At 70.1% G+C, this 109,239-nt stretch carries 110 protein-coding genes and 2 pseudogenes (2 of these 112 only partly in view); 55 read left to right on the top strand and 57 right to left on the bottom strand.

Annotation, left to right across the window (positions count from 1 at the left end; genetic code table 11):
• The 3 genes in view from ACLF3G_RS14035 to ACLF3G_RS14025 are tightly spaced (at most 5 nt apart) and all read right to left on the bottom strand, a layout consistent with a single transcriptional unit that may run on beyond the window.
• Positions 1-125: the 5' portion of a cysteine desulfurase family protein gene (locus ACLF3G_RS14035; protein ID WP_430670000.1), read on the bottom strand. The gene continues 1,090 nt to the left of window position 1, outside the view; only the first 125 of its 1,215 coding nucleotides appear in the window; it begins with the start codon at positions 123-125; its stop codon lies beyond the left edge, outside the window.
• Between the two features lie 5 nt (positions 126-130).
• Positions 131-1,210 carry a cysteine desulfurase family protein gene (locus tag ACLF3G_RS14030; protein ID WP_430669999.1) on the bottom strand — a complete coding sequence of 360 codons (1,080 nt, stop codon included), beginning with the start codon at positions 1,208-1,210 and terminating at the stop codon, positions 131-133.
• On the bottom strand, positions 1,207-1,692 hold the full coding sequence (locus ACLF3G_RS14025) for an Rrf2 family transcriptional regulator (RefSeq protein WP_430669998.1): 486 nt from the start codon (positions 1,690-1,692) through the stop codon (positions 1,207-1,209). The genes ACLF3G_RS14030 and ACLF3G_RS14025 overlap by 4 nt, the downstream gene beginning before the upstream one ends.
• Before the next feature lie 541 nt (positions 1,693-2,233).
• Between ACLF3G_RS14025 and ACLF3G_RS14020 the strand changes: the two genes are divergently transcribed.
• Positions 2,234-2,902, top strand: coding sequence for an alpha/beta hydrolase (locus tag ACLF3G_RS14020; protein WP_430669997.1), 669 nt, complete (start codon positions 2,234-2,236; stop codon positions 2,900-2,902).
• Positions 2,903-3,075: 173 nt separating this feature from the next.
• On the top strand, positions 3,076-4,695 hold the full coding sequence (locus ACLF3G_RS14015) for an ATP-binding protein (RefSeq protein WP_430669996.1): 1,620 nt from the start codon (positions 3,076-3,078) through the stop codon (positions 4,693-4,695).
• Between the two features lie 14 nt (positions 4,696-4,709).
• Here ACLF3G_RS14015 and ACLF3G_RS14010 read toward each other — a convergent pair whose 3' ends face one another.
• Positions 4,710-5,804, bottom strand: a complete 1,095-nt coding sequence (locus ACLF3G_RS14010) for an anhydro-N-acetylmuramic acid kinase (RefSeq protein WP_430670048.1) — start codon at positions 5,802-5,804, stop codon at positions 4,710-4,712.
• 77 nt (positions 5,805-5,881) lie between these two features.
• Between ACLF3G_RS14010 and tyrS the strand changes: the two genes are divergently transcribed.
• Together tyrS and ACLF3G_RS14000 are read left to right on the top strand one after the other, a co-directional pair.
• Positions 5,882-7,102, top strand: coding sequence for a tyrosine--tRNA ligase (gene tyrS / locus ACLF3G_RS14005; protein WP_430669995.1), 1,221 nt, complete (start codon positions 5,882-5,884; stop codon positions 7,100-7,102).
• 95 nt (positions 7,103-7,197) lie between these two features.
• Positions 7,198-8,907: a DUF6311 domain-containing protein gene (locus ACLF3G_RS14000; protein ID WP_430669994.1), complete on the top strand. Its 1,710-nt coding sequence runs from the start codon at positions 7,198-7,200 to the stop codon at positions 8,905-8,907.
• Here the strand turns inward: ACLF3G_RS14000 and ACLF3G_RS13995 are convergent.
• Positions 8,846-12,013 (bottom strand): DUF3971 domain-containing protein, encoded by a 3,168-nt coding sequence (locus tag ACLF3G_RS13995; protein WP_430669993.1) that lies wholly within the window; start codon positions 12,011-12,013, stop codon positions 8,846-8,848. The two genes, ACLF3G_RS14000 and ACLF3G_RS13995, sit on opposite strands and share 62 nt — an antisense overlap.
• Before the next feature lie 17 nt (positions 12,014-12,030).
• Between ACLF3G_RS13995 and ACLF3G_RS13990 the strand changes: the two genes are divergently transcribed.
• The 6 genes from ACLF3G_RS13990 to ACLF3G_RS13965 all read left to right on the top strand — a co-directional run bounded on the left by ACLF3G_RS13990 (position 12,031) and on the right by ACLF3G_RS13965 (position 19,161).
• Positions 12,031-15,039, top strand: coding sequence for a bifunctional [glutamine synthetase] adenylyltransferase/[glutamine synthetase]-adenylyl-L-tyrosine phosphorylase (locus tag ACLF3G_RS13990; protein ID WP_430669992.1), 3,009 nt, complete (start codon positions 12,031-12,033; stop codon positions 15,037-15,039).
• A gap of 20 nt (positions 15,040-15,059) precedes the next feature.
• Positions 15,060-15,530, top strand: a complete 471-nt coding sequence (gene bcp / locus ACLF3G_RS13985) for a thioredoxin-dependent thiol peroxidase (protein WP_430669991.1) — start codon at positions 15,060-15,062, stop codon at positions 15,528-15,530.
• A complete protein-coding gene (locus ACLF3G_RS13980; protein ID WP_430669990.1) occupies positions 15,530-16,609 on the top strand; it encodes a hypothetical protein in 1,080 nt (359 codons plus the stop codon). Before bcp ends, ACLF3G_RS13980 begins: the two co-directional genes overlap by 1 nt.
• A gap of 172 nt (positions 16,610-16,781) precedes the next feature.
• On the top strand, positions 16,782-17,957 hold the full coding sequence (locus ACLF3G_RS13975; protein WP_430669989.1) for an MFS transporter: 1,176 nt from the start codon (positions 16,782-16,784) through the stop codon (positions 17,955-17,957).
• Between the two features lie 93 nt (positions 17,958-18,050).
• A complete protein-coding gene (locus tag ACLF3G_RS13970) occupies positions 18,051-18,524 on the top strand; it encodes a hypothetical protein (RefSeq protein ID WP_430669988.1) in 474 nt (157 codons plus the stop codon).
• Positions 18,525-18,528: 4 nt separating this feature from the next.
• Positions 18,529-19,161 (top strand): aspartate/glutamate racemase family protein, encoded by a 633-nt coding sequence (locus ACLF3G_RS13965; protein ID WP_430669987.1) that lies wholly within the window; start codon positions 18,529-18,531, stop codon positions 19,159-19,161.
• On the opposite strand, the gene ACLF3G_RS13960 is transcribed toward ACLF3G_RS13965, so the two are convergent.
• From ACLF3G_RS13960 to ACLF3G_RS13940, 5 genes are read right to left on the bottom strand one after another with little or no spacing between them, the layout of a single operon-like run.
• A complete protein-coding gene (locus ACLF3G_RS13960) occupies positions 19,055-20,221 on the bottom strand; it encodes a M48 family metalloprotease (RefSeq protein WP_430669986.1) in 1,167 nt (388 codons plus the stop codon). The two genes, ACLF3G_RS13965 and ACLF3G_RS13960, sit on opposite strands and share 107 nt — an antisense overlap.
• Before the next feature lie 28 nt (positions 20,222-20,249).
• Complete coding sequence (locus tag ACLF3G_RS13955) at positions 20,250-20,807, bottom strand: LemA family protein (protein ID WP_430669985.1); 558 nt, start codon at positions 20,805-20,807, stop codon at positions 20,250-20,252.
• Between the two features lie 28 nt (positions 20,808-20,835).
• Positions 20,836-21,507: a DsbA family oxidoreductase gene (locus tag ACLF3G_RS13950; protein WP_430669984.1), complete on the bottom strand. Its 672-nt coding sequence runs from the start codon at positions 21,505-21,507 to the stop codon at positions 20,836-20,838.
• 35 nt (positions 21,508-21,542) lie between these two features.
• Positions 21,543-22,709, bottom strand: coding sequence for an aminotransferase (locus ACLF3G_RS13945; protein WP_430669983.1), 1,167 nt, complete (start codon positions 22,707-22,709; stop codon positions 21,543-21,545).
• Positions 22,706-23,428: a DNA-3-methyladenine glycosylase family protein gene (locus ACLF3G_RS13940; protein WP_430669982.1), complete on the bottom strand. Its 723-nt coding sequence runs from the start codon at positions 23,426-23,428 to the stop codon at positions 22,706-22,708. Before ACLF3G_RS13940 ends, ACLF3G_RS13945 begins: the two co-directional genes overlap by 4 nt.
• A 221-nt stretch (positions 23,429-23,649) precedes the next feature.
• Here ACLF3G_RS13940 and ACLF3G_RS13935 point away from each other — a divergent pair, with 221 nt between their 5' ends.
• Positions 23,650-24,378: a response regulator gene (locus ACLF3G_RS13935; RefSeq protein WP_430669981.1), complete on the top strand. Its 729-nt coding sequence runs from the start codon at positions 23,650-23,652 to the stop codon at positions 24,376-24,378.
• 6 nt (positions 24,379-24,384) lie between these two features.
• A complete protein-coding gene (locus ACLF3G_RS13930) occupies positions 24,385-25,728 on the top strand; it encodes an ATP-binding protein (RefSeq protein ID WP_430669980.1) in 1,344 nt (447 codons plus the stop codon).
• A gap of 2 nt (positions 25,729-25,730) precedes the next feature.
• Here ACLF3G_RS13930 and ACLF3G_RS13925 read toward each other — a convergent pair whose 3' ends face one another.
• Complete coding sequence (locus ACLF3G_RS13925; RefSeq protein WP_430669979.1) at positions 25,731-25,919, bottom strand: hypothetical protein; 189 nt, start codon at positions 25,917-25,919, stop codon at positions 25,731-25,733.
• A 133-nt stretch (positions 25,920-26,052) separates the two neighbouring features.
• Between ACLF3G_RS13925 and ACLF3G_RS13920 the strand changes: the two genes are divergently transcribed.
• Positions 26,053-26,493, top strand: coding sequence for a hypothetical protein (locus ACLF3G_RS13920; protein ID WP_430669978.1), 441 nt, complete (start codon positions 26,053-26,055; stop codon positions 26,491-26,493).
• Positions 26,494-26,499: 6 nt separating this feature from the next.
• On the opposite strand, the gene ACLF3G_RS13915 is transcribed toward ACLF3G_RS13920, so the two are convergent.
• The 6 genes from ACLF3G_RS13915 to ACLF3G_RS13890 all read right to left on the bottom strand — a co-directional run bounded on the left by ACLF3G_RS13915 (position 26,500) and on the right by ACLF3G_RS13890 (position 32,656).
• Complete coding sequence (locus ACLF3G_RS13915; RefSeq protein WP_430669977.1) at positions 26,500-26,931, bottom strand: hypothetical protein; 432 nt, start codon at positions 26,929-26,931, stop codon at positions 26,500-26,502.
• A 158-nt stretch (positions 26,932-27,089) separates the two neighbouring features.
• Complete coding sequence (locus ACLF3G_RS13910) at positions 27,090-28,127, bottom strand: ABC transporter ATP-binding protein (protein WP_430669976.1); 1,038 nt, start codon at positions 28,125-28,127, stop codon at positions 27,090-27,092.
• Complete coding sequence (locus ACLF3G_RS13905) at positions 28,124-29,134, bottom strand: ABC transporter ATP-binding protein (RefSeq protein WP_430669975.1); 1,011 nt, start codon at positions 29,132-29,134, stop codon at positions 28,124-28,126. Before ACLF3G_RS13905 ends, ACLF3G_RS13910 begins: the two co-directional genes overlap by 4 nt.
• 8 nt (positions 29,135-29,142) lie before the next feature.
• On the bottom strand, positions 29,143-30,072 hold the full coding sequence (locus ACLF3G_RS13900) for an ABC transporter permease (protein ID WP_430669974.1): 930 nt from the start codon (positions 30,070-30,072) through the stop codon (positions 29,143-29,145).
• A 13-nt stretch (positions 30,073-30,085) separates the two neighbouring features.
• Positions 30,086-31,057 carry an ABC transporter permease gene (locus ACLF3G_RS13895; RefSeq protein ID WP_430669973.1) on the bottom strand — a complete coding sequence of 324 codons (972 nt, stop codon included), beginning with the start codon at positions 31,055-31,057 and terminating at the stop codon, positions 30,086-30,088.
• Positions 31,058-31,066: 9 nt separating this feature from the next.
• Positions 31,067-32,656 carry an ABC transporter substrate-binding protein gene (locus tag ACLF3G_RS13890; RefSeq protein WP_430669972.1) on the bottom strand — a complete coding sequence of 530 codons (1,590 nt, stop codon included), beginning with the start codon at positions 32,654-32,656 and terminating at the stop codon, positions 31,067-31,069.
• A gap of 104 nt (positions 32,657-32,760) precedes the next feature.
• On the opposite strand from ACLF3G_RS13890, the gene ACLF3G_RS13885 reads away from it, so the two are divergent.
• The gene (locus tag ACLF3G_RS13885) at positions 32,761-34,362 is read left to right on the top strand and encodes an ABC transporter substrate-binding protein (RefSeq protein WP_430669971.1); all 1,602 of its coding nucleotides are present in this window, start codon (positions 32,761-32,763) and stop codon (positions 34,360-34,362) included.
• A 24-nt stretch (positions 34,363-34,386) separates the two neighbouring features.
• On the opposite strand, the gene ACLF3G_RS13880 is transcribed toward ACLF3G_RS13885, so the two are convergent.
• The 5 genes from ACLF3G_RS13880 to thiS all read right to left on the bottom strand — a co-directional run bounded on the left by ACLF3G_RS13880 (position 34,387) and on the right by thiS (position 37,968).
• The gene (locus ACLF3G_RS13880) at positions 34,387-34,851 is read right to left on the bottom strand and encodes an Lrp/AsnC family transcriptional regulator (RefSeq protein WP_430669970.1); all 465 of its coding nucleotides are present in this window, start codon (positions 34,849-34,851) and stop codon (positions 34,387-34,389) included.
• Between the two features lie 87 nt (positions 34,852-34,938).
• Entirely contained in the window at positions 34,939-36,069 is a 1,131-nt protein-coding gene (locus ACLF3G_RS13875; protein ID WP_430669969.1) for a type III PLP-dependent enzyme, read from the bottom strand.
• A gap of 407 nt (positions 36,070-36,476) precedes the next feature.
• Positions 36,477-36,878 carry a hypothetical protein gene (locus tag ACLF3G_RS13870; RefSeq protein WP_430669968.1) on the bottom strand — a complete coding sequence of 134 codons (402 nt, stop codon included), beginning with the start codon at positions 36,876-36,878 and terminating at the stop codon, positions 36,477-36,479.
• Between the two features lie 75 nt (positions 36,879-36,953).
• Positions 36,954-37,745 carry a thiazole synthase gene (locus tag ACLF3G_RS13865; protein ID WP_430669967.1) on the bottom strand — a complete coding sequence of 264 codons (792 nt, stop codon included), beginning with the start codon at positions 37,743-37,745 and terminating at the stop codon, positions 36,954-36,956.
• A 1-nt stretch (position 37,746) separates the two neighbouring features.
• Positions 37,747-37,968 (bottom strand): sulfur carrier protein ThiS, encoded by a 222-nt coding sequence (gene thiS / locus ACLF3G_RS13860; RefSeq protein WP_430669966.1) that lies wholly within the window; start codon positions 37,966-37,968, stop codon positions 37,747-37,749.
• A gap of 137 nt (positions 37,969-38,105) precedes the next feature.
• Between thiS and aroQ the strand changes: the two genes are divergently transcribed.
• The 4 genes from aroQ (at position 38,106) to aat (ending at position 41,108) form a co-directional block, all read left to right on the top strand.
• On the top strand, positions 38,106-38,561 hold the full coding sequence (aroQ, locus tag ACLF3G_RS13855; protein ID WP_430669965.1) for a type II 3-dehydroquinate dehydratase: 456 nt from the start codon (positions 38,106-38,108) through the stop codon (positions 38,559-38,561).
• Entirely contained in the window at positions 38,561-39,016 is a 456-nt protein-coding gene (gene accB / locus ACLF3G_RS13850; RefSeq protein ID WP_430669964.1) for an acetyl-CoA carboxylase biotin carboxyl carrier protein, read from the top strand. The genes aroQ and accB overlap by 1 nt, the downstream gene beginning before the upstream one ends.
• Complete coding sequence (gene accC, locus ACLF3G_RS13845; protein ID WP_430669963.1) at positions 39,016-40,359, top strand: acetyl-CoA carboxylase biotin carboxylase subunit; 1,344 nt, start codon at positions 39,016-39,018, stop codon at positions 40,357-40,359. The genes accB and accC overlap by 1 nt, the downstream gene beginning before the upstream one ends.
• A 113-nt stretch (positions 40,360-40,472) precedes the next feature.
• A complete protein-coding gene (aat, locus tag ACLF3G_RS13840; protein WP_430670047.1) occupies positions 40,473-41,108 on the top strand; it encodes a leucyl/phenylalanyl-tRNA--protein transferase in 636 nt (211 codons plus the stop codon).
• A gap of 15 nt (positions 41,109-41,123) precedes the next feature.
• Here the strand turns inward: aat and ACLF3G_RS13835 are convergent, their stop codons facing one another.
• Genes ACLF3G_RS13835 through ACLF3G_RS13820 form a run of 4 tightly spaced genes read right to left on the bottom strand, consistent with a single transcriptional unit; the run spans position 41,124 to position 42,530 of the window.
• Entirely contained in the window at positions 41,124-41,486 is a 363-nt protein-coding gene (locus tag ACLF3G_RS13835) for a DUF2155 domain-containing protein (protein ID WP_430669962.1), read from the bottom strand.
• Positions 41,483-41,704, bottom strand: a complete 222-nt coding sequence (locus tag ACLF3G_RS13830; protein ID WP_430669961.1) for a hypothetical protein — start codon at positions 41,702-41,704, stop codon at positions 41,483-41,485. Before ACLF3G_RS13830 ends, ACLF3G_RS13835 begins: the two co-directional genes overlap by 4 nt.
• Positions 41,701-42,192 (bottom strand): outer membrane lipid asymmetry maintenance protein MlaD, encoded by a 492-nt coding sequence (gene mlaD / locus ACLF3G_RS13825; protein WP_430669960.1) that lies wholly within the window; start codon positions 42,190-42,192, stop codon positions 41,701-41,703. The genes ACLF3G_RS13830 and mlaD overlap by 4 nt, the downstream gene beginning before the upstream one ends.
• Complete coding sequence (locus ACLF3G_RS13820) at positions 42,189-42,530, bottom strand: NADH:ubiquinone oxidoreductase subunit NDUFA12 (protein WP_430669959.1); 342 nt, start codon at positions 42,528-42,530, stop codon at positions 42,189-42,191. The genes mlaD and ACLF3G_RS13820 overlap by 4 nt, the downstream gene beginning before the upstream one ends.
• A 184-nt stretch (positions 42,531-42,714) precedes the next feature.
• Here ACLF3G_RS13820 and ACLF3G_RS13815 point away from each other — a divergent pair, with 184 nt between their 5' ends.
• The 10 genes from ACLF3G_RS13815 to ACLF3G_RS13770 all read left to right on the top strand — a co-directional run bounded on the left by ACLF3G_RS13815 (position 42,715) and on the right by ACLF3G_RS13770 (position 53,308).
• Positions 42,715-44,241 (top strand): hypothetical protein, encoded by a 1,527-nt coding sequence (locus tag ACLF3G_RS13815; RefSeq protein ID WP_430669958.1) that lies wholly within the window; start codon positions 42,715-42,717, stop codon positions 44,239-44,241.
• Positions 44,242-44,250: 9 nt separating this feature from the next.
• A complete protein-coding gene (locus ACLF3G_RS13810) occupies positions 44,251-44,709 on the top strand; it encodes a RidA family protein (protein WP_430669957.1) in 459 nt (152 codons plus the stop codon).
• Between the two features lie 39 nt (positions 44,710-44,748).
• Positions 44,749-45,912, top strand: a complete 1,164-nt coding sequence (locus ACLF3G_RS13805) for a GNAT family N-acetyltransferase (RefSeq protein ID WP_430669956.1) — start codon at positions 44,749-44,751, stop codon at positions 45,910-45,912.
• Positions 45,913-45,916: 4 nt separating this feature from the next.
• Positions 45,917-46,795 (top strand): DMT family transporter, encoded by an 879-nt coding sequence (locus ACLF3G_RS13800; protein ID WP_430669955.1) that lies wholly within the window; start codon positions 45,917-45,919, stop codon positions 46,793-46,795.
• A 10-nt stretch (positions 46,796-46,805) separates the two neighbouring features.
• Positions 46,806-48,779 (top strand): DNA/RNA helicase domain-containing protein, encoded by a 1,974-nt coding sequence (locus ACLF3G_RS13795; protein ID WP_430669954.1) that lies wholly within the window; start codon positions 46,806-46,808, stop codon positions 48,777-48,779.
• 7 nt (positions 48,780-48,786) lie between these two features.
• Positions 48,787-49,656 carry an endonuclease/exonuclease/phosphatase family protein gene (locus tag ACLF3G_RS13790; RefSeq protein ID WP_430669953.1) on the top strand — a complete coding sequence of 290 codons (870 nt, stop codon included), beginning with the start codon at positions 48,787-48,789 and terminating at the stop codon, positions 49,654-49,656.
• A 4-nt stretch (positions 49,657-49,660) separates the two neighbouring features.
• Positions 49,661-50,875 (top strand): MFS transporter, encoded by a 1,215-nt coding sequence (locus tag ACLF3G_RS13785; protein WP_430669952.1) that lies wholly within the window; start codon positions 49,661-49,663, stop codon positions 50,873-50,875.
• 17 nt (positions 50,876-50,892) lie between these two features.
• The gene (locus ACLF3G_RS13780; protein WP_430669951.1) at positions 50,893-51,774 is read left to right on the top strand and encodes a polyphosphate kinase 2 family protein; all 882 of its coding nucleotides are present in this window, start codon (positions 50,893-50,895) and stop codon (positions 51,772-51,774) included.
• Positions 51,775-51,842: 68 nt separating this feature from the next.
• A complete protein-coding gene (locus ACLF3G_RS13775) occupies positions 51,843-52,607 on the top strand; it encodes an alpha/beta hydrolase (RefSeq protein ID WP_430669950.1) in 765 nt (254 codons plus the stop codon).
• 83 nt (positions 52,608-52,690) lie between these two features.
• Complete coding sequence (locus ACLF3G_RS13770) at positions 52,691-53,308, top strand: YopT-type cysteine protease domain-containing protein (protein ID WP_430669949.1); 618 nt, start codon at positions 52,691-52,693, stop codon at positions 53,306-53,308.
• Between the two features lie 324 nt (positions 53,309-53,632).
• On the opposite strand, the gene ACLF3G_RS13765 is transcribed toward ACLF3G_RS13770, so the two are convergent.
• From ACLF3G_RS13765 to ACLF3G_RS13750, 4 genes are all read right to left on the bottom strand, one after another.
• A complete protein-coding gene (locus ACLF3G_RS13765) occupies positions 53,633-53,992 on the bottom strand; it encodes a carboxymuconolactone decarboxylase family protein (protein ID WP_430669948.1) in 360 nt (119 codons plus the stop codon).
• Positions 53,993-54,074: 82 nt separating this feature from the next.
• Positions 54,075-56,429, bottom strand: coding sequence for an ATP-dependent Clp protease ATP-binding subunit ClpA (gene clpA, locus ACLF3G_RS13760; RefSeq protein ID WP_430669947.1), 2,355 nt, complete (start codon positions 56,427-56,429; stop codon positions 54,075-54,077).
• Between the two features lie 156 nt (positions 56,430-56,585).
• Complete coding sequence (gene clpS, locus ACLF3G_RS13755) at positions 56,586-56,939, bottom strand: ATP-dependent Clp protease adapter ClpS (protein WP_430669946.1); 354 nt, start codon at positions 56,937-56,939, stop codon at positions 56,586-56,588.
• 334 nt (positions 56,940-57,273) lie between these two features.
• Entirely contained in the window at positions 57,274-57,987 is a 714-nt protein-coding gene (locus ACLF3G_RS13750; RefSeq protein WP_430669945.1) for a phasin family protein, read from the bottom strand.
• Positions 57,988-58,203: 216 nt separating this feature from the next.
• Here ACLF3G_RS13750 and ACLF3G_RS13745 point away from each other — a divergent pair, with 216 nt between their 5' ends.
• The gene (locus ACLF3G_RS13745; protein ID WP_430669944.1) at positions 58,204-59,457 is read left to right on the top strand and encodes a D-alanyl-D-alanine carboxypeptidase family protein; all 1,254 of its coding nucleotides are present in this window, start codon (positions 58,204-58,206) and stop codon (positions 59,455-59,457) included.
• 28 nt (positions 59,458-59,485) lie between these two features.
• On the opposite strand, the gene ACLF3G_RS13740 is transcribed toward ACLF3G_RS13745, so the two are convergent.
• Positions 59,486-60,595 (bottom strand): DSD1 family PLP-dependent enzyme, encoded by a 1,110-nt coding sequence (locus ACLF3G_RS13740; RefSeq protein WP_430669943.1) that lies wholly within the window; start codon positions 60,593-60,595, stop codon positions 59,486-59,488.
• A gap of 14 nt (positions 60,596-60,609) precedes the next feature.
• On the bottom strand, positions 60,610-61,713 hold the full coding sequence (locus tag ACLF3G_RS13735) for an aminotransferase class V-fold PLP-dependent enzyme (protein WP_430669942.1): 1,104 nt from the start codon (positions 61,711-61,713) through the stop codon (positions 60,610-60,612).
• Positions 61,714-61,802: 89 nt separating this feature from the next.
• On the opposite strand from ACLF3G_RS13735, the gene ACLF3G_RS13730 reads away from it, so the two are divergent.
• Genes ACLF3G_RS13730 through ACLF3G_RS13720 form a run of 3 tightly spaced genes read left to right on the top strand, consistent with a single transcriptional unit; the run spans position 61,803 to position 64,258 of the window.
• Positions 61,803-62,969, top strand: a complete 1,167-nt coding sequence (locus ACLF3G_RS13730) for an acyl-CoA dehydrogenase family protein (RefSeq protein WP_430669941.1) — start codon at positions 61,803-61,805, stop codon at positions 62,967-62,969.
• The gene (locus tag ACLF3G_RS13725; RefSeq protein ID WP_430669940.1) at positions 62,970-63,797 is read left to right on the top strand and encodes an alpha/beta fold hydrolase; all 828 of its coding nucleotides are present in this window, start codon (positions 62,970-62,972) and stop codon (positions 63,795-63,797) included.
• 50 nt (positions 63,798-63,847) lie between these two features.
• Positions 63,848-64,258 (top strand): DUF3597 domain-containing protein, encoded by a 411-nt coding sequence (locus tag ACLF3G_RS13720; RefSeq protein ID WP_430669939.1) that lies wholly within the window; start codon positions 63,848-63,850, stop codon positions 64,256-64,258.
• Here the strand turns inward: ACLF3G_RS13720 and ACLF3G_RS13715 are convergent.
• Positions 64,255-65,022: a maleate cis-trans isomerase family protein gene (locus ACLF3G_RS13715; RefSeq protein ID WP_430669938.1), complete on the bottom strand. Its 768-nt coding sequence runs from the start codon at positions 65,020-65,022 to the stop codon at positions 64,255-64,257. The genes ACLF3G_RS13720 and ACLF3G_RS13715 overlap by 4 nt on opposite strands.
• Before the next feature lie 92 nt (positions 65,023-65,114).
• Here ACLF3G_RS13715 and ACLF3G_RS13710 point away from each other — a divergent pair, with 92 nt between their 5' ends.
• The 4 genes from ACLF3G_RS13710 to murA all read left to right on the top strand — a co-directional run bounded on the left by ACLF3G_RS13710 (position 65,115) and on the right by murA (position 68,288).
• On the top strand, positions 65,115-66,074 hold the full coding sequence (locus ACLF3G_RS13710) for a Bug family tripartite tricarboxylate transporter substrate binding protein (RefSeq protein WP_430669937.1): 960 nt from the start codon (positions 65,115-65,117) through the stop codon (positions 66,072-66,074).
• Complete coding sequence (locus ACLF3G_RS13705; protein WP_430669936.1) at positions 66,074-66,250, top strand: hypothetical protein; 177 nt, start codon at positions 66,074-66,076, stop codon at positions 66,248-66,250. Before ACLF3G_RS13710 ends, ACLF3G_RS13705 begins: the two co-directional genes overlap by 1 nt.
• 63 nt (positions 66,251-66,313) lie before the next feature.
• Positions 66,314-66,868, top strand: coding sequence for a dCTP deaminase (gene dcd, locus ACLF3G_RS13700; RefSeq protein WP_168050634.1), 555 nt, complete (start codon positions 66,314-66,316; stop codon positions 66,866-66,868).
• 166 nt (positions 66,869-67,034) lie between these two features.
• On the top strand, positions 67,035-68,288 hold the full coding sequence (murA, locus tag ACLF3G_RS13695) for a UDP-N-acetylglucosamine 1-carboxyvinyltransferase (RefSeq protein WP_430669935.1): 1,254 nt from the start codon (positions 67,035-67,037) through the stop codon (positions 68,286-68,288).
• Between the two features lie 60 nt (positions 68,289-68,348).
• Here the strand turns inward: murA and ACLF3G_RS13690 are convergent, their stop codons facing one another.
• The 3 genes from ACLF3G_RS13690 to ACLF3G_RS13680 form a co-directional block, all read right to left on the bottom strand.
• Positions 68,349-70,577, bottom strand: a complete 2,229-nt coding sequence (locus ACLF3G_RS13690; protein ID WP_430669934.1) for an ATP-binding protein — start codon at positions 70,575-70,577, stop codon at positions 68,349-68,351.
• A gap of 211 nt (positions 70,578-70,788) precedes the next feature.
• Entirely contained in the window at positions 70,789-71,562 is a 774-nt protein-coding gene (locus ACLF3G_RS13685) for an SDR family oxidoreductase (RefSeq protein WP_430669933.1), read from the bottom strand.
• Between the two features lie 2 nt (positions 71,563-71,564).
• Positions 71,565-73,112 (bottom strand): acetolactate synthase large subunit, encoded by a 1,548-nt coding sequence (locus tag ACLF3G_RS13680; RefSeq protein WP_430669932.1) that lies wholly within the window; start codon positions 73,110-73,112, stop codon positions 71,565-71,567.
• Positions 73,113-73,254: 142 nt separating this feature from the next.
• Between ACLF3G_RS13680 and ACLF3G_RS13675 the strand changes: the two genes are divergently transcribed.
• Both ACLF3G_RS13675 and ACLF3G_RS13670 read left to right on the top strand, forming a co-directional pair.
• Positions 73,255-75,516: a fused MFS/spermidine synthase gene (locus ACLF3G_RS13675; protein WP_430669931.1), complete on the top strand. Its 2,262-nt coding sequence runs from the start codon at positions 73,255-73,257 to the stop codon at positions 75,514-75,516.
• Positions 75,517-75,582: 66 nt separating this feature from the next.
• Entirely contained in the window at positions 75,583-76,041 is a 459-nt protein-coding gene (locus ACLF3G_RS13670; RefSeq protein WP_430669930.1) for a hypothetical protein, read from the top strand.
• 10 nt (positions 76,042-76,051) lie between these two features.
• On the opposite strand, the gene ACLF3G_RS13665 is transcribed toward ACLF3G_RS13670, so the two are convergent.
• Positions 76,052-77,203: a helix-turn-helix transcriptional regulator gene (locus ACLF3G_RS13665; protein WP_430669929.1), complete on the bottom strand. Its 1,152-nt coding sequence runs from the start codon at positions 77,201-77,203 to the stop codon at positions 76,052-76,054.
• Between the two features lie 125 nt (positions 77,204-77,328).
• Here ACLF3G_RS13665 and fdhD point away from each other — a divergent pair, with 125 nt between their 5' ends.
• The 4 genes from fdhD to ACLF3G_RS13645 all read left to right on the top strand — a co-directional run bounded on the left by fdhD (position 77,329) and on the right by ACLF3G_RS13645 (position 79,418).
• Entirely contained in the window at positions 77,329-78,225 is an 897-nt protein-coding gene (gene fdhD / locus ACLF3G_RS13660) for a formate dehydrogenase accessory sulfurtransferase FdhD (RefSeq protein WP_430669928.1), read from the top strand.
• Positions 78,215-78,868 carry a molybdenum cofactor guanylyltransferase MobA gene (mobA, locus tag ACLF3G_RS13655; RefSeq protein ID WP_430669927.1) on the top strand — a complete coding sequence of 218 codons (654 nt, stop codon included), beginning with the start codon at positions 78,215-78,217 and terminating at the stop codon, positions 78,866-78,868. Before fdhD ends, mobA begins: the two co-directional genes overlap by 11 nt.
• On the top strand, positions 78,865-78,990 hold the full coding sequence (locus ACLF3G_RS13650; protein WP_430669926.1) for a hypothetical protein: 126 nt from the start codon (positions 78,865-78,867) through the stop codon (positions 78,988-78,990). Before mobA ends, ACLF3G_RS13650 begins: the two co-directional genes overlap by 4 nt.
• A gap of 62 nt (positions 78,991-79,052) precedes the next feature.
• Positions 79,053-79,418 (top strand): GNAT family N-acetyltransferase, encoded by a 366-nt coding sequence (locus ACLF3G_RS13645; RefSeq protein WP_430669925.1) that lies wholly within the window; start codon positions 79,053-79,055, stop codon positions 79,416-79,418.
• A gap of 9 nt (positions 79,419-79,427) precedes the next feature.
• Here the strand turns inward: ACLF3G_RS13645 and ACLF3G_RS13640 are convergent, their stop codons facing one another.
• The 12 genes from ACLF3G_RS13640 to ACLF3G_RS13585 form a co-directional block, all read right to left on the bottom strand.
• Positions 79,428-80,675, bottom strand: coding sequence for a molybdopterin molybdotransferase MoeA (locus ACLF3G_RS13640; protein WP_430669924.1), 1,248 nt, complete (start codon positions 80,673-80,675; stop codon positions 79,428-79,430).
• A gap of 12 nt (positions 80,676-80,687) precedes the next feature.
• Positions 80,688-81,191: a molybdopterin-guanine dinucleotide biosynthesis protein B gene (gene mobB, locus ACLF3G_RS13635; RefSeq protein WP_430669923.1), complete on the bottom strand. Its 504-nt coding sequence runs from the start codon at positions 81,189-81,191 to the stop codon at positions 80,688-80,690.
• 73 nt (positions 81,192-81,264) lie between these two features.
• Positions 81,265-82,461, bottom strand: a complete 1,197-nt coding sequence (locus ACLF3G_RS13630) for a formate dehydrogenase subunit gamma (protein ID WP_430669922.1) — start codon at positions 82,459-82,461, stop codon at positions 81,265-81,267.
• Positions 82,461-83,048 carry a formate dehydrogenase FDH3 subunit beta gene (gene fdh3B, locus ACLF3G_RS13625; protein WP_430669921.1) on the bottom strand — a complete coding sequence of 196 codons (588 nt, stop codon included), beginning with the start codon at positions 83,046-83,048 and terminating at the stop codon, positions 82,461-82,463. Before fdh3B ends, ACLF3G_RS13630 begins: the two co-directional genes overlap by 1 nt.
• Positions 83,049-83,058: 10 nt before the next feature.
• The gene (locus tag ACLF3G_RS13620; protein ID WP_430669920.1) at positions 83,059-85,983 is read right to left on the bottom strand and encodes a formate dehydrogenase subunit alpha; all 2,925 of its coding nucleotides are present in this window, start codon (positions 85,981-85,983) and stop codon (positions 83,059-83,061) included.
• A gap of 20 nt (positions 85,984-86,003) precedes the next feature.
• On the bottom strand, positions 86,004-86,225 hold the full coding sequence (locus ACLF3G_RS13615) for a twin-arginine translocation signal domain-containing protein (RefSeq protein WP_430669919.1): 222 nt from the start codon (positions 86,223-86,225) through the stop codon (positions 86,004-86,006).
• A gap of 22 nt (positions 86,226-86,247) precedes the next feature.
• Complete coding sequence (locus tag ACLF3G_RS13610; protein WP_430669918.1) at positions 86,248-86,847, bottom strand: TorD/DmsD family molecular chaperone; 600 nt, start codon at positions 86,845-86,847, stop codon at positions 86,248-86,250.
• Positions 86,848-87,020: 173 nt separating this feature from the next.
• Positions 87,021-87,629: a DUF3306 domain-containing protein gene (locus tag ACLF3G_RS13605; RefSeq protein WP_430669917.1), complete on the bottom strand. Its 609-nt coding sequence runs from the start codon at positions 87,627-87,629 to the stop codon at positions 87,021-87,023.
• Positions 87,626-88,147 (bottom strand): DUF3305 domain-containing protein, encoded by a 522-nt coding sequence (locus ACLF3G_RS13600; RefSeq protein WP_430669916.1) that lies wholly within the window; start codon positions 88,145-88,147, stop codon positions 87,626-87,628. Before ACLF3G_RS13600 ends, ACLF3G_RS13605 begins: the two co-directional genes overlap by 4 nt.
• Positions 88,144-89,250 carry a DUF6352 family protein gene (locus ACLF3G_RS13595; RefSeq protein ID WP_430669915.1) on the bottom strand — a complete coding sequence of 369 codons (1,107 nt, stop codon included), beginning with the start codon at positions 89,248-89,250 and terminating at the stop codon, positions 88,144-88,146. The genes ACLF3G_RS13600 and ACLF3G_RS13595 overlap by 4 nt, the downstream gene beginning before the upstream one ends.
• Positions 89,247-89,786, bottom strand: coding sequence for a DUF6505 family protein (locus ACLF3G_RS13590; RefSeq protein WP_430669914.1), 540 nt, complete (start codon positions 89,784-89,786; stop codon positions 89,247-89,249). The genes ACLF3G_RS13595 and ACLF3G_RS13590 overlap by 4 nt, the downstream gene beginning before the upstream one ends.
• Positions 89,783-90,499, bottom strand: coding sequence for a biotin/lipoate--protein ligase family protein (locus ACLF3G_RS13585; RefSeq protein ID WP_430669913.1), 717 nt, complete (start codon positions 90,497-90,499; stop codon positions 89,783-89,785). Before ACLF3G_RS13585 ends, ACLF3G_RS13590 begins: the two co-directional genes overlap by 4 nt.
• 103 nt (positions 90,500-90,602) lie before the next feature.
• On the opposite strand from ACLF3G_RS13585, the gene ACLF3G_RS13580 reads away from it, so the two are divergent.
• The 6 genes and pseudogenes from ACLF3G_RS13580 to ACLF3G_RS13555 all read left to right on the top strand — a co-directional run bounded on the left by ACLF3G_RS13580 (position 90,603) and on the right by ACLF3G_RS13555 (position 95,094).
• Complete coding sequence (locus tag ACLF3G_RS13580) at positions 90,603-92,630, top strand: 4Fe-4S binding protein (protein WP_430669912.1); 2,028 nt, start codon at positions 90,603-90,605, stop codon at positions 92,628-92,630.
• A gap of 56 nt (positions 92,631-92,686) precedes the next feature.
• Positions 92,687-92,926 (top strand): hypothetical protein, encoded by a 240-nt coding sequence (locus ACLF3G_RS13575; protein WP_430669911.1) that lies wholly within the window; start codon positions 92,687-92,689, stop codon positions 92,924-92,926.
• A pseudogene (locus ACLF3G_RS13570) lies at positions 92,926-93,042 on the top strand (CcdB family protein); the annotation flags it as partial. The gene ACLF3G_RS13575 and the pseudogene ACLF3G_RS13570, both read left to right, overlap by 1 nt.
• Positions 93,043-93,098: 56 nt before the next feature.
• The gene (locus ACLF3G_RS13565; protein WP_430670049.1) at positions 93,099-93,251 is read left to right on the top strand and encodes a hypothetical protein; all 153 of its coding nucleotides are present in this window, start codon (positions 93,099-93,101) and stop codon (positions 93,249-93,251) included.
• Positions 93,252-93,275: 24 nt separating this feature from the next.
• A complete protein-coding gene (locus ACLF3G_RS13560; RefSeq protein ID WP_430669910.1) occupies positions 93,276-94,292 on the top strand; it encodes an NADP-dependent oxidoreductase in 1,017 nt (338 codons plus the stop codon).
• Between the two features lie 16 nt (positions 94,293-94,308).
• Positions 94,309-95,094 (top strand): hypothetical protein, encoded by a 786-nt coding sequence (locus tag ACLF3G_RS13555; RefSeq protein WP_430669909.1) that lies wholly within the window; start codon positions 94,309-94,311, stop codon positions 95,092-95,094.
• Between the two features lie 10 nt (positions 95,095-95,104).
• Here the strand turns inward: ACLF3G_RS13555 and ACLF3G_RS13550 are convergent, their stop codons facing one another.
• Together ACLF3G_RS13550 and ACLF3G_RS13545 are read right to left on the bottom strand one after the other, a co-directional pair.
• Positions 95,105-96,430, bottom strand: a complete 1,326-nt coding sequence (locus tag ACLF3G_RS13550) for a calcium-binding protein (RefSeq protein ID WP_430669908.1) — start codon at positions 96,428-96,430, stop codon at positions 95,105-95,107.
• Between the two features lie 140 nt (positions 96,431-96,570).
• Complete coding sequence (locus ACLF3G_RS13545; protein WP_430669907.1) at positions 96,571-97,281, bottom strand: pirin family protein; 711 nt, start codon at positions 97,279-97,281, stop codon at positions 96,571-96,573.
• A 199-nt stretch (positions 97,282-97,480) separates the two neighbouring features.
• Between ACLF3G_RS13545 and ACLF3G_RS13540 the strand changes: the two genes are divergently transcribed.
• The 3 genes and pseudogenes from ACLF3G_RS13540 (at position 97,481) to ACLF3G_RS13530 (ending at position 99,311) form a co-directional block, all read left to right on the top strand.
• Complete coding sequence (locus ACLF3G_RS13540; protein ID WP_430669906.1) at positions 97,481-97,963, top strand: DUF1203 domain-containing protein; 483 nt, start codon at positions 97,481-97,483, stop codon at positions 97,961-97,963.
• A gap of 106 nt (positions 97,964-98,069) precedes the next feature.
• Positions 98,070-98,785, top strand: a pseudogene (locus tag ACLF3G_RS13535) (IS5 family transposase).
• 103 nt (positions 98,786-98,888) lie between these two features.
• Positions 98,889-99,311 (top strand): hypothetical protein, encoded by a 423-nt coding sequence (locus ACLF3G_RS13530; protein WP_430669905.1) that lies wholly within the window; start codon positions 98,889-98,891, stop codon positions 99,309-99,311.
• 31 nt (positions 99,312-99,342) lie between these two features.
• Here ACLF3G_RS13530 and ACLF3G_RS13525 read toward each other — a convergent pair whose 3' ends face one another.
• From ACLF3G_RS13525 to ACLF3G_RS13510, 4 genes are all read right to left on the bottom strand, one after another.
• Positions 99,343-99,585 carry a hypothetical protein gene (locus ACLF3G_RS13525; protein WP_430669904.1) on the bottom strand — a complete coding sequence of 81 codons (243 nt, stop codon included), beginning with the start codon at positions 99,583-99,585 and terminating at the stop codon, positions 99,343-99,345.
• A complete protein-coding gene (locus ACLF3G_RS13520; protein WP_430669903.1) occupies positions 99,582-100,034 on the bottom strand; it encodes a hypothetical protein in 453 nt (150 codons plus the stop codon). The genes ACLF3G_RS13525 and ACLF3G_RS13520 overlap by 4 nt, the downstream gene beginning before the upstream one ends.
• A 207-nt stretch (positions 100,035-100,241) precedes the next feature.
• Positions 100,242-101,456 carry a lipopolysaccharide biosynthesis protein gene (locus tag ACLF3G_RS13515; protein WP_430669902.1) on the bottom strand — a complete coding sequence of 405 codons (1,215 nt, stop codon included), beginning with the start codon at positions 101,454-101,456 and terminating at the stop codon, positions 100,242-100,244.
• 697 nt (positions 101,457-102,153) lie between these two features.
• Positions 102,154-102,708, bottom strand: a complete 555-nt coding sequence (locus ACLF3G_RS13510) for a PEP-CTERM sorting domain-containing protein (protein WP_430668692.1) — start codon at positions 102,706-102,708, stop codon at positions 102,154-102,156.
• A 324-nt stretch (positions 102,709-103,032) separates the two neighbouring features.
• On the opposite strand from ACLF3G_RS13510, the gene ACLF3G_RS13505 reads away from it, so the two are divergent.
• Positions 103,033-103,749, top strand: a complete 717-nt coding sequence (locus ACLF3G_RS13505; RefSeq protein ID WP_430669901.1) for a phosphatase PAP2 family protein — start codon at positions 103,033-103,035, stop codon at positions 103,747-103,749.
• A gap of 153 nt (positions 103,750-103,902) precedes the next feature.
• Here the strand turns inward: ACLF3G_RS13505 and ACLF3G_RS13500 are convergent, their stop codons facing one another.
• Both ACLF3G_RS13500 and ACLF3G_RS13495 read right to left on the bottom strand, forming a co-directional pair.
• Positions 103,903-104,136, bottom strand: a complete 234-nt coding sequence (locus ACLF3G_RS13500) for a hypothetical protein (RefSeq protein WP_430669900.1) — start codon at positions 104,134-104,136, stop codon at positions 103,903-103,905.
• Positions 104,137-104,445: 309 nt separating this feature from the next.
• Positions 104,446-106,794, bottom strand: a complete 2,349-nt coding sequence (locus tag ACLF3G_RS13495; protein ID WP_430669899.1) for a xanthine dehydrogenase family protein molybdopterin-binding subunit — start codon at positions 106,792-106,794, stop codon at positions 104,446-104,448.
• 164 nt (positions 106,795-106,958) lie between these two features.
• On the opposite strand from ACLF3G_RS13495, the gene ACLF3G_RS13490 reads away from it, so the two are divergent.
• The 3 genes in view from ACLF3G_RS13490 to ACLF3G_RS13480 are tightly spaced (at most 11 nt apart) and all read left to right on the top strand, a layout consistent with a single transcriptional unit that may run on beyond the window.
• Positions 106,959-107,747: a GntR family transcriptional regulator gene (locus tag ACLF3G_RS13490; RefSeq protein WP_430669898.1), complete on the top strand. Its 789-nt coding sequence runs from the start codon at positions 106,959-106,961 to the stop codon at positions 107,745-107,747.
• A gap of 11 nt (positions 107,748-107,758) precedes the next feature.
• A complete protein-coding gene (locus tag ACLF3G_RS13485; protein WP_430669897.1) occupies positions 107,759-108,235 on the top strand; it encodes a cupin domain-containing protein in 477 nt (158 codons plus the stop codon).
• A gap of 8 nt (positions 108,236-108,243) precedes the next feature.
• Positions 108,244-109,239 carry the 5' portion of a ketopantoate reductase family protein gene (locus ACLF3G_RS13480; RefSeq protein ID WP_430669896.1) on the top strand. Its footprint extends 18 nt past the window's final position, so the window shows 996 of its 1,014 coding nt (coding positions 1-996); its start codon is at positions 108,244-108,246; the stop codon falls past the right edge of the window.

The raw sequence follows: 109,239 nt of genomic DNA, 5'->3' as shown, positions 1-109,239 counted from the left end.
TCGACGGAGCCCGGATTGGCGAAGTTCTCCTCCCACCACGGCCGCATCGCCGCCAGCACGCGCGGGTCGGCCGGCGTGGTTGCGTGGTTGTCGAGGTAGATGAGGCGGTTCGGGCGGCTGGTCATGACGCTCATCTGGCCCCGGCGAGGACGCGGCGGGAGAGGCGGTCGCGCATGGCGGACCAGGCCTGGACGAAACGCTCCGCCGCATCGGGCGGCGCATCCCAGGGCAGCGAGACGCGGATCGCGCCCTCCGCAAGGCCCATCGCGGCCAGCACATGGCTGCGACCCACCTTGCCCGAGGAACAGGCGGCGCCGGCCGAGACCTGCATCCCGGCGAGATCCAGCGCGATCACCTGCGTCTCCGCGGCATGTCCGGGCAGGATCAGGCTGGTGGTGTTGGGCAGGCGCGGCGCCCCGGCGCCGGCGACCTCGGCGCCGTGGCAGCCGGCCTCGATGGCGTCGCGCAGCACGGAAAGCCGCGTCGCCTCCGCCGGATCCGCCGCCTCCGCCGCCGCACCCAGCCCGGCAATGGCGGGCAGCGGCTCGGTGCCGCCCCGCCGGCCGCGCTCCTGGCCTCCACCGGTGACCAGTGGCACCAGGTCGAGCCCCGGCCGCAGCATCAGCGCCCCGGCGCCCTTGGGCCCGCCGAGCTTGTGGCCTGAAATCGCCAGGCTGTCGGCACCGAAGGCCTCCAGCGACACCGGCATGCGCCCGGCCGCCTGCACCGCATCGACATGCAGCAGCGCGCCATGCCAGCGGCACAGCGTCGAGGCATCAGGGAGCGGGTGGATCACACCGGTTTCGTTGTTCGCCGCCATGAGGCAGACCAGGGCGGGCGGCCCATGTAGTGCCCCCGCCAGCGCGTCCAGGTCCAGCGTGCCGTCGGGCAGAACCGGCAGCAGGGTGGCGCCAGGGGCCGCGGCCAGCACGGCCGGGTGTTCCGTCGCCCCCACCAGCACCCGGCGGCCGGCGGCCAGGCCGCGGATCGCCAGCGCATTCGCCTCCGTCCCGCCGGCGGTGAACACCACCTCGGCCGGGCCGAAGCGCGCCACCACCTGATCCCTCGCCCGGTCCAGCAGCCGCCGCGCCGACCGCCCGGCTGTATGGACGGAAGACGGGTTTCCCGGCAGGTCCAGCGCCGCCAGCACCGCCGACCGCGCCGCCGGCCGCAGCGGTTCGGAGGCGTTGGCGTCCAGGTACAGGGTCATGGCTCTGGCGAGGGCCCGGCGGCGATCGGGCAGGTGGCGCGGCCGATCACCTGGCCGCAGACCACGTCGGCCAGCGTCACGCCTTCCAGGAACAGCTTGATCTGGCTGCCCAGTTCCGCCCACAGGTCATGCGTCAGGCAGCGATCCCCGGCGAGGCAGCCGGGGCCGCCTTCCTCGCAGCGGGTCGCCTGGATGGATTCATCGACTGCCTCGACGATCACTGCGATGGAGATGTCCCGCGCCGGCCGCGCCAGCATGTAGCCGCCGCCGGGGCCGCGGACGGAAGCGACCAGTCCCGCGCGCCGCAGCGGGCCGAACAGCTGTTCGAGGTAGGCCAGCGAAAGCCGCTGCGCCTGCGCGATCTCCGCCAGGCTGACCTGCGGCCGCGCCACCGTGCCGCATTCCACCGACTCGCCCTGCTGGCGCGCGGCAAGTTCGACCATCGCCATCACGGCGTAGCGACCGCGGGTGGAAAGCCTCATGCGGGTCTCCCGCCCTGCGTGTCAGCCGGCATGGCCGCGGCCCCCGCCGAAGCTGTGGCAGGGTAAAGGTCGGGACAACCTGCCGGTGAAGGAGCCCAAAAAGAGGAACATTCGGGCCCTGCCGTGAATCCGATATGAAAGCTGATGGCACCTCACCTATATTGGCTGGACCCCCGGGTCCGGGAGCCTGCCCGGGGGTGTCTCGGGCGCGGCCTGCCGTACCCGCCAGAGCTACAACCGGAGCCGAATGACCGCGACTCTCGTCGCCTTGCAAGGCAGCCGCCCTGGACCCAAACCGGGACGCCGCCGCCAAAGCAAGGCTATTGTTCCCGACCTGCGCCGTCAACTATGCGAGCCGGGAGAGAACGGGGCGTGGCCTTCAGATTCGATTGAGCCCGAGGCGCGTCGCGGCGGCGGCGTGGTGGTTCCCCAAACGGCCAAGGGGCGGGTGCGCTGCACACATCCCTCCCCGGCCATGGTTCGTGGCAGCCGGTTCCCCCCGGCGCACCGCGGACCCAACATGGACTGGATCTTTTGAACGATGCCTGAAGTCATGTTCGCCGGGCCGGATGGCCGGCTCGAGGGCCGCTATCATCACGCGAAGCAGGCGCATGCGCCGGTCGCGCTGATATTGCACCCGCATCCGCTGCATGGCGGCACCATGAACAACCGCGTCGTTCACGCGCTGTACCAGCGTTTCCAGGCGATGGGCTTCTCGACCCTCCGCTTCAACTTCCGCGGCGTCGGCCGCAGCCAGGGGCGCTACGATGGCGGCATCGGGGAGATCTCGGATGCCGCGGCGGCGCTGGACTTTTTGCAGGCGGTGAACCCGAACGCCTCTTCGCTCTGGGTCGCGGGATATTCCTTCGGGTCCTATGTCGGCATGCAGCTGCTGATGCGGCGGCCGGAAATGGGCGGCTTCGTCAGCGTCTCCGCCCCCGCCAGCCACTATGATTTCGGCTTCCTGGCGCCCTGCCCCTGCAACGGGTTGATCCTGCATGGCTCGGACGACGAGCTGGTGCCGGAGCCCAGCGTGCGGAAGCTGGTGGACAAGCTTAACACCCAGAAGGGCATCGCCATCGATTATCGCGTGATGCCCGGCGCCGGCCACATCTACACCCCGCCCCAAGCGGAACAGGTGGCCGATGCGGCGGAAGACCACGTCATGGGCATGCTGAACCGCAACCGGATGGCACTCGCCGCCGACTGACGTTTCCCGGCGGCAAGGACCCGGCCGGACCCGAGGCCTCGCGCCTCGGGTCCGGCCGGGTTTTTTGCGGGCGCAGCCAGGCGCACGCAGGGCCTGATTCTTCTGCGCGAGAAAGGCCCAATTTGTCACTCTCCAGCTTCCGGTCCGGGTTGCAGTCCCGCCGGGCCGTGGGGATGGGCACCGCGCGCGGGCATCTCCTCGGCATCGGCCTTTTCAGCGCCGCACTCGCCGGACGCTTCGCCCTGGGCCCGATCCTACCACCCCTCGGCTTTCCCTTCCTCACCTTCTTCCCGGCCGTACTGCTGGCGACCTATTTCGGCGGCATGGGCCCCGGGCTCGTCACCGGGGCGCTGAGCACGACGGCGGCCTGGTACTTCTTCATCGCGCCCTACGGCTCCTTCAATCTCGTGACGACACCGGAAATCATCGCCCTGGTCTTCTTCGTGGCGGTCGTGCTGGTCGATGTCGTCGTCGTCCACCTCATGAACTCCGCGGTCAATCGGGTGGAGGACGAGAAGGCCCGCAGCGCCGACCTCGCCGAGGAATTGCAGCGCCTGAACACCTCGCTCGAGGAACGGGTCCGCGTCGAGGTCGCGGCGCGGGAAGCGGCACAGCTCAAGCTTGCACAGGACCAGCGCCTGCGGGCCCTGGGACAGCTCGCGGGCGGTGTCGCGCACGACTTCAACAACATCATGCAGGCGATCCAGAGCGGCGCGAGCCTCATTCGCCGGCGTGCGGAAAGCCCCGATGCCGTGCGGCACCTGGCGCAGATGGTCGAGGAAGCCACCCAGCGCGGCGGCTCGGTCACGCGGCGGCTTCTGTCCTTCGCGCGCCGCGGCGAACTGCGCCTGGAGCCGGTCGACCCGGCGGGCCTCGTGCGCGGCCTGCGGGAAATCCTCTGGCATACGCTCGGCGCCCAGATCCGGACCGAGATCGACGCCGATCGCCGGCTTCCCGCGCTCGTCACCGACCGCGGCCAGCTCGAGACCGTGCTGGTGAACCTGGCGACGAACGCCCGCGACGCCATGCCCCAGGGCGGTGTCCTCACCATCGTCGCGACGGAGGAATACCTGTCTCCGGAAGACGGGGGCGCGTTTGGGCTGGATGCCGGCAGGTATGTCAGGATCACGGTACGTGACACCGGGGCGGGCATGGCCCCGGCGGTCCTTGCACGGGCCGGCGAGCCGTTCTTCTCGACCAAGGTCGCCGGGGCAGGCACCGGGCTCGGCCTGGCAATGGCGCGCGGCTTCGTCGAGCAATCGGCCGGCGCGTTCTCGATCGAGAGCACTCTCGGCGCCGGCACCGCCGTCACCATCCGGCTCCCCGCCGCCACGGCGATGGATCGGGTGGAGAAGCCTCGGACCCTGCTGGTCCCGGCCAGGCGTCCCCTGCGCATCCTGCTGGTCGATGACGACGCGCTGGTCCGGAACTTCCTGGCCGATAGCCTGGCCGACCAGGGCTTCTCCGTCCTGCGGACCAGCAGCGGCGAGGGTGCCCTGGCGCTGCTGTCGGCCGGGGAACAGCCGGATGCCCTGGTGACGGATTACGGGATGCCGGGGACCAACGGCCTGGCGCTGATCGAATCGGTTCGCGGCTCGCCGGCGCTCGCCCGGCTTCCCGCCCTGCTGCTGACGGGCAATCTGGAGCAGGCCCTCGACCACCAGTTCTCGGAACGTGCAGCGACTGATCCGCTGCTGCGGGTGATGCGCAAGCCGGTCAGTGCCGAGGATCTGGCCGAGGAACTGTCCGCGCTGGATCGATTGGCGCAGAAGGCCCAGGGGCCGGAGGCATAGGTCGCGCGCCTGCCTCAGAGCAACGGCCCGACCAGGCGCCCCCCCGGCCATGGCGCCGGCACGCCGGTCGTCCCCGGAAAGGTCAGCGGCAGCCCGCGCCAGACCCGCGCCGCCAGCACGCCGAAGGCCTGCGCCTCCAGTGCATCGCCGTTCCAGCCGGCTACCTCCACCGCCCGCACCGGCTCCGCCAGCGCCGCGCCCAGCGCCCGGATCATCGCCGGGTTGCGCCGCCCGCCGCCGGCCACCAGCCATTGTACCGGCGGCGCCGGGAAGTGCCGCGCGGCGGCGGCCACGCAGATGGCGCAGAACGCGACCAGGGTGGCGGCGCCATCCTGCGGCGACAGCGCGCCGGCCCCGGCCTCCTTCAGCGCCCGGTCGAAATCCAGCCGGTCGAGCGATTTCGGCGGTGGCGCAGCGAGCCAGGGATGCGCCATCAGCGGCGCCAGTACGCCGCCATCCGCCTGCCCGGCCAGGGCAAGCCTGCCGTCGCGGTCATAGGGCTCGCCGGTGGATCGCCGCGCCCAGTCGTCCAGCGGGCCGTTGGCCGGGCCGGTGTCGAAGGCCACCAGCGTGCCGTCCTCCCCGATCCAGGTGACGTTGCCGACCCCGCCGAGGTTCAGGATGGCCAGCGGCTTCGGCAGGCGGGCCGCCATAACCGCATGCACCACCGGCACCAGCGGCGCCCCTTGCCCGCCGGCCGCCACGTCTGCGGAGCGGAAATCATGCGCAACCGTGATCCCCGTCTCCCGCGCCAGGCGCTGCGCATCGCCGACCTGCCAGGTGAAACCCGGCGTGTTCAGGCCCGGCCGGCTTGGCCGGTGCAGGATGGTCTGGCCGTGGAAGCCGATGACGTCCGACGGCCAGCCGATGGCGCGCACCGCCTCGATATGCCGCTCCGTCAGCCGCGCCACGCAGCTCGCCAGGAAGGGGTCCTCGGCCGGCAGCTCCGGCGCGCGGTCGAGCAATTCGCGCAGGTCGCGCCGCAGCGCCGGCGCGTAGGGCAGCGTCAGCACCGGACCGAGTCGCCCGATCGCCTCCCCATCCGTCTCCACCCAGGCGGCATCGACTCCATCGAGGGAGGTGCCGCTCATCAGCCCGATCGTTCTCAGCACGGGCTGCGCCCGATTGTTCTCAGCATGGGGCCACCGTGCTACGCCGCCCGCAGTTTCGGAAGCCCCACAGACCCATGACGGCCACCCAGGATTTCCTGCACATCGCCCGCGAGCGCGGCTTCATCCACCAGGTGACGGATGCGGAGGGACTGGCCGCAAGCGGGCGTGTCAGCGCCTATGTCGGCTTCGACTGCACCGCGGACAGCCTGCATGTCGGCCACCTGCTGTCGATCATGCTGCTGCGCCTGTTGCAGCGGACCGGAAACCGCCCGGTGGCGCTGATGGGCGGCGGCACCACCAAGATCGGCGATCCCTCCTTCCGCGACGACGCGCGGCCGCTGCTCGACGATGCGCAGATCGAGGCCAACCAGGCCGGCATCCGCAAATCCTTCGACAGCTTCCTGGATTTCGGCCCAGAGGCCGGCATCATGCTCGACAACGCCGAATGGCTGGACGAGCTGCGCTACATTCCTTTCCTGCGCGAGGTCGGGCGGCATTTCAGCGTCAACCGCATGCTGACCATGGACAGCGTGCGGCTGCGGCTGGACCGCGACCAGCCGCTCAGCTTCCTCGAATTCAACTACATGCTGCTGCAATCCTATGACTTCCTGGAACTGCACCGGCGGCTGGGCGTGACGCTGCAGATGGGTGGATCGGACCAGTGGGGCAACATCATCATGGGCGCCGACCTGGTGCGCCGCATGGCGGGCGCCGAGGCCTTCGGCCTGACCACCCCGCTGCTGACCACGGCCTCCGGCACCAAGATGGGCAAGACCGCGGGCGGCGCGGTGTGGCTGAACCCGGACCGGCTGGCGCCCTACGGCTACTGGCAGTTCTGGCGCAATGCCGAGGATGCGGATGTCGGCCGCTTCCTCGGCCTGTTCACCGAACTGCCGATGGAGGAAATTCGCCGTCTCGGGGCCTTGCAGGGCTCGGAGGTGAACGAGGCGAAGAAGATCCTGGCGACCGAGGCCACCGCCTTGCTGCATGGCCGCGACGCCGCGGCGGCCGCCGCCGAAACCGCCCGCCGCGCCTTCGAACAGGGCGAGGCGGCGGACACCCTGCCGAGCCACGCCACCGCCCTGCCCGCCGCCGTCGTCGATATCCTGGCGGAGGCGAAGCTGGTGGCCAGCAAAAGCGAGGCGCGGCGCCTGATCAAGCAGAACGGCGTGCGCCTGAATGACGCCCCGGTGGGCGACGAAGCGGCGCAGGTCACGCTGACCGATCTGCACGATGGCGCCGCGAAGCTCTCGCTCGGCCGCAAGCGGCACCTTCTGGTGCGCCCGCTGGGCTGAACCAACTCCTTCCGGCTGCGTTCAGGAAAGGCCGGCTGTTGTCCCGGCCTCGCGGCCGGCGGGTTCCCGGCCCTGCCTGATGCGGGGACGGGGACATGTGGCGCCCGAGGTGGTCATCCCTGGCCGGTGGGGCGGGCGCCATTGGCCTCGGCCTCGCCGTGGTTGCGGCGGCCTATGGCTGGCAGATCCTGCCCCCCACCAATACCGGCTGGATGCTGGAGGGCACCATCGGGCCGGACCCGGTGCAGTACTGGCTCGGCTGGACCTATTTCGCCCGGTCGCCCTGGATGTGGCCGCCTGGCGCCAATCCGGACTGGGGGCTCGAGGTCGGGTCCTCCATCTTCTACTCGGATTCGATCCCGCTGCTGGCCTTCGCCTTCAAGGCGCTTCGTCCGCTGGTGGAGGTGCCGCAATACTGGGGCCTCTGGCTGTTCGCCTGCGGCGCGTTGCAGGCGCTGCTGGCCTGGCGGCTGATCGGGCTGGTGACGCGAGATGGACTGGCGAGGCTGGCCGGGGCCGCGCTGTTCGTGCTGCAACCCATCCTGCTGAACCGCATGGGCGGGCATTTCGCGCTCGGCGGGCAGTTTCTCCTGTTGGCGGCGCTGTATCTCTGCCTTACCCCGGGCGCGGCCTTGCGCCGGCCGCTCGCCTGGGCGGGGCTGGTGCTGGCGGCCTCCCTGATCCACGCCTACCTGCTACCGATGGTCGCTGGATTATGGGCGACCGACTGGCTCGCCCGTGCCCCGCAACCGCAGCGGCGGGTGCCGCTGCTGGCGATGGAGGCGCTTGGCGTGCCGGGCGCCGGCCTCGCCGGGCTATGGGCCGCCGGGTTCTTCCTGCTCGGCGGCGGCCTCGGCGGCACCTGGGGTGGCTTCGGCGAGATGCAGCTGGACCTGCTGGCGCCGTTCGACCCGACCCACTGGGGCGGGCTTCTGCCGCAACTGCCGCGCGCAGATCACCTGGAATCGCAGGACAGCTACCTCGGCCTCGGCAGCCTACTGCTGATCGGGGCGGGGCTGGCGGCCTATGCCTGGCGTCCGCGTCCCGGCCTGGCGCGGCGGTGGCCTCTGGCAGCGGGACTTGCCGTGATGCTGGCCATCGCCATCACCCACCGGATTTCCATCGGCGGGCAGGTGGTCCTGGTGCTGGCCGAGCTACCGGAGAGGGTGCTGGCGCTTGCCGATGCGCTGCGCGCCTCCGTGCGGTTCTTCTGGCCACTGGCCTATGCCGCGCTGTTCGGCGCCATCGCAGCCCTCGCGCATGCCCTTGGCGGCCGCCGCACCGGCTTCGCTCTGGCGGCGCTGCTGGCGGTGCAGGTGGTGGACCTGCAACCCGGCTTCGCCCGCCTCGCCGGCTATTTCCGCCCCGCCCCCGCCACGGCGCCACTGCGCCTTGCCGACCCGTTCTGGTCCGAGGCCGTCGCCCGCTACGCCCGCATCCGCCTGGCCCCCACCGGCCTGCAGGCCACGCATTGGGAGGAGGTGGCCGTGTTGGCCGCGACCCACGGCATGCCCACGGATGCGGTGTACCTCGCCCGCCTCGATCCGGCCCGTGTGGCGGCGCTGAACGCTGTTACGGCGGATCGCCTGCGGCGGCGTGATCCGGAGCCCGGCAGCCTCTATGTCCTGGCCGAGGGCCCTATGCTGGAGGCCGCGCGGACCGGGCATGATCCTGACCGCGACCTGCTGGCCCGCTTCGACGGGCTGTGGGTGCTGGCGCCCGGCTGGCACCAGACCCCCCTGCTCACGGCGCCGTCGGCCCCCCCTGCCCGATCCCGAACAGCCCGCGGAGGAACCCCGGGGTGAGCGCGGCCAGCGGGTTGACGCTGACCTGCGGGTCCTCGGCCGGCCCGTTCACCTGGAACGTCGCCGCGAACAGCCCGCCGCCGGCCTCCGGCGCGAACAGCCGGCCGATGATCGGCAGGTTGCCGAGCAGCGAGTTGAAGAAATAGGCCGGCACGATGGTGCCCTCGATCGCCAGCCGCCGGGTTTGCCGGTTCAGGGTGCCCCTTGCCGTCAGCCCGAGCGAGGCGGAGAAGGCACGCGCCTCACCCAGTGTCAGCACCTCCGGCGTCAGGCTGAACGGCGCGACGAGCTGGGTGAAGCCGAGGCCCGGCCCGGCCACCGCCTCCAGCACGCCGTACAGCGTCATCGCCTGCAACAGCTTGGCGAAGCCGGGTGCGTTGCGCACGGCGAAGTCGTTCATCACGGCGGTGCCCGCCAGCGCCGCGCCGGGGCGGTTGCTGGCATAGGCCGCCTGTACCGAAAGCCTGCCGCCCTCCAACGTCCGCAGCACGTCGAAGGCCTGGAGCACCGCGCCAGCATCCTCCGCCTCCAGCCGCAGGCTGCGGCCGGCACCGCTGGGGGTAATTTCGGCCTGAAACGCGCCACGCGGCCCGGCCCGGCCGGTGACGCTGCCGGCACGCACCACGCCGCGGGCATCCACCTGCACCCGCGCCTGCACGGCGCCGATCTCACGCCCCGGTCCCATCAGGACCCGCTCGATCCGGGCATTGGCAGTGAAGGCGGGCGAACGGTCCTCCTCCGCCGGCGCCTCCGCACGGGCCTCCTCGGCGGCGAAGGCACGGCGCAGGTCCAGCACCGGCCCACGCAGCGTCAGCACCCAGGGCGCGCCGGGCTGTGAGGGGGGTAGCGCCTCCCCGCTCAGGCGGCTTTCCTCCACCGCGGCGTCCTGGATGATGAGCTGTTCCATCCGCGCGCCGCGCCCGAAGGCAGCGGCACCGCGCACGCGCAGGGCGGGCGCATCCACCTGGAAGCTGTCCATCGCCAGCAGCGTCTCGCCGTTCAGCCGCAGCACCACCTCGGCCCCGGCGTTCTGGCCGGCCGGCTTGGCCCAGGCGAGCGGGGCGATCATCATCCGGGCGTTGCGGAGGTCCGCCTTTATGGTGGCGCGGCCCTGGCCGCTGCGGCGGGTTTCGGTCGCGACGTCGAGCCCGACCGGCCCTTCCACCAGATCCGTCAGGTCGAGCCCGAGTTCGGCGATGGTCCGGGCATTCGTGGTCGCCCGCACCGTCTCCCGCCGCACCACCTGGCTGGCGGGGCCGGCGCGGAAGTCCATCTCCACCGTCAGCCGCGCGGCGATGCCGGCGAAGTTCGCGGTGCCGGTGGCGCGCAGGCCGGTATTGGTCACGTTCAGGTCGATGACGCCGTTTTCCAGCGGCCGGCCGAGCAGCACATCCGCGATGGTCGCCTGCCGCAGCCTTGCCTGCACGCGGATCTGCAACTGCTCCACAGGCAGGTCCGACAGCAGTGGAAACGCAATCTCCAGCCGCCCTTCCATCTGGCCGCGCGGGTCCTTGATGGGCAGCGGCGCACGTTCGAACAGGCGCAGCCGCGGGTGCTTCACCACGGCGATGGCATCCGCCACCGGGCCGGCCAGGTTGAGCGCGATCTCCGCCGAATCCTGGCCCTGGGGAGGCAGCAGGAAGCGCACCGTTCCGTCCCGCACCACCACCCCGGCCTGGCGCCCGCCGGTGACCTGCATGGTGATCGCCTGCAACCCGAAATCGACCGTGCCGCTGGCCAGCTCGGCGGGCGGGATCGGCCGCAGCCAATGCACGGTCGCGTCCTGCACCGCGAGCCGTCCGGACAGGTCCGTCACGCGCAGCCCGCTGCCATCCGCCGCGGCCTGCCCGGCCAGCCGCCAATGCCCATCCCGCGCGGTGCCGGCCGTCAGGTTCTGCACCATCCAGCGGCGCACCGGCGGGGCCAGCGCCTCCGGCCAGTGCCGCCCGAGATCGGCGATCGGCACCGCGTCCAGGCCAAGGGTCGCGGTGCCGCGCCAGGTCTCGTCGGCGCGGTTCGCCTCCGCCGCCAGGGTAAGGGTCGGCGGCGAGGGACCGGCGAGGACAAGGGTCGCGACCGGCACCAGCAGCCGGTCCCGCGTCGCCTCAAGCGCCACCTCCAGGCGCTCGATCGCCAGGCGTGGGCCGGGGCCGACATCGATCGAACCGACCCCGGCCGCCAGCCGCGCCTGGAGGTCGCGGAAGCTTCCGGCGCTGTCGATGCGGCCCGCGGCCTCGATCCGCGCCGTTGCATCCAGTCGCGCCAGGGGCGCCAGGGCGGGTGCGGCGGCAGCCAGCAGGGCCGGGCGCAGGTCCGGCAGCAACAGGCGGAACGCGATGTCGGCCGCGCCGCCCGTCTCGCCCGCGACGATCTCGGCGGAGCCGCTGACCGGCACCCGCTCCGCGCCCAGCAGCAGGGTCGCGGTCGCGGTGCCGGAGACACCGCCGCCGGGCCGCCGCCGCAGCACGAGGTCGGCGTCGTCCAGCGTCCAGGTCAGGCCGAGCGCCGCATCCTCGACCACCACCCGCGCCTGCACGATCCGCACCAGGCGCAGCGCGGACAGCCAGGTGTCGTCGGAGGGCGCGCGCATCAACTCGGCCAGCATCGGGTCGGTGGTCGCGCTGTCCGGTGCCTCCGTGCCGGACTGCCCGACCAGCAGCGTCACCTCGCCATCCGCCGAACGCCGCAGGCGCAGCGCGGGCCGGCGCATCTCCACCTGCTGCGGCGCCACCTCCCCCCGCAGCAGCCAGGGCAGCGACAGGGTGACGGCGGCATCGGGCAGGTCGAGCCGCAGACTGCCATCCGGTTCGCGCATCCGGACCTGCGACAGTTGCAGTTCCACCGGCGTCAGCCGCCCCTCCCGCCAGCCCTGCCAGCCCACCGCGGCGCGGCCGACCTCGAGCAGCGCATCGGGCGGGGCGCCATCGGCACCGGGCGCATTGGCCTGGTCCTCGATGGCACGGGCGAGCCAGGGCAGCTCGACCGGGCCCGTGGAAAGCCGCCAGGCAAGGGCACCGGTCGCCAGCAGCAGCAGCAGGACGACGAAGGACAGCAGGCGCAGGGCGCGATGTGCCTCCCGCGCCACTTGACCGGCGGCTTGCCTCATCGCCACGCTGGCCGCCGATGCCCAGATCCCAAGCGCCCGCTCCGGCTGCGGTTCCCAGCCCGGAGGCGTTCCCGCCCGTCCTGCCGCCCGTCCTGCCGCGCGCCCACGACGCCGCAGCGGCGGCGCATCTTGCCGCGCGTTTCGCCGAACGCGGCGCCGCAGAAAAGGCCTTCGGCGCCAGCGCCGAGGGAACCGCGCTGCTCGCGGCTCTGGGCGGCCACAGTCCCTACCTGGCCGACCTGGCGCTGCGCGAATCTGCCATCCTGCTGCGCCTTGTGGAACGCGGCCCGGATGCGACCTTCGCGCTGGCGCTGGACCCGCTGGGCCGCGCCGACCCAGCCGCCACCCGCCCGGGCGTCGCCACCCTGCTGCGCCGCGCCAAGCGCCAGGCGGCGCTGATCGCGGCCGTCGCCGACATCTCCGGCACCTGGGCGCTGGACCGCGTCACCGGCGCGCTGTCCGACCTCGCGGATGCCTGCACCGACTACGCCTGTGCGCACCTGCTGCGGGAGGCGCAGGCGCGCGGCGACCTGAAGCTGGCGGGCGGCGCGGCGCGGCATGATCCACGGGCAACCTGCAAGGGCTCGGGCCTTGTGGTGCTCGGCATGGGCAAGCTCGGCGGACGGGAGTTGAACTACTCCTCGGATATCGACCTCATGGTGCTGTATGACCCGGACGCTGCAACCTACGATGCGGACCGGGCCGGCGCCATCTATGTGCGGCTGGCACGCGATCTTGTGCGCCTGCTGGATGAGCGGACGGAAGATGGCTACGCCTTCCGCACCGATCTGCGCCTGCGCCCGGACCCGGCGGCGACACCGCTGGCGGTCAGCCTGCCGGCCGCCATCAGCTACTACGAAAGCATGGGCCAGAACTGGGAACGCGCCGCCATGATCAAGGCGCGGCCGGTGGCGGGGGATCGGGCACTGGGCGAGCATTTCCTGCGCGAGATCCGGCCCTTCGTCTGGCGCCGCCACCTGGATTTCGCCGCGGTCGCCGACATCCATTCCATCAAGCGCCAGATCCACGCCCATAAGGGCCACAAGGGCGCCCATGCCCAGGTGCAGGTCGCCGGCCACGACGTGAAGCTCGGTCGCGGCGGCATCCGCGAGATCGAGTTCACCGTGCAGGTGCTGCAACTGATCTGGGGCGGCCGCGACCCGGCGCTGCGCGACCCGACCACGCTCGGCGCGTTGGCGGCGCTGGCGGCGGCCGGCAAGATCGACCGGCGCGCGGCGGCGGACCTGGCCGATGCCTATGGCTTCCTGCGGCAGGTCGAACATCGCCTGCAGATGGTGGCCGACCGCCAGACGCACAGGCTGCCGGAGGACGCGCCGGGCCTCGCCAACATCGCCTCCTTCATGAGCTACGAAACGCCGGAGGCCTTCGCCAGCGCGCTGACCGGCCACCTCACCCGCGTCGAGCGCCACTATGCCGGGATGTTCGAGACGGCACCGGACCTGTCGGCCGGCGACGAGATCGGCGGCGACCTGGTGTTCACCGGGGTGGAGGACGACCCGGCCACGCTGGCGACGCTGCGCGGCCTCGGCTTCCAGAACCCCGGCGCGGTCGCCGCCACGGTGCGCGGCTGGCACCACGGCCGCACCCGCGCCACGCGCAGCGAACGGGCGCGGGAATTGCTGACGGCGCTGATGCCGGCGTTGCTGGCCGCCTTCGCCCGGCAGCCGCAGCCGGATGCGGCGCTGATGCGGCTGGATACCGCGCTGGCCCGCCTGCCCACCGGCGTGCAGGTCCTCAGCCTGCTGGCGCGCAACACCGCGCTGCTGGACCGCCTCGCCTTCGTGCTCGGCGCCGCGCCGCGCCTGGCGGACCATTTCTCCCGCAACCCGGCGGCGCTGGACGGGCTGCTGGCCGGCCATGCCACGCCGCAGATCGACCCCGCGGCTTCCCTGCCCGCTCTGGTGAAGGATGCCCGCTTCCTGGAGGAAGCGCTGGAGGCGGCGCGGCGCCTGGTGACGGAGGGCAAGTTCGAAATCGACGCGGCGGCGCTGGAAGGACGGCTGGAGACGGATGCCGCCGGCCTCGCCCGCAGCGCGCTGGCGGACGCCGCCATCGGCGCGCTGCTGCCACGGCTGGCGCAGGATTTCGCCCGCCGCCACGGCAAGGTGCCGGGCGGCGCGCTGGGCGTCGTGGCGCTCGGCAAGCTCGGCGGGCGGGACATGCTGCCGGGGTCCGACCTCGACCTGATCCTGGTGTATGACCATGAGGCGGAGGCGACCGAGAGCGCGGGCGGGCCGAAGGCGCTGCCCGCCAGCCAGTATTTCGCCCGCCTCGCCAACCAGGTGGTGGGCGCGCTGACCGCGCCGGGGGCGGAGGGGCGGCTGTACGAGGTGGACATGCGGCTGCGGCCCTCCGGCTCCAAGGGCCCGGTCGCCGTCTCGCTCGGCGCCTTCACCCGCTACCACGTCGAATCGGCCTGGACCTGGGAACGCATGGCGCTGACCCGCGCCCGCTTCGTCGCCGGTGCCCCGGCGCTGAAACGCCGGGTAGAGGCCGCGATCCGCCAGGCCCAGACCCGCCAGGCGGACCCGGCGCAGGTGCTGGCCGATGCGCGGGCGATGCGGGCGCGAATGCTGCGGGACCTGCCGGCGGATGGGCCGTGGGACGTGAAGCACATGGCCGGCGGGCTGGTGGAGGTGGAGTTCATCTCCCAGGCCTTGCAGGTCGCCCACGCCCACCGCCTGCCCGCCGTGCTGTCGCCCACCACCCGCCTCGCGCTGGCTGGCCTTGCACGGGCGAAGATCCTGCCGGCGGAGGAGGCGGAGGCGCTGGTCCGGGCAGACCGGCTGTGGCGCGCCGTCACCGCGCATCTGCGCCTGACCGTCGGACGCTGGCCGGAGCCGGCGCTGCCGGAACCGGTGGCCCTGGCACTGCTGACGGTGACCGCGCCGATCCTGCCGCAGCCCGCGGTTGACCAGGCTTCGTTCCGCACTCAGATGCGCGAGGTCGCGCAGGCCGTGCGCGCCAGCTTCACCCGCCACATCGGCGACCCCGAAACCGCCTGATCCGCCGGAGTCCAACCCGCATGTCCGAGACGCTCGCCGAAGGCGCCGCCGCGCCCGACTTCACCATGCCGGCCTCCGGCGGCCGCACCGTCAGCCTGGCCGAGCTGAAGGGCCAGCCCTTCCTGCTGTATTTCTACCCGAAGGCGGACACGCCCGGCTGCACCAAGCAGGCCTGCGGCATCCAGGAAGCGCTCCCGCAACTCGGCAAGATCGGCCTGACGGTCGTTGGCGTCTCGCCGGACCCGATGAAGCCGATCGAGAAGTTCGCCCAGAAATTCAACCTGACCTTCCCGCTGGCCTCGGACGAGGACCACAAGGTCGCGGAGGCCTATGGGGTCTGGGTGGAGAAGTCGATGTATGGCAAGACCTACATGGGCATGGAGCGGTCGAGCTTCCTGGTCGGCGCCGATGGCCGGATCGCGCGGATCTGGCGCAAGGTGAAGCCGGAAGCCCATGCGGCGCAGGTGATCGAGGCAGCGAAGGGGTTGTGATGGACGAACAGGCGGAAGCGGGCGTCGCGGGACCAGACGCGTCCCCGAAGCCGATGAGCGCCGAGGCGGTCACCTGGGCGTTCCGCTACCTGATCGGGCGCGAGCCGGCCTCGGCGGAGGAGGTCGAGGCGCATCGCCACATGCCCGACCTCGACACCATGCGCCGCGTCTTCGCCAACACCTGGGAGTTCTTCGACTTCTACGACCGCGCGCTGGACAATTCGGCCAGCTACGGCATGCCGCTGTTCCTGATGCGCCCGCCGGCCGACCCGGGCTTCCCCTTCCGCTTCGAGCCGCCGAACCTTGACAACCCGGTCGGCCAGTTCTGCACCATGTCGCAATTCGATGATCCGGCCTTCGTCGAGATCGCCGAGGCGATGGGCATGGCGCCGACGCAGACCCGGCGCAGCTGGGAGCAGGCCTGGATCGTCTCCATGCTGGCCACCGCCGGGATGATCGAGCCAGGCCGGCGCGGCCTTGGCTTCGGCGTCGGGCGCGAACGCATCCCGGCCCTGCTGGCCTCCCGCGGCGTCGCGGTGCTCGCCAGCGACACGCCGCATGAATCACCCGAGGTGCCGTTGCCGCCGGGCACCCACCTCATGGCGCTGTTCCACCCCGAGATCCTGCACCTGACGGATTTCGAGCAGCTGGTCGGATACCGGCCGATCGACATGACCAGCCTGCCGGTCGACCTCGACGGCCAGTTCGACTTCTGCTGGTCGGCCTCCGCCGTCGACCGGCTGGGTTCGATCGCCGCCGCCAGCCAGTTCCTCGAGGACAGCCTGCGCGTGCTGCGTCCCGGCGGGCTGTCGCTGCACACGCTGGCCTTCAACATCCGCTCCGACTTGGTGACGATGGAGCACCCCGGCCTGACCCTGTTGCGCCGGCGGGACCTGGAGGCGCTGGCCGAACAGCTGCAGGTGATGGGGCACGAGCTGCTGCCGGTGAACTTCCATCCGGGGCTTCACCCGCTGGATGGCGAGGTTTCCATAGGCCCGCATGCCCCGCCACGGCCGAAGCAGCGGCATGCCGGGCTGGTCTTCACCTCTTTCGGGCTGGCCATCCGCAAGGCGGCCTAGCGACCCATGCCGGGCGCGCAGGGCAGCGGCGCGGGCCATCGCGCCACACGCCGCTGGAACCGGGGCGGATTTCCGTGCTGACTGGTCCCGCGGCCGGACCTGCGTCGGCGGCGGCCTGACCCGGAGAGGCAAGATGATGACCAGCCGCCCTGCCGTCACAGCCGGCGTGCTCATGACCTGTGCGGTCCTGTGTGCCGCGCTCGCCATGGGGCTGCGCAACGCCTTCGGCCTGTTCCTGGCGCCGATGACGGAGGCGAATGTCTGGACCGCCTCCGGCTTCTCCTTCGCCATCGCGCTGCAGGTGCTGCTGAACGGGGTCAGCCAGCCGATCTGCGGCCAGGTGGCGGATCGCTACGGCGGCCGTGTCGTCGTCATCGGTGGCGCGGTGCTGTACGCCATCGGCATCCTCGGCATGCTGATGGCCTCGGCGCTGGGCGTCTTCACCTTCTTCGCCGGCATCGTCATGGGCATCGCGGTGTCCGCCGCCGGGATGCCGGTGATCATCGCGACGCTGACCCGGCTGCTGCCGGAAAGCCAGCGCGGCCGCGCCGTCGGCCTCGGCACCGCCGGGTCGTCCTTCGGGCAGTTCCTGGTGGTGCCGCTGGCGGGAATCGGCATCGGGACGCTGGGGTGGGAGGTGACACTGGCGATGATGGCGGCCGTCGCCCTGTTCATGATCCCGCTCGCATTGCCGCTGGCGGAGCCGCCGCGGCCGAAGGTGGCGGCGCAGGATGATGAGACCGCGGGCGCCGCGCTGCGCCGCGCGCTGCGGACGCCGACCTTCTGGTACCTGTTCTTCGGCTTCTTCGTCTGCGGCCTGCACATCTCGTTCCTGACCACCCACCTGCCCGGGTTCGTGCATTATTGCGGCCTGCCGGTCGCGGTCGGCGCCGGCGCCATCGGGCTGATCGGCCTGTTCAACATCGCGGGCTCGCTCGGGGCGGGCGAATTGACGCAGCGCTGGAAGCGGCGGGAGCTGCTGGTGATCATCTACGCGGCGCGCGGCGTGCTGATGACCGGCTTCATGCTGGTGCCGAAGACAACCACCACCGTGCTGATCTTCTCCGCCATCATGGGCATCCTGTACCTGTCCACCGTGCCGCCGACCGTGGCGCTGGTGGCGCGCAACTTCGGCACGAAGTGGCTGGCGACGATCTTCGGCCTGGTCTTCCTCGGCCACCAGCTCGGCGGCTTCACCGGCGCCTTCCTGGGCGGCGTCGTGCTCGACATGACCGGGTCCTACGACACGATGTGGTGGATCGGCGTCGGCGCCTCCGCCTTCGCGGCGCTGGTGCACCTGCCGGTGAAGGACCCGGGCGTGCCCAAGGCCGCGGCGGCGGCGGCCTGAGGCGCGGACAACACGGCGCCAGCCGCGACCAACCCCGATAGGCGCGGCCACCCCGGCCGCGCTATCATCGCCGCATCAGTGAAGGATTTCGGGATGCGACGGTCGATCCTGGTGATGGCGATGGTGGCGGCGCTCGGTGGCAGCGCCGCTGCGCAACAGGCGGGAGCGCAGCCGGCCGCGCCGCGGGCGGAGCCGCCGCATGCCTGGGTGTTCGGCTCCTGGACCGGCGGCATCTTCCCGCCGGGCGAGACCAGCGGTCCGCGCTGCACCGGCCAGCCGAGCGTGATCTTCACCCGCGACGTGGTGCTGCGCGCCTCGATCTTCGACGTCGCCTATCGCCAGCGGCTGATCGAAACGGTGGCCGCCTCGCCGAATACGCTGGAGTTCCGCTTCGTCCCGGCGGCCGGCGGCGGCAATGCCCTCGCCTCCCGCATGCCCGCCGATGTCGGCTTCGGCTGTCCGGGCGGACCCAACTCGCTGATCGTCGAACGCCGCGGCGAGAACGAGATCGCCTTCCCGAACTGCGCCGAATTCCCCTCCCCCCTCACCCGCTGCGTCGGCAACTGACCCGGTGCGGATCGCGCTGATCCACGCGCTGCGGCATTCACCGCCGCCGATCGAGGCCGCCTTCGCCGAGCATTGGCCGCAGGCGCGGCTGATGAACCTGCTGGATGACAGCCTCTCGGCCGACCTGGCGCGGGACGGCGCGCTGACGCCGGCGATGACGGACAGGTTCCTGGCGCTCGGCCGCTACGCCCACGGCACCGGCGTGCAGGGCGTGCTGTTTTCCTGTTCCGCCTTCGGCCCGTGCATCGAGGCAGTGGCGGCGGACTTGGCGCCGATCCCGGTGCTGAAGCCGAACGAGGCGGCTATCGGGGAAGCGATGGCAGTGGGCCGCCGCATCGGCCTGCTGGCCAGCTTTCCCGGCACGCTCGCCTCCATGCCGCCGGAATTCCCGCCCGACGTCACCGTGGTGCCCTGCCTGGCGGAGGGGGCTCTGGCCGCGCTCGATGCCGGGGATGGTGCGACGCATGACAGGCTGGCGGCGGAGGCAGCGAAGGCGCTTGCGGATTGCGACGTGATCCTGCTCGGCCAGTTCAGCCTGGCGCGGGCGGCCCGGGCGGTGACCGATGCCACGGGTTTGCCGGTGGTGACGACGCCGGGGAGCGCGGTACGTCGCCTGAAGGCGATGCTGGCGGGCTGAGCGGCGCCGGCGCTTCGGCCGCGATCGGCGGCAGCGGGCCGGGGTCGCGGCCGCCGCCATAGCGCACCAGCGCGGCGACGCGATCCTCCATCGGGGGATGCGTCGCAAACCAGGACCAGCCGCGGCTGAGCACCGCATCGTGCAGGAACAGCGCCCGCACCTGGTCCGGCACCGCCGGCAGATCCGGCCGCTGCGCCACCTTGCGCAGCGCCGAGATCATTGCGTCGGCATTTCCCGTCATCTCCACCGCGCCGGCATCTGCCAGGTATTCCCGGTTGCGCGACAGCGCCATGCGCAGCACCACCGCCAGCAGATGCGCCAGCACGGCGATGAGGATCGCGATCGCGATCAGCGCCACCACCACCAGCGCACCACCACCGCCGCCGCGGCCGCCACTCCTCGAACTGCTGGAGGATGAGGACGACCGGCCGCGCCGGATCCCGCCCACCCGCCCGAAGCGCATCAGCTTCAGCATCTGCCAGGCGCCATCCGTGACCAGCGTGATGACGCCGACGAACACCGCCGCCACCACGCCGAGGCGCGCATCGCCGTTGCGGATGTGCGCGAGCTCATGCGCCAGCACGGCCGAAAGCTCGGCATCGTCCAGCGCATCGAGCAGCCCGCGCGTCACCGTCACCGCCGACCGGTCGGCGGTCATCCCGGCCGCGAAGGCGTTGCGGGCGGGCGTCTCGATCACCGAAAGCCGGGGCAGGCGCATGCCGCGGCTGATGCACAGCGCTTCCGTCAGGCGCCACAGCCGCGGCTCCTGCTTCGGCTCCGTCACGCGCTTCGCGCCGGTCACCAGGTCCAGGATGCGGCGATGCGCGAACCAGGCGATGGCGAACCAGATCCCGGCCAGCAGCAGCGCCAGTGGGATGATGGCGGGAAGCAGCTCCGCGGCCATCGTCAGGCCGCTGCCGATATCCGGCGCCTGCCCCGCCACCAGCAAGAGCGCCAGCGCGTAGCCCATGGCGCCCAGTAACACGGGAAAGCCGGCCAGCAGCAGGATGGACCGGATGGCCGTGTTCCAGGCGTGGGTGCGGAGCCCGACGGCCTGCATCGCCGTGGATCCTCCTGCCTGCCCGGCGCTAGAACTTCACCTGCGGCGGCGCCTGGGTCGCGACGCGCTCGGCCTCGGACAGCTCGAAGAAGCCACGCGGATGGAAGCCGAGGCTGCCGGCGAAGAACACTGCCGGGATGGATTGGATCGCGGCGTTGAATTCGGCCACGGCATTGTTGAAGAAGCGCCGCGCCGCCGCGATGGTGTTCTCGATGCCCGACAGCTCGCTTTGCAGCGACAGGAAGTTGGTGTTGGCCTTGAGGTCCGGATAGGCCTCGGACAGCGCGAACAGCCGGCTGAGCGCGGCGCCCAACTGGCCCTCCGCCGCGCTCGCCTGTTCCGGCCCCTGCGCGCGGATGGCGCCGTTGCGCGCCTGGATCACCGCCTCCAGCGTGCCGCTTTCATGCGCGGCGTAGCCCTTCACGGTCTCCACCAGGTTCGGGATCAGGTCGTGGCGCTGCTTGAGCTGCACCTCGATATCCGCCCAGGCCTGCGCCACGACCTGCCGCAGCGAGACCAGGCGGTTGTAGATGACGACCAGCCACAGCAGCAGCAGGACGACGAGACCGAGCAGCACCCATTCCATCTGGCGACCCCTGGCAAGGCCTGGGACGTTACGCCGCCGCGGCGCGGGCGGAAAGGATGGCGTCCGCGCGCCGGAACGCCTCCGCCATGCGCGCCGGCGGCATGGCGCCGCTGAACAGCAGATGCCGGTCCATCAGGAAGGATGGCACGCCGGAAATGCCGCCCTGCCGCGCCGCGGCATCCTCGGCCAGCACCTCCGCCCGGTGCTCCTCGCCGCGCAGCATCGTGGTGACGGCGACGGAGTCGAGCCCAGCGCCATCGGCGAGCGTCGCCAGTACCAGGATGTCGCCGATGTCCTGGCCTTCCTGGAAGTAGCCACGAAACAGCGCCTCCACCACCGCATCCTGCACGCCGGCGGCTTCGGCCATGCGGATGACACGATGCGCCCGGACGGTGTTGGGGGTGCGCAGCATGCGGTCGTGGCGGAATTCCAGTCCGGCGGCGCGGCCGGCCTCCGCCACATTCGCATCCAGCTCCCGCCCCCGCGTCTCCGATCCGAACTTCTGGGCGCGATAGGTGGCGCGCTCGACCCCTTCCTCGGGCATCTCGGGGTTCAGCTGGAAGGGGCGCCAGCGGATGGCGAAGTGCAGACCATCGGCGGCCAACTCGGCCAGCGCGGCCTCCATGTTCCGCTTGCCGATCCAGCACCAGGGGCAGATCGCGTCGGAGACGATGTCGAGCGTGCGGACGGGCTGGGTCATGGCGGTTCTCTCCTGCTGCCGCGGATATGGGACGTTCAGCCCAGCGCTGCCAGCCGCCCCGGCACCTGCGCCAGCACCTCCTCCCCCGCATTGGCGAAGGCGAGGCGCAGGTGGCGTTGCTGGCCGGGGCCGAAGAAGGGGCCGGGCAAGGTCATCAGGCCCTGCGTCGAGGCCAGCATCTCCGCCGCCTCCAGCGCATCCGGCGCCCCTTGCGGCAGGCGGAGATAGGCGAAGTAGGTGCCGATGGCGTCAAGCCGCCAGCCGGGAAGCCGCGCCACCGCGGCGCGGAACATTTCGGCGCGGTCCGCCATCAGGCGGCGGTTGCCGGCCCGCCAGCCCGCCAGCGCCGGCACCGCCCAGGTTAGCGCCGCCTGGGCCGGTCGAGCGGGGCAGATCTGCCAGGTGTCCAGCGCCTTGGCGAGCTGCGCGCGGAAGGCCGGCCCCGCCGCGATGGCGCCGACCCGGTGCCCCGGCACGCAATAGGCCTTCGAGAACGAATACAGGTGCACCAACCCGTCGCGCCAGGACGCATCGCCGAACAGGCCGTGCGGCGGCGACTGTTCCGGCGTGAGGAAGTCCCGGTAGGTCTCGTCCAGCACCAGCCAGGTGCCGCGCGCCCGGCAGATCTCGGAAAACTCCTGGATCACCGCGGCGGGATAGACGGCGCCGGTCGGGTTGTTGGGCGTGACCAGGACCAGCGCGCGGACCGGCTGCGCATCCATCAGCGCGGCGGCCTCCGCGGGGTCCGGCACGAAGCCTTTCTCCGGGCGCGTCGGCAGGGCCACGGGGCGGACGCCCTGCATGGTCAGCGCCATCTGGTGGTTGAAGTACCAGGGCGCCGGCAGCATCACCGCCTCCCCTGGCGCCGCCAGCACCGCCATGGCCATGGCGAAGGCGAGGTTGCAGCCGGCGGTGATGGCGATGTCGGCGGCGTCCACCTTCGCGCCGTAGAAGCCGGCAATGTCGGCGGCCAGGGCTTCCCGCAGGCCCGCGTCGCCATCGATGGCGCCATAGCCGGCGCAGGCCGGGCTGCCGGCGGCCTCGGCCAGGCGCGCCAGAAGTTCCGGCGGCGGCGGATAGCCCGGCACCGCCTGGGTCAGGTCCAGCGCCGGCCCGGCACCGCCGGCATAGCGCGCGGCCCAGGCGCGGGCGGCGGGGATCGGCGGCTCGGCGGTTTCGCGGAGGCGGGCGGAAAGGTTCATGCGGGCAGGGTGCCGCCGCCGGCCGGCGCGGGCAATGCGGCGCCGGGATCATCCTCGATGATCGGTCGGCCCGTGACCTGTCGCCAATGATGCCAGAACAGCCGTGCCGCCACGCCGCGCCAGGGCGCCCAGGCGACGGCGATGCGGGCCAGTTCCTTCGGCGCCGGCCGGGCCTCCAGCCGCTTCAACTGCGCGACGCTGGCGGCGAGCGCGATGTCGCCGCTCGGGAAGATGTCCGGCCGGTCATGCGCGAACAGCAGATGCACCTCCGAGGTCCAGCGCCCGAGGCCGCGCACGGCAGACAGATGCGCGACGGCTTCCTCATCCGCCATCGCCCCCAGCCGGTCCAGCCGCAGGGAGCCGTCGAGGCAGGCGGTGGCCAGAGCCCGCGCATGCGCCGCCTTCGGCCGCGACAGGCCGCCGACGCCGCACAATACGTCATCCCCCATCGCCACCAGCCCGGCAGGTTCCAACGCACCCGGAATTGCCGAAAGCCGCCGCCAGATGGCACCCGCCGCCTGGTTCGAGATCTGCTGCCCGCAGATGGTGCGCAGCAGCCCGCCGAAGCCGGCCGGGCGGGTCCGCCAAGGCAGCGGGCCAGCCGCCGCCTCGATCGCCGCGAGATCGGGGTCCGCTGCGACCAGCGCCGCCACGGCCTGCCGCGCCCAGGCCGGGCCCGCGGGGAAGTTCAGCGGCGGGGATGCAGGAGGGGGGCTCATCCCCGCCGCCACTACAGCACGCCAGCCTTGGCCGGGAGGGGGGTGGTCCTGCCGGGCCGGCGTCCTGCCCCCTGTAGCTTGTCCCGGCGCAGCCACCGTCCAAGGGTCTGGAACCGCCTGAATTGCAACACTTCGTTGCCGTGGCCGCGTCCGTCACATGCTGCAACATTCATCTGCCGATCGGCGTTAGGTGCCGGCCTGCGCCGCACTATGTTACGGCCATGGACGCCACCGCCCCCCACATCCTCGTTGTCGACGACGACCGCGAAATCCGTGAACTGCTCGGCAAGTTCCTGGAGAAGCAATCGCTGCGCGTCACCGTGGCCCGCGACGCACGGGAGGCCCGCAAACTCTGGCCGCTCGGCCGCTACCACCTGGTGGTGCTGGACCTGATGATGCCGGGCGAATCCGGCCTCGACCTCGCCCGCTGGCTGCGCACGCAGTCCGAGGTGCCGATCGTCATGCTGACCGCGATGGGGGAGGACACGGACCGCATCGTCGGCCTCGAACTTGGCGCCGACGACTATGTGGCCAAGCCCTTCAACCCACGCGAATTGCTGGCCCGCATCCGCGCCGTGCTGCGCCGTGCCACCGCCGACAGCAGCACCGGCCCCTCCCAGGAACCGCCGGCGCGCATCCTGCGCTTTGCCGGCTGGGTGCTGGAGCCGACGCGCCGCCGCCTGGTCAACCCGCAGGGCGCAGAGGTACCGCTGACCGGCGGCGAGTACGAGTTGCTGATGGTGCTGGTGGAACGCCCCAACCGGGTGCTGACGCGGGACATGCTGATGGACCTGCTGCGTGGCCGCCAGGCCGGTCCGTTCGACCGCGCCATCGATGTCGCCGTGTCGCGCCTTCGCCGCAAGCTGGAGGATGACGGCCGCAACCCGCAGGTTATCAAGACCGTGCGCGGCGGCGGCTACGTGCTGTCCGCCACCGTTGAGCGCAGCTGAGCCGGGATGCGCTGGCTGCGATGGCTTTGGCCCCAGACCCTCGCGGGGCGCACCGCGCTGGTGCTGCTGACCGGGTTGATCCTGGTGCAGGTGGCCGGCCTGACCATCCATGCGCTGGACCGCGTCGACCTGCAGCGCTTCCAGCAGGCGCGCGAGATCTCCCAACGCTCCTACGGTGCCTGGCGCAGCCTGCTGCAGGTGGCGCCGGAGCGGCGCCGGGGGCTGGTGGACGACCTCGACATGCCGCCGGGGCTGTCCCTCTCGGTGGATGATGAAGCGCTCGCGAAACCCGGCTACCCACCGCCGCCGCCGCCCTTGATCCGCCTGCTGCGGCTGGACGGGCTGCGCCACGCCCCGCCGCGGTTCCGGCCGCGGGAGGTGCTGATCGCGACCGACCGCCACCCCGGCCGGCTGATGGTCAGCCTGCGCTTCCCGGACCAGGGCTGGCTGAACCTGCGGCTGGAGATGCCGCCGCCGCGACCCTGGCATTCCGAAACCTTCCTTTTTGCCTTCGCGCTGATGACGCTGGCCGCCGTGGCGCTGACGCTGTGGGCGGTGCGGCGGCTGACCCGGCCGGTGGCGGCGCTGGCCGCCGCTGCGGACCGGCTGGGCCGCGACGTAAACGCGACCCCGCTGCCGGAAACCGGCCCGGCGGAGGTCGCCACCGCCGCGCGCGCCTTCAACACCATGGCAGAGCGCATCCGCCGCTTCGTCGGCGACCGCACGCAGATGCTGGCCGCCATCGGCCATGACCTGAAGACCCCGATCACCCGCCTGAAGCTGCGCGCCGAGTTCCTGGACGATGACGAGCAGCGCCGGAAAATGCTGGCGGACCTCGATGAGATGGAGGCGATGATCGCCGCCACCCTGGCCTTCGCGCGGGATGATTCGACGCGGGAGCCATCGGTGCCGGTCGACCTCGCCTCCCTGTGCCGTACCGTCCTGGACGAGGCCGCCGATGCGCGGCCGGATTCCGCCGATAACATCACCTACGAAGGTCCGGAACACCTGACTGTCGCGGCACGGCCAGGATCACTGAAGCGGGCACTCGCCAACCTCGTCGCCAACGCGGTGATCTATGGCGGGTCCGCCCGGCTGGCCCTGGCGCCGCCCGTCGCCGGCAGCATCCGCATCGCGGTCGAAGACGACGGACCAGGCATCCCGGAGACGGAGTTGGAGACGGTGTTCCAGCCCTTCCGCCGGCTGGAGGAAAGCCGGAACCGGGAGACCGGCGGCACCGGCCTCGGCCTGCCCATCGCCCGCAACATCTTCCGCGCCCATGGCGGCGATGTGGTGTTGCGCAACCGGCCGCAGGGCGGCATCGCGGCCATCGCCACCATACCGGTCTGAGGTCAGGGTCCGAACAAAGCCAACGCCACCTCGCCCGCCACCAGGCTGGCGGACAGCGCGATGGTCGACCAGCGCATCGCCTCCCGCCAGACAGGCTCCCGGGCGATAGGCGCGTGCAGCGCGCGCGGGCGGGGCGGAATGCGGAGGTCTGCGGGGATCTCCGGACGGAGGGGGAAGGTCGCTGTGCTCATGGGGCGACTGGAACATATAGAGAACATGAACGCAAGCACCGAAATCGTGTCCGGCCGCGAAACAGACGCGCCATGCAAACCCCTTGTGGAAGCCCCGCCGCGCCCTGAACATGGTCCGGTGGAGGAATGCCGCATGTCCGCATCCGATGGGTTTCTTGGCCGACGTCTTCTGGTGCTGCGGGTCGCCACGGTGGGCGTCGCCGCCGCGCCGGTCGCCGGCCTGGCGCAAGGCAGCAAATCCGGAGGCGGCGGCCTGCCGGGTGCCAAGGGCAGCACGCCCCCACCCCCGGCGCGCAGCGGCCTGACCGACAGCGACCCTTCGGATGAGCCGGGCGCGGGGCGCGGCGGCACCCGTCCGCGCGCCGGCGTCTCCGACAGCGACCCGTCGGACCCGCCGGGCCGGGGCCGCGGCGGCAACCGCGCGCCCGCCGGCGCGACGGATAGCGACCCCTCCGACGCACCGGGACGCGGGCGTGGCGGCAACCGTCCACCCGCCGCCGGCCCCTCGGACAGCGATCCATCCGACCCGCCCGGCCGTGGCCGCGGCAGCGCGCCGGAAACCAAGCGGACCTGACCGACCTCAGCCGACCAGGATACCGCGCCCGGCGAAGAAGTCCTGGAAGCGCACGATTGGGATGCGGGCATCCGCCTGCGTCCCGGGGCTGTCGCCGGAGGGGTTGTGCAGGCGCAGCGCTCCCGCCGCGTCCCGGCCGAAGACCAGCACCAGATGCCCGCCGCGCGCGGTCGGCGACGTCTCCGGCCGCCGGATGCCGGGGTGGACGGAGGCGATGAACAGGCTGGCCTGCCCCTCGACAAGCTGGGCCACATCCTGCGCCGACTGGTCCAGCAGGATGCGCGCCGGGATGCCCTGCCCCGCCAGCCAGGTGACGGCGCCGGCGTAGATCAGCCCGCGGATGCCCTCTGGCGCCTCGACATAGCCGCCCGCCGCCTGCACGCCACGCCGTATTTCGTGGATCGGCGGCACCGGGCGACCGAGCGCGCCGAGCACCATCTGCAGGCAGGCACAGCCGCAGAGGTGTTCGGCCCAGAGCGCGTATTCTACAGGACTTCCCGCGCCGCTCGCCGCCCAGAGCGGGTCCGTCGCCGCGTCACGCCCGGCCAGGAACTCCGCGACCAGCGCGGGGCTTTCCCACTGGGCGCGGTAGGGGATCAGGCCGCGTCGTTCAGGTGGCAGGCGCTGCGCTGATCCGGCGCGATCGCCCGCAGCTTCGGCACCTCCACCCGGCAGCGGTCGAAGGCATGCGGGCAGCGCGGATGGAAGTGGCAGCCGGGCGGCGGGTTCAGCGGCGAGGGAATTTCCCCCTTCACCGTTGCGAAGGCCCGCTTGCGGTTGCCGATGCGCGGCACGCTGGCCAGCAGCGACTGCGTGTAGGGGTGGTTGGCGGCGGCGAAGACCCGCTCGGTCGGTGCTTCTTCCACGACCCGGCCGAGATACATGATGACGACGCGATCGCTGAGATGTTCCACCACGCCGAGGTCATGGCTGATGAACAGGTAGGTCAGGTCCAGGTCGCGCCGCAACTGCATGAACAGGTTCAGGATCTGCGCCTGGATCGACACGTCCAGCGCCGCCACCGCCTCGTCGCAGACGATGAATTCGGGCGCCACCGCCAGTGCCCGTGCGATGCCGATGCGCTGCCGCTGGCCGCCGGAGAACTGGTGCGGGTAGCGCCGCTTGAAGGCCGGGTCCAACCCGGCGCGGCGCATCTGCGCGTCGACATAGGCATCGAAGCCGGACCGGTTGGTCAGCCCATGCACCAGCGGCGCCTCCCCCACGATGTCCGCTACCCGCATGCGCGGGTTGAGGCTGGCATAGGGGTCCTGGAAGATCATCTGCCGCCGCAGCTTGGCAATCTTCTCGGCCTCGCCCTGGAGGCCGGAGACATCCTTGCCGTTCCACAGGACGCTGCCCTCGGATTGCGGCAGGATGCCCGCGACGATGCGGCCGAGTGTCGACTTGCCGCAGCCGGATTCGCCGACCAGCCCCACCACTTCGCCCTTGCGGACGCGGAGATCCACGCCGTCGACGGCATGGACGATCTCCTCCTTCACCGAGGCGCCGAGGCGGCGCGCCAGGCGGGCGGCGATGTCGAGCTTCTTGGCGAAGCGGCGCGATACGCCGCGCAGCTCCACCATCGGGGTTTCGGTGTCGGTGAAGGTGCGGGGCGCTTCCTGAACTTCACTCATGCCGTCGCCACCTCCTCGAGATGCGGATGGTGGCAGCGCGCGAGGCGGCCCGGCAACCAGCCATGCAATTCGGGCATCACCACGCAATCCGCCGCCGCGCGTGGGCAGCGGGTGCGGAAGGAACAGCCTTCAGGCAGGTTCAGCAGCGACGGCGTCATGCCCGGGATCTGCCGCAGCGGCACGCCGCGCTTGTTGCGGGACGGCACGCTGCCAATCAGCCCGTGGGTGTAGGGATGCAGCGGCGCATCCAGCACTTCGCCAACGTCGCCATGTTCCACGACGCGGCCGGCATACATCACGGCGATATCGTCCGCGAGGCCCGCGACCACCGACAGGTCATGGGTGATCCACAGCATGGAGGTGCCGGTCGTGGCGCACAGCTTCTGCACCTCCGCCAGGATCTGGCCCTGGATGGTGACGTCGAGCGCCGTCGTCGGTTCGTCCGCCACGATCAAATCGGGCCGGTGCAGCAGCGCGATGGCGATGGCGACGCGCTGGCGCATGCCGCCGGAAAACTGGTGCGGGTAGGATTTCAGGCGCTCATCCGGGGACGGGATGCCGACCATGCCGAGCGCGTCGCGCGAACGGGCGCGGGCTTCGTCGTCCGAGACCTTCTCATGCGCCTGCACGGTCTCGATCATCTGCGTGTCGATGCGCAGGACCGGGTTCAGCGTCATCATCGGGTCCTGGAAGATCATGGCGATGCGGTTGCCCCGCAGGTTCCGCATCTCCTCCTCGGATAGCTTCGCCAGGTCCTGGCCCTTGAACAGGATGGAGCCGCCGACGATGCGGCCGGGCGGGTCGACCAGGCCCATGATGGAAAAGCCCGTCACGGTCTTGCCGGAGCCGCTTTCGCCCACAAGCCCGAGCACCTTGCCGCGCCCCACGGTGAAGGAGACATCGTCCACCGCCTTCACCACGCCGCCACGCGTGAAGAAATGCGTCCGAAGGTTGCGCACTTCCAGCGTCGGCGTCAGTGCGGCATCCGAGATCAACGGTTCGACCATTCCCAACCTTACTTCTGCAGCCGCGGGTTCAGCACGTCGCGTAGCTGGTCGCCGACCAGGTTGATGGCGACGATCGTCACCAACAGCGCGATGCCTGGATAGAAGGAAATCCAGTACTTCCCCGACAGCATGTATTCATAGCCATTGGCGATCAGCAGGCCCAGCGACGGCTCGGTGATCGGCACGCCGAGGCCCAGGAAGGACAGCGTCGCCTCCAGCGCGATGGCGCGCGCCACCTGCATCGTGCCGATGACGATCAGCGGCGGAAGGCAGTTCGGCAGCAAATGGCGAAACAGGATGCGGTAGCGCGGCAGTGCCAGGCATTCCGCCGCCTCGATATATTCGCGCCGGCGTTCCACCAGCGCGGTTCCGCGCACCGTCCGCGCATAGTAGGCCCATTCCACCACGACGATGGCGATGACCACGTTGGTCACCGACTTGCCGAGGAAGGCCAGGATCATCAGCGCGACGAGGATGGACGGAAAGGACAGCTGCAGGTCGACGATGCGCATGATGATGCTGTCGGTCTTGCCGCCGGCATAGGCGGCTGCGAGGCCGAGCGAGGCGCCTACCAGGCAGGCGATCAACGCCGAGCCGGCGCCGACGGTCAGCGAAATCCGCAGCCCGTACATGATGCCGGACAGCATGTCCCGCCCCTGATCGTCCGTGCCGAGCCAGTAGGTGGTGGCACCGTCGCCGGATTTCTCGCCCGGCTCCAGCCGCCCATCCATGATGTCCAGCACGGCGAGGTCGTAGGGATTCTGCGGCGAGATGAAGGGGGCCAGGATCGCCACCAGGATGATGATGGAGATCACCACCAGACCGCCGACCGCCAGCTTCGATTCGAAGAACTCCGAGACGAAGCGCTGGAAAGGTGTCTCCACCTTGTCCTTCGCGGGATCCCGGGGAGGCGCTTCCTGGCCGACGACGGCGCTCATGCCCTGCCTCCGTTCACTTGCTGTCGAGCCGGACGCGCGGGTCCAGCACCGAATACATCAGGTCCACCACCAGGTTGATGGTGATGAACATCAGCACGATGATCATCAGGTAGGCGACGATCACCGGGCGATCGAGCACGTTGATGCTGTCGATGATCAGCTTGCCCATCCCTGGCCAGGCGAAGATGCTTTCCGTCACCACGCTGAAGGCGATGGTGCTGCCGAATTCCAGGCCGGTCACGGTGACGACCGGGATCAGGATGTTCTTGAAGACGTGCACGAAGGTCACGCGGAACGGGCTGAGGCCCTTGGCGCGGGCGAACTTCACGTAGTCCATCAGCATCGTCTCCCGCACCCCCGCGCGGGTCAGGCGGATCACCAGGCTGATCTTGAAGAGGGCCAGGTTCAACGCTGGCATCGCCAGGTGCGCCAATCCGTCCAGTGTCAGGAACGACCAGCGCAGGCCAAGCACCTCTACGGTTTCGCCACGCCCGGTGGAGGGTAGCCAGCCGAGCTGCACGGCGAAGACCATGATCAGCATCAGCCCGACCCAGAAGGTGGGCAGGGAGAAGCCGAGGATCGACCCGGCCATGATGCCCTTGCTGGCAATGCTGTTCGGCTTGAGCCCGGCATACAGCCCGAGCGGCAGGCCAATGATAATGGCCCCGAACGTGGCCGCCAGCGCCAGTTCCAGCGTCGCCGGCATGCGCTGCAGAATCAGTTGCAGCGCAGGTTCGTTGAAGACGAAGGAGCGTCCGAGATCCCCCTGCACTGCCTTGCCGAGGAAGACCAGGTATTGCTGCCACAGCGGCAGGTCGAGGCCGAGGGCAGCGACCGCGCGCTCCCGCTCGATCTGGTCGGCATCGGGGCTGATCAGGATCTCGACAGGGTCGCCGATGGCGAAGACGCCGATGAACACGATCACCGACATCGCCAGCACGACGCCGACGGCCTGGATCAACCTGCGGAGGAGGTAGACGCTCATGGGCCGGCGTTACCGGGCGGCGGCCGGGCGCGTATCCTGCGCCCGCGTCAACTCATCCACCCGCGCCTGATGCGTCAGGCCGCGGCGCATCGCCCAGACATTGGTCTGGATGTGCAGCGGGATCACGGCCACGTCCTCGGCGGCGATGCGCTGGGCGCGGATCAGAAGCTGTTCGCGCTTCGGCTCGTCCAGTTCCACCAGCGCCTCCGTCAGCAGGCGGTCGACCTCGGCGTTGGAGTAGCGGCCGCGGTTCGACGCGCCCCAGCCGCGCTCACGCGAGACGGTGCCGATGATGTTGCGCAGCGGGTGGCTGCCGTCCGGGTTGGAGCCCCAGCCGATCAGGAAGGAGGAGAATTCCTGCCGCCCGGCGCGGCCGACGAAGGTGGACCAGGTTTGCGCCTCCACCGCGGTGCGGACGCCGATGCGGGTCCACATCTGCCCGACCGCCTGGATGATGCGGCTGTCGTTGATGTAGCGGTCGTTCGGGCCGGACAGCGTGATGCGGAAGCCGTTCGGGTAGCCGGCCTCGGCCAGCAGGCGGCGCGCAGCGTCGGCGTCGTAGGCCGGGGCCTGCACGTCCGGCACATGGCTGAAGGTGCCTGGCGGCAGGAACTGGCCGGCCGGCGTCGCCGCCCCCTCCATCACACGCTCGGCAATCGCCTTGCGGTCGATGGCCATGGACAGCGCGCGGCGCACCCGCACATCCGCCAGCGGATTGCGGCCGAGCGGCTGGCCGTTGTTGTCCGTGATCTGCGGCGAATTCTCGTTCGCGCCGCGAAGGTGGTCGAGCCCGAGGAAGATCAGCCGCAGCCCGACGGTCTCGGCCACGTGCATGTTCGGGTCGCGACGCAGGCGGGCAAGGTCGCTGGTCGGCACCTGGTCGATGATGTCGAGGTCACCCGAGAGCAGGGACGCCGTGCGCGTCGCGTCGTTGGTGACCATGCGGTAGTTCACACGCTCGAAGGCCGGCTTGTCGCCCCAGTAGTCATCGTTGCGCGCGAACTCGATGCGGTCGCCGTTGCGGTGGGCGACGACGCGCCACGGGCCGGTGCCGATCGCGGCGCGGCCGTTGTTGAAATCCTCGGTCGTCGCATTCGCATGCGTCTCCGAATCCAGGATGCGGACATTGGTCATGTCCAGCGGCAGCAGCGGATAGGGCGCCGCTGTGTGGAAGCGGATGGTCAGCGGATCGACGATCTCCATCCGCTGGATCGGCCGCGCATAGGCGGCGTAGGAGGACGGGCTGTTGGGCACGTTCGGCAGGCGGTTGATGGTGAAGACCACGTCTTCCGCTGTGAAGGCGTTGCCGTTGTGGAACTTCACGTCCGGCCGCAGCTTGAATTCCCAGGTCGTCGGGCCCGTCGCGGTCCAGGACAGCGCGAGGCCGGGAATGTTGCGCGCCGCCGAATCCGTGCTGACCAGCTTGTCGAAGATCATGTCGCTGACGGCGTTGTTCGGCGAAAGCTGGTGGTAGTGCGGGTCCAGCGACGTCACGGGTGAGCCGACGCCCATGTTCAAGGTCTGGGCGTTGACCGGTGAAAGGCCCAGGACCAAGGCCGACACCGCCACCGTGGCGGCATTCCGGATGCTGTTGCGCATCACGCTCTCCTCATTCGAAGCTTCCCCGAAGCCGCACCTGTAGCAGCATGGCAGCCATGCGGCTAGGCTGCCGCATTCCTGCCACTGCCGAAAGAAATTGCGAAATGATATCATCCCGCCTCAATTTCAGGCGTGCTCTTCTGGCCACGGGCCTCCTTCTGGGTGCCGCACCTGTCCTGGCGCAGACCAGCCCCCCGCCCAATCTGACCATCGGAATCGGCGGATCGCCGACATCGCTCGATCCGCATTTCTACAATGCCTCGCCCAACATCAGCCTGACCATGCACATCTTCGACCGGCTGGTGGAACAGGATGCGACGGCCCGCATCCAGCCGGCGCTGGCCGAAAGCTGGCGCGCGGTGTCCGACACCGCCTGGGAGTTCAAGCTGCGCGCCGGCGTGAAGTGGCATGACGGCCGAGACTTCACCGCCGACGACGTCGCCTTCACCATCGGTCGCGCGCCCAACGTGCCGAACAGCCCGGGCGGCTTCGGCGGCTTCGTCCGCGCCATCACGCGCGTCGAGGTCGTGGACCCGCTGACCATCCGCTTCCACACTGCCCAGGCCCACCCGCTGCTGCCGACCGAACTGGCCTCGATCCAGATCATCTCCCGCCATGCCGGCGAGGGCGCGGCGACGGAGGACTACAATTCCGGCCGTGCCGCGATCGGCACCGGTCCCTACCGCCTGGTCTCCTACCGCCCCGGCGACCGCACCGAGTTCGCCCGCAACGAGACTTACTGGAAGGGCGCCGAGCCCTGGGGCCGCGTTTCCTACCGCTTCGTCGCCAACGACGCGGCGCGTACCGCGGGCCTGCTGGCCGGCGACCTCGACGTGATCGACCAGGTGCCGTCCACCGATATCGCCCGGCTGCGGCGCGACCAGCGGCTGAACATCTCGGAGATCCAGGGCCTGCGCCTGATCTACCTGATGACCGATTTCTCCCGCACCGATGGGCCGCCGGTTCTGGTCAGCGACAACGAAGGCCGCCCGCTGCCGCGCAACCCGATGCTCGATCCCCGCGTGCGCCGGGCGCTGTCCATCGCCATCGACCGGGATGCGCTGGCCGAACGGGTGATGGAGGGGACGGCGAAGCCCACCGGCCAGTGGCTGCCGCCGGGCTCCTACTCCTACAACCCGGCGGTGCAGACCCCGCGCGTGGACCCCGAAGGCGCTCGCCGCCTGCTGGCGGAGGCTGGCTTCCCGCAAGGCTTCCGACTGACGCTGACGACGCCGAACGACCGCTACCCCAACGATGCCCGCACCGCGCAGGCGGTGGCGCAGATGTGGAGCCGTGTCGGCGTGCGGACGGCAGTGGAGGCGCTGCCCTGGACCAGCTACGCCGCGCGCAATTCCCGCCAGGAATTCAACGCCCGCCTGGCCGGCTGGGGCAGCGTGACTGGGGAGGCCAGCTACATGCTGGTCAACATCTTCGGCACCTACAACCGCGAGCGTCGCACCGGCGCCTCCAACAACTCCCGCTACTCGAACCCGGAGCTGGATGCGCTGACGGCCCGCGCCGCCGGCACGCTGGACGATGCGGAGCGTGAGAAGCTGCTGCAGGAGGCGGTGGCCATGGTGGACCGCGAGACGGCGATGATCCCGCTGTTCCAGCTGGTGAACTTCTGGGCGACCCGCCGCGGCATCAGCTACGAGCCGCGGATGGATGAGCGGACGGTGGCGATGGGGGCCCGCCCCGCCAACTGACTGGGATGGGGGCCCGAGCGGCCCCTACTCCTCCTCGGCGTCCGCGACCGGCAGAATGGCGGTTTCCTTGGGCGAGGCGAGCGCCAGGATCGTCTCGGTGCGGGCGACACCGGGCTGGCCGCGTACCGCCTCGGAGACGAAGGTCTCCAGCGCCGCGATGTCGGCCAGCCGCAGCTTCAGCAGGTAGCACCAGGCGCCAGTCACGGTGTGGCATTCGAGCACCGCCTCATGGTCCTTCATTGCGGCCATGAAGTTCGCGTCGCCCTGACCGGGATGCATCGCAACGAAGACGAAGGCGAGCAATGGGCAGCCGGCCGCGACAGGGTCCAGGTCGATCCGCCAGCCGCGGATCACCGCCCGTTCCTCCAGCCGCTTCACCCGCTCGGCGGTCGCCGAGACCGACAGGCCCGCGACCTTCGAAAGTTCCGCAAGTCCGGCCGCGCCGTTCTCCTGCAGCGCGACAACGAGGTTCCGGTCGATTTCATCCATGAGCGGAGATTAGCCCAGGCCGGACAAAAAAAGAAACGGCGGGCTCTTGCCCGCCGCATCTTTTCCGGTGATGAGCGCCCAGTGCCGTCAGATGTAGTGCTCGGCCAGCGGACGGAAGCCGTTGAAGGCCTGGCTCGCATAGGTCGTCACATAGGCCCCGGTCGACAGCAGCTGCACCTGGTCGCCGGAGTCCAGCGCCAGAGGCAGCCGGTAGTTGGACTTCTCGTACAGCGTATCCGTGCTGTCGCAGGTCGGGCCGGCGATGGTCACCGGGCCTTCCGGGGCGCCGTCGTGCGGCGTGCGGAAGTCGTAGCGGATCGCCTCGCCCTCCGTCTCCGCCAGCCCGCCAAAGCGGCCGATGTCGAGATAGACCCAGCGCACCGGATCATCCTCCGACTTGCGGGACACCAGCACCACCTCGGACGACACCACGCCGGCATCGCCGACCATGAAGCGGCCTGGCTCGATCACCATCTCCGGCAGCGCATTGCCGAAATGCTCGGTCATGGCGCCCATGATGGCATCGCCGAACTGGTCGATCTCCGGCACCTCGGCACGGTAGCGCACCGGGTAGCCACCGCCGAGGTTCACCATGCGCAGGTTGATCCCGGCATCGCGCAGGTCGGTGAAGATCATCGCCACGCGCGCGATCGCCGCCTCGTAGGCGCCGGTCTGCGTCTGCTGGCTGCCGACATGGAAGGAGATGCCGTAGGGGTCGAGGCCCCATTCCGCCGCCTTCAGCATCAGCGCCTTCGCCATTTCCGGCTCACAGCCGAACTTGCGCGAAAGTGGCCACTCGGCGCCTTTGTTCTCGACCAGGATGCGGCAGTAGACGCGCGCGCCCGGGGCGGAGCGGGCGAGCTTCTTGAGTTCCGGCTCCGAGTCGAAGGCGAACATCGTCACGCCGGCGGCGAAGGCGGCCTTGATGGCGCTCTCCTTCTTCACCGTGTTGCCGAAGGAGATATCGGCGGGCGCCGCACCGGCCTCGAGGCAGGCCTGGATTTCCTCCCAGGACGCTGCATCGAAGGACGAGCCGAGCGCGCTCAGCCGATCCAGGATCGGCGCCGCCGGGTTCGCCTTCACGGCGTAGTAGACGCGCGCCAGGGGCAGCGCGGACTTCATCCGGCTGTAGTTCTGCGCGACCCGATCGACATCGAGCACGAGGCAAGGCGTGGCCGGCGCGTGGTCGCGCAGGAAGGATGCGATTTTCGGGTTCATCGCGCCCGTACTCCCCTGAAATATCGGAGACAGCCCCTGTGGAGCGGCCCCTAGATTGACGAAACGGTCGAACGAACCAGCGACCAAAGAGAAACCGGCGGGGATGAACCCGCCGGGGTGCCAGAACGCTTGACGTCGTTGCGTTAACCTTGCGCCGCGGTGGCAGCCCCGTTCATTCGGGCTGCTCCGTGGGCCTGGGGCCTTCGGCACGTGCGTACTGCGTCTGCGGCGCATATAGGCCCGATGCCGCAGAGGGGAAAGCGGTTTTCGCCGTGCCGGCCGTTTTTTTTCCGCGAAACGCCGCGAAGCGCCGGAAAGCCCCCCTGCCCGCCCCGGGGGAAGCCCGCGATGGCTCCTGAAAAAGGGGCCGGTTCCAAGCGAATCCGCCTGAACCGGCCAATGTGCCCTCAGCTGGCGATCAGGCCGCGGTTGGTGATGGTGATCTGGCTGGCGGCGCAGACATTGATGCGGCGCAGTTCGGAGGCTTGGCCGTTGTTCCAGACCACGCGGAAATCGTAGGCGCCTTCGTTGGCGGCGCGGTAGGTCACCTGCCGCCCCGGCGCCAGTACGGACTGCCCAAGCTGGTCGTTGCCCCAGGCGCCCAGGCTCGAATGACTGAAATACAGCCGCTCCACCGTGCGGCCGGACTGGTTGACCACGCGGAAGGCGGTGTTGCAGGCCGGCCGGGTCACCACGGCGCGCTGCTGGAGCTGGCCCTGCGGCTGGACATAGACGGCCTGCTGCGGCGCCTCGACGCAGGCTGACAGCACGAAGGCCCCGAGCAGGGACCACAACCGACGTCTCAGCATGCTTTCCTCCCATGGCGAACCGTTCGCCACGGGAATAACGCTAAACTTAGTTCACGTTCGTAAACAAGCCTGTCTTCAGCGGATCAGCCCGGAGACCGGGGATGACGGGTCCGCCGCCGCGCTGCGCGGCATCCGCCCGGCCAGGAAGGCATCCCGCCCCGCCTCCACCGCCGCCTTCATCGCCCGCGCCATCCGCACCGGGTCCCCGGCATGGGCGATGGCGGAATTCAGCAGCACCGCGTCGCAGCCGAGTTCCATCGCCAGCGCGGCGTCCGACGCCGTGCCGATGCCGGCATCGACCAGCACCGGCACCTTCGCCTGGGCGATGATCGCCTTGATCATGAAGGGATTGGCGACGCCGAGGCCGGAGCCGATCGGCGCGCCGAGCGGCATGATGGCGACGCAGCCCATCTCCTCCAGCCGCTTCGCCGCCACCGGGTCGTCGGCGCAATAGACCATCACCTCGAAGCCATCGGCCAGCAGCGCCGCCGCCGCCTCGAAGGTCGCCTGCATGTCCGGATACAGGAAGGGCGGCGGGCCAAGCACCTCCAGCTTCACCAGGTTCCAGCCGCCGGCCTCCCGCGCCAGGCGCAGGGTGCGGACGGCGTCCTGCGCGGTGAAGCAGCCGGCGGTGTTGGGCAGGTAGGTGTAGCGGTCGGGCGGGACGAAATCCTGCAGCATCGGCTGGCTGGCATCGGACAGGTTCACGCGGCGCACCGCGACCGTCACCATCTCCGCGCCCGAAGCCTCGATGGCACGCTGCGTCTCCGGCAGGTCCTTGTAGCGGCCGGTGCCGACCACGAGGCGGGAGCGGAAGCGCCGGCCAGCGACGGTCCAGCCTTCGTCTGCCTGTGCCAATCCGTCCATCTCAGCCACCTCCGATGAAATGCACGATCTCCAGCCGGTCGCCCTCAGCCAGCCGCGTCGCGGCCCAGGCGGATCGCGGCACGATCTCCAGGTTGCGCTCCACCGCGACCTTCGGCGCGGCGAGGCCGATGAGCGTCAGCAGCTCGGCCACGGAAGCGCCCTCCGGCGCCTGGCGGGCCTCGCCGTTCACCTCGATGGAGATGGTCATGCGCGTCTCTGTCATGAACGGAAGATGGCCGCCGCCCGGGCCGCGAACAAGACGCGCCCGGTGCAACGCTGGCATATCGACGGGTGGCAGCCGGCTTGCCCCTGCCGTTCGGGCCGTGCTAGCCCGGCCCACCCTGAAAATCCGGGATTCCCGTGACCCCGCCGCTGATCGTCGTCCTGAACGGCCCCAACCTGAACCTGCTCGGCACCCGCCAGCCGGAGATCTATGGCGCCGCGACCCTCGACGACGTGGAGGCGCTGTGTGCGGAGACCGCGGACCAGCTCGACCTCGCCATCGACTTCCGGCAGACGAACGGCGAGGGCGAGCTGATCACGTGGGTGCAGGAATGCCGCGGGCGCGCCGCCGGCATCATCATCAACCCAGCCGGCTACAGCCACACCTCCGTCGCGCTGATGGATGCGTTGAAGGCCGTCGACCTGCCGGTGATCGAGGTCCACATTTCCAATATCCACCGCCGCGAGGAATTTCGCCACTTGAGCTACGTCTCCAAGGCCGCCACCGGCGTCATCGCCGGGCTTGGCATCCAGGGCTACGCGCTGGCGCTCCAGGCGATGGCCGAGCTCGTGGCCGCAGAGGGAGAGCCCTGATGTCGGGCGTGCGATTCGACGCGGACGCGATCCGCGAGCTGGCCAAGATCCTGCGCGAGACCGACCTCACCGAAATCGAGCTGGTCGAGAAGGACAGCCGCATCCGCGTGGCGCGCCAGGTGACGGTGCAGGCGGTCGCGCATGTGCCGGCCACGGCGGCGCCGGCTGCCGTGCCGGCACCGCTCGCCGTGGTTTCGGCGGCGGAGGCCGATGCGGCGCATCCGGGCCTGGTCACCTCCCCCATGGTCGGCGTCGCATACCTGTCGCCCGAGCCGGGTGCGGCCGCCTTCGTCACGCTCGGCGCCAAGGTCGCGCAGGGCCAGACGCTGATGCTGATCGAGGCGATGAAGACCTTCAACCAGATCCGCGCGCCGCGTGCTGGCACTGTCACCCGCATCCTGGTGGAAGGGGGATCGCCCGTGGAATACGGCGAACCCTTGATGATCATCGAGTGATGTTCCGCAAGGTTCTGATCGCGAACCGCGGCGAAATCGCGCTCCGCGTCCATCGTGCCTGCCAGGAAATGGGCATCCGCACCGTCGCGGTGCACTCCACCGCGGACAACACCGCGATGCATGTGCGGCTGGCGGATGAAAGCGTCTGCATCGGGCCGCCTTCCGCCCGCGACAGCTACCTGAACATGGCGGCGATCCTTTCGGCAGCCGCCATCACCGGGGCGGAAGCGATCCATCCCGGCTACGGCTTCCTGTCAGAGAACGCGAACTTCGCCGAGATGGTGGAGGCGCATGGCCTCGCCTTCATCGGCCCCTCCCCCGCGCATATCCGCATGATGGGCGACAAGATCGCCGCCAAGGACGCGATGCGCCGGCTTGGCGTGCCGCTGGTGCCGGGCTCCGACGGCGCCGTGACCAGCTTCGAGGAAGCCCGCGCCGTCGCCGACCAGGTGAAGTACCCGGTGCTGATCAAGGCCGCCGCCGGCGGTGGCGGGCGCGGCATGAAGGTGGCGCGCAGCGAGGACGAGCTGGACGAGGCCTTCCGCGTCGCCCGCGCCGAATCCAAGGCCGCCTTCGGCGATGACAGCGTCTACCTCGAGAAGTACCTCGACCGGCCACGGCACATCGAACTGCAGGTGCTGGCCGACAACTACGGCAACGTGGTGCATTTCGGCGAGCGCGACTGTTCCCTGCAACGTCGCCACCAGAAGCTGGTGGAGGAAGCCGGCAGCCCGGTGCTGACGCATGACGAGCGCATGGCGCTCGGCGCGCAGGTCACTGGCGGGCTGCGCCAGCTCGGCTACCGCAATGCCGGCACGCTGGAGTTCCTGTGGCAGGATGGCCAGTTCGCCTTCATCGAGATGAACACCCGCCTGCAGGTCGAGCACCCGGTCACGGAGATGGTCTGCAACGTCGACCTGGTGAAGGAACAGGTCCGCATCGCCGCCGGCGAACCGCTTGGGTACACCCAGGACGAGGTGCGCTTTTCCGGCCACGCGATCGAGTGCCGGATCACGGCGGAAGACCCCGAGACGTTCGCCCCCAGCCCGGGCCGGGTGGACATGTACCATGCGCCGGGCGGGCTTGGCGTGCGGGTCGATAGCGCGCTGTATTCGGGCTACACGGTGCCGTCGCACTACGACAGCCTGGTGGCCAAGCTGGTGGTGCATGGCCAGACCCGGCCGGAAGCCATTGCCCGCCTGCGCCGCGCCTTGGCGGAGATGGTGGTCAGCGGCATCAAGACCACCCTGCCGCTGCACCAGCGCATCGTGGCCGACCCGCAATTCCAGGCCGGCGACTATACGATCCACTGGCTCGAGAAATTCGTCTCTCAACAAGGTTGACAATACCAACATAAACCTGACACGCGCCGCGGCAGGCTGCCCTCGCAGCGCCATCGTGGTTGGCGCATAGTGGCGGGGTGAGCCGGCGCCAGTTTGAAATCACGCCCGACCTGATGCTCCGCGCCTATCGGGCGGGGTTGTTCCCCATGGCCGAGACGCGGCGCGGGGACCGGCTGTACTGGCTGGACCCGGAACTGCGCGGCGTGCTGCCGCTGGACCGCTTCCACCTGTCCCGCCGCCTGCGCCGCACGGTGCTGTCCGGTGGCTTCACCGTCACCACGAACCGCGATTTCCACGGCGTCATCGCCGCCTGCGCCGCCCCGGCCGCAGGCCGCGAGGACACCTGGATCAATCCCGAGATCGAGCGGCTTTTCGGCGCCCTGCACCGTATGGGCCACGCCCACTCGGTGGAGGTCTGGCTGCCTGCGGAAGGCGGGCCGCAACTGGTCGGCGGGCTGTATGGCGTGGCGCTCGGAGGTGCCTTCTTCGGCGAAAGCATGTTCAGCCGCGCCCGCGACGCTTCCAAGGTGGCGCTGGTGCATCTGGTGGCGCGGCTGCGGCTGTTCGGCTTCACCCTGCTGGACGCGCAGTTCCAGACCGCGCACCTGGCGCAGTTCGGCTGCCACGAGGTGCCGCGCCAGTTCTACAAGCGCCTGCTGTCGGAGGCGGTGGAGGAACAGCCGCGCTGGAACGATGCGGTGGACCCTGATGCGGTCCGCGCGGAGATCCTGAAGCTGCGCGAAGCCTGAGCGAAGCCTGAGCGGCTACTGCGGCCGGCATTCCAGGATGCGGATGTCGTAGACCGGGTGCTGCAGCATGTTCACGCCTGGTGCCTGGGCGAACATCCAGCCGCGAAAGGCGGGCGGCGCATCGGCCGCGGCGCGGCTGTCCGTGATCTCCATCCAGGCGGAGGCGTCCGCGACCTCGTCCGGTGGGCGGGCGAAGCAGGACCGCACGGTGATGGTCAGGCTGCCGAAGCGTTCCGGCTGGTTCAGCGTGGCGCGCAGCAGGGTAATGCGCGCCGTCACCTTGTCCAGCGCCTGCAGCACCGCGACGCGCTGCGGGCGCCATTCCTGCGCGGCGGCTGGCAGGGAAAGCAGGACCAGGGCCAGGGCGAGTCGGATCATGCGCCGCGCTTCGGGCTGGGCAGGGCGGCCACCATCTCGGCGAAGATCCGCCGCATGGCGGCCTCGTCCACCCCCATCAGCACCGCATCCTCGAAGGCATCGCGCAACACCTGCGCGGCCTCGCGATGGTTTTCGGCCAGCACCTTCAGCTTCTCCCGGCAGGACAGTGGCGTGCCATCGGCACCGGGCCAGGTTGCGGGCGGGTCCAGCGCCGTCATGGCTGGGTCGGCGCCGCCTCACCGCCGCGTGCCGGCGCTTCCGTCATCGAGAAGATGAAGCGGCCGAGCAGGCTTTCCAGGCTGATCGCCGACTGGGTGATCGTGATCTCACCGCCATCGGCCAGGATACGGTCCGCCCCGCCCGGCACCAGGGAGACGAAGCGGCCGCCGAGCAGGCCCTCGCTGGCGATCTCGGCGGAACTGTCGGCCGGCATGCGCAGCGAGCTGTCGATTCGCATGGTTAGCACCGCGAGGAAGGTAGCCGGGTCAATGCGCTGGTCCACCACGCTGCCGACCTTGACCCCGGCCACCCGCACATCGGCGCCGGGGGCGAGTCCGTCGATCCGCTCGAACTTCGCGCTCAGCGTCAGCCCGGGCCCGGAGAAGCCGCCGCGGCCGCTGTTGGTGACGGCGTAGGCAAGGAAGCTGCCGGTCACCAGCAGCACCAGGGCGCCGGCCAGAACCTCGGTGAGGGAGCGACCCTTCATGGCGTCCAAGCCTCGTAGTCGCCTGTGGTCACCTGGCGGCGGCCGCCGGAATAGTCATGGCCGGCGGGGTGCCAGGCCTGGGGGGTGCCGGTCGGGTTCGGGCGGTGTTCCACCATCCAGGGGTGGCGCTTCGCCTCGTCCAGCGGCACAGCGGAGGTGTGGTGCAGCCAGGCGTGCCATTCGGGCGGCACGCTGGTCGCCTCGGCCGTGCCGGCATACAGCACCCAGCGGCGCTTCCGGCCATAGCCCAGGAAATCCTTGCGGGATTCGTAGTAGGCATTGCCGAAGCGGTCGGTGCCGATCTTGCGGCCGGACAGGGTGGCGGTCAGGCGCAGCATCAGCGACATATGCGGTCCTCGGGCTCCGTGCATCCGCGGTCGGGCAGATGCGGAGGCGCGCAGTTTCGCACAACCCCCGCTCCCGCGCAAAATCGGCGCTTGTCCACAGGATGTTGCGCGACCGGGCGGTTGGGCACACCAGATACGGCTTCCGCCGGGCGCCGGGGGGCTCTAGGCTGAACGCATGACATCACTCGCCGGAACGCTGTGGGATCGGGTCGGGCTGTGGCGGGTGCGCGCCGCGCCGGACCCCGACTCCGCCCCCCGCCCGATCGCCCTGCCGCTCGACTGGGACGAGGCGACGGCGGAGGCCATCGCCGCACTGGCACCGGGCACCGGCCCTGTGGTGTTCCCGAAGCTGGCGGAGGGCTGGATCGGCCGGCTGGCACTGCGGGGGCGGGAGCTTCGCCTGCACGCCGATGCCGCGGCGCAGGACCGTTTCGCCGCCGCCCTCCGCGCCCTGCTGCTGTCCCGCCGCGGGGCCCCCGGCGCGGCCATCTGGCGCGGCGAGGCGCGTGGCCCGGCCCGCTTCGTGCTCAACCTGCCGGCCTTCCTGGATGCGGATGGCAGCTTCGACTCGGCCGCCTACGTGGCCGCGGTTGGCGTCGCGGTGCGGGCGCTCGATATCTGGACGGGGACCAGGTCCCCGCGGCTGGGCGTCGGCTTCTGCGACCTGGCCGGGCTGCTCGCAGGGCTTGGCCTACGCTACGGCTCGGCCGAGGCCCGCGCGGTTGCGGGTGCCATCGCGGCCTTGACCCGTGGTGCGGCGGAAGCCGAATCCGGACGGATCGCGGAGCTGCTGGGCGCGAAGGAACCGGTGGCGCTGTTCGCCCCGCCACCGCCGGGCGCCACCGTGGTGCCCGGCTTGGCCGAGGCAGCACGCGCGGCGCTGGATGCGGCGGCCGGCAGCCCCGGGCTGCGCCACCAGGTGCTGGTCGCCCTTGCGGCCCCGGACGCCGTTGAGGCCATGCTGGGGGCCGAGACGGGCGGCCTCGCCCCCGCTCCCGGCGCCACCCGGCTGGCGCTGGACCGTGGCGGCTGGGTCGCCGAAGTGCCGACGCGCAACGCCCTGCGCATCGGCCGCGCAGCCGCCGAGGCGCTGCTGGCGCCGGTGCCGGATTCCGATTGGGCCGCGATGGCCCGCGCCGCGGCGCCCTGGCTTCACGTGGCGCCGCCGATGCCGGTTGCCGAGGCTGCTCCGGCCCGTGCCGCGCCGCCCTTGCCGGAACCGGCCCGCGCGCTGCGCCCGTCAGGTGCCGTCTGGCGCGTCTCGGTCGGCGGTCACAAGGTGGTGCTGCGCACGGCGGAGGACGCCGAAGGCCGGCTGGCCGAGGTCACCGTCGCGCTGACCAAGGAGTCGGCGGCCTATCGCAGCCTGATGGACGCGATGTTGCAGGCGGTGTCCATCGGGCTCGCCAGCAGCGTGAAGCTGGATACCTATGTCGAGGCCTATGCCTATACCCGCTTCGGCCCGGCCGGCCTGGTGGAGGGCGACCCCGCGATCCGCCGCGCCACCAGCGTGCTGGACTGGGCCTTCCGGCGCCTGGCGCTGGACTATCTCGGCCGGCGCGACCTGGCCGACCCCTCCGAGGCGGATTGCGCGCCGGACGCGACGGGCCACGCTGCCGAACAACTGCCGCTGCTGCCAATGGACCTGCCCGCCGCCCCGGCGCCGCGCGCCCGGCGGCGGCAACTCAAGCTGGTGGGATAAGGAACGGGCATGTCGGTCGAGGCGAACCTCCAGAAGCTGGGCATCACCCTGCCGCAGCCGGCGGCCCCGGTGGCGAACTACATCGGCTTCAACCAGGTGGGCAGCCTGCTGGTGGTCTCCGGGCAAATTCCGTTCAAGGACGGCAAGGTGGCCTTCACCGGCAAGGTCGGCCAGGGCGTGACGCTGGAGCAGGGGCAGGAAGCGGCGCGGCTCTGCTTCATCAACCTGATGGCGCAGGTGAAGGCGGCGGTGGGCGACCTGGACCGGGTGAAGCGCGTCGTCCGCCTCGGCGGCTTCATCGCGGCGGGACCGGATTTCACCCAGCATGCTGTGGTGATGAACGGCGCCTCCGACCTTGCGGTGGCGGTGTTCGGGGATGCCGGGCGGCATGCGCGGACCACGATCGGCGTGCCCTCCCTGCCCGCCGACGCGGCCGTGGAAGTCGAGGGGATGTTCGAGATTGGCTGACCGGTTGCGGCGGCTCCGACGCGCCCAACCTCTCTCGCCATGCCCGACGACCAGCCTGAACTGAGCCTCGCGCTCCACCGCTCCATCGCCGAGATCCCGGCGCTGGACTGGGACGCCTGCGCCGGCGACCAGAACCCCTTCGTAAGCCATGCCTTCCTGCTGGCGCTGGAGGAATCCGGCAGCACCGGCGGGCGCAGCGGCTGGTTGCCGCAGCATGCTGCGCTGCGTGACCCCACCGGACGCCTGCTGGCCTGCGCGCCCTGCTACGCCAAGGCGCATTCCCAGGGTGAATACGTCTTCGATTTCGCCTGGGCGGACGCCTTCGAGCGGGCCGGTGGCCGCTACTACCCGAAGCTCCAGGTCGCCTCCCCGTTCAGCCCGGTTCCGGGGCCGCGGCTGCTGGTGCGGCCGGATGCGGGCATCGGTGCCGAGGCGCTGGCGCAGGGGCTGGTGCAGGCCTGCGGGCAGCTCGACCTGTCCTCCGTCCACTGCACCTTCTGCACGCCGGAGGAATGGGAGAAGCTCGGCGCAGCCGGTTGGCTGCAACGCATCGGCACGCAGTTCCACTGGACCAACCAGGGCTATGCCAGTTTCGATGACTTCCTCGGCGCGCTGTCCAGCCGCAAGCGCAAGCAGATCAAGCGCGAGCGGCGCGATGCCGAAGGCTCCGGCTTCGTGCTGAAGACGCTGCGCGGGCACGAAATCACGCGGCGCCACTGGGACGCCTTCCACCAGTTCTACCTGGCCACCACCGACAAGCGTTGGGGTCGCAGCGCCTACCTGAAGAAGGCATTTTGGCCGCTGCTCGGCGAGCGGCTGGGTGACAAGGTCGTGCTGATGGTCGCAGAACAGGATGGCGAGCCGGTCGCCGGCGCTTTGAACCTGCTGGGGTCGGAGGCGCTGTACGGCCGCAACTGGGGCTGCATCGTGGAGGCGCCCTTCCTGCATTTCGAGCTGTGCTACTACCGCGCCATCGACTTCGCGATCGAGCACAAGCTGCCCCGCGTCGAGGCCGGCGCCCAGGGCGAGCACAAGATCCAGCGCGGCTACCTGCCGGTGCCAACCTATTCCGCGCACTGGATCCAGCACCCGGGCCTGCGCCGCGCCATCGCCGATTTCCTCGACCGCGAGCGCCCGGCGATGCTGGCGGAGATGGAGGCGTTGGGCGAGATGTCGCCATTCAAGCGCGACGGCGAAGCCTGACGATGTGCTGACCGCCTACGCGCAACTCGCCGCCTCCATGGCGCTGGTCGGCGCCAATGTCGGCGTGGCGAAACTGCTGGCGGCGTCCCTGCCCATCCCGATGATCGCCGGCCTGCGCTGCGCGCTGGCTGTCGCCGTGCTGTGGCCACTGGCGCGCGCGATGGACGGGCGCGTGCGGGTGGATGGCCGCAGCCTGTGGAACCTGGCCTTGCAGGCCGCCTTCGGCACGGTGATCTACAATGCCGGGCTGCTCGCGGGCCTGCGGCTGACCACGGCGCTGGAGGCGGGGCTGGTGCTGGCGACGCTGCCCGCGGTCGTCGCCATCGGCAGCGCGCTTTGGCTGCGGGAGACGCTGCCGCCGCGGCAATGGGCCGCGGTCGCGCTCGCCGCCTTCGGCATGGGCGCGATCACGGTGGCCCGCGTCGGGGCTGAGGGTCATGGATCGCTGCTCGGCAACCTGCTGGTGTTCGGCGGTGTCTGTGGGGAGGCGATGTATGTGCTGCTCGCCAAGCGCATCGCCGGGCGCCTGCCGGTGGTGACCGCCAGCCTCTGGATGCAGGGCTTCTCCGTGCTGATGCTGCTGCCCTTCTGCCTGCCGGTGCTGGGCAGCGTCGCAGCGCTGGCGGACCCGGCGGTGGCCGGGCTGCTGGTGTTCCACAGCCTGACCACAAGCGTGCTGTGCCTGCTGCTGTGGTATGCCGGCATGAAGCGCGCACCGGCCGGGATCGCCGGCATCTTCACGGCATTCCTGCCGGCAACGGCGGCGCTGGTCGCCATCGGCTTCCTGGGCGAGACCTTCACCGCCGCGCACGCCGCCGGCTTCTGCCTGCTGACCGGCAGCATGCTGCTGGCCACCTGGCCATCCCGGAAGCGCAACGTGTAGACTTGCGAGGATGCGCGCCTGGCTGTCCTGCACGGGGTTCGAACTGCTCGCCCGCGATCCCGCGGATATCGTCGGCCGTCTTGCCGCCGCACAGCAGGCGCGCGGCTATCCCGGCTCGCCGGACCAGGATTTCGCCTGGCGCGGCCAGGTGGCGGCGCTGCGGCAGGCGGTTGCGCACGCCGGTGGCGCGGCCTGGACGGTGGCGCTGGAATACGACCTGCTGCGGCTGGAAAAGCGAGTCGACGCGGTGCTGCTGACCGACCGTGCGATCCTGGCGCTGGAGTTCAAGACCGCCGCCGCCACCCCCGCCGCGCTGGCGGAGGCCGAGGACTACGCGCTCGACCTGCGCGACTTCCACGCCGGCAGCCGCCACCACCCGATCCTGCCCGTTCTGGTTGCCGGCGAAGACGGGTTCCACCCGCCGGCGCAGCCGCCGCTGTTCTGGGACGGCGTGCTGCAACCGCTGGCCTGCGGTGCGGCCGGCCTTGGCGACCTGCTGGCCTGGGTGCAGTCCACTGCACCGGTGGGCAGCGCGCTGGACGGCGCGGCCTGGCTTGCCGCGCCCTACCGCCCGGTGCCGACGATCGTGGAGGCGGCGACGCTGCTCTATGCCCGCAACGGCGTCGCCCAGATCGCCAGCGCCCGCGCCGATGCCGCCAACCTGACGCGGACGGCGGCGGCCATCAGCAGTGCCGTCGCCCTGGCGAGGCAGGAGAAGGCGAAGACGGTGGTGTTCGTCACCGGGATTCCGGGCGCGGGCAAGACCCTCTGCGGCCTCAACGCCATCTTCGGCGCCGCGAAGCAGGATGGCGCCGCCTTCCTCACCGGCAATGCGCCGCTGATCGCGGTGCTGCGCGCGGCCCTGGTCCAGGATGCCGTGCTGCGCGGCGAATGTGGGCGGGCCGAGGCCGAGCGCCGCGTCAAGGCCGCATTGCAGAACGTGCATCGCTTCCTGGAGGACAACGCCGAGGCCACCACCGCGCCGCCCGAGCGCATGATCGTGTTCGACGAGGCGCAGCGCGCCTGGGATGCGGCCAAGGCGCGCCTCGGCACCCGCAACCGCCCCTCCCGCCTCAGCATGAGCGAACCCGGGCACACGCTGGACATCATGGGCCGCCACGAGGGCTGGGCCGTGGTGGTCGCGCTGATCGGCCAGGGACAGGAGATCAACACCGGGGAGGCCGGCCTCGCGGAATGGGGCCGGGTCATCCAGGCCGATCCGCGCTGGCGCGCCGTCGCGGCCCCGCGCGGGCAGCAGGGGCTGGACGTGCCCGGCGCCGGCTGGCTGGCGTTGGACCCGGCCCTGGACCTGGTGACGCCGATCCGCAGCATCCGCGAAACCGCCGGCGCCGCCTGGGTGGACGCGGTGCTGCGCGGCGCGGTGGCGGAGGCGCGGGACCTCGCCGCCGGCTGCACCCTGCCCTTCCTGGTCACCCGCGACCTGCCGGCGATGCGCGCCGCGCTGCGTGGCCTGGCGCGCGGGCAGCGCCGCGCCGGGCTGCTGGCCTCGGCGGGGGCGAAGCGGCTGCGGGCGGAGGGGCTCGGCGTGCAGTTGGAGGATGTGGCGGACTGGTTCCTGCGGCGCTGGCCCGACGTGCGCGGCTCCGACGCGCTGGAGACCATCGCCACGGAATATGACTGCCAGGGCCTGGAGCTGGATGTCGCCGGTCTCGCCTGGGGCGGCGACTTCATCCGTCGCGCCGACACCTGGCAGGCGCGCAATTTTGTGGGCGCGGCCTGGCAGCGGGCGGAGAAGGACGCGACCTTCATCCGCAACACCTACCGTGTGCTGCTGACCCGCGCCCGCTACGAGACCATCATCTGGGTGCCACGCGGCAGCCCGCGCGCCGACCCGTTCCACGACCCGACCCGCGACTCGGCGGAGATGGACGCCGTCGCCGAATTCCTCCTCGCCTGCGGCGCCCGCCCGCTGGAGGCTTTCGCGCCGCCCGCGCAGGACGCCGCCCCCGCCCTGCTGCTATAGCCGCGCCATGCGCCGTATCCTGTTCGCCCTGCTGGTCCTGTTCGCCGCCCCTTTGCAGGCGGCGGAGCTCAAGCTTGCCACCTGGAACATCGCCTGGCTGACCCTGAAGCCGGAGGGCCACCCGGCCTTGCCGCGCAACATCGCGGCCCGAGAGCCCGAGGACTTTCGGCTATTGCGCGACTACGCAAGGCGCCTCGCCGCCGATGTGGTGGCGTTGCAGGAGATCGACGGCGCGGAGGCCGCCGCGCGGATCTTCGACCCCGCCGACTGGACCATCCACCTGACCGACGAGGACGACGTCCAGCGCCCCGGCTTCGCCATCCGCCGCACCCTGCGCGCCACACCGATGCCCGATTTGCGCGACCTGGACCTCTTTCCGCGCGCCCGATACAGCCTGCGGCGCGGCGCCGATATTCTGGTGGAGGCGCCGAACGGTGCCCGCCTGCGGCTGCTGTCCGTGCATCTCGACGCCGGCTGCCGGGAGGACCGCTTCGGCCCCTCCGCCCCGCGGGACTGCGACAACCTGGCGCGCCAGGGACGGGTCATCGCCGAATGGGCGGCGGCGCGGCACCGGGAGGGTGTGGCCTTCGCCATCCTCGGCGACTTCAACCGCCGCATCCGGCCCGGCGACGATTTCGGCACCATCCTGGAAGACGCAGCGCCCATGGTCCGCGCGACGGAGGGGCTGTCCTCTCCGTGCTGGGCCGATGCGCGGGGCGGCCGGCCTTTCATCAGCCACCTCTGGCTTGGCGGTCCGGCACGCGAGTGGCTGGTCCCGCGCAGCCTTGCCGTCATGGCCTACTCGGAACGGGGCAACCGCTACCGGCAGACCCTGTCCGACCATTGCCCGGTCAGCGTCCGCCTGCGGCTGCCCTGAATTCATGCGGCAATTCGCCCGGATCACGCTGCCCCTGGCCGGGCTGAACTTCGTCAACCAGGCGTCGCGGACCATGATCGCGACGCTCGGCCCCCTGCTGGCGCTGGAATTCGCGCTGTCGGCCAGCGAGTTGGGCCTGCTGGCAGCGATGTTCTTCGCGGCCTATGCGGCGGCGCAGCTGCCGGTCGGGCTCGCGATCGATCTGTGGGGCGCGCGGCGGGTGCAGACCGTGCTGGCGCTGGTCGCGGCCGCCGGCTTCCTGCTGTGCGCGGTGGCCACCGGCACCTTCGGTCTGGCGCTCGGCCGGGTGGTGACGGGGTTCGGCATCTCGGCGGGGCTGATCGCCATGCTGAAGGTCAACACGCAGTGGTATGCGCGCGACCGCGTCGCCGGGATGACGGGCTACGGCGTGCTGGTCGGCTCCTTCGGCAGCATCGCCGCGACGGTGCCGGTGGCGCTGCTGGTGCCGGAGATCGGCTGGCGCGGTATCTTCTGGTTGCTGGCGGCGATGGCAATGGCTGTCAGCCTGTGGATCTGGATCTCGGTGCCGGATCGTGGGCCGGGCGCGCCGGCGCCGCCGCGACGTGGGCTGGGCCAGGAGATCGGCGAGTTCGGCCGCATCTTCCGCCACCCGGCCTTCCTGCGCTTCGCACCATCGGTCGCGCTGCTCTCCGCGCTGAACTTCACCTACCAGGGGCTCTGGGCCGGGCCGTGGCTGCGCGACGTGGGGCAGCAGGCGGAGGCGGCACGGGCCGTGCTGCTGCTGTGCTATGCCGCAGGGCTGATGGTGGGCAGCGCCGGCACCGGTCAGCTCGCCTCGCTGCTGCAACGCCGCGGGTACCATCCGATGCTGGTGCCGTGGCTCGCCATGGGCGGCATCGCGCTGGTGCAGGTCCTGCTGATCGCGCAGCCGCCGCGCGGGATGGTGGCGCTCGGACTGGTGTGGTTCGCCTTCGCGCTGTGCGGCGCCGCCGGTCCCTCGGGCTATGCCGCCATCGGCCAGCGATTCGGGGCGGAGCTGGCGGGGCGGGTCGCCACCGCCATCAATGTGACCATGCTGGTGCTGGTGTTCCTGCTACAGAACGCCATCGGCTGGATCCTTGATTTGTGGCCAAGGGTCGCCGATGGCGGCTGGAATCCGGCCGGCTATGGCTGGGCCCTGGCGATGACGCTGGCGCTGCAGGCCGTGGCCGGCTGGCGTATGCTGCGGCCGGAATGAATATGGAGACACCACGGGTGGAACAACGGATCGAATCGGTGCTGTCCCGCTTCCGGGTGGAGGATGGCAAGGCCTTCCACCTGAAGGACCACAGGCCCGACGATACCGCCGGCCTCGAGATGAAGAAGAAGGAGGCCGCGGAGCTGTTGCAGCGCGGCGTGGACTACCTCGCGACGCAGCAGGACATGCTCTACGCGCAGGATCGCTGGGCGGTGCTGTGCATCTTCCAGGCCATGGACGCCGCAGGCAAGGACGGCGCCATCAAGCATGTGTTCTCCGGCGTGAACCCGCAGGGCTGCCATGTGGCGTCCTTCAAGGCGCCGAGCGCCAACGAGCTGGACCACGATTTCCTCTGGCGCCACGTCAACGCCCTGCCGAGCCGCGGCACGATCGGCATCCACAACCGGTCCTGGTACGAGGAAGTGCTGGTGGCGCGCGTGCATCCGGCCATCGTCGAATCACAGAAGCTGCCGCCCAAGCTTCTGACCAAGCGCATCTGGGACGAGCGGCTGGAAGATATCGCCGCGTTCGAGCGCTATCTCGGCCGGCAGGGCGTGGTGGTGCTGAAGTTCTTCCTGCATGTCAGTCCGGAGGAACAGCGCGAGCGCTTCCTCAAGCGGGTGGCGGAGCCGGAGAAGCACTGGAAGTTCAGCGCCAACGACGTCGCGGAGCGCAAGCACTGGGACGCCTACCAGGCCGCCTACGAGGCCGCGATCCGCGCCACCGCCACGCCCGACGCGCCCTGGTACGTGGTGCCGGCGGACCGCAAGTGGTTCACCCGCCTGGTCGTCGCCGCCGCCATTGCCAAGGCGCTGGAGGGGCTGGCCCTGCACTACCCCGTGCTGACGGACGCCCAGCGCCGCGCCCTGGTGCAGGCGCGCGAGGATCTCGGCGCCTGATCGGCCGCCGCCTCCTGCTCGGGGCGCCGCTGCTGGCGGCCGGCTGCTCGCCGACCGACCTGGCGAATGTGCTGACTCCGCGTCGCGGCAGCATGCTGGTGCCGGACCTCGCCTATGGCCACCTGCCCCGCCACCGGCTGGACCTGACCCTGCCGCCGATGCCCGGGCCGGAGACGCCGCTGGTGGTGTTCTTCCACGGCGGCGGCTGGGAAACCGGCAGCCGCAAGGACTACGCCTTCCTCGCGCGCACCCTGGCGGTGCGCGGCATCGCGGTGGCGGTGCCGGACTACCGGCTGTGGCCGGAGGCGCGCTGGCCGGATTTCGTCGAGGATGCGGCGCTCGCCATGCACTGGCTGCGAACGGCGCCGCTTGTGCCGCGCGGGCCGGTCTACGCCATGGGCCATTCGGCCGGCGGCTTCCTGGCGGCGTCGCTGGCGCTGGACCCGCTCTGGGGCGTGCAGCCCACGCTGGCCGGCGGCATCCTGCTGGCCGCACCGATCTGGTGGCAGCCCGACTACGAGCCGATCATCAGCATCTTCGCCAAGGCTCCCGGCGGCCTGATCCAGGCGACGCCGGACCGCGCGACCCTGGCCGGCGCGCCGCCGATGCTGCTGCTGCACGGGCTGGCGGATACGGTCGTCGGGCCGTTCCACACCCGCGAACTGACAGCGGCGCTACAGGCGGTGGGTCGGCCGGTGCGGTCGCAACTGTATGAGGATGTCGGCCATATCGGCATCATGGCTGCCCTCGCCGCGCCGCTGCGGACCATCGGCCTGGCGGCGGCGCCGGTGTACCGAGCGGTGCTGGATTTCGTCGGCATCGAGGCGGGGTAGCGCGAAACACCCGAAACGAAACAGCGATCGCGAGCGGCCGACCCGGGAGGTTAGGGTGGCTCCACCCCGGAAGGTCCATCGCCATGCAATGGAACGCGCTGCAGAATGCCGCCAAGGCCAAGGGCCAGCTCGTCTTTGCCATGAATCAGGCGCAGACGCCGGCGATGACCCAGCCGGGACCCTGGGGCACCTCCACCGATGGCTACTGCATCGGCCTCGCTGCCACCTGGATTTCCCTGCAATACCAGGCGAAGAACTTCCCGTTCGATGGCGCCAAGGTCTGCGACAACCCGCCGTGGAAATCCACCCTGGCGCAGACGCTGTCAGACGGCACTCTCGCCGCCAAATGGCTGGACTACTGGACCGCCGCCACCGCCCCCTTTCAGATGACGCTGTCGGACGGGCTGAAAGCGAAGCGGGCCACCATGCTGACCGGTGGCTTCATCCGCTCGATCGCTGCCAAGGCCTATGGTTGCTACGGCATCACCGTGACCGGCACGGGCGGCAGCCACGCCATCGCGGTGCGGCACGGGCGGGACAACCGCTTCCACTTCTTCGATGCCAATAATGGGCACTTCGTCGTGCGGGACCACACGCTGATCGCAGCCTTCCTGGACAAGTACTGGAAGGACAGCGGCTACGCGAACACCTTTCTGGAATCGACCGCCGCCATTGTCGGCATCCGGCCACCGATCCAATAGGCGGCGCCGCCCCGGGAAGTTCTGCGGGCGGATCACGGCACTGGTGCTGAACGTCACCGTCTGCCCGCACAGGGTGGAATTGCCGCGGACCGGCGCCTGCGTCGGGTCCATCTTGTCTATCTATCAAGCCTGCCGGCGGCCGGGCCGGGAACGGCAGCGCCCCCTCGGGATTGCGCAGCGTCCCGCGCGGCGGGTAGCACGACCGGGCTGGGCCAAGGCGCGACCGGCGCGGAGCTCAGCGGAGAGGCCACCGCCCGAACGACCTACGTCAGGGCGGTGCAGGGCACCTGATCGAGGCCAGTCAACTGCGTCCTGGCTGGACGCTCAGCCCTCCCCCGTCCCGGCCACCGCGTCCAGCACATGCAGCGAATAGGTCAGCGCGGCCCCGGCATTGACGGCGATGGCGACGCCGAGCGCCTCCGCGATCTCCTCCCTGCTCGCGCCCGCCGCCTTGGCCTTGCGGGCATGGGCGTCGATGCAGCCCTGGCAGCGGGTGGTGACGGCAACCGCGATGGCGATCAACTCGCGCGTCTTGGCGTCCAGCAGCTTCGTGGTCGAGGCCGCCCGGCTGAGCGCGCCGAAACCCTTCACCACCTCCGGGTGCAGGTCCTTCAACTCGCGGCCGCGGTCGCGCAGCCCAGCGCTGTAGCTGTCCCAATCCTCGATCCGCGTGTCGGTGGTCATCGATGGTCCTTCCAGGCAAAAAGAAAGGTGCCTCCCCTGCGGGAGGCACCTTCCGGATGTCATTGCGGCCAGGCGGAGAAGGTTACTCCGCCGTCTCCGGCTCCTTCTCCGCCTCTCCGTCGCCGCTGTCTTCCGGCTTCGGCAGGGCGGGCGGGGCGGCCTCGAAGTAGTCGAAGACCAGCGTGCCGTCCTTGAGGCCGACCTTCACCGAGCCGCCCTTGACCAGCTTGCCGAACAGCAGCTCCTCCGCCAGAGGCTTCTTCACCACCTCCTGGATCACACGGCCCAGCGGCCGCGCACCATAAAGCGGGTCGTAGCCACGCTCGGACAGCCATTCCCGCGCCGCCGAGGACAGCTCGATGGTCACGTTGCGATCGGCGAGCTGCGCCTCGAGCTGCATGATGAACTTGTCCACCACGCGAGCCACGATTTCCGGCGTCAGGCCGGAGAAGCCGATGACGGCGTCCAGCCGATTGCGGAATTCGGGCGTGAACAGGCGCTTGATGGCGTCCTCATCCTCCCCGGTGCGCTTGTCGCGCCCGAAGCCGATGCTGTTCTTCGCCATGTCCGAGGCGCCGGCATTGGTCGTCATGATCAGGATGACGTTGCGGAAGTCGACGGTCTTGCCGTTGTGGTCCGTCAGCTTCCCGTGGTCCATCACCTGCAACAGGATGTTGTACAGGTCCTGGTGCGCCTTCTCGATCTCATCGAGCAGCAGCACGCAATGCGGATGCTGGTCGATGCCATCGGTCAGCAGGCCGCCCTGGTCAAAGCCGACATAGCCCGGCGGCGCGCCGATCAGGCGGCTGACGCTGTGCCGCTCCATGTATTCCGACATGTCGAAGCGGATCAGCTCGATGCCTAGCGTCTTGGCCAGCTGCTTCGCCACCTCGGTCTTGCCGACGCCAGTCGGACCACTGAACAGGTAGTTGCCGATCGGCTTCTCGGCGTCGCGCAGCCCGGCGCGGGACAGCTTGATGGCCGCCGACAGCGCGTCGATCGCCTTCTCCTGCCCGAAGACCATGGACTTCAGGTCGCGCTCCAGGTTCCGCAGCGTTTCCTTGTCGTCGGAGCTGACGGACTTCGGGGGAATGCGGGCGATCTTCGCCACGATCTCCTCGACGTCCTTCAACGTCACCGTCTTCCGGCGCTTGCCTTCCGGCAGCAGCATGCGCGACGCACCGACTTCGTCGATCACGTCGATCGCCTTGTCCGGCAGCTTACGGTCATGGATGTACTTGGCCGACAGCTCCACCGCCGCGCGGATGGCTTCCGGCGTGTAGCGCACCTTGTGGTGCTTTTCGTAGTTGGTCTTGAGGCCCTGGAGGATCTTCACCGCATCTTCCAGGTTCGGCTCGTTCACGTCGATCTTCTGGAAGCGCCGCACCAGGGCGCGGTCCTTCTCGAAGTGCTGCCGGTATTCCTTGTACGTCGTGCTGCCGATGCAGCGCAGCGTGCCCTGCGCCAGGGCCGGCTTCAGCAGGTTCGACGCATCCATGGCGCCGCCGGAGGTCGCCCCGGCACCGATCACGGTGTGGATCTCGTCGATGAACAGGATGGAGCCGGGCTGTTGCTCAAGCTCATTCACCACGGCCTTCAGCCGTTCCTCGAAGTCACCGCGGTAGCGGGTGCCGGCGAGCAGGCTGCCCATGTCGAGCGCGAAGATAGTGGACTTCGCCAGCACCTCCGGCACGTCGCCCTCGATGATCCGCTTGGCGAGGCCTTCCGCGATCGCGGTCTTGCCGACGCCGGGATCACCGACATACAGCGGGTTGTTCTTGGTGCGGCGGCACAGAATCTGGATGGTGCGCTCGATTTCCGAGTCGCGCCCGATCAGCGGGTCGATCTTGCCCGCCTGTGCCTTCTTGTTGAGGTTGACGCAGTAGTTGGACAGCGCGTCCTGCCCGCGGTTGGCTCCGCCGCGGGTCGGCTTCTCCTCCTTCTCCACAGGCTCCTCCGGCGTCTGGGCGCTGCCCTGCACAGGGCGGGACGTGCTGCGGCCAGGCGCCTTGGCGATGCCGTGGCTGATGAAGTTCACCGCATCCAGCCGGGTCATGTCCTGCAATTGCAGGAAATAGACCGCGTGGCTTTCGCGTTCGGAGAACAGCGCGACCAGCACATTTGCGCCGGACACCTCGTCCCGCCCCGAGGACTGGACGTGGATGGCGGCGCGCTGGACGACGCGCTGGAAGCCCGCGGTGGGCTTGGCGTCGCCGGCTCGGTCGGAGACGAGGCCCGCCAGGTCCTTGTCGAGGAAATCGGCGAGGTCGCGCTTCAGCTTGTCGCTGTCGACGCCGCAGGCACGCAGCACGGTGGCGGCGTCCACGTCGTCGGCCAGGGCAAGCAGCAGGTGTTCGAGTGTCGCGTATTCGTGCCGGCGGTCGTTCGCGAGGCCGAGGGCACGGTGGAGCGTCTGCTCGAGGTTGCGGGACAGCATGGTCTGACGCTCCCTAACGGGTGGCCTGGGTGCTCAACGCAGCACCCTGGCACGGTTTGCCCTCAATGTGGTCATGCCCCTGCTCCGGCGACAGGTCCAGGCTCGCACTTCGTTCGTGGCCGGATCAATGCGAATTGCCGTTACTGTTTTTCACCATCATTCCTTCTCGATGGTGCATTGCAGAGGGTGCTGGTTCTGCCGGGCCAGGTCCATCACCTGCGTGACCTTGGTCTCGGCGACCTCGTAGGTATAGACGCCGCAGACGCCGACGCCGCGGCGATGGACGTGCAGCATGATCCGGGTGGCCTCGTCCCGCGACTTCTGGAAGAAGCGTTCCAGGACGTGCACGACGAACTCCATCGGCGTGTAGTCGTCGTTCAGCATCAACACCTTGTACATCGCCGGCTTGCGGGTGCGCGGCCGGGCCTTGACCACCACGCCGGTGTTCGGGCCGTCCGATCCGTTGTTCCCCGAATTGCCTTGCCCGGGGCGCTTGTCGCTGTCGCTCATGCCTGCCTTGGTTGCTGATCCCGGCTTGCCGGTCGTTCGTGGCCGGTTGCCGGGTTGCCGGTTGAGGGCGCCTGATGCCGTAGGATATCGGAGCGCAGGGCCGCACGGGAAGGGCTTGACGCAATTCTACCCGCGCCAGCGACTATTTGGGTTAACGCAGGCTCCGGGGCCAGGGGCAGGACGCGGGAAAACCTGCCGGGACCACAAGGCGGAGGGCCACAACGCGGAAGGCCCGCCCCGATCGCACCTGCCTTGCGGCAGGACACGACCCGGACGGGCCATCAGCACCTCAGCGACCGGCCCGCGGGCCGGCCAGCATTCAAGCGGCGAAAGGTCAGGCGGCGAGCGGCTTGCCGAACTTCTCGGCGGCCAGCGTCATGCGGGCGGTCAGCGGCGCGCTGGCCTGCTCGGCCAGGCGGTAGGCGGCCTCCTGCAGCTTCGCGGTCTCGGCCATCGTTCGCTCCAGCGACGCCTTGGCGAAGGCGGCCTGGATATCGGCCGCTTCCTTCAGGCTCTTCACGCCGGACAGCGCCTTGGCGCTTTCCATCGCATGGTCCGTGATCGCCTGCGACATCGCGAAGTACTGGCGACCGAGGTCCTGCATGCCCGTGGTCAGGGTCTGCGTCGCCTTGGTCATCGCCTCCAGGTTGCCGCGGCTGAACTCGGCGGCCTGCTCGGCGGCCTTGTAGAAGCCCTCGGCCGTCTTGGTGGCCTGCTGCATGCCCTGCTCCATCGTCTCGCGCGCCTTGGCGGCGCCGTCTTCCATCATCTTCCGGGCCGGCTCGGCCTGGCTCTTCATCTGCGCGCCGATCTGGGCTTCCGCCTGCGCGGCGGCCTGGGTGGCGACGGCGTCGACCAGCGCGATGCCGCGCTTGGCTTCGGTCTTCGCGTCGGACTTGAGTTCTGCGGCCATGAGATCCAGCTCCTCGGTTTGTTGCTCGCCGGCGCAAGCGCCGATGCGGGAGCCTTCGACCCGGCTCCAGGGCTGTTCTTGCTGCGGTGCAGCACAGCGGCCTTCTAGCAACGCGGACATTGTGATCGCAAGCATTTTTTTGCGATGCAGCATAAGTTTTGGCGGGGCCTTCGCCTCAGTTAAATCTATAAGCGCTGAGTAGCGTGTAAGGCACGACGGCAAGCGTGACCCTCAACCGCTTGTTGCCACATCATGTTCTGCTTTCGCCCCCGTCGACAAATTGCCTCGATACTCCCTAGGCTCAACTTCCGGTGGCGCACGGGGGGTGGGCCACACAGGGGGTTAATCGCCATGTCCATCCGGCTCGGGACCCTGGCTGGCCTGGTCACGCTTGCGGCTTGCCTGTTCGCCGCCGCTGCGCCCGCCCGGGCGCAGATCGGCAGCGAACGCTATTCCGCCATCGTACTGGACCACCGCACGGGCGGCATCCTTGTCGCCGCCAACGCCGACGAGACGCGGCATCCCGCCTCGCTCACCAAGATGATGACGCTGTACCTGGTGTTCGAGGCGCTGGCCGAAGGCCGCATCGCGCTCAACTCCAGCGTGCCGATCTCGGAGGAGGCGGCGTCGCGTCCCCCCTCCAAGCTCGGCATCCCGGCCGGCGGCAGCGTCACCGTGGAGCAGGCGATCCTGGCGCTGGTGACGAAATCCGCCAACGACGTCGCCGCCGCGGTCGGCGAGCTGCTCGGGGGGTCGGAGGAACGCTTCGGCCAGATCATGACCCAGCGCGCCCGCAGCCTGGGCATGACGCGCACCACCTTCCGCAACGCCTCCGGCCTGCCGGACTGGGACCAGGTGACCACGGCACGGGACATGGCGACGCTGGGCCGGCGCCTGCTGCTCGATTTCCCGGACCGCTACCACTATTTCGGCCGCACCGAGGCGGCCTTCCGCGGCCTGCGGCTGCGCAGCCACAACCGCATGCTGACCAGCTACGAGGGCGTGGACGGCATCAAGACCGGCTATATCCGCGCCAGCGGCTTCAACATCGTCACCAGCGCCAGCCGCGATGGCCGGCGGATCGTGGGCGCGGTATTCGGCGGCAGTTCCTGGGTGGAGCGGGACCAGCACATGACGGCCATGCTGGACCAGGGCTTCGACCGCATCGGCGTCGCGCCGCGGACCGAGATGGCGCAGCCGGCGGCACCGCTGATCCTGCGCAGTGCCCGCGCCGCGCCGGTGCAGCGCAGCGCCCGCGCCGCCGTGGTGGCGCCGGCCCGCCCGGCCGCCCGCGCCACCGCATCCCGCCGCGCACCGACCCGCGCGGCAGCCCGGCAGGCACCCCGCGCGGGCGCCCGCCAGGCGCCGCGCGCGGTGGCGAATCGCCCGGCCACTCGGTCCGCAGCACCAGCCGTCCGCACCGCCACCACCCGCACCGCCGCAACGAACCGGAGCGCCGCCCGTACCCCGGTCGCCCGTACCCCGGTCGCCCAAACCCCAGCCGCGGGCGCCCCGCGCCGCGCCGCGGCACCAGCCCGCGTGGTGACCCGCAGCAGCATCGCGCCGCGGCGGACCACGCCGATGCGGCCGCCGCAGCGCCGCTGAGGTTTCGCGGCGGGACGGCGGCCCGGCTTCAGGCCATGCCGCCCCGCGCCGCCACCGGCCAAAGGCACTCCACCCGGCCGCGCCGCACGCCGACATACCAGTCGTAGCGATCCACCGTCGGGTCGCAGTGCCCCGGCACCAGCCGCACATGCTGGCCGAGTCGCGGCAGCGCCGACGGGTCTTCCGCCTTCAGGTTGCCGTGCTCGTCGGAGGCTCCGGTGTAGGTCACGCCCGGAAAGCCATGCACCAGCGGCAGGCCGGAATCGATCGCCACCGCCTTGTGCCCGGCATCCACCACGCAGAAACCCGGACGCGGGGCGGACATCACCTGGGCCAGCACGAACAGGGATTGCCGGAACGGCGGCGGGTCCTCGTTGCGACCGTAATCGGCATCCATGAAGGCGTAGGACCCGGCCTGGATCTCGTTCCAGACGCCGGTCGCCAATTCGTTCTGGAAGGTGCCGGTGCCGGCGCCGCCGACGATGGCGCAATCCAGGCCGCGCTGGCGGAGCTGTTCGACGGTGCGGCGCGTGCCCTCAGCGGCGCCGGCGATCGCCTCGGCACGGGCTTCCGGCGTGCGGCGGTGCTGGGCATTGCCGTGGTAGGATTGCAGCCCGCCGAAGATCAGGTGCCGGCTGCCGGCGATGCGTTCGGCCAGCGCCACCGCCTCCGGCCCCGGCGTCACGCCGCAGCGGCCAGCGCCGCAATCGATCTCGACCAGCACGGTCATGCGCAGCCCGGCGTGTTCGGCCGCGGCCTCGATGGCGGCGATGCCCTGTTCGTGGTCGGCGCAGACGGCGACCTTGGCGATGCCGGACAGCGCCGCGAGCCGGGCCAGCTTGCGCGGAGCGATGACCTCGTTGCTGACCAGGATATCGGTCACGCCACCCCAGGCCAGCGCCTCTGCCTCCGCCACCTTCTGCACGCATTGGCCGATGGCGCCGCGGCGCATCTGCTGCAGGGCGACCACCGGGGATTTGTGCGTCTTGGCGTGGGCGCGCAGCTTGGCGCTGGTCGGCGCCAGGATGGCGGCCATGGTGTCCAGGTTGTGCTCGAAGGCGTCGAGGTCCAGCAGCAGCGCCGGGGTCTCGACATCCTCCTCGCGCATGCCGGGCTCGGCGGGCGGTGCTTGCAGCATTTTCTGTGGTTTCCTCAGTCGGCCAGAGCGGCAGTCAGCGCGGCCATGATGGGATCAATTTCGGAAAAGTCGTTGTAGCCGTGGAAGCTGATGCGGATGCGGCCGCGGCCGTTCCAGGCCAGCACGCCGCGTGCCGCCATGGCCGCGACGATGGCGCCGGCGCGTTCATGCGCGATGCAGACGCTGGCGCCGTGCTGTGATGGGTCTGGCGGCGTCATGCTCTCGATACCCGCCTGCCGCAGCCGGTCCAGCAGCGCAACCGTCAGGCCCTGCACATGGCGCCGCACTGCGTCGCGTTCATACCGTGCGAAGTAGTCCAGTGCAGCGTGCAGCGCGTAGGCCGGCGCATGCGCCGGGTTGCCACGGGTGAAGACCCCGGCATCCGGCCGCAGCGCCAACTTCCCGGCATAATCGGGGCGCGGGCCGGTGACGATGGAATACCAACCCGCCGTCGCCGGTGCCCAGCCAGGCTGGCGCGCCCGGTTCCAGTAGGCAATGGCGGTGCCGGTCAGGCCCAGCATCCATTTGTAGCAGGCTGAGAAGGCGAAATCGGCGACCGACGCCTCGATCGGCAGCCAGCCGCTGGCCTGGGTGAAGTCCACCACCAGCAGCGCCCCCGTCTGGTCGGCGGCGTGACGCAGCGCCTGCAGGTCGTGCCGCCGCGCATCGAGGTAGGACACCGCGCTGACGGCGACCATCCGCGTCCGCGCATCCACCACCCGCGCCACCTCCGCCGGGTCCGCCATCCGGGCGAAGCGCAGCTCGACCCCGCGCCGCATCGACAGCGGCGCGACGACGGAGGCGTATTCGTTGCGGTCCAGCACGACATTGTCGCCGTCCCGCCAGTCCAGGCTCTCGACCAGTATGGACATGCCTTCCGCGACCGAGGACACCAGCCCGATCTCCTCGGTCGCTGCCGACCAGAAGGTGGCGAGGCGGGCGCGCAGGCGCTCCACCTCCGCATCCAGCCGGGCGCGGCCGGCGGGACCGGTGGACTTGTCCTGCGCGTGGCGCGACAGGGCCATGGCCTGGGCGTGCAGCACGGGGGTTTCCCCGGCGGCGCAGACATGCACCAGGCCGGGCGGGATGTGGAAATCGGCGGGGTTGAAAAGGGGCACGGGTCCTGCCGGGGTTGCGCTTCGGCGGAAGCTTGGCACGGTGCGGCCCACGCGGCGAGAAGCCGGGCGATACGGGAAGACAGCCAGCCATGGATTTTGCCCTGACCGAGCAGCAGGAAGCGTTGCGCGACGCGGTGGCCCGCATCTGCGCCCGCTTCGGCGACGACTACTGGCTGGCGGCGGATCGCGGGCACCGCTTCCCACAGGAGTTCCACGCCGCCATGGCCGCCGATGGCTGGCTCGGCATCTGCATGCCGGAACGCGTCGGCGGCGCCGGTCTCGGCGTGACGGAGGCCGCAATCATGATGCAGGAGGTGGCGAAATCCGGCGCCGCGATGTCCGGCGCCTCGGCCATCCACATGAACATCTTCGGGCCGATGCCGGTCGTGGTGCATGGCACCCAGGCGCAGCAGGACCGCATGCTGCCGCCGCTGATCTCGGGCGCCGAGAAGGCGTGCTTCGCGGTGACGGAGCCGAATACCGGGCTCGACACCACGCAGTTGAAGACCTTCGCGACGCGGACCAACGCGGGCTATCTCGTGCGCGGCCAGAAGGTCTGGATCAGCACGGCGCAGGTCGCCGATCGCGTACTGCTGCTGGCCCGCACCACGCCGCTCGACCAGGTGCGCAAGCGCAGCGAGGGCCTGTCGCTGTTCTACACCCGGCTGGATCGCGACCGCGTGCAGGTGCGGGAGATCCCCAAGATGGGCCGCCATGCCGTCGATTCGAACGAGTTGTTCATCGACGGGCTGGAGGTGCCGGAGGAAGACCGCATCGGCGAGGAAGGCCGCGGCTTCGACTACATCCTGCACGGGCTGAACCCCGAACGCATCCTGGTGGCGGCGGAGGCCATCGGCATTGGCCACGCCGCCATCGCCCGCGCCTCCGCCTATGCCAAGGACCGCGTGGTGTTCGGCCGTCCGATCGGCCAGAACCAGGCGATCCAGCACCCGCTCGCCGCCTGCTGGATGCAGCTGGAGGCGGCACGGCTGATGGTGATGCAGGCCGCCTGGCGCTACGACCAGGGCCTGTCCTGCGGCGCGGAGGCGAATGCGGCGAAATACCTGGCGGGCGAGGCCGGGTTCAATGCCTGCCAGCAGGCGGTGATGACGCTCGGCGGCTACGGCTTCGCGCAGGAATACCATGTGGAACGCCTGCTGCGCGAAAGCCTCATCCCCCGCATCGCCCCGGTCAGCCCGCAGCTTGTCCTTTGCTACATCGCCGAGCGGGTGCTCGGCCTACCCCGGAGCTATTGAATGCTGGCCAAACTCGAATCCCAGGCCACGCGACTGGAAACGCCCTGTGGCGAAGGGCGGATGGTCTGGCGCGTCTGGAACGCGGGCGGGGGCGCGCCGGTCATGCTGCTGCATGGCGGCAGCGGGTCCTGGCGGCACTGGGTGAAGCAGATCCCGTGGCTGGCGGCGGAGCGCATGGTGGTGGCGCCCGACATTCCCGGCCTCGGCGAAAGCGACGACCCGCCGGAGCCGCAGGACCCCGCGACCATCGCGCAGGTGCTGATCGATGGCCTGGCTGGCATCGTGCCAGACACCGCGAGGATGGATCTGGTCGGCTTCTCCTTCGGCGCGCTGACCTCCGGATTCGTGGCCAAGCTTCTGGCGCCGCGCCTGCGCAGCGTCACCATCTGCGGCGCCGGCGCGCTGGGCACGCCGCGCAGTCCGGTCAACATGATGAAGGTGCGCGACAAGACCGGCGCCGCGAAGGTCGAGGCGCATCGCCACAACCTGGCCAGCCTGATGTTCGGCGACCCGTCCCGGATCGACGCGCTGGCGCTGGAGATCCAGGAGATCAACTCGAACGGCGCGCGGCTGAAAAGCCGGCAGTTCGCGCCCAGCGGCAACCTGCGCGATGCGCTGGCCGCGGCGCAGGGCGTGAAGCTGAACGCGATCTGGGGCGAACGCGACGCCGTCGCATGGCCCAACCTGCATGAGCGGATGGACGCCCTGCGCAGCGTGCGCCCCGATGCCCGGATCGCCGTGGTGCCCGGCGCCGGGCATTGGGTGGCCTATGAGGCGGCGGCGGAGGTGGATGCGCTGCTGCGGGACTGGTTGCGCCAGGGGGACTGAACCAAACGCCCTCGCAACCGTTGGCGCTTCCAACAACAGGAGTGCGTCGCATGGGTGTCTTCAGCTCGATCATGTCCAAGATCTTCGGCAAGCGAACCGCGCAGGCCGCGGAGACGCCAGCCGCCGACGGAGCGCCGACGCCGCAGGCGCAGCCTGACCTCGCCACCATGGCGCCCGGCACGGCGCCGGCCGCGCCCACCGCGCCAGTGGATGTCGAGGAAATCCTGACAGGCATGGCGGAGCAGAACCCGCAGAAGCTGGACTGGCGCCGTTCCATCGTCGACCTGATGAAGCTGCTCGGCCTGGATTCCTCGCTGGAGCAGCGCAAGGAGTTGGCTCGAGAACTGGGCTATTCCGGAGACACCAGCGATTCCGCCACGATGAACATCTGGCTGCACCGCCAGGTGATGACGAAGCTGGCCGAGAATGGCGGGCGCGTGCCGGATTCGCTGCGCGGCTAGCCCATCCGCTCCCGGTACCGCGCACCCCAGCCCTCGCCGCGCACCCAGGCCAAGAAGTCGTCCCGGCCTGGAGCTTGCCCGGTCACGGCGCAGACGCTGCGCCAGGCGAGCGCGTGCATGCAGGAGGTCACGGGCGCATCGCCGACGAAGGGCTGGCCCAGGATAGGCCCCAGCGTCGGCATCCCCGTGCCCAGCATCGCCACCGCCTGGACCCGACCCGATGGCATGGCAGCCAGGGCCGCCGCGGCGCCGGCGGCCGTCATCGCGTAGATCGGATGGAAGCTCCCATCCACCATGGCGCCGCGCGAGACCGCCGCCACATCGAAGCCGCGCGCGGTCCAGTATGCTGTCGCGGCATCCGTCAGATCGTCCGGATAGGGCGAAATCAGCCCGATACGTGTCGCGCCCACGGCCTGGAACGCATCCCGCACCGCCAGGGCCGCGGTGATGACGGGGATGCCAAGCGCATCCTGCATGCGCGCCACCAGCGCGTCCTCCTCCGCCACCCCGGCGTAGTAGCTGGCACCAGTGCAGGCGAAGGCGAGCGCGCCGATCGGCGCATTGGCGAATTGCGCGGCGGCGCCCGGCAGGTCCCGCAGGTAGTCCAGCAGGCGTGCGACGATGGTCGGCTTCGTGCTGGTCATCCGCGCGTTCAGCATCGCGATGCCGGGCGGCCACAGGATGGCGAATTCCGGCTCCACCGTCGTGTTGGCCTGCGGCGTCAGCACGCCGACCAGGCCGCGGGGAGCATATTCGACGGTCATGGCATTCGCGGTCCTTGGCTGCATGGCGAAGGTTTGCCTGCCCTGCGGCATCGGCGCTAGGTTTCGCGCTTCCCGCCGCCGGAACCAACGCCATGCGCCGCCGCCACCTGCTGACCCTGATACCCGGCGCGATTGCGGCGCCGAGCCTGGCGCAGGCCCAGCCGGCTTGGCCGTCGCGGCCGGTGCGCATGGTGGTACCCTTCCCGCCCGGCGGCACCACGGATTTCATCGCCCGGCTGGTCGGCCAGCGCCTCGGCACAGTGCTCGGGCAGACCTTCGTGGTGGAGAACCGCGCAGGGGCCGGCGGCACGCTGGGCTCGGACTTCGTGGCGAAAAGCCCGCCGGACGGCCACACCCTGATCGTCTCCAACATCGCCAGCTTCGGCGTCGGGCCGAGCGTCTATCCCACCATGCCCTATGATTCCGTCCGTGATTTCGCGCATGTGGCGCTGCTGGCGGAAATCCCCTCCGTCCTCGCGGTGAACGTCGCCAGCCCGATCCGCGACCTGGCGCAGTTCATCGAGGCGGCGAAGGCGCGGCCCGGCCTCGCGGTGGGATCGCCCGGCAACGGCACCTCCTCCCACGCCAAGCAGGCGATCCTGCAACGCTCCGCCGGCATCGAGACGACGCATGTGCCCTATCGCGGCAGCGGCCCGATGATGAACGACGTCGCGGGCGGCGCGCTGGAATCCATGATCACCACGCTGGTGGAGGCCGGGCGCAACGAGCGCTTCCGGCTTCTGGCCGTGACCGCGGAGGCCCGCGTGCCCGGCTGGCCGGACCTGCCGACCTTCAAGGAACTGGGGCATCCGGAAATGGTCGCCTCCACCTGGTTCGGCCTCTCCGCGCCCGCCGGAACGCCCGCGCCCATCGTGACGCGGCTGAATGCGGAGGTGCTGGCCGCGCTGGCAACGCCCGAGATCACCGCGCGCCTGATCGAGACCGGTGCCACGCCGCGGCGGATGACCGCGCCGGAGTATTCGGATTTCGTCGCAGCCGAGGTGCGGCGCTGGGCCGCCGTGGTGCAGGCGGCGGGCATCCGCGTCGGCTGATGCCGGACAAGGACAAGGCGCCGGACCCACCAGGGCGCACGCCGGCGCAGGAAGCGCGCGAGGCCCGGCTGGCGGCCGCGCTGCGGGAGAATCTGCGCCGCCGCAAGGCGCAGGCGCGCGCACGTGCCGACGCACCGGCGGATCCTCCCGCACCGGAGGACAAGCCTGGGTCGTAATGGACCTGACATGCCGGCTGGGCTAGACCGCGGTCCCCGACGACGCGCAAGGCTCGCCCGCCCATGTCCATCATGCCCGACACCTGGATCCGCCGCATGGCGCAGGAGACGGCCATGATCGAGCCGTTTGTGGAAAGCCAGCGGCGGGAGGGCGTGATCTCCTACGGCCTGTCCTCCTACGGCTACGATGCGCGCCTCGCAGATGAATTCAAGATTTTCACGAATGTCGACAATGCGGTGGTGGATCCGAAGGTGTTCTCGGACCAGGGCTTCGTCACCCGCCGTGGCGAGACCTGCATCATCCCGCCGAACAGCTTCGTGCTGTGCCACACCATCGAATACTTCCGCATTCCCCGGGACGTGCTGGTGATCTGCCTCGGCAAATCCACCTATGCCCGCTGCGGCCTGATCGTGAACGTCACGCCGCTGGAGCCCGAATGGGAAGGCCAGGTGACCATCGAGATCAGCAACACCACCCCACTGCCGGCCCGCATCTATGCCAACGAGGGCATCTGCCAGTTCCTGTTCCTGCAGGGCAGCGCACCGCCCGAGGTCAGCTATGCAGACCGAAAGGGCAAGTACATGGGCCAGCGCGGCGTCGCCTTGCCGAAGCTCTAGGCACGGCTGAAGACGATGGGTGCCGAAGCCCTCTCGCCCCGCAGGGGGGGAGGACTGGGTGAGAGGATGGCGCAGGTCGGCAGGCCGGCCGCGTCCCCCTCGCCCCGACCCTCTCCCCCATGAGCGGGGGAGAGGGAGATACTCCAGTAGCGCGATAGGACGACGCATGGACCGCATCCGCATCCGTGGCGGCAAGCCACTGTCGGGCAACATCCCGATCGGTGGCGCCAAGAACGCCACCCTGCCGCTCATGGCCGCCGGCCTGCTGTCAGACGGCCCGCTGGTGCTGGAGAACGCGCCGGACCTGGCGGATATCGCCACCATGCGCGCGTTGCTGGCGCAGCACGGCATGACGGTGGACCACGACAAGCCCGGCCGCCGCCTGGTGCTGTCCGGCGCCGCGAACAACCTGGAGGCGCCCTACGACCTGGTGCGCAAGATGCGCGCCTCCGTCCTGGTGATGGGCCCGCTGGTGGCGCGCTTCGGGGAGGCGCGGGTCTCGCTTCCCGGCGGCTGCGCCATCGGCACGCGGCCGGTCGACCTGCACATCAAGGGGCTGGAGCAGATGGGCGCCGTCTTCGACCTCGAAGGCGGCTACATGCATGCGAAGGCACCCAAGGGCTTGAAGGGCGCCACCATCATCTTCCCGCAGGTCAGCGTCGGCGCCACCGAGAACCTGCTGATGGCCGCGACCCTGGCCGATGGCGTGACGGAGCTGGTGAATGCCGCGCGGGAGCCCGAGATCGGCGACCTCGCCATGTGCCTGATGCGCATGGGTGCGCGGATCGAGGGCATCGGCACCGATCGCCTGGTGGTGGAGGGCGTGAAGACGCTCGGCGCCGCCACGCACCCCATTATCCCCGACCGGATCGAGGCCGGCACCTATGCCTGCGCCGCGGCCATCACCGGCGGCACCGTGCTGCTGGAAGGCGCGCGCATGGTCGACCTCGGCGCCGTGGTGCGGACGATGCGCGAATGCGGGGTGGACGTGGCGGAGGAAACCGCTGGGCTCCGCATCACCCGCCGCAACGGCCTGCGCGGCGCCGATGTGATGACGGAGCCCTTCCCTGGCTTCGCCACCGACATGCAGGCGCAGTTCATGGCGCTGATGTGCGTGGCGGAGGGTGCCAGCATGATCACGGAGACAATCTTCGAGAACCGCTTCATGCATGTGCCCGAGCTGACCCGCATGGGCGCGCGCATCAAGTACCACGGCCAGTCCGCCATCGTGCGCGGCGTGCCGAAGCTTTCGGGAGCGCCGGTGATGGCGACCGACCTGCGCGCCTCCGTCTCCCTGGTCCTGGCCGGACTTGCGGCGCAGGGGGAGACGATCGTGAACCGCGTCTACCACCTGGACCGCGGCTACGAGGCGCTGGAGCGCAAGCTTTCGGCGGTGGGCGCGGAGATCGAGCGGGTCTAGGGTGGTTGATTTGGCGCATTTTCCGAGTCGTCAGGCGTATCCGCCTGACTTGAAAATGCTTCAGCTCTCGGGCCGCAGCACGACGCGCAGCTTCTCCGCCAGTTCCTGGCGCCGGTAGGGCTTGCTGAGCAGCACCACGCCGGCATCGAGCCGGCCGTGATGCACCACGGCATTCTCCGTATAGCCGGAGGTGTACAACACGCGCAGCGTCGGCCGCAGCAGCAGCGCGGACGCCGCGAGCTGTGGGCCGGACATGCCGCCGGGCATCACCACATCGGTGAACAGCACGTCTACCGGCGCATCGCCCCGCAGCACCTCCATCGCCTCCTGGCCATTGGCGACGGCCCGCACGCAATAGCCCAGGTTGCCGAGTTCGCTTGCGACATGCGCGCGCACCATGGCGTCGTCCTCCACCACCAGCACGCTTTCATCGCCACGCTGCGACCGCGTCCGGGGCACGTCACGGCGTGGCGCCGAGCCGTCGGCGGCGCGCGGCAAATACAGCTTCACGGTGGTGCCCTGGCCAGGCTCGGAATAGATCCGGATGTGGCCCTGCGACTGCTTGACGAAGCCGAACACCATGCTGAGGCCAAGGCCGCTGCCGCGGCCGAACTCCTTGGTCGTGAAGAACGGCTCGAACACCTGCGCCATAACTTCCGGAGTCATGCCGCAGCCAGTGTCGGTCACGGCGATGGCGATGTACTCGCCGGCGGCCACCTCCTCATGCTGCGCGGCGTAGGCGGCATCCAGCAGGGCTGACGCCGTCTCCACCGTCAGCAGGCCGCCCTGCGGCATCGCATCGCGCGCATTGAGCACCAGGTTCAGCAGTGCCGCCTCCAGTTGCGCCGGGTCGACCAGCGCCGGCGGGAGGTTCGTCGCCAAGTCGAAGCGGCACTCGATATGCTCGCCGAGCGTGCGGCGCAGCAGCACCTCGACCCGGCGCAACTCGCTGCCGACATCGGTGGGCCGCGGGTCAAGCGGCTGGCGGCGTGCGAAGGCCAGCAGGCTGCGCGTCAGGTCGCCGCCGCGTTCCGCGGCCAGCCGCGTCGTCTCCGCCAGTTGCAGCAGGTCCGGGTCGTGCTCCAGCTGCTCGGCCAGCAGCTCGGCGCTGCCGAGGATCACGGTCAGCAGGTTGTTGAAGTCATGCGCCAGCCCGCCGGTCAGCTGCCCCACCGCCTCCATCCGCTGCGCCTGCAGCAGCTTGCGGTTCAGGTCAGCAATGGCGTCCCGCTGGTGCTGCAGCGAATCGGCGCTACGGTTCAGCACGGCCATCAGCCCGCCCAGCTCGCCGCCCGGATAGGGCGGGGCGATCCGCGCCGCGAGGTCCCCCTGGCCGAGCCGCCAAGCCATCGCGGAGATGCGGCCGACCTCCCGCCTGATCCCCAGCTCCCCGATCAGCCACACTGCGATGGCGAGGCCGAGCGAGACGGCGGCCAGGATCACCAGGTCCTGCCGCAGCCGCCGGTCCGCCTGCGCCACCAAATCCTGCCGCTTCTGGCCGACCAGCACGCGCAGGCCGGAGCCCTCGGTCAGTGGGGCGGTGCCGGCGGCCCAGATGCGGACCTGGCCGTCCTCGCCACGGACCTCCCAGGTCGGGCGCCGATCCTCGCCGGCTGCGAAGCGCGCGAGTTCGCCGACCAGCATCCGGCCGGGCGATCTGCCACGCGCCACCATCTGCTCCGTCCAGACCAGCGCCAGCCCGTCCGGGCCGACCAGCAGAATTTCCTCGCCAGGTTGCAGCCGGTTGGCGTGGTCCTGCACCAGGGTGAGGAGGTTCAGCGAGGCGAGAAGGACGAAGGACAGGTCGCCGGCCGCATTGCGCGCCGGGAACGCCACCTGTAGCACCGAAACCCCGGTCAGCCGCCCGAAGGCCGGCTCCAGCACCACGCCGCGTTCCGTCCGTAGCGCCTCTTGGAAATAGCGGCGGTCGCGCAGGTCGAGCTGGCGGCCGGTCTGCAAGGAGTCGCAGACCAGGCGGCCTTCCGGGTCGATGGTCAGCAGGCCGGTGAATTGCTGGTACTGTTCGCGCACCGCCGACAGGAAGGCGGAACAGGCGGCCGGGCCGGCCTCCTCCAGGTCGCGCGCCCGCGCCAGGCCGAACAGCAACTGGCTGGCGCCCATGATGCGGTCATCCAGGTCGAGCGCCACGACGCCGGCGGCGGAAACAAGGCGCGCAGTGGCGGATTCGATCTGCGCCTGGCGTTCCTGGAGGAAGCGGAAACCGACGAGCAGCGCCGGGACCAGCGTGGCGACGGCGACCAGCCACAACAGGCGGGCGCGGATGCTCATGCCGGACTCATCCTGCCAGCCCTCCGTGGCCGGCCGATGGGCCAGCCCATTCCCTGACCCTCCGGGGCCTAGCGGGCGCCCGTCGGTTGGTCGGCCCCTGACGGGCCTCGCTGTCAGGCGGATCGGGTCCGCGTCAGGAATTGACCATCATGCAACGGATTTGACCTTGGCAGAAAGGCCAACGCCCCGCAATCAGGGGGTGGCCCGGCACTCAGCCGCGGAACATGCCGCCGCCATCGACATCGACCACGGTGCCGTTCACATATGCGGCACGCGGGGAAGCCAGGAACACCGACAGGTCGGCGATCTCGGCGGCCTCGATTGGGCGGCCGTAGGGCAGGCTGGTCAGGGTTTCGGCCCAGCGTTCCTCGTCTCCGAACTTCAGCTTTGCATTGACCCGTGCCTGGGTTTCCATCCGCGCGGTGCGGGTGGCGGCGGGGTTGATGCCCAGCACCCGCACGCCGGACTCCTGCGCCGCGCCACCAAGCGCCGAGGTGAAGGCGATCAGCGCCGCGTTGCCGGTGCCGCCGCAGATGTAGCCCATGCGCGGCGCGCGCCCGGCCATGCCGATGATGTTCAGGATGACGCCGGCGCGCTTCGCCTCCATGCCCGGGTAGTACAACTGGCACAAATGGATGTAGCCGAGGACCTTGAGGTCCCAGGCCTGCTGCCAGCGGGCGAATGGAATGTCCTGCAAGCGGCCGGACGGGATGGCGCCGGCGTTGTTCACCAGGATGTCGAAGTCTGGGAAGGCCGCGTGCAGCCCCTCCCGCGCCTCGGGCCGCGACAAATCCGCGGCGTGGGTTTCGACCCGCACCTGCGCGGCACCGCGCACCGCATCGGCGGCGCTGGCCAGCGTGGCGGGGTCGCGTCCGGCGAGGATGATGTCGCACCCTTCCCGCGCGAAGGCCTCAGCACAGGCCAGGCCGATGCCCTTCGATCCGCCAGTGATCAGCACGCGGCGGCCGGCGAGGGAGAGGTCCATGCTCAGACTTCCATCTCGATCAGGAAGGGCCCGTCCTGCGACAGGCTCTGCTGCAGAAGGTCGGCGACGCCCTCCAGCGTGGTGGTCCGCGCCGCCGCCACGCCCATGCCGCCGGCCAGCTTCACCCAGTCCAGGTTCGGGTTGCCGAGGTCCAGCATGTCCATCGCCGTGCGCCCAGGGTTGGCGCCGACGCCCTGGTACTCGCCGATCAGGATGGCGTATTTCCGGTTCGAGATGATGATGGTGGTGACCGGCAGCTTCTCCCGCGCCTGGGTCCACAGCCCCTGCAGCGTGTACATCGCCGAACCATCGGCCTGCAGGTTGATGACGCGGCGGCCGGGGGCGCCGATGGCAGCCCCGGTGGCCAGTGGGATGCCGCAGCCGATGGCGCCGCCGGTGATGTGCAGCCAGTCATGCGCCGGCGCGGCATGGGTGAACTTGTAGAAGCCACGGCCGAAGGACACCGACTCGTCGGCGATGATCGCGTTGTCCGGCATCAGGGCCGCCAGCGTCTGCGCCAGCCCTTCCGGCGTCGGCGTGCCGCGCACCGGTTGCGGGCGCGGACCGGGGTCGGGGATCGCGGCCTGCGGTGCGCCGAGTTCGTCCGCCAGTGCGGTCAGCGCCTGGATCGGGTCGGCCTCATAGCGCGTCAGCAGCAGGATATCGGCGTCTTCCCGGTGGTGACGGGACGGCTTGTTGGGATAGGCGAAGAAGCCGACCGGCGCCTTGCTGTTGACCAGGATGATGGTGGTGTAGGGCTTCAGCGCCTCGATCGCGAGGTCGGCCGGATAGGGCACGCGCTCCAGCTGCATGCGGCCCTGGCCACGCTCGACGCGCGAATTGGACATCTCGGCCAGCACCGCGGCGCCGGTCGCCTGCGCGACGCGCCAGGCCAGCGCCTGCGCCTCCGCCGTCAGGGCCGGGCCGCCGAGCAGGATCAGCACATCCTTTCGGTCACGCAGCGCACGGGCGGCGTTGCGCACCGCATGCGGGTCCGCCTGCGGCGCCGCCGGCACCGGCAGGCCGGTCGCGGGGCCGCCCGGCGCCTCGTCCCAGCAGACGTCCGACGGCAGGATCAGGGTGGCGATCTGGCCCGGCGAAGTGCGCGCCGCCTGCACGGCGGTCGCCGCATCGCGGCCGACATCCTCGGCACGGGCCACGGTGCGCGTCCAGGCGGAGACGGCGCGGGCGAAACCCTCAGTATCCGCGGTCAACTGTGCATCGAGCGGCCGGTGGTAGGTCGCCTGGTCGCCGACGCAATTGACGATGCCGGATCGCGCGCGGCGGGCGTTGTGCAGGTTGGACAGCCCGTTCGCCAGGCCCGGGCCACAATGCAGCAGGGTCACGGCCGGCTTGCCGGTCATGCGCCAATAGCCATCGGCCATGCCGGTGACAACGTTTTCCTGAAGGCCGAGCACGCACCGCATCCCGGGAATGCGGTCCAGCGCCGCGACGAAATGCATCTCGCTGGTGCCGGGGTTGGCAAAACAGGTGTCCACCCCCGCGGCCAACAGGGTGTGCACCAGACTTTCAGCTCCGTTCACCGGCATTCTCCCGCAACTTGAAGGCCGCAAGGTGCGCGGCGGCGGGATTGGCCGCAAGGGTGGGCGCCCGGGTTTACGATCGGCCATGTTTTGGCAATGATGACGCATCCGTGACCGAGGGGGGCCGCGGCAAAAGGGGACGACTTCCATGCCGCGTCTGGCCGTGGCGTTCTTCTGCTCGGGCTTCGCTGCCCTGCTGTGCCAGATCGTCTGGCAACGCATGCTCGGCATCTTCGCCGGCTCGGACACCATCTCGGCGGCGCTGGTCGTGGGCGCCTTCCTGGCCGGCCTCGGCCTCGGCTCGCTGCTCGGCGCCTGGCTGGCGGACCGGCTTTCGCCCTACCGCGCCTTGCTCGGCTTCGCGCTGGCGGAGGTCGCGGTGGCGGGCTTCGCGCTGGTCTCCAAGTTCTTCCTGTACGACCTGCTGGCGACGGAGCTGGCCGGGGTGGTGGATAGCCCCATCGCCATCTTCGCGCTGTGCTTCATGGGCCTGGTGCTGCCGACGACGCTGATGGGCGCCTCCCTGCCGCTGCTGGCGCGCGCGGTGGCGACCGACCTGGGGTCGGTCGCGGAACGCATCGGCAGCCTGTACGGGCTGAACACGCTGGGGGCCGGTCTGGGCGCGCTGCTCGGCGGCTGGCTGCTGGTCGGCAACCTTGGCTACACCGGATCGCTGGCACTGGCCGCCGGGCTGGATTTGCTCGCGGCCGCCCTGGCGCTGACGCTGCTGCCGGGCCTGTCCCGAACGCAGCCGGCGCCCGCGGCGCGGCGCGGCGCGGATGCGCAGGTCGAACCCTTCGGCAGTCTCCGCCTGTGGTGCCTGCTGGTGTTCCTGTCCGGCTACGTCATCGTCGCGCTGGAAATCGTCTGGGTCCGGCTGATGGGCCAGATCGGGCAGTACCATGCCTACCTGTTCCCCACCGTGCTCGGCGTGTTCCTGCTGGCGGATGGCGCCGGTATCGCCTTCGCCTCCCGCCTGCTGCGCCGCATCCGCGACCCGCGCCCGGCCTTCTTCCTGACCCAGGCCGGTGGCTTCGCGCTGGGCGCGGCGCTGATCCTGCTGATGGTCTGGGCGCTGCCGCATTGGCCGGTGAACCAGTTCGTTTCGCCGGACATGCACCGCCTGCGCGGGTCCGGCCTGCTGACGACGGTGCTGCTGACGCTGGCGGTGGTGGGCCCGCCCTCCTTCCTCATCGGCATGACCTTCCCCTTCGTGCAGCGCGCCGTGCAGCAGGATCTGGCGAGCGTCGGCGCGCGTGTCGGCTGGGTGCAGCTGTCCAACATCATGGGCAATGCGGCCGGTTCCATCCTGACCGGGCTGGTGACCTTCCACCTGATCGGCACGGCCGGCACGCTGCGGCTGCTGGCTGTGCTGTCGGTGCTGCTGATGCTCGGCTGGCTGTGGCGAGAGGGTCGCGGCCGCCGACCGGAGATGGCGATGGCTGCCGCCTGCGGCGTCGCCCTGGTGGCGCTGCCGGGCAATGCGGCGCTGTGGTCGCGCCTGCATGCCGAACGGCCGGGCCAGGTGGTGGACTGGGCGGAGGACCGCTCCGGCGTTGCCTTCTTCCGCGACGACAACCGGCCCGGCTTCGGCCCGCACGGCCCCTTCTTCATCCAGGGCTTCAGCCAGGGGCAGATCCCCTTCCTGCCGATCCACCAGTTCCTTGGCGCGCTGGGCCCGCTGCTGCATCCGGACCCGCAGCGCGTGCTGGCCATCGGCATCGGCTCCGGCGGCACACCCTGGGCCGCCGGCGTGTCCCCCGCGACGCGGGAGATCCGTGCCATCGAGCTGGTCGGGCCGGTGCTGACCGCCCATGCCGGGATCGCCACGCGCTACCCGGACGGCCCGATCGCGGAGATGCTGCGCAACCCGCGCTGGCGCCTGGAGTACGGCGACGGCCGCCGCGCCTTGTCCAAGGGCGAGACGCAGTACGACGTGATCCAGGCCGATGCGATCCTGCCGGAGGGCTCGCATTCCGGCCTGCTGTATTCGGCCGAGTTCCTCGAACAGGTGCGCCGCCGCCTGGCACCGGGCGGGCTGTATGTGCAGTGGGGCCCGACGCAGCGGGTGGTGGCCACCTTCGCCTCGGTCTTCCCCTACACCAAGCTGCTGATGCCCGGCTCCGTCCTGATCGGCTCCGACAGCCCAATTCCCTACGACCCGGCGGCCCTGGCGCGGCGCTTCGCGGAGCCCGCGGTGCTGGCCCATCTGCACCGCGGCAATCGTGGCTTCACGGAATTTGCCGCCCTGTTCGCCGACCCGGCCCTGGTCTGGCGGCCCGGTGCACAGCGGCCCGAGGCGGCGCTCACCGATGATTTCCCGCGTGACGAGTTCTACCTGAACAACGGCGTCACCTACACCCAGTCGCTGCGCCGGACCCAGGATCTGCTGGCGCTGGACGGGCACTGAGCGCCCGGATGGTGCGGGCTCCACCCGCGGGATAGTCTTCGGCCGCAAATCGCGGATTGGTGTCTGATGAAGAAGGTTATCCTGCTGGGCTTCATCTGCGGGGCGCTGGCGGTGGTCGTGTTCCACCAGGGCACGCTCTACGTGCTGTACCACCAGTTCCCGCTCATCAAGACGCTGATCGGCGCGGCCGATGCGTTCCGCCCTGCCACTGCCGGGTTCAGCCTGCGCCCGGTGCCACCGCTCGGCGTGCCGCAGATCGTCTCCATGATGTTCTGGGGCGGGATCTGGGGCATCCTGCTGGCGGCGCTGATCCGCTGGGGCCGGATGCCGGACCTGCTGACCGGCTTCGTGCTCGGTGCCGTGGTCTGCACGGTGGTCGGCTTCACCGTGGTGGCACAACTGCGCGGTGCGCCGATGTGGGCGGGCGGCAACAGCTTCGTGTGGATCCGGGCGGTGCTGCTGAACGGCGCCTTCGGCTGGGGCGCCGCCTTCCTGATGCGGCCCTTCTCGGTGCGTGGCGGCTGAACGGCCTGGATTATCCGCTCAGCCGCCCCAACAGCGCGGTCAGATCCGCCAGGCTGCGCGACCCGGTCTTCCGGCGGATCGCCAGCAATTGCCCGCGCACCGTATCCACCGCGATGCGCCGCGTCGCCGCATGCTGGGCCACCGTCTTCCCCGCGGCCAGCGCCGCGGCCAGGGATGCCTCGGCTGGCGAAAGCCTGAAGGCTTGGCGCAGCAGCGGCGCGCGGGGGCGCGGGCGGGCCGCGTCATCCGTCACCAGCAGCATCACGCCGGTGAATCCATCCGGCATTCCAGGCGCCTCCAGCCGCCGCAGCGGCAGCGCCTGCACCAGCCAGGGCGGCGCCCCGCTTCGGCGAGGCAGCGCCACGCTGGCCGCATCGGGCATCATCCGCACCTTGCCGCCGATAGCCGCAAGCGCCGAGCCCACCGCGCGGGCCAGCGCCTGGCGCGCTGGCGCATCCTGGCTGGAAAGCCCCCCCTCGCGGACCAGCGACAGGCCATCGCCCTGCGCCGCCATCGCCTCAACCGCCGGATTGGTGGCAACGATCTGGCGCTGGCGGTCCAGCAGGACCACGCCCTGGCGCAGCGCGGCGAATCCGGCCTGCACCGCGCGGGCGGACTGCCAGTCGCCGGCAGCCAGCCGGGTTTCGGCGATCAATGCGCGGCGGAGATGCGGGAATATGGGTTGCAGCAGCGCGGCCTCGGCATGGCCGAAGCCCTCGGCGCGGACTGCGCGGTGGAAGGCGATGCGGCCGGACATGCCACCGGGGCCCTGCACCAGGACCGAAAGGCAATGGAAGGCACCGTCGCGCGGCGCCTTCCACTCGTTCCAGATGGCGCTGGCGCGCAACTGGCGCGCCGGGACCTTGCCGGCCAGGTTCAGCACGCCCTCCCCGCTCATGGCGGCCGCGCGGGCCCAAGGGTCCTGATGGATCCAGTGCCGCGCGTATTCGGCGGTGACATCCGAGGCCAACCCGCCGCCCTGGCATTGCGCCTCCCGCAGGACGCCGCGCTCGTACTGCATCAGGTGCACCGCGTGCGTGCTGGTGCCGAGCGCGCGCGCCAATGGCTCCATGGCATGCGTCAGGCCTCGCCCCTCGAGCACCGAGGCGTAGAGGTCCAGCGCGAACCGGTCAGGTGAGAGGGGATCTTCCAGGTTAACCACAGCGCAAAAGTAGCACGCAAAAGTGAACCTGAAATACCACCGGCTACAAGTTATCATTATATACAGGTTTGCCGCCTACACCCGGCCGGCTTGCGGCGCTTCGCTCCAGCGTCCATCTCCGCTCCATGGAGCACCGCCTTCGCGTCCAACCCGACCCCTCCGACCCGCGCCTGACACGGCGCGTGACGGGCCTCGACCACGCCGGGCAGCGCATCGAGACCAGCGTGACGGTGGAACGGCCCCTCACGCTGTACCTGAACGGACAGGAGATCGTCACGATGATGACGATCCTCGACAGGCCGGAGGACCTGGCGCTCGGCTACCTGCTGAACCAGGGCATGCTGCGCCGCGCGGACCGCGTCACTGGCGTGGAGTACGACGAGGATTTGCAGGTCGTCGTGGTGCGGACCGAGGCGAAGACGGATTTCGAAGCGAAGTTGCGCAAGAAGACCCTGACCTCCGGCTGCGCCCAGGGCACCGCCTTCGGCGACCTCATGGAGGACTTCGCGACCGTGCGCCTGGCGCCCGAGGCACAGTTGCGGACATCCTGGCTTTACCGCCTGCTCCACCGAATCAACACGCTGCCGAGCCTGTACCTGGAAGCCGGTGCCATCCATGGCTGCGCGCTGTGCCGGCAGGACGAACCGATCGTCTACATGGAGGATGTCGGCCGGCACAACGCGGTGGACAAGATCGCCGGCTGGATGTTCCGGGAGGATGAGGCGCCGGAGGACAAGATCTTCTACACCACCGGGCGCCTGACCTCGGAGATGGTCATCAAGACCGTCCGCATGGGCATCCCCATCCTGCTGTCCCGCTCCGGCTTCACCGCCTGGGGGGTGGAGCTGGCGCGGGAGGCGAACCTGACCCTGATCGGCCGCTGCAAGGGCAAGCGGTTCGTGGCCCTTGCCGGGGAAGACCGTATCGTCTTCGACGCCGACCTGGCTCATGTGCCGGAGGAATCGGCGAAGCACTGGCGCAAGAACAGCGCCGAGGCGACAGGCCATTCCGATGCGGGCTGATTCCCTCGCCGTGGTGCTGGCCGGCGGGCTGGCGCGGCGCATGGGCGGCGGCGACAAGCCGCTGCGGTTGCTCGCCGGCCGGCCGCTGCTGGCGCATGTGCTGGACCGGCTGCGACCGCAGGTGCCGGTGCTGGTGCTGAACGCCAATGGCGACCCGGCCCGCTTCGCCGCCTGGGGTTTGCCGGTGGTGCCGGATGGGCTGCCGGACCATCCCGGCCCGCTCGCCGGCATCCTGGCGGCGCTGGATTGGGCGGCGGCGCAGCGGTCGGACCTGCCCTGGGTGATCTCCGTCCCCGGCGACTCGCCGCTGATCCCGCTGGACCTGGTGACCCGCCTTCACGCGGCGCGGGAGGCCGCCGGCGTGCCGCTCGCCTGCGCCCTGTCCGCCGGCCAGACCCACCCGCCGATCGGCCTGTGGCCTGTCGCGCTGCGGCAGGCGCTGCGCGAGGCACTGGCTGCCGGCGAACGCAAGATCGATCGCTGGACCGCGCGGCACGGCATCGCCCATGCGGAGTGGCCGGCGCTGCCGGTGGACCCCTTCTTCAACGCCAATGCGCCGGAGGATCTCGCCGCGGCCGAGGCGCTCTTGCAACCGGCCGGGGTCGATCCGATACAGGACGGAACGGGGAGATCATCGCCATGAAGTCCATCCTGCTCGGCGCCGCAACCGCCATCATCCTCGCCTTCGGCGCCTACGCCGTGTTGGACCGCAACTTCCAGCAGACGGCGGACCAGCGGAACGTAACCCAGGGCGTGCGCCTGTAGCGGCTTCGATCCGCCGCGCCCTTCCCGCGGATATTCCGCGGCTGAAGGAGATTCGCGGGAGCGTGCGCGAAAACATCCTGACGCCGGGGCGGGTCTCGGACCGAGACTATGCTTGGTTCGTCGCCCACGGACCCGTCTGGGTCTGGGACGATGGAGCGGCGATCCTCGGCTTCTCCGCCGGCGACCCCCGGGATGGCTCGATCTGGGCGCTGTTCGTGCATCCGGATCATGAGGGTCGCGGCATCGGCCGCGCCCTGCTGGCGCGCGCCTGCGCCAGCCTGGCCGCCGCGGGGCATCGGGCGGCGACGCTGGAGACGGCGGCCGGAACACGGGCTGAAAGCTTCTACCTGCGCCAGGGGTGGATAACCGCGGGCCTGGATTCCGAAGGTCAACGGGCGTTCCGCCGCATCCTGGATCCCAGGCCTTGAGCAGACCGGTCAGAACACCGCGCGGAACGGCAGCACCCTGATCCGGTCGCCCGGCGCCACCTGCGTCACCTCCTCCGGCAGTTCGGCCAGGGCGTCGGATCGGGTGAGCGAGGTCAGTAGGCCGGCGCCCTCGCGCGCGAATTTCTGCGCCAGCGGCAGGCCATCCGTGGCGGCCAGCCGCACCCGCACATATTCGCGCCGTCCGGCCTTCTTGCGATAAGAGAAGCCGGCTTCGGCCGGGAAGCGCGGCAGCGGCTCCGCCTCGGCCCCGGCCAGCCGAAGCACCAGCGGGCGAGCCAGGTGCAGGAAGGTGACCACGGCGGCCACCGGGTTGCCGGGCAGCCCCACCACCGGCGTGCCCCCGATCACCCCCATCGCCGCCGGCCGGCCCGGCTTGATGGCCAGCCGCCAGAACACCAGGCTGCCGCCCTGCTGGATCGCCGCCTTCACATGGTCCGCCTCTCCGGTCGAGACGCCGCCCGAGGTCAGCAGCAGGTCGTGCGTCGCGGCGGCGCGGGTCAGGGCGTCGGCGGTGGCCTCCGGCTCATCCGGCAGGATGCCGAGGTCGCAGGCCTCCGCCGGCAGCCCGGCCAGCAGCGCCAGCAGGGTGAAGCGGTTCGAATCATAGGTGCGGGCGGCGCCGAGCGGGGTGCCGGGCTCCGCCAGCTCGTCGCCGGTGGAGAACACGCCGACCCGCACGCGGCGCCGCACCGGAAGCACCGTCAGCCCCAACGCCGCGGCAAGCCCGATGTCGGGCGGCAGCAACCGGCGGCCGGCCGTAAGCGCCACCTCGCCCTGCGCCACATCCTCCCCGGCCGGGCGGCAATTGGCACCGCGCTTCAGCCCGGGCGCGAGCAGCACGGCGCCGCTCTCCTCCCGCGCATCCTCCTGCATCATCACGGTGTCTGCGCCCTCCGGCATCGGCGCGCCGGTGAAGATGCGGATGCTGGTGCCGGGCGCGATCGCCGCCGTCACCTGCCCGGCCTGCAGCCGCGCCACGACGGGCAGCCGCGTCTCGCCCGCCGCCGCGAGATCGGCATGGCGAAAGGCGTAGCCATCGACGGCGGAGTTGAAGAAGGGCGGCAGCGGCAGCGGCGCCCGCAGGTCGCCGGCCAGCACGCGCCCGGTGGCCGACAGCAGAGCGGCCGTCTCCTCGCCCGCCAGGGCGGGCACGCGGTCGGCAATCAGAGCCTGCGCCTCGTCCACCGACATCAGCGGCCCGCCGAAGGCGAAGCAGTCGTCGCTGAGCTGCGCCAAACCTGTCTCCTCTCAGCCCGGCCACGGAACCGCATGGGCCAGCGCCAGCCCGGCGATGCCCGCGATGTCGTCCAGATGGGTGTGTGGCAGGCGCGTGGAAGGCGGCGGCACATCACTGGCGACGGCGACGATGGCCGGGTCCTCCGGGTGCAGCCAGGACTTGCCGTTGGCGGCGCGGTGCACTTCGATCTTCGGGTGCGGGTCGCGCTTGAAGCCCTCGATCAGGATCAGGTCCACCCGGTCGAAGCGCGCCAGCAACTCCGGCAGGGTCGGCTCCGCCGCGCCGCGCAGCTCCGTCATCAGCGCCCAGCGATTGGCGGAGGAGACCAGCACCTGCCGCGCCCCGGCCTGCCGGTGCGTGTGGCTGTCCTTGCCCGGCTGGTCCACGTCGAAGCCGTGATGTGCGTGCTTCAGCGTGGAAACGGACAGGCCATGCGCGGACAGCGCCGGGATCAGCCGGGCCAGCAGGGTGGTCTTGCCGGAGCCGCTCCAGCCCGCCAATCCGATCACGCGCAACGCTCGGTATCCCGCAAATGAAAAAGGCCCGCCATGGCTTGCACCACGGCGGGCCGCACAAGGAAAGGGCGCCTCAGTCCGCGCCGACGGGCCGGGCGGTGGTGGGCGGGCCGCCGACGACGGTTTCCCGCGCCTTCGCCAGTTCCTCCTCCACCCACAGGCCGTGATGCTCGCGGGCCCAGGCGAGATCGACCTGCCCCGTGCCCATCGCGTCATAGGCACCGGCCATGCCGAGCGAGCCGATGTAGATATGCGCCAGCATCGCCGCGATCATCAGCACGGACAGGACCCCGTGCACGATGTGCGCGAGCTGCTGCCCCGCCATGTCGGTGACGGCGAAGGGGAAGATCAGCACGTAGCCCGAAACGGCGACCAGCGTGCCGCCGAGCACGGTGATCCAGAACACCATCTTCTGCCCGGCGTTGAAGCGCTTCGCCTGCGGATGCCCACGGCCGATGAAGCCGCCGCCGGCCTTGAGCCATGCCCAGTCCAGGCGGTCCGGGATGTTGTCCTTCACCCAGACCAGGAACAGCACCAGGATGCCGAGGGTGAAGGGGAAGGCCAGGTAGTTGTGCGCGATCTTGCCCCACAGGCTGATCGCGGTGAATGCCTCCGGCCCCACCAGCGGCAGCAGGATGAAGCGGCCGAAGGTCAGGTTGAGGCCCGACAGGCCCAGCACGATGAAGCTGGTCGCCGTCATCCAGTGCGCCACTCGCTCGAACAGGTTGAAGCGCTGGATGGTGCGGCCGGACAGGCCGCCCTCCACCTGTATGCGCCCCTTGGTCATGTAGAACAGCGCCAGGATCACGAACATGCCGAGCACGGCGACGCCGCCGACCCAGGTGAGCGTGCGGTTGTGGAAGTCGCGCCACTCCCGGCCCTCGGGCTGGATGAGGGTGGCCGCCTGGCGGTCCGGGATGGTGATGCGGCCGCTGATGCTGCCGCCGCGCAGCGCGGATTGCAGTTCCAGCTCCTCGGCAGAAAGCTGGCCGCCGCTGAAGGGGGCCGGCGTCGGCGGTACGTTGGCCGGCTGGCGCGGCTGCGGCGCGGTGACCGCCTCGGCCGCCGCCGGGGCGGGCGTGCCTGTTGGCGTATCGCCCTGCGCCGTCGATTCCGGAACCTGACCGCCCGGCTGGCTGCCGCGGCCGGCACCGACTTCCGGCACCGGGGCCTGGATTTCCGGCGCACCGGCCGCGGGCGCGCCGGGCTGGGATTGCGCGAACGCGGGCGGCGCCAGCAGCAGCGCCGCCACGAACAGGACGTTGCGCATCAGACCGTCACCGTTTCCTGGTAGGCGGTGCGCCAACCCCAGGCGCCGGCGCCATAGCCGCGGGCCTGGACACGTTCCCGGTAGATGGTGGCGATCATCTCGCCATCGCCGGCCAGCAGCGCCTTGGTGCTGCACATCTCGGCGCACAGCGGCAGCTTGCCCTCGGCCAGGCGATTGGCGCCGTACTGCGTATACTCCACCACCGTGTTGTCCTGCTGCGGCCCACCGGCGCAGTAGGTGCATTTGTCCATCTTGCCGCGGCCGCCGAAATTGCCGACGCGCGGATACTGCGGCGCACCGAACGGGCAGGCGTAGAAGCAGTAGCCGCAGCCGATGCACAGATCCTTGTCGTGCAGCACGATGGCGTCCGCCGTGGTGTAGAAGCAACTGACGGGACAGACGGCGGCACAGGGCGCGTCGGTGCAGTGCATGCAGGCCATGGAGATGGACCGCTCGCCGGGCTTGCCGTCGTTGATGGTGACGACGCGGCGGCGGTTGATGCCCCAGGGTACCTCGTGCTCGTTCTTGCAGGCGGTGACGCAGGCGTTGCATTCGATGCAGCGGTCGCTGTCACAGAGGAATTTCATGCGCGCCATGTCAGGCACTCCGGATCTGGCAGAGGGTGACCTTGGTTTCCTGCATGAAGGTCACCGGGTCGTAGCCATAGGTGGTCACGGTATTCACGCTCTCGCCGAGCACGATCGGGTCGGTGCCCTGCGGATATTTGCTGCGCTGGTCCTCGCCCTGGAACCAGCCGGCGAAGTGGAACGGCATCCACGCCACACCACGTCCGACGCGTTCCGTCACCAGCGCCTTCACGCGGGCCTTCGAACTGTTCTCCGGCCCCAGCACCCAGACGAACTGGCCGTCGCGGATGTTGCGGCTGCGCGCATCCTCCGGGTTGATCTCGACGAACATGTCCTGCTGCAACTCGGCCAGCCACTTGTTGGAGCGGGTCTCCTCGCCGCCACCCTCGTATTCGACCAGCCGGCCGGAGGTGAGGATGATGGGGAAGTCCGGCGCCACCTGGCGGGAGCGGTTCTGCACGGATTGCCCGAGATGCGGCAGGCGGAAGCCGCGGCGGTCCGGCAGCGTCGGGTACTGCGCGATCAGGTCGGTGCGAGGCGTGTAGATCGGCTCCCGGTGCACCGGCACCGGGTCCGGCAGGTTCCACGCCACGGCGCGGGCCTTGGCGTTGCCGTAGGGCACGCAGCCATGTTCCATCGCCACGCGGATGATGCCGCAGGACAGGTCGGTGGCCCAGGAGAAGGTGCCGCCGTTGCTCTCGATCCAGCCGCGCTCCGCGGCCGTCAGCTCCTCATACCAGCCGAGGCGCTTGAGCACGGCGACGGTGAATTCCGGGTAGCCGTCCTGGATTTCGGACCCCAGCGAGTAGGAGCCTTCCGCCAGCAGCGTCTGGCCCTCGCGTTCCACGCCGAAGCGGGCGCGGAAGGTGCCGCCGCCGTTCTTCACGTGCAGGTTCGTGTTGTACAGGATGTGCGTGCCGGGATGCTTCATCTCCGGCGTGCCCCAGCAGGGCCAGGGCAGGCCGTAGAACTCGTTCTCGACCGGCGAGCCCGCGGCGCCGCGCAGTGTCACCAGGTCGAACTTGTCCTGGTGTTCCATGTGCAGCTTCAGGCGTTCCGGCGACTGCCCGGAATAGCCGGTGCTGAGCGAGCCGCGGTTGATCTCGCGCAGGATGCTCTCGGCGGTCGGCGCGTTGTCCTTGATCTCGTAAGGCTTGAACATCTCCTCCCGGATCCGGACCGGCATGTTCTTGCGTTCGGCGGCGGCATCCAGCGCGCCGGCCAGGCGGTACATCATCTCGTAGTCGGTCTTGGATTCGAACAGCGGGGCGACGATGCGGCTGCCCCACTGCAACGAACGGTTGGAGGCGCTGCGGCTGCCGTCGCATTCGAACTGCGTGCTGGCCGGCAGCAGGTAGGTATTGTCCTTCCGGTTCGACAGCACGGCGAAGGTGGTGGGGTGCGGGTCGGCGACGACCAGCAGGTCCAGCGCCTCAAGGCCTTTGACCGCCTCCGGCATGCGGGTGACGGTGTTGCCGCCATGGCCCACAACCAGCATGCCGCGCAGGCGGTCGCGCTGCTGGATCTGGTCCTTGGGCAGCGTGATCGCGTCGAAATACCGCGTCGTCGGGATGCCCGGCGTACCCATCATCGCCGGGCTGTCGAAGCGGGCGACCATGTCCTCGTAGCGCACGTTCCAGACGCGCGACCAATGCCGCCAGGCGTTCTCGTCGAGCCCATAGTAGGCCGGCAGCGTGGTCACATCGAGGCCGAAGTCGGTGGCGCCCTGCACGTTGCAGTGGCCACGGAAGATGTTGGCCCCGGTGCCGTCGGCGCCGACATTGCCGGTGGCCAGCAGCAGGATCGAGAAGGCGCGGACATTCGCCGTGCCGACGGTCTTCTGCGTCGCGCCCATGCACCAGATCAGCGTCGCCGGCTTCTGCGTCGCGAAGGCTTCCGCCACCTTCCTCAACTGCGCACCCGGCACGCCGGTGACACGCTCCACCTCCTCCGGCGTCCACTTCGCGCATTCGGCGCGGATCTGGTCCATGCCGTAGACGCGCTGGGCGATGAACTGCTTGTCCTCCCATCCATTCGCGAAAATGTGGTGCAGCATGCCCCAGATGATCGGGATGTCCGTGCCCGGCCGGATGCGGACATATTCATTGGCGTGTGCGGCCGTGCGGGTGAAGCGCGGGTCGATGACGATCAGGTTCGCGCGGTTGCGTTCCTTGCCCGACAGCACGTGCTGCAGGCTGACCGGATGCGCCTCCGCCGGGTTCCCGCCCATGATGATCATGGTCTTGGAATTGCGGATGTCGTTGTAGGAGTTGGTCTGCGCGCCGTAGCCCCAGGTGTTGGCGACGCCGGCAACCGTGGTCGAGTGGCAGATGCGCGCCTGATGGTCGACGCTGTTGGTTCCCCAGAAGGCCGCGAACTTGCGGAACAGGTAGGCGCCCTCGTTCGAGAACTTGGCGCTGCCCAGCAGGAACATGCTGTCCGGACCCGACTCCTGCCGGATCGTCATCATCTTGTCGGCGATTTCCGACAAGGCGACGTCCCAGGACAGGCGCTGCCACTGCCCGTTCACCATCTTCATCGGGTATTTCAGGCGCCGGTCGCCATGCACCAGCTCCCGCACCGAGGCGCCCTTGGCGCAATGCGTGCCGCGGTTGATCGGGCTGGCCCAGGCCGGCTCCTGCCCCACCCAGACGCCGTTCTGCACCTCCGCGACGACGGAGCACCCGACCGAGCAATGGGTGCAGATGTTCTTGATGCGCTGCACGGGCCGCGCATGGTCATGCACGCCCATCGCCGCCCCTGGCGCCGCCTGGGCGCGGGAGGCGCCGAGCGAGCCGAGCGCGGCGAGGCCGGCACCCGCGAAACCCGCCTGACGAAGGAAGCTGCGGCGGTCCAGCCCGCCTGATGAAAGTCCCTGGTAGGCCGCGGACAGGCGCTGGCGTGCGGCCTTTCCCTCGGAGCGCTTGATCAACATCCTGGCGTGCTCCTGGTTTCTTATTCGTATCGATTGGTGCGGTAGAAGGCCTGCACATGCGCCGAATCGGGCTTGTACCGGGCAGCGAGCCGCTGACCCTCATTCTCCTTCCGCGCCTCACGGCTCGGCACGCTGTCGGCGCGCTGCGCCAGGGCGGGCGTTGCGGCGGCCGCGGCGGTGCCGAGGCCGAGCGCTTTCAGGAATCCGCGCCGGACGGGCTTTTCAGCGCCTTGTTCGCTCATCTTGGCATCTCCCAGACATAAATCAGGCGGGCAGGTCCGCTGCCGCGGCCTCGTACTCCACGGCCAGGCGGCCTAGCCGGCCGACCGCGCGGTAGAACTCCGCCGTCTCCGCCTTCTCCAGGTCGGCGAAGAAGCGCGCGGCCCAGGGGCGGATGTGGCGGGTGAAGAATGGGGCGGTGGCATCGGCCTCCCCCGGAAATGCGCCGGCGACCAGGCCAGCATAGGCCTCGCACAGGAAGGCGATGTGATCCTCCGGCTCCGCGATGCCCTCCGCCCGCTCGATGCCGAGGCGCGCAAGATCGGCGCGCAGGTCCGCCAACGGCCGTTCATGCAGGAAGCCGGTCAGGTAGTAGCTGGCATAGGGCAGCAACTCGCCGCGGCCGACGCCGATGAACAAGTTGAAAAACTCGCGCTCCGTCGTCTCCGCGGTGCTGCGGCCGGCGGCGGCGGCCAGCGCCGCATAGGCTTCGCCGAGTTCGCCCTGTTCACCGCGCAGCGCCCGCATCCGGATCAGCAGGCCGGCATCCGGCGCCGCGCCCAGCAGGCGGCCAAGCAACGCGAACAACCGCGCCCTCTCCGCGTCGACGGGATCGAGTGTGGCCGGTTCCTGCGCTTCCATCATCGCGGCATCAAGGACTTTCGGGACGGGACGGGCGGCTCCCCAGCCACCATCGGCACCCATCGCCAAGGCAAACAAGCGTAAAGCCTCGTCTAACGCAAGCACTTGATAACGTGTTGAGAATCGTTCGCAATCAACTGAAGGCGGATAGTGATCCCGGCCGAACAGCGGCACCTTCAGACGGGCATGGCGCCGCCGTGCCGGCGCCGCGGCGGCAGGGCTTCCTGGTCCGGCTCGGCCGGCTCAGGCGCCTCGGCCGGCGCCTCCGCGGTCACCTGGGGAGGGTCCGCCTCGGGCTCCGTCGCGAGCGGTTCCTCGCCGTCCGGCTCCGGCGGCGCGTCCTCGTCCGGCTCGCCAATCACCTGAGCGAGCAGCTTCTTCACCCCCTCCCCGATCTCCAGCGAAAAACCGGGCGGCAGGCCGGCGGGGTTGTTGTAGTCCCAGGCGTAGTCAGCCGGCCCGATGAAATCGCGAATCGCCGGGTCCAGGCTCCACATCCGTCGCAATGCCGCGCTGCGGAGCGCAGCCGGGATGCCGGGGCGCAGGAACAACGAGAAGTCGCTGCCGGCCGTGAGGTCCTCGACCTTGGGCAGCAGCGACAGGTCGATCTCCGGCAGGCCCGGAATCGGGCAGGCCTGGGTCTTCGGTGCCAGGGGTTCCGGTGCCAGGGATTCCGGCGTGTCCCGCGGTGCGTCCAGCGGCACGGCTTCGGGCGTCGCCTCGGCCGCCCGCTTGCGACGTGACCAGCGCGTGAGGAAGCCGGCATCGTCCTCCTCCGGGATCATGCCTCCGGCTCCTCCAGGCGTGAGCGATGCGCCAGCGCCTCCGGGTCGGCGCGGTCCCGCTTGCGCTTCCAGAAGCCGCGTTCCTTGTGGTGGCGGGCGATGAAATCCGTCATCACGGCGTGCAGCCCGGCCGGCATCGGCAGCGATTCCAGCAGGTCCTGCCCGACATCGGCATAGAGATGCGCCTCCCCCGGATCGGCCGTCACGGTCTGCAGGGTCCAGCCGCTGGCGGTCTCCGCCGGCCGCAGCAGCACCCACACCAGCGGCTGGGCGGAGGCCAGGTTGTGCCGGTAGTTGTCAGTGTCGGTCGGGTACAGCGCCACCTCCGCGCGGCCGGCGAAGAACACGGTTCGGCCAGGTTCCTCCCGCAGCACGGTCCAGGGCGGCAGTTCGGGAGCTTCCTCCAGCACCTCGATCGCGCGCCAGGCGTGTTCCGCCCAGCGCGTCACGCCCGGCCGGCGCTCCACCAGCACGGCGAGCGGGATGAACAGGCTGTCCGGGTTGTGGGAGCGCGTCACGCGCCGGTCTCCCGCGTCCGCAGCGGCAGGCCAGCGACCAGGTTCTGCGGCTTCATCCGCAGCTTTTGGGCAGCGTCCATGGCCAGCGCCAGATACACCGGCTTCCCCGCCACGCGCGGCAGCACGCGGGATGCGTCCTGGAACTCCAGCACGCCGAGCCAGAGAATGCGCGCCAGCCGCGCCTGCTTCACCTTCTTTCCCTGCCACAGATCGTTGGCGATGGCGGTCGCTTCCGCATCCAGGCCGACATGCCAGGTCCAGTTGCGGTCCTCGATCACCGGCACCGGGCGGATCGCCACGGGCTCGCCCATGACATGGCCGATGAAGCGCTCCAGCGCCCGGGCCAAGCCGTGCTGGCCGGGACGGTTCTCGGCGATGTCGAGGGCGAAGTCATGCGCATCGGACCGGCCGGGGTAGAGCGCCGCATTCTCCTCCGACAGCACGTCGAGCTCGACCTCGCGCGGCGGGGACCCAGCCTCCGTCAGCAATTGCCCCAGCGTGCCGAAGCCGCCATCGCCGCCGCGGATGTCGAGGACTTCCTCATCGGCCAGCAGCAGGGCGCCGTGGTGGATGGCGGCGCGCTGCGGGCGGAACAGCAATTCGGCGGCGCGCAGGGTGAAGGCATCCGATTCACCCTCCAGTGCGGCGCGGGCGACCAGGTGCGTCAGCATCTGCAGGAAGATGGGCGGCACGCCCTGCACGCCCTGCCGGTACAGATCCAGCCAGGCGGCCTCCAGGCTCGGCTGCGCCGCGACGCGGTCGCGGAAGGCGAGGAAGACCTGGAAATTCTCGGCCGCGTCGGGGTCTGCAAGCCCGGCCAGTTCCGCCGCGCCCACCTTGCGCATCGGGTCCAGCAGCAGCGCCGCGTGCAGCGCGCGTTCCGCCGGGCAGGCCTCCGGCGGCGGCACCAGCTCCGGCCGGGCGCAGAAGGCGCGCCACAGGTCGGGCGTGCCGAGGATTCGGCCCTGGTCATCGCGGTCGCACAGGTGGTGGCCGGCGGCGACCCAGAAATCGCCCGGCGCCAGACCGGGGGGCGCCAGACCGGGGGGCGCCAGACCGGGGGGTGCCAGACCGGGGGGCGCGGTACCGGGGGGCGCGGTCATGGGCGCTTCCCGAGGCTGGTCAGGTCGGGATGCTCCACGGGCTCGTCCTCGGGCGCCAGGCTGAACACCGGCAGGGTGGTGAACTGGGTATGCGGCACGTCCCGCCGGTGCAGCGTGCGAAACCGCTCCCGCACCTCGCCGCCCTCCAGGATGCGGCTCAGGGCGAGCACGGTGCCGGGCGGGTGGTCGCAGAGGCTGGCGGCGAAGGCCAGTTCCTCCCGCGCCGCGGCTTCCGCCGCCGCGTCGTCCGGCGCGCCGTATTGCGCGCGGATGTGCCCGGCGAGCGCGGCCAGGGCGGCATTCCACGCATCCGGCGATATCTCGGCAACCTCGACCAGCGTGGACCAGCCGAAGGAGCCGAGGGCCAGGAAGCCGCCCCGGAAGGCCTGCCGGCGCTTGCCCGACAGTGCCTCCGGCGCCTCGTCCCAGAAGGCGAAGCCGCCGGGCACGGCCCATTCGCCGGGCTCGGCCGGATGCTTGAAGATGACGGTATCGGAAGGATCGAGGCGCAGGGTGCGCGGCAGGAAGCGGGTCATGCGGGTTGCGCCAGGGCCTCCGTCAGGGCGTGCAGGGTGCGGCTGCCGTCGCGTTCGGTCACCAGCGCGCCGCTCGCCGGGTCCAGGCCGCGCCGGGCGTCCCCCATCCAGGGCTCAGCTTCCAGCCGGGCGAGGTAGCGTTCCGCCAATCGGGCGAAACCGCCGCGCGGGCCGGGGTGCTGCCATTCGGCCAGGCCGGCCATCAGGTGCCGCGCCCAGGCGGCGGTGAGGTCGGCGGCCGACAATTCCTCCTCGGTCCAGCCTTCCTCGCGGAGCGCGGTCTGGTGCAGGCCGTGGCCGGGCTCCCAACCTTCCGGGAAGATCAGCCGCGCCTCGATGCCGACCACCAGCCAATCCGGCACCGCATCCTCCGGCGCACCGGGCGGCCAGGCGAGGCGGGCGCGGCCCACCTCCGCGGCGTTGATTCGAATGGTCGCGGGCCAGCGCAGCGTCAGGGGCACCTCCGCCGGGCCATAGGCACCGAGCGCATCGGCCAGCGCGCTGGCGGCGGCGAACAGCGCCGGGCGGGCGGCGGCGAGCGGTGCCTCGGGTTCCAGCACCACCGCCGCCTCGATCCGCGCCAGGGACCGCACCCAGACCAGTGTGCCGGCGCCCTGCACCGGGGCGAGCGCCACGGCGCGGGACAGCGCATCGCCGCCCTCGCGCAGCGGGACCACGGGGGTGAAGACGGTCGGCAGGTCGGGAAGGTCCATCGGCACCTGGCGTGTGTCTCCCGGCAACCCTCGCAACGGCGGGGTGGCGGGGATATATGCGCGGGCAATGCCCGGGCCTAGGCCCGGCCTGGAACGAGGTTGCATGACCCAGCCCGCGATCACCTTCGCCTGCACCTGCGAGGACAGCATGACGCTGGATGGCCGCGCCATTTCGCGCGGCTGCGCCAGGGGGGGCGAGACCGCATCGCTGCGCCTGGCGGAACAACTATGCCTGTCCCAGCTCGACCGCTTCCGCGCCGCGCTGGCCGAGGATGTGCCGGTGACCGTCGCCTGCACCGCGCAGGCGCCCCTGTTCTCCGAGGTGGCGGAGGATGCCGGCTTTACCCGCCCGCTTTCCTTCGTGAACATCCGCGAGACCGCCGGCTGGTCCGACGAGGGCCGCGCTGCCGGGCCGAAGATGGCCGCCCTGATCGCCGCCGCCGCCGTGCCGATGCCACCCACGCCGCTGGTGCCGCTGAAAAGCGAGGGCGTGACCCTGGTCCTCGGCCGGGACGAGGTGGCGCTGCGGGCGGCGGAGCGCCTGGCCGGCACGCTGGACGTGACCGTGCTGCTGACCGGGGCGGAGGCCGTGGCGCCGCTGCGATCGGCCGAATTTCCTGTGGCGCGCGGGCGGGCGCGGGCGGCGACAGGCTGGCTCGGCGCCTTCGAGGTGGTGGTGGATGGCCACGCCCTGCCCCGCCCCTCCTCCCGCAGCGCCTATGAATGGGGGCCGCGGCGCGACGGCGCGGTGAGCCAGTGCGACGTGCTGCTCGATCTCACCGGCGGCGCCGCGCTGTTCCCGGCCTCCGAGGTGCGCCAGGGCTATCTGCGCGCGGACCCGGCCGATGCGGCAGCGGTGGAGGCGGCGATTGCCCAGGCGCGCGACCTGGTGGGCGAATTCGACAAGCCGCGCTTCGTCACCTTCGAGGCCGGCCTGTGTGCCCACAGCCGCAACCGTCGCACCGCCTGCACGCGATGCCTGGACCTGTGCCCGACCGGGGCTATTACGCCGGGTCGCGACAGCGTGGTGATTTCCGCCGAGATCTGCGCCGGCTGCGGCGCCTGCGCCGCGGTTTGCCCGACCGGGGCGGCGAGCTACGCCCTGCCCTCCTCGGACAGCCTGCTGCGCCGGCTGCGCGCGCTGCTGCTGACCTACCGCGAGGCGGAGGGAACCTCGCCCGTCGTGCTGGTGCATGACGCGCATGGCGAGGCGCTGATCGAGGCCCTGGCCCGCGCCGGGGAGGGCCTGCCGGCCCGCGTGCTGCCGCTGCGGGTGAACGAGGTCTCGCAGCTCGACCTCGCCTTCTTCCTGTCCGGCTTCGCCTGGGGCGCGGCGCAGATCCGCGTGCTGATGCACGGCCGGCGCGCGCACGGGACGGAGGGCGTGTTCCGCAACCTGGGCTTTTCCGAACAGGTCCTGGCCGGCCTGGGCGTGCCGGACCATGGCGCGCCGCGCGCCGCCGCGATCGAGACCGACGACCCCTTCACGCTCGGCGAGGCGCTGCGCGCCCTGCCACGCCGCGGCCTGCCCTTCCCTCCGGCGACCTTCGTGGCACTCGGCGCTGGGCGGGAAGTGCTGCGCCAGGCCGGGCGGGCGCTGGCGGAGGGGATGCAGCGCCGCGACGCCGTGCTGCCGATGCCGGCGCTGGCGCCGTTCGGGGAGGCGCGGGTGGAGGTGGCGGGCTGCACGCTGTGCCTAGCCTGCACGATGGTCTGTCCGACTGGCGCCTTCACCGCCAATCCGGAGACGCCGCAGCTCCGCTTCCTGGAGGATGCCTGCGTGCAGTGCGGGCTATGCGCCACCACCTGCCCGGAGAAGGTCATCACGCTGGAGCCGCGCCTGAACCTGGCGCCCGACGCCGCGCGGATGCGGGTGGTGAAGGAGGAAGCGCCGTTCTGCTGCGACAATTGCGCCAAGCCCTTCGGCGTGAAGTCGCAGATCGACCGCGTGTCCCGCAAGCTGACCGAGAGCGGCCACTGGATGTTCCGGGACGGCAGGCAGCTGGCCCTGCTGCGCCTGTGCGAGGATTGCCGCGCCTTCGCCGCGACGGACGGCGCGGTGGACCCCTATGCCGGTCCGGCCCGCCCGGTGGCGAAGACGACAGAGGATTGGCTGCGGGAGCGGGAGTGATTGTGGCCCGCACACCGCATGCGTAGCTTCAACCCGCGCAAGGCGCAGGAGCAGCGATGAACGCCCCCTTCCCCGGCGGCAAACGCCCAGTGGAGCTGGACGCGGCGCTGGTGCAGCGCGCCGAGAAGCCGACCCGCGACCGGCCCGGCACCAAGGAACGCCTGCTCGCGGCGCGTCTCGCGGAACAGGATAGCAGGCTGGCGCAACGGCGGCAGGATGCGGAGGCGCATGCCCGCTTCACCAGTGACTTCATCGAGACGCACGGCCATTGGGCCGAGGATGACCGCAGCTTCTGATGGCGCAGTTCGACGTGCATCGGAACATCGGCCGCGGCCGTGCGGGCGTGCCGTTTCTGGTCGTGCTGCAGTCCCGTTCCCATGACCACGTGCCGACCCGGCTGGTAGCGCCGCTGACGATGCCACCGAAGCCGCGCCGCTTCGCGCGCCAGCAACCCTGCCTCGCTACAAGGTGCGGGATCGCCCGGTCATTCCCGACATCCTGCCGACCGCCGCCATCCCGCGCTCAGCGGTCGGCCACATCGTCGGCTCCCTCGCCGATGACAACGACGCGACCCGCATCGCCGCGGCGGTGGACGAGGCGCTCTCGCGCGCGCATGGCTGAAGGCCATACCGAAGGAACCATGGCATGACGATGAACCCGCAGATCCTGCTCGCCCGTCGCCCGAAGGGCGCACCGGTGCCGGGGGATTTCAGCCTGGTGGAGACCGCGCTGCCGGAACCGCGGGAGGGCGAGGTGCTGGTGCGGCATCGCTTCATCTCACTCGATCCCTATCAGCGCGGCCGGATGGACGATGTGAAGTCCTACTCCGCGCCGGTGGCGCTCGGCGCCGTCATGGAATGCCAGGCGGTGGGCCAGGTGGCGGCCAGCCGCGACGGGCGGTTCAAGGAAGGCGACTGGGTGCTCGGCGGCTTCGGCTGGCAGACCTATTCGGCGCGCCCGGCCAAGGCGCTGATCCCGATCGACGCGAACGAGGCGCCGCCCTCCACCGCGCTCGGCGTGCTCGGCATGCCGGGGCTGACCGCCTGGGTCGGGCTGGCCGATATCGGCGAGCCCAAGGCAGGCGAGACGGTGGTGGTCTCCGCCGCGTCCGGCGCCGTCGGACAGGTGGTCGGGCAATTGGCCAAGATCCGCGGCTGCCGCGTCGTCGGCATCGCCGGCGGTCCGCGGAAATGCGAATTCGTCAGGGACACGCTCGGCTTCGACGCGACGGTGGATCACCGTGGCGACCTCGACGCGCAGCTCGATGCCGCCTGCCCGGATGGCATCGACGTTTACTGGGAGAATGTCGGCGGCGCGGTGCAGGCAGCGGTGTTCCCGCGGCTGCGCGAATTCGGCCGCATGGTGATGTGCGGCGTCATCGCGCAGTACAACACTGCCTCCGGCCTCGCGGCCCACGGCGCGCCGCCCGGGCCGAATCTCGGCCCGGCGGTGCGCAAGCGGTTGCGGATCCAGGGCTTCATCGTCTCCGACACCGGCTGGCCGCGCTACCCGCAGTTCCGCGCAGAGATGCTGGGCCACATGAAGGCCGGCCGGATGCAGTGGCGGGAAGATGTGGCGCACGGCCTCGCCGCCGCCCCCGCCGCCTTCATCGGCATGCTGGAGGGACGCAACTTCGGCAAGCAGGTCGTCGCCCTCGACTGAGCATGGGCGACTGACCATGGACGACGCGGCGCTCGCACGGCATCTGTCGGGCACACGAGTGCTGCTGTGCTACGGCCTGCTGGGCGAGGTCATCGCCGGCCTCGCCCCCGTGGGCATGGACTACATGGGCGGGCAGCTGGCCTGGCTCACCGGCCTCGGCGTCGCGGTGCAGGTGGTGAAGCTGCCGACCGCAGCACCGGTCGGCGTGAATGCCGGCCGGATCGCCGCGGCCATCCTGTCCGATGCGCGCCCGGCCATCCTGATCGGGCATTCCAAGGGCGGGCTGGAGGCGCTGGCGGCCCTGCTGGTGCCCGGCATGGCGGCGCGCTGCCACGGCTTCATCGCGTTGCAATCGCCCTTCTTCGGCTCGCCGGTCGCGGATCTGCTGCTGGCGCGGCGGCCGGTGCTGATGGCGGTGCATCATCTCGCCCGGCTGTCGCGCCTCGGAACCGGGCGCGGCCTGCGCGATCTGACGACGCCGACGCGGCAGGCCTGGATGCGCGCCCATGCGCCGCAGGTGGCGGCGCTGGCCGCCGGCCTGCCGGTCCTCACGCTGGCATCCGAACTCAGCCCCGAAGGCAGCGATTGGCGCGACGGGCTCTATCGCCCGCTGACGCGCTGGATGCGGGCGCAGGGCGCCGGGCCGAATGACGGGCTGGTGCCCGTCGCCTCCGCCCTGCTGCCCGGTGCGCGCCAGGTGGTGCTGCCGGGCTGCCACCGCGCGCTGGTCGCGCGCGGCCCGGGGCGGGACCCGGTCGGCGTCCTGCGGATGGCGCTGGGACTGATCCTGGCGCCCGCCTGAGTTGCCCTGATCAGCCGAAGATCACGTCGCCATCCGCCAGGGCAGTCACGCCGCGCAGCGTCGCGATCAGCACCGGGTCATCGCCGCCCAGACCATCCATGTCGAAACGCAGCGCACCGTTGGTGGTGTTGAACAGCAGCGTCGATTCCGCGCCGGCCACGGGTGCCACGCCCTGTACCAGCGGCCCGGCCGTCCCGAAGAAGATGCGGATGACATCCTCGCCGCTGACGAAGCCGCGGATGACATCGCCGCCATCCGCGCGGTCGACGAACATGAAGACATCCTGCGCCCCGTCGGCCTGGGTCTGGTGCAGATCGGCGCCGGTCCCGCCATAGAAGGTGTCTGCGCCGGCAGCGCCGAGCAACGTGTCGTTGCCGGCGCCACCAATGAGGTAGTCGTTGCCAGCGCCACCATTGATCAGGTCGTTGTCCCAGCCGCCCACCAGCAGATCGTGGCCTTCGCCACCCAGGAGCGTGTTGTCGCCATAGCCGCCATTCAGCGTGTCGGCCCCTGACCCGCCGTTCAGCAGGTCATGGCCATCCTCGCCGTAGATCAGGTCGTCGCCATCATTGCCCTGGATGCGCTCGTCGCCGGCACCGCCCCAGATCGAATCGGCACCGGCATCGCCACGGATCCGGTCGTCCCCGGTCCCACCGATGATCTGGTCGTTGCCGGCGCCGCCGATCAGGGCGTTCGCGCCCGAGACGCCATACAGGACGTCCGCGCCGTCGCCACCGGTCAGGGTATCGTTGCCGCCACCGCCAGTGAGGATGTCGTCGCCGAAGCCGCCAACCAGGCGGTCATCGCCGTCCCCGGCCGCGAGCGTGTCGTTGCCTGCGCCGCCGAGGAGCGTGTTGTCGCCGCCCGCTGCATCGATCAGGTCGTTGCCGGCACGGCCCGACAACAGGTCGCCGCCAGAGCTGCCATAAACGGTATCCTCCTGCGCGCCGCCGACGACCGTACTGCCGCCAACGCCAAGAACCACCAGGCTGCGGCGCTCCGGCTCCATGGTCAGCGACACACCCGCGACCGCGTCCGGTGCCAGATAGAGGGAGACCTCCTGGACCGAGATGGCTGGCACGTCGAGGATCGTCACGTTGAAGCGGGCAACGCTGTCGAGCGCAAGCGGCTGGCCGGGCGCACCCGCATAGACATGGGAGTGGGTGAAGGCGAAGGAGGGCACCTGCGGCGTGAAGACCTCGCTGGCTCCATCACCCCAATCCGCCACGTCGAGCGAAACGGTCTGTTCCGGTCCCGCGGTAAACAGCCAGATCGGCTCCAGCGTGATGAAGCCGTTCTGGGCGCCGCGAAGGACGGTGACGATAGCAATCTGCATGGGGCGCTCCGGTGCGGCCAAGACTCGAACCGAAACGATAAAGACGCTGCCTCAAATTGAATGCAAGCGTTAAGAAATGATTGAGCTGAGACGCAACACGTCCCACAGCTCGGGGCGCGTCGCGCGCCCCGGGGCCATCCTCATTCCTTGGCCACTTCCACCAGCACCAGCTCCGCATCCTCCTCGGCGGTGATGGTGAAGGCCGGCTCGTCCACGATGCCGGCGCCGTCCCGCTCCGCCAGCGCCGCCCCGTTCACCGTGGCAGCGCCCTTGGCCACCACCAGATAGGCGGCGCGGCCGGGAGCCAGGTCCTGCGTCAGGGTCTGCCCCTTGGCCAGGGTCGCCGCCATCACCGCGCCATTGACGTTGAGCGGCAGCGCGCCGGTGCCTGCATCGCCTGGACGACCGGAGGCCAGAACCTCGAAGCCGGCTTCCCGGGTTGCCTTCGGGAACTCCTTGGCACCCCAGTTCGGCTTGGCGCCGCGGATATCCGGCATGATCCAGATCTGGAAGATCTTCGTCGTCTCGGGTTCCAGGTTGTACTCCGCATGCACGACGCCGGTGCCGGCGGACATGATCTGCACGTCGCCCGCCGCGGTGCGGCCCTCGTTGCCGAGGTTGTCCTTGTGAGTGATCGCGCCCTCCCGGACATAGGTGATGATTTCCATGTCGCGGTGCGGATGCGCGTCGAAGCCAGTGCCGGCGGCGATCTCGTCATCGTTCCAGACGCGCAGCTTGCCCCAGCTCATGCGCTTCGGGTCATGGTAGTTCGCGAAGGAGAAGTGGTGCTTCGCGTTGAGCCAACCATGGTTGGCGCCACCGAGGGTGGCGAAGGGTCGCACGTCGATCATCGGAAGGGTCTCCCGCTGGGCCGGGGCGATGCGCCGGGGCCGCTGTCTGTCGAGCGGTGAGATAGGCGATCGGCCGGTGGCTTGCAGCGGCGGCGTTCCGATCGGCCTCATTCAGCGGCTGAATGGCGAGCCGGCGCAACGGCCGGATGGCGCGGCGGCGCCCGGTCCGGGCATCCCCATGTCCGAAGGAGCCCACGCCATGACCCGCTTCCGCTGCCTGCCCATTTCCACCGAGACCGCGACACGCTGGCGCGAGACCGGCCGCGACGACCATGGCAACGCGCTGCTGCACCGTGTGGTGGACGGCCCCGGCTTCCCCTGCCGTCACTGCCTGCGACTCGGGCAGGCCAGCGAGGAGATGCTGCTCGGCAGCTACGACCTGCCCCGGCCACAGGGCGTCTACTGGACGCCGAGCCCGATCTTCCTGCACGCGAATGCCGCGGACTGCGCGCGCTTCACGGCGGAGGACGAGGTCGCGCCGATCGTGCTGGCGAACGGCCTGGTGTCCATCCGTGCCTACGATGCCGAGGATCTGTGCCTGTACGACCTCGGCCAGGTGGTCGAGGGCGGGGAGGTCGCGGCGCCGCTGGAGCGGGCGCTGGCGGACCCGCGCACGCGCCATGTGAACATCCACACGGCGCGGCCCGGCTGCCTGCTGACGGCGGTGGAGAAGCGCGCCTAGGTTCAGGACCCATCAATCGCTTGCCGCGACGCGACGGCTCATGATTCTGGATGTGGCGGAGGTCCCGCCCTGTCCGCACCGCCGTTCCTGCTGACGCTCCATCCAGATGCGCCGCCTGTCGCCCCATGTCCGCGCTCGCACGGTCCGCCGCGGGTGGATGATCGCCGAGTGGTCAGCGGCATTCTCTACGTCATCCGACACGGACTGCAGTGGCGCGATGCGCCCGCTGCCTACAGGCTGCACAAGACCCTCTACAATCGCTTCGTGCGCTGGAGCCGCCTCGGCTGCCGAGGCCGGGCCGCGCGATCGGCTGATGATCGATAGCACCGAGCTGAAGGCCCACAGTATCGCAGCCAGCCTGCTCAAGAAGGGGCTTTTCCCCGCAATATCGGCCGTACCAAGGGCGGCCTGACCTCCAAGCTCCACGCCGTCTGCGACGGCCAGGGCCGCCCCGTCCTCATGCTGCTGAGCGAGGAGCAGACCAGTGACCATCGCGACGCCGCCCTGGTGCTACCCCACCTGCCGCCCGCACGAGAACTCATCGGCGACCGCGGCTATGACAGCGGTCGCTTCCGCACCGCCCCGAAGGACAAAGGGCACTACCCCCGTTCAGGGCAGTGCCCTGAACACCCGCAACGCGCATCCGCAAAATTGCCCATCCCGCATGACATCGCGCTCTACCGCCAGCGCCACCGCATCGAGAACATGTTCGGCAGGATCGAAGACTGGCGCCGCATCGCAATGCGCCAGGCCCGCTGCGCCCACACCTTCTTCGGCGCCATCACCCTCGCCGCCACCGTCACCTTCAGGCGTGAGCAATGAGTCCTGACCCTTGAGCAGTCAGGACGCGCATGCTGGCGAGCCCGTGCCAGCTCCCCCCCTCCGGATTTGGCGGCGCAGGTCTGCCATTGGCATGACCTGAGGCATGCGGCTCACCGACCGGCATTTCGATGCTGTCGTCAGCATTCGCCTGATGGCACATTTGGAGAATTGGCGCGGCCTGGTGGCGGAGATGTGCCGCGTCGCCCGGCAGAACGTGGTGATCGACTACCCCACCTCCGCCAGCCCGAACGCGCTTTCCCTGGTGGCCTTACCGCTGAAGCGGGCGGTCGAACACGACACGCGCACCTACCGGACCTTCCGTAATTCCGAGGTTCGGGAGGCTTTCGCGGCGAGCGGCTTTGCGCCGGTTGCGACCTACAAGCAGCTCGTCCTGCCGATGCTGGCGCATCGGGTTCTGGGCCGCTTCGGTGTCCTGCGCTGGGCGGAAGGGATGCTGCGGGCCCTGGGCACGACGAAAGTCGTGGGCAACCCGGTGCTGATCCGCTTCGACCGCATCACCGCCTGAGAGCAAGACCAAGCGGGCGAATAGGAGCAGGTCATTCGCCCCCCATCCGCTTCGACAGGGCCACGGCCACCAGGACCAGGCCCAGCCCCCACCGGAAGAAGGCCCAGGTGGTGTCGGCCATCTCCATGCCGGACGGCCCGAGCGGCAGGGAGACGAGCCAGAGCGCCACACTCGCCACCGCATGTCCGGTTGCAAAGCACACGATGACCAACACCATGCCATCCAGCACGGGTTGCAGGCGCGCTCGGGCGGCCCTGCCGAGATGAATGATCATGGCGCGCAGAGCGTGAGAGTGTCCGCGGGGCGGGTTGCTGCACGCGGCATGAGGGACGACGGCGCGGCCGCCTTGGCTTCCAGGGCCTCGACGGCGGTCTGGTAGAGCGGCCAGTAGTTGCGATTGCAGGCGGCACGCCATTCGGCATCCGTCAGGTCCGGCAAGGCGCTGCTCGCCATCTCCATCCCCTGTTCCCACACGGCCCGCGCCGGATCCGGATGCGTCCGGAGAAGCTCGCCGATGACTCGGCAAGCCTGTTCGTCCACCAGGGCGAGGCGACGATCGGTCGCTGCTTCCAGATCTCGGTCAGGCGCCAGTGCCTGGTGTTGCGGATGGGCATCTGAACAGATCGTCGGGAGCGGAGCGGGAGAGGATGTTGAGACGGCGGGGTATCGGAAAATCCGAACCCGTCCGGCGAAACTCGTCAGCAGCCCGATCAGGATCAGCATTGGCCCTGAGGCCGCTATGCCGCTCCAAAACGTCATTGGGATATCCAGAAACCGTTTCGATGCGCTCTCATATTGCCTATCATTCATGTAGTCTAGACAAAAATAGCATTCCTGTCTCCTAAATGATCTAGCAGCGGATTTTTATCTTAACTCAATTATCGCGCTGTTTCATGTCGCAGTCTGAGGTACTGCCCAATCGCATCCCCCTCATCCCGTGCCGCCAAGTCGACGGCGTGCAAGCGCTGCCGCCGGAAGGCTGCCGGCCAGGCTGCCCAGCGCCACGCCCCAGATGATCCCCTCCAGCCCCCATCCCCCCAGCACCAGGGCGCAGAGGGTGCTCATGGCCAGGCCAAGCCAGCCTAGGCGGTTCAGCGCAGCTATATCCCGCGCCTTGCCGCATCCGGTCAGGATCGCCCGCGGGACAGCCTGCAGGACCTTGGAGGAACCGTTGGCGCAGGCGGCGAGAACCAGGCTGCCGCCGATCTCGTAGCGCCCCTCCGTCACCAGTGTCGTGACGACTGGCGCCGCCAAAATCACGCAGATCGAGGCGCCGGTCAGCAGGACAGCAATGGACAGCAGCTCGCTGCGTACCAGACGGCGTCGCAGCGCAGTGTCGGAGGTCGCCCGCAACCGCGGCACCAGCCCGAAGCCGGCGCTGGCGGTGATCAGGCGGAAGGGAAAGATGGCGACCGAGGCCAGAACGCTGAACAGCGCGAGCGGCTCGAAACCCAGCGCCGCCGGCACCAGCAGCCGCTCCAGCTGGAGCATAATGGTGCCGATCGCCGCGATGCCGAGGAAGGACACGGCTTCGGGCCACGGGATGGGTGTGGCGGGAGCTGGCGCGCTGCCGCGGCCGCGAAGCAGCATCGCCCAGGCAATGCAGGCCGCCATGGCCTCCCCGGCGGCGTACAGGGCCAGCGGCACCAACGAATCCTGCATGGGCACGACCAGGGCGAGCAGCCCGATGCCCAGCAGCAGCCAGTTGGCAGTGGTCAGCACCAGCAGGGCGGCGAGCTCGCGGAAGGCCGCGCGAAGCCCGGCCGCGACAGCAAAGATGACGCCGCCGGAGCTGATCGCCAGGGCCAGCAGGGCGGCCTCGGTCCAGGGAAATCCAGCCAGCGAGGTGACGCCGAATGCGACGCCGGCGCCCATCCCCATGCCGGCCAGCACCAGGACCTTCAGCAGGCGCCCGCCCACCCGGATGGAATGCCGCAGCATGACCTGGTCCAGGCCGAGCGGCGCAATGACCGCGAAGATGTTGAACAGGGCGATGGCCCATGCGAAGCGGCCAAATTCCGGCACCGGCATGACGCGGGCGAGCAGCAGCGTACCGATACCGAAGGCAGCGCCCGACAGGGCGAAGATGGCCGAGGCCTGGACCTTGGCAAGGCGAGCCAACAGGCCGGGGGAGGCCTCCCTCATCGCACTGACCGGGCTGCCACGCTGCCCCAGGAGGAGGTGTCGCCTCATCCGCTGTGGTCGGCCGAGACCAACTGCAGCGCTAAAGCCCGAAGCCAAACCAAGCTTACCATCACGCGCCCCGCAACAATCCGCACGCGGCTATAAATCCAGATAGAGAACAAGTCTAGATTGTTTGATACCGCAGGAAAATTAGGACTTAGATTAGACGATGGAGCTGGAGCATAATCCAGTGCAATTTTGCATAGGAATTACTTGAAGTTGTAAATCTGTATTTAAGTTTAATTTTAGTGGCGCGCAAGCCTCGCGTGGCGAAGGCAACTAGTCCCTTTATGCCGCGCTCCTAGCCGAACGGTACGAGCTCTGCACCCCAGCTACACCAGCGAAAACTGGGCTCGATATCTGACTCTGCACGCTGGCGGAACAGGTACATTCCCCAGGCAGGCTGTGACGCCAGCAGGCTGTGGAGTCCAAGCTGAGGGCAGAGCGTCGGCGGCGATGGGGTCCGACGAGCGCTGGATGGCCAGCAGGCCAGTGCAGCCCGCACATCCACTCGACGCGCCCGTTCAACAGGGGGCGTCAAGCCGCTCATCCTTGGATGCGGGAGTTCATCTCACACGCGAAGCGCCAGAAGCGAAACGCGCGCCCGGCGATGTGCCGGACGCGCGTTCCTGAAGTCACGTCAGCCAGGGGCCGAAGGTCAGGCCTTCTTGGCCCGCGCGCGGCGCGCCAGGCCGAGGCCCAGCAGGCCGGCACCGAACAGCGCCAGAGACGCCGGCTCCGGCACCGCGACGGCATCGACGGTCGCCGAGAACGTCACCTCGGTCGGGAAGCCGGACTGCGTGGAGAACACGAAGTTCGCCTGCGTCGGGTCATAGCCGGTCAGCGTCACGGTGCCTGTGCCGATGATGTCGACGGCGCCCGGCGCGCTGCCGACAGTGGTCGTCGAGGCGCCCGGGTTCAGCGTGAAGGTGGTGGTCAGGCCGGCATTGCTGATCGTGAAGATCTGGCCGGACGACACCGTCGGGGAGATGGTGATGTTGCTCAGTTCCACGCAGCCGAAGCAGGTGCCGAGGCCGGAGAAGGTGCCGGTGCTGACGAACAGGGAGCCGTTCGAGGGGAAGCTGATCGAGGTCGGGGTGACGGTGTTGACGCCAACGATGGACAGCGTGCTGCCCGGCGCGATCGGGCCGGCGAGAGCGGGTGCTGCCGCGAGAGCGACGGCTGCAACGGCGCCGAGGAGAGCCTTCTTCATGATCGTTCGTCCTATCTGGGGCCGCCAACAAATCAGGCGCCTTTGCTGGGATAGAGCAAAACGTGTGCCACGATCGCAAGCGCTTATTAATGAATGGGATTTCAATCCGGCAGTCCACAGATTCGAGGTGGTGTAAAGTTTGGCGACGACCTTCCGGTGTTGTGTCCCCGGCATCGACAGCAGCGGCACCTGACTGTCCGCAGAAGTTTCCGCGCGGACCGCGGCGCACGGGGTGGCGTAACTTGTCTGTCATGGATAAGAAATATTATTAGACCTGGTGGAGACGCCGACCCCCTCCACGCAGCAGGGAGCCACGGAGGCGGTATGCTGGCGCTTGATGAGTCGCTGTTCCTTTTCATCAACGGCTGGGTTGGAACAAGCTGGAGTTTCGACCACCTGGCCCTGAGAGTGGCGCACTCCCACCTTCTGAAGGGCGGTGTTCTCGTCGCGCTATTGTGGTGGAGTTGGCATCGCACTCACAGTCAAACCCGGCCCGCCGTCATCCTACAGATCGTGTCGGGTGTTTTGCTCGCTGTCGCGGTGGCCCGCGCCATGCAGAACCTGCTGCCAGCGCGCCTGCGGCCGGCACATGACCCGGCACTGATCGAGCGTGGCTTCGTGCTATTCGATGAATTTGACCCCGCCATCCTGGAAGGGCTGAGTTCCTTCCCCAGCGACCACGCGGTGCTCGCCTTTGCGATGGCCACCGCCGTTTTCCTGGGGCATCGCGGCCTCGGCATTCTGGCGATGGTCTGGGCGCTGCTGACCAGTTGCCTGCCACGTGTCTACTTCGGCATGCACTATCCCGGGGACATCATTGCCGGCGCCATCATCGGGACCCTGGTCATGCTGGCCGTCGTGAGCCTGCCGGTGCCGCAATCACTGGACCGCAAGGTGGAGGTGCTGGCACTTCGGCATCGCGGCTTGTTCTACGCCGTGCTGTTCCTCGCCACGTCGCAGATGGCCACCGTTTTCGTGGACTCACGTGCCCTGCTCGGAACAGCGGCCACTTTCGTGCGTCTCCATCTCAGCCTTTTGTAGGCGCACTTGCTTGCTGCCTGATGCGCTCCGCTGATCCCACCGCCATAGCTCGGGCTGGTCTCGGCATCAGTGCTGCATCATGGCTCGCGCGCGCATCATGCTTCCGCCGGCGGTATGGAACTGTCGACCGAGGCGATGTTGGGACGGCTTGTATCACCATTCCGCTCGGCATTCGCGGCGCAATGTCGCGAAGGAATCGCCTGCCGCAACCGCGATACAAAGCACCGCCGCCACGAGCAGCATCGAACCCCAGTGCTGGTAGCGCAGCGAGTTTCTTCGGAAAGCCACCTCTTCCGGCGCTGCCGCGGCAAGGCGCCGCAGAGCGTCCTGCTGCCACGATCTGAGCTTGTCCGACCATCCCAGAATGTCGGTTGCGAGGTCCGACACTGCCCAACCGCGCTCACTGAGAAATCGAAGATCACCTGCTCAGGCCTCCACATTCAACGAGTGCTGAGCTTCCGTGCTGCCTACTGTGCATTTGCGGTGGGACGGTCGCACGCACCCTGGTGACAGACAGCCCCTGCCCTCCCCTCGCAGTGGCGATCTCGGCGGTTGTCCCGCCATTGCGGCAAGCCTCTGCTCGCCCGTGGCAAGCAGGTCTTCCCGAGTGGACCAACGCTCTGGGAAGTGCACGCGAAGTCGATCCTACAACAGCCTAGTAGAGCATCATACATCAACCGGAATGTGACCCAGGCTTCAACCGGGTTGGCGGACGGCGTCCAGCGCACGCCAGACCTTCTCGGCCGTCACAGGCATGTCGATCAACGGCGAGGCGCCGACGCTGGACAATGCATCTGCGACAGCGTTCATCAGCGCGGGCAGCGATCCCGTAACTCCGCATTCGCCCGCGCCTTTTACCCCGAGAGGATTCTTCGGCGAGGGCACAGGATGAAAATCCGTGCCGATTGCGGGCAGGTCGCTGGCGCGGGGCAGCGCGTAATCCATCAAGGAGCCCGTCAGGAACTGGCCGTCCTCGTTGTACTGGCAATGCTCCATGAGGACTTGGCCCAGCCCCTGCGCCACGCCCCCCTGCACCTGCCCATGTACGATGCGCGGGTTGATCATGGTCCCGACGTCGTCGACGGCGACATAACGCTCGACCGAGATGCGGCCGGTGCTGGGGTCGATCTCCACTTCGCAGATGTGGCACCCGTTGGGGAAGTGCATATCGGGCGCGGTGTAGTCGCCGGTGGAATCGAGCGTTCCCGGCAGGTCTTCCGGCCACCCGGGTCCCTTGCCGACCAGTCGCGCAAGATCGAGTAGTGGGATGGCCCGGTCAGTTCCGGCGACACGGAAGCTGCCGGCGTCGAATTCGATATCCGCCTCCGCTGCCTCCAGCAAATGGGCTGCGGCCCTGCGGCCCTTCTCGATGATGATGGCGCAGGTATTGGCAAGCGCCGATCCGGCCATGATCATGGAGCGCGAGCCGACGGTCGCGAAGCCCACGGGCTTGTCGGCGCTGTCGCCCTGCCGCAGTTCCACCTGGCCGTAGGGGATTCCCAGCCGCGCGGCGACGACCTGCGGGAAGGTGGTCTCGTGGCTCTGGCCCTGCGACTGCGTAGCGACCACCAGCAGCACGCGTCCATCCTCGGTGAAGCGAATATGCGACCCCTCGTGGTTGAAGCCGCCGACATTCTCCAGGAAGCAGGAAATGCCCTGGCCGCGGATCAGGCCGGCTTGCTCGCTCGTCCTGCGCCGCGCAGCGAAGCCATCCCAATCCGCCTGGACCAGTGCCTGGTCGAGCACCGCCTCGAACTCGCCGCTGTCGTACAGCCGGCCGGAGGGGGTGCGATAGGGAATGGCCGAAGGCGGGATCAGGTTGCGCCGGCGCAGCGCGATGCGGTCGATGCCGAGTTGGCGTGCGGATTCATCGACCAGTCGCTCCACGATGTAGGCGGCCTGCTCCCGCCCGGCACCACGGTAGGGACCGATCGGCGCTGTGTTGGTCATCACGCAATCCACCCGGGTATGGCTGAGCGGGGTGAGATAGGCCTGCGGCAGGCCGTAGCTGGTGTTGCGGATCGAGGCGTTCGGTCCGTTGCAGGCGAAGTAGGCCCCCATGCCGGCCAGGATGGAGGCCCTGACCGCGAGGAAGCGCCCCTCCGCATCGAGCGCCAGCGCGCAGTCGATCACGGCGTCGCGCGCGTGGTTGTCAGAGATCAGGTTGTCGCTGCGTGTAGCACGCCACTTCACGGGGCGGCGCAGCGCGCGTGCCGCATGCAGCAGCGCGATATCTTCCGGATAGGGCTGCTCCTTCACGCCGAAGGCGCCACCGACGTCATGGGTGCGGATGTGGATGCGCTCGTCCGGCACATGGAAGATCTGGTCGCACAGCACGCGCAGCATGTATTCGGAACCCTGGCTGGGCGTCAGCCATTCGAGCCGGTCGGCCGCCTCGTCATAGGATGTGATGCAACTGCGCGGCTCGATCGGGTTGGCGAAGATGCGGCTGTTGACCAGCCTCAGGCGGGTGACGTGGGCCGCCTCGGCGAAGGCGCGGTCGATCGCCTCCGGCTCGCCGCTCTGCCACTGGATCGTGGTGTTTCGTGATGCGTCCGGCCAGAGTTGCGGCGCATCCGGTTCCACCGCGAGAGCAACGTCGGTGACGGCGGGCAGCGCCTCGATATCCGCGGTGATCAGTTCGGCCGCGTCGCGTGCGGCATTGAGTGATTCCGCGACGACCAGGGCGATGGGCTCGCCGACATAGCGCACGCGATCCTGCGCCAGGCCGGGCCGTGGGGTCGCGACGTCGCGAGTCAGGACGAAGTTCCGCAGCGGCAGGCGCTGCAGCGGCCCAACTCCGGCAGCGCGCAGATCCTCGCCGATGAAGACGCCAATCACGCCGGGCGCCCGGCGCGCCGCTTCCACATCGAGCCCGCGCAGCAGACCATGCGCATGGTCGGACCGGACGAAGGCGGCGTGGGCCTGGCCGGGCAGGTTGAAATCGTCCGAGTAGCGGCCGCCTCCGGTGATGAAGCGGTGATCCTCGCGGCGATGGGCCGGTGCCCGGCCGCCGCCGGGAAGCCCTTCGGCCTTGCTGTGCATGAGTGGCGTTCCCCTCGGACGATAGCGTCGCGGCCACCTGTTCGGCCGGCATCCGCTTGACAGTGCCGAGACACTAAGGTCTTGTCATTTGGTTGGCAATGTAAGGACGTTTGGGTCCGGTGTTGCCAGTCCCACCGTTGGCCACACAGGGCATGCGCTAGACGATGAACATGGCGATCGACCTGAAGGAGCTTCGCCCACTGGACCCCGGCGCGCCGCTGCCGCTGTACGTCCAGCTCGCGGAACGACTTTCGGTGCTGATCCGTCCTGTCCAGGAACGCCTGGCCGGTCGCCTGCTGCCGTCCGAGGCGGAGCTGACGGCGCATTTCAGCATCAGCCGTCCCACCGTACGCCAGGCCATGGGCCAGCTCTTGTCGGAAGGGCTGATCGTGCGCGGGCGCGGACGCGGCACCTTCGTCGCACCGCCGCACGCCAGCCGCGACCTTGGCGGGCCTTCGGAGTTCGAGCTGCTGCCGCCGAGCGACGAGATCGAGTTCCGGCTCATCGCACGGCTCCGGCTGCGGCCTACGCCTTCCCTCCGTGCGCTGTTCGCGCTGCGGCCGGGCGAGCCGGTGGAGCGGATCACACGGCTCCGTCTCATTCAGGGCGAGGTCTACGCCTTCGAGGAACGCTTCCTGCCCGTCCCGATCGCCGACCAGATCACGGATGCGGTGCTGTCCCGCGATGCCGGGCTGGTCTTCATACGCCGGTTCATTGGCGGAAGGGGCGGCAAAGTGGATTTCCGCTTCCGCGCCATTCCCGCCAGCGCCGACCAGGCGCGGATCCTTGACACCCGGCGCGGCGCACCGCTGCTGTCGAGCGAGCATACCTACTACGGCGTCGACGAGCGGCCGATCCTGCACGGCATCATCGTGTTCCGCGGCGACCGCTACGATTTCGGCTTCAGCGCGCCCATCCATGGGCGCCCTGCGCGGCAGCAGCCAGAAAATTGAGGAGAGACGCCATGGAATTTCCGCTTCGCCGCGTGGTCACGGGTCATGATGCGCAGGGTCGCGCCGTGGTCCAGATCGACGACATCCCGAGCAACCTGGTCTCCAAGCGCCCGGGACACAATTCCTTTGTCGTCTGGACCACGGTCGGCAACCCCGTCGACAACACCGGGACCGGCGATGACGCCACCCGCCCCGTCGGGACCGAGCTGCGCAACGGCAGCGTCTTCCGCATCATGAAGCTGGACCCCGGCGTGGCGCCGCGGCCGCACCGCACCGCGTCCATCGACTACCTCATCGTCCTGTCGGGCGCCGTCACCATGGAACTCGACGAAGGCTCGGTGGACCTGCGCGCGGGCGATCTACTGGTGCAGCGGGGCACCTTTCATAACTGGATCGTCACCGGCACCGAGCCCTGCCTGATGGCCGTGGTGCTGATTGACGCCAAGCCGGTCGAGGTGGGCGAGACCACGCTCGGCGCCTTCGGCTGAGCCGGCGGATGCGGCGCATCGCCGTGTTCGGCGCCGGGGCTGTGGGCTGCCACATCGCGGCCCGGCTGGCCCAGACCGGCGTGCCGATAAGCCTGGTGGCGCGCGGCGCGATGCTGGAGGCGCTGGAACGTTCCGAGCTGACCCTGCTGGAAGGCGAGACGAGCATCACATCGCCGGTGCGCGCCGTGGCGCGGGCGGCGGAACTCGGTGTCCAGGACTTGGCGATCATCACGGTGAAGGGCACGCAGCTTGGCGATGCGGTCGAGGATATCGGCCCGCTGATCGGCCCAGAGACCAGCCTGCTGGTCGTGATGAACGGCCTGCCCTGGTGGTTCGCCGAGGGCATGCCGGCGCCGCTGCGCGAGGCGCTGGCACCTCGTCTAGATCCGACCGGCCGCCTGGCGGTGCTGCTGCCGGCGGAGCGTGTGATCTGGGGCGTCATCACCGCCGGCGCCGCCGTGGTTGCGCCGGGGATCGTGCGCAGCACAACGCCCGCCGTCAGGCGGATCGTGCTGGGCCGGCCGGATGACCGAGACGACGCGACCCTGCAACGGGTTCGGGCGCTGCTGCTCGGCGCGGGCTTCGAGACCACGATCGCACCCCGCATCCGCGAGGCGATCTGGGCGAAGCTACTGCTGAATGCCGGGCAGGCCATGGTGGCCACGGTCACCAACCGCGACCACCTCGCCGTCACCTCGGATCCGGAAACGCGCGGCGTAGTCATCGCCTTGATCGAGGAACTGGCGAGGATCGGGGCCGCGATCGGCGTGCACCCGCCGGCCGATCCATGGGCGATGACCGACCCCGCCAACTATGGCCGCCATGTGCCCTCCTTCCTGCAGGACCTGCGATCCGGACGGCCATTGGAACTTGATGCGACCATTCTCGCGGCGCGGGCGATCGGCCGCGCCCTGCATCTCCCGATCCCGACGCTCACAACGGTCGCGGCAATCGTCGCCGCACAATCCGCCGATGCGGTGGTGCGTGCGCGAGAGGCCGATGGG

The sequence above is a fragment of the Falsiroseomonas sp. HC035 genome (assembly GCF_050563525.1).
Taxonomy (GTDB): domain Bacteria; phylum Pseudomonadota; class Alphaproteobacteria; order Acetobacterales; family Acetobacteraceae; genus Falsiroseomonas.
The sequence above is the reverse complement of the archived record's forward strand: the minus strand, read 5'-3'. Positions and strand labels throughout refer to the sequence as shown.

Coding starts and splice junctions, on each gene's coding strand:
- ACLF3G_RS14030 (WP_430669999.1), bottom strand. CDS start 1,210: ATGACCCTGTACCTGGACGCCAACGCCTCCGAACCGCTGCGGCCGGCG.
- ACLF3G_RS14025 (WP_430669998.1), bottom strand. CDS start 1,692: ATGAGGCTTTCCACCCGCGGTCGCTACGCCGTGATGGCGATGGTCGAA.
- ACLF3G_RS14020 (WP_430669997.1), top strand. CDS start 2,234: ATGCCTGAAGTCATGTTCGCCGGGCCGGATGGCCGGCTCGAGGGCCGC.
- ACLF3G_RS14015 (WP_430669996.1), top strand. CDS start 3,076: ATGGGCACCGCGCGCGGGCATCTCCTCGGCATCGGCCTTTTCAGCGCC.
- tyrS (WP_430669995.1), top strand. CDS start 5,882: ATGACGGCCACCCAGGATTTCCTGCACATCGCCCGCGAGCGCGGCTTC.
- ACLF3G_RS14000 (WP_430669994.1), top strand. CDS start 7,198: ATGTGGCGCCCGAGGTGGTCATCCCTGGCCGGTGGGGCGGGCGCCATT.
- ACLF3G_RS13995 (WP_430669993.1), bottom strand. CDS start 12,013: ATGAGGCAAGCCGCCGGTCAAGTGGCGCGGGAGGCACATCGCGCCCTG.
- ACLF3G_RS13990 (WP_430669992.1), top strand. CDS start 12,031: ATGCCCAGATCCCAAGCGCCCGCTCCGGCTGCGGTTCCCAGCCCGGAG.
- bcp (WP_430669991.1), top strand. CDS start 15,060: ATGTCCGAGACGCTCGCCGAAGGCGCCGCCGCGCCCGACTTCACCATG.
- ACLF3G_RS13980 (WP_430669990.1), top strand. CDS start 15,530: ATGGACGAACAGGCGGAAGCGGGCGTCGCGGGACCAGACGCGTCCCCG.
- ACLF3G_RS13975 (WP_430669989.1), top strand. CDS start 16,782: ATGACCTGTGCGGTCCTGTGTGCCGCGCTCGCCATGGGGCTGCGCAAC.
- ACLF3G_RS13970 (WP_430669988.1), top strand. CDS start 18,051: ATGCGACGGTCGATCCTGGTGATGGCGATGGTGGCGGCGCTCGGTGGC.
- ACLF3G_RS13960 (WP_430669986.1), bottom strand. CDS start 20,221: ATGCAGGCCGTCGGGCTCCGCACCCACGCCTGGAACACGGCCATCCGG.
- ACLF3G_RS13955 (WP_430669985.1), bottom strand. CDS start 20,807: ATGGAATGGGTGCTGCTCGGTCTCGTCGTCCTGCTGCTGCTGTGGCTG.
- ACLF3G_RS13950 (WP_430669984.1), bottom strand. CDS start 21,507: ATGACCCAGCCCGTCCGCACGCTCGACATCGTCTCCGACGCGATCTGC.
- ACLF3G_RS13945 (WP_430669983.1), bottom strand. CDS start 22,709: ATGAACCTTTCCGCCCGCCTCCGCGAAACCGCCGAGCCGCCGATCCCC.
- ACLF3G_RS13940 (WP_430669982.1), bottom strand. CDS start 23,428: ATGAGCCCCCCTCCTGCATCCCCGCCGCTGAACTTCCCCGCGGGCCCG.
- ACLF3G_RS13935 (WP_430669981.1), top strand. CDS start 23,650: ATGGACGCCACCGCCCCCCACATCCTCGTTGTCGACGACGACCGCGAA.
- ACLF3G_RS13930 (WP_430669980.1), top strand. CDS start 24,385: ATGCGCTGGCTGCGATGGCTTTGGCCCCAGACCCTCGCGGGGCGCACC.
- ACLF3G_RS13925 (WP_430669979.1), bottom strand. CDS start 25,919: ATGAGCACAGCGACCTTCCCCCTCCGTCCGGAGATCCCCGCAGACCTC.
- ACLF3G_RS13920 (WP_430669978.1), top strand. CDS start 26,053: ATGTCCGCATCCGATGGGTTTCTTGGCCGACGTCTTCTGGTGCTGCGG.
- ACLF3G_RS13915 (WP_430669977.1), bottom strand. CDS start 26,931: ATGGTGCTCGGCGCGCTCGGTCGCCCGGTGCCGCCGATCCACGAAATA.
- ACLF3G_RS13910 (WP_430669976.1), bottom strand. CDS start 28,127: ATGAGTGAAGTTCAGGAAGCGCCCCGCACCTTCACCGACACCGAAACC.
- ACLF3G_RS13905 (WP_430669975.1), bottom strand. CDS start 29,134: ATGGTCGAACCGTTGATCTCGGATGCCGCACTGACGCCGACGCTGGAA.
- ACLF3G_RS13900 (WP_430669974.1), bottom strand. CDS start 30,072: ATGAGCGCCGTCGTCGGCCAGGAAGCGCCTCCCCGGGATCCCGCGAAG.
- ACLF3G_RS13895 (WP_430669973.1), bottom strand. CDS start 31,057: ATGAGCGTCTACCTCCTCCGCAGGTTGATCCAGGCCGTCGGCGTCGTG.
- ACLF3G_RS13890 (WP_430669972.1), bottom strand. CDS start 32,656: ATGCGCAACAGCATCCGGAATGCCGCCACGGTGGCGGTGTCGGCCTTG.
- ACLF3G_RS13885 (WP_430669971.1), top strand. CDS start 32,761: ATGATATCATCCCGCCTCAATTTCAGGCGTGCTCTTCTGGCCACGGGC.
- ACLF3G_RS13880 (WP_430669970.1), bottom strand. CDS start 34,851: ATGGATGAAATCGACCGGAACCTCGTTGTCGCGCTGCAGGAGAACGGC.
- ACLF3G_RS13875 (WP_430669969.1), bottom strand. CDS start 36,069: ATGAACCCGAAAATCGCATCCTTCCTGCGCGACCACGCGCCGGCCACG.
- ACLF3G_RS13870 (WP_430669968.1), bottom strand. CDS start 36,878: ATGCTGAGACGTCGGTTGTGGTCCCTGCTCGGGGCCTTCGTGCTGTCA.
- ACLF3G_RS13865 (WP_430669967.1), bottom strand. CDS start 37,745: ATGGACGGATTGGCACAGGCAGACGAAGGCTGGACCGTCGCTGGCCGG.
- thiS (WP_430669966.1), bottom strand. CDS start 37,968: ATGACAGAGACGCGCATGACCATCTCCATCGAGGTGAACGGCGAGGCC.
- accB (WP_430669964.1), top strand. CDS start 38,561: ATGTCGGGCGTGCGATTCGACGCGGACGCGATCCGCGAGCTGGCCAAG.
- accC (WP_430669963.1), top strand. CDS start 39,016: ATGTTCCGCAAGGTTCTGATCGCGAACCGCGGCGAAATCGCGCTCCGC.
- aat (WP_430670047.1), top strand. CDS start 40,473: ATGCTCCGCGCCTATCGGGCGGGGTTGTTCCCCATGGCCGAGACGCGG.
- ACLF3G_RS13835 (WP_430669962.1), bottom strand. CDS start 41,486: ATGATCCGACTCGCCCTGGCCCTGGTCCTGCTTTCCCTGCCAGCCGCC.
- ACLF3G_RS13830 (WP_430669961.1), bottom strand. CDS start 41,704: ATGACGGCGCTGGACCCGCCCGCAACCTGGCCCGGTGCCGATGGCACG.
- mlaD (WP_430669960.1), bottom strand. CDS start 42,192: ATGAAGGGTCGCTCCCTCACCGAGGTTCTGGCCGGCGCCCTGGTGCTG.
- ACLF3G_RS13820 (WP_430669959.1), bottom strand. CDS start 42,530: ATGCTGCGCCTGACCGCCACCCTGTCCGGCCGCAAGATCGGCACCGAC.
- ACLF3G_RS13815 (WP_430669958.1), top strand. CDS start 42,715: ATGACATCACTCGCCGGAACGCTGTGGGATCGGGTCGGGCTGTGGCGG.
- ACLF3G_RS13810 (WP_430669957.1), top strand. CDS start 44,251: ATGTCGGTCGAGGCGAACCTCCAGAAGCTGGGCATCACCCTGCCGCAG.
- ACLF3G_RS13805 (WP_430669956.1), top strand. CDS start 44,749: ATGCCCGACGACCAGCCTGAACTGAGCCTCGCGCTCCACCGCTCCATC.
- ACLF3G_RS13795 (WP_430669954.1), top strand. CDS start 46,806: ATGCGCGCCTGGCTGTCCTGCACGGGGTTCGAACTGCTCGCCCGCGAT.
- ACLF3G_RS13790 (WP_430669953.1), top strand. CDS start 48,787: ATGCGCCGTATCCTGTTCGCCCTGCTGGTCCTGTTCGCCGCCCCTTTG.
- ACLF3G_RS13785 (WP_430669952.1), top strand. CDS start 49,661: ATGCGGCAATTCGCCCGGATCACGCTGCCCCTGGCCGGGCTGAACTTC.
- ACLF3G_RS13770 (WP_430669949.1), top strand. CDS start 52,691: ATGCAATGGAACGCGCTGCAGAATGCCGCCAAGGCCAAGGGCCAGCTC.
- ACLF3G_RS13765 (WP_430669948.1), bottom strand. CDS start 53,992: ATGACCACCGACACGCGGATCGAGGATTGGGACAGCTACAGCGCTGGG.
- clpA (WP_430669947.1), bottom strand. CDS start 56,429: ATGCTGTCCCGCAACCTCGAGCAGACGCTCCACCGTGCCCTCGGCCTC.
- clpS (WP_430669946.1), bottom strand. CDS start 56,939: ATGAGCGACAGCGACAAGCGCCCCGGGCAAGGCAATTCGGGGAACAAC.
- ACLF3G_RS13750 (WP_430669945.1), bottom strand. CDS start 57,987: ATGCTTGCGATCACAATGTCCGCGTTGCTAGAAGGCCGCTGTGCTGCA.
- ACLF3G_RS13745 (WP_430669944.1), top strand. CDS start 58,204: ATGTCCATCCGGCTCGGGACCCTGGCTGGCCTGGTCACGCTTGCGGCT.
- ACLF3G_RS13740 (WP_430669943.1), bottom strand. CDS start 60,595: ATGCTGCAAGCACCGCCCGCCGAGCCCGGCATGCGCGAGGAGGATGTC.
- ACLF3G_RS13730 (WP_430669941.1), top strand. CDS start 61,803: ATGGATTTTGCCCTGACCGAGCAGCAGGAAGCGTTGCGCGACGCGGTG.
- ACLF3G_RS13725 (WP_430669940.1), top strand. CDS start 62,970: ATGCTGGCCAAACTCGAATCCCAGGCCACGCGACTGGAAACGCCCTGT.
- ACLF3G_RS13720 (WP_430669939.1), top strand. CDS start 63,848: ATGGGTGTCTTCAGCTCGATCATGTCCAAGATCTTCGGCAAGCGAACC.
- ACLF3G_RS13715 (WP_430669938.1), bottom strand. CDS start 65,022: ATGACCGTCGAATATGCTCCCCGCGGCCTGGTCGGCGTGCTGACGCCG.
- ACLF3G_RS13710 (WP_430669937.1), top strand. CDS start 65,115: ATGCGCCGCCGCCACCTGCTGACCCTGATACCCGGCGCGATTGCGGCG.
- ACLF3G_RS13705 (WP_430669936.1), top strand. CDS start 66,074: ATGCCGGACAAGGACAAGGCGCCGGACCCACCAGGGCGCACGCCGGCG.
- dcd (WP_168050634.1), top strand. CDS start 66,314: ATGTCCATCATGCCCGACACCTGGATCCGCCGCATGGCGCAGGAGACG.
- murA (WP_430669935.1), top strand. CDS start 67,035: ATGGACCGCATCCGCATCCGTGGCGGCAAGCCACTGTCGGGCAACATC.
- ACLF3G_RS13690 (WP_430669934.1), bottom strand. CDS start 70,577: ATGAGCATCCGCGCCCGCCTGTTGTGGCTGGTCGCCGTCGCCACGCTG.
- ACLF3G_RS13685 (WP_430669933.1), bottom strand. CDS start 71,562: ATGGACCTCTCCCTCGCCGGCCGCCGCGTGCTGATCACTGGCGGATCG.
- ACLF3G_RS13680 (WP_430669932.1), bottom strand. CDS start 73,112: ATGCCGGTGAACGGAGCTGAAAGTCTGGTGCACACCCTGTTGGCCGCG.
- ACLF3G_RS13675 (WP_430669931.1), top strand. CDS start 73,255: ATGCCGCGTCTGGCCGTGGCGTTCTTCTGCTCGGGCTTCGCTGCCCTG.
- ACLF3G_RS13670 (WP_430669930.1), top strand. CDS start 75,583: ATGAAGAAGGTTATCCTGCTGGGCTTCATCTGCGGGGCGCTGGCGGTG.
- fdhD (WP_430669928.1), top strand. CDS start 77,329: ATGGAGCACCGCCTTCGCGTCCAACCCGACCCCTCCGACCCGCGCCTG.
- mobA (WP_430669927.1), top strand. CDS start 78,215: ATGCGGGCTGATTCCCTCGCCGTGGTGCTGGCCGGCGGGCTGGCGCGG.
- ACLF3G_RS13650 (WP_430669926.1), top strand. CDS start 78,865: ATGAAGTCCATCCTGCTCGGCGCCGCAACCGCCATCATCCTCGCCTTC.
- ACLF3G_RS13630 (WP_430669922.1), bottom strand. CDS start 82,461: ATGCGCAACGTCCTGTTCGTGGCGGCGCTGCTGCTGGCGCCGCCCGCG.
- fdh3B (WP_430669921.1), bottom strand. CDS start 83,048: ATGAAATTCCTCTGTGACAGCGACCGCTGCATCGAATGCAACGCCTGC.
- ACLF3G_RS13620 (WP_430669920.1), bottom strand. CDS start 85,983: ATGTTGATCAAGCGCTCCGAGGGAAAGGCCGCACGCCAGCGCCTGTCC.
- ACLF3G_RS13615 (WP_430669919.1), bottom strand. CDS start 86,225: ATGAGCGAACAAGGCGCTGAAAAGCCCGTCCGGCGCGGATTCCTGAAA.
- ACLF3G_RS13610 (WP_430669918.1), bottom strand. CDS start 86,847: ATGATGGAAGCGCAGGAACCGGCCACACTCGATCCCGTCGACGCGGAG.
- ACLF3G_RS13605 (WP_430669917.1), bottom strand. CDS start 87,629: ATGATCCCGGAGGAGGACGATGCCGGCTTCCTCACGCGCTGGTCACGT.
- ACLF3G_RS13595 (WP_430669915.1), bottom strand. CDS start 89,250: ATGACCGCGCCCCCCGGTACCGCGCCCCCCGGTCTGGCACCCCCCGGT.
- ACLF3G_RS13590 (WP_430669914.1), bottom strand. CDS start 89,786: ATGACCCGCTTCCTGCCGCGCACCCTGCGCCTCGATCCTTCCGATACC.
- ACLF3G_RS13585 (WP_430669913.1), bottom strand. CDS start 90,499: ATGGACCTTCCCGACCTGCCGACCGTCTTCACCCCCGTGGTCCCGCTG.
- ACLF3G_RS13580 (WP_430669912.1), top strand. CDS start 90,603: ATGACCCAGCCCGCGATCACCTTCGCCTGCACCTGCGAGGACAGCATG.
- ACLF3G_RS13575 (WP_430669911.1), top strand. CDS start 92,687: ATGAACGCCCCCTTCCCCGGCGGCAAACGCCCAGTGGAGCTGGACGCG.
- ACLF3G_RS13560 (WP_430669910.1), top strand. CDS start 93,276: ATGACGATGAACCCGCAGATCCTGCTCGCCCGTCGCCCGAAGGGCGCA.
- ACLF3G_RS13555 (WP_430669909.1), top strand. CDS start 94,309: ATGGACGACGCGGCGCTCGCACGGCATCTGTCGGGCACACGAGTGCTG.
- ACLF3G_RS13550 (WP_430669908.1), bottom strand. CDS start 96,430: ATGCAGATTGCTATCGTCACCGTCCTTCGCGGCGCCCAGAACGGCTTC.
- ACLF3G_RS13545 (WP_430669907.1), bottom strand. CDS start 97,281: ATGATCGACGTGCGACCCTTCGCCACCCTCGGTGGCGCCAACCATGGT.
- ACLF3G_RS13540 (WP_430669906.1), top strand. CDS start 97,481: ATGACCCGCTTCCGCTGCCTGCCCATTTCCACCGAGACCGCGACACGC.
- ACLF3G_RS13530 (WP_430669905.1), top strand. CDS start 98,889: ATGCGGCTCACCGACCGGCATTTCGATGCTGTCGTCAGCATTCGCCTG.
- ACLF3G_RS13525 (WP_430669904.1), bottom strand. CDS start 99,585: ATGATCATTCATCTCGGCAGGGCCGCCCGAGCGCGCCTGCAACCCGTG.
- ACLF3G_RS13520 (WP_430669903.1), bottom strand. CDS start 100,034: ATGCTGATCCTGATCGGGCTGCTGACGAGTTTCGCCGGACGGGTTCGG.
- ACLF3G_RS13515 (WP_430669902.1), bottom strand. CDS start 101,456: ATGAGGGAGGCCTCCCCCGGCCTGTTGGCTCGCCTTGCCAAGGTCCAG.
- ACLF3G_RS13510 (WP_430668692.1), bottom strand. CDS start 102,708: ATGAAGAAGGCTCTCCTCGGCGCCGTTGCAGCCGTCGCTCTCGCGGCA.
- ACLF3G_RS13505 (WP_430669901.1), top strand. CDS start 103,033: ATGCTGGCGCTTGATGAGTCGCTGTTCCTTTTCATCAACGGCTGGGTT.
- ACLF3G_RS13495 (WP_430669899.1), bottom strand. CDS start 106,794: ATGCACAGCAAGGCCGAAGGGCTTCCCGGCGGCGGCCGGGCACCGGCC.
- ACLF3G_RS13490 (WP_430669898.1), top strand. CDS start 106,959: ATGAACATGGCGATCGACCTGAAGGAGCTTCGCCCACTGGACCCCGGC.
- ACLF3G_RS13485 (WP_430669897.1), top strand. CDS start 107,759: ATGGAATTTCCGCTTCGCCGCGTGGTCACGGGTCATGATGCGCAGGGT.